Source organism: Bradyrhizobium sp. LA2.1, assembly GCF_040547725.1.
Lineage (GTDB): Bacteria > Pseudomonadota > Alphaproteobacteria > Rhizobiales > Xanthobacteraceae > Bradyrhizobium > Bradyrhizobium barranii.
On record NZ_JBEPQI010000003.1, the window covers coordinates 1 to 114,886 of the forward strand.

Annotated in this window: 102 protein-coding genes (1 of these 102 cut by a window edge); 70 read left to right on the plus strand and 32 right to left on the minus strand. The window is 64.4% G+C overall.

The features are described from left to right. Positions 1-212 precede the first annotated feature (212 nt). Positions 213-1,283, minus strand: coding sequence for a glycosyltransferase family 4 protein (locus ABIB95_RS05575; protein WP_354238165.1), 1,071 nt, complete (start codon positions 1,281-1,283; stop codon positions 213-215). Between the two features lie 272 nt (positions 1,284-1,555). On the opposite strand from ABIB95_RS05575, the gene ABIB95_RS05580 reads away from it, so the two are divergent. Genes ABIB95_RS05580 through ABIB95_RS05595 form a run of 4 tightly spaced genes read left to right on the plus strand, consistent with a single transcriptional unit; the run spans position 1,556 to position 7,476 of the window. Continuing rightward, the gene (locus ABIB95_RS05580; protein WP_028150105.1) at positions 1,556-3,319 is read left to right on the plus strand and encodes an ABC transporter ATP-binding protein; all 1,764 of its coding nucleotides are present in this window, start codon (positions 1,556-1,558) and stop codon (positions 3,317-3,319) included. 59 nt (positions 3,320-3,378) lie between these two features. Continuing rightward, positions 3,379-5,583, plus strand: a complete 2,205-nt coding sequence (locus tag ABIB95_RS05585; RefSeq protein WP_354238166.1) for an amylo-alpha-1,6-glucosidase — start codon at positions 3,379-3,381, stop codon at positions 5,581-5,583. A gap of 22 nt (positions 5,584-5,605) precedes the next feature. Beyond that, positions 5,606-6,139, plus strand: a complete 534-nt coding sequence (locus ABIB95_RS05590) for a PRC-barrel domain-containing protein (RefSeq protein WP_354238167.1) — start codon at positions 5,606-5,608, stop codon at positions 6,137-6,139. 23 nt (positions 6,140-6,162) lie between these two features. Then, the gene (locus ABIB95_RS05595; protein WP_166089383.1) at positions 6,163-7,476 is read left to right on the plus strand and encodes an MFS transporter; all 1,314 of its coding nucleotides are present in this window, start codon (positions 6,163-6,165) and stop codon (positions 7,474-7,476) included. A gap of 42 nt (positions 7,477-7,518) precedes the next feature. Here the strand turns inward: ABIB95_RS05595 and ABIB95_RS05600 are convergent, their stop codons facing one another. The 4 genes from ABIB95_RS05600 to fixL form a co-directional block, all read right to left on the minus strand. Beyond that, complete coding sequence (locus ABIB95_RS05600; protein WP_247307756.1) at positions 7,519-8,217, minus strand: helix-turn-helix domain-containing protein; 699 nt, start codon at positions 8,215-8,217, stop codon at positions 7,519-7,521. Between the two features lie 103 nt (positions 8,218-8,320). Further along, on the minus strand, positions 8,321-8,743 hold the full coding sequence (locus ABIB95_RS05605) for a response regulator (RefSeq protein WP_354238168.1): 423 nt from the start codon (positions 8,741-8,743) through the stop codon (positions 8,321-8,323). 43 nt (positions 8,744-8,786) lie between these two features. Next, complete coding sequence (gene fixJ / locus ABIB95_RS05610) at positions 8,787-9,404, minus strand: response regulator FixJ (RefSeq protein ID WP_354238169.1); 618 nt, start codon at positions 9,402-9,404, stop codon at positions 8,787-8,789. 3 nt (positions 9,405-9,407) lie between these two features. Continuing rightward, positions 9,408-10,925, minus strand: a complete 1,518-nt coding sequence (gene fixL / locus ABIB95_RS05615; RefSeq protein WP_354238170.1) for a sensor protein FixL — start codon at positions 10,923-10,925, stop codon at positions 9,408-9,410. A gap of 207 nt (positions 10,926-11,132) precedes the next feature. Between fixL and ABIB95_RS05620 the strand changes: the two genes are divergently transcribed. The 12 genes from ABIB95_RS05620 (at position 11,133) to ABIB95_RS05675 (ending at position 22,941) form a co-directional block, all read left to right on the plus strand. Further along, entirely contained in the window at positions 11,133-11,966 is an 834-nt protein-coding gene (locus tag ABIB95_RS05620) for a universal stress protein (RefSeq protein ID WP_354238171.1), read from the plus strand. Between the two features lie 39 nt (positions 11,967-12,005). Continuing rightward, positions 12,006-12,431 (plus strand): CBS domain-containing protein, encoded by a 426-nt coding sequence (locus ABIB95_RS05625; RefSeq protein WP_354238172.1) that lies wholly within the window; start codon positions 12,006-12,008, stop codon positions 12,429-12,431. A gap of 309 nt (positions 12,432-12,740) precedes the next feature. Next, entirely contained in the window at positions 12,741-14,390 is a 1,650-nt protein-coding gene (gene ccoN, locus ABIB95_RS05630) for a cytochrome-c oxidase, cbb3-type subunit I (protein WP_354238173.1), read from the plus strand. Positions 14,391-14,400: 10 nt separating this feature from the next. Continuing rightward, positions 14,401-15,135: a cytochrome-c oxidase, cbb3-type subunit II gene (ccoO, locus tag ABIB95_RS05635; protein WP_208085456.1), complete on the plus strand. Its 735-nt coding sequence runs from the start codon at positions 14,401-14,403 to the stop codon at positions 15,133-15,135. 13 nt (positions 15,136-15,148) lie between these two features. Continuing rightward, the gene (locus tag ABIB95_RS05640; protein ID WP_014497064.1) at positions 15,149-15,313 is read left to right on the plus strand and encodes a CcoQ/FixQ family Cbb3-type cytochrome c oxidase assembly chaperone; all 165 of its coding nucleotides are present in this window, start codon (positions 15,149-15,151) and stop codon (positions 15,311-15,313) included. Between the two features lie 6 nt (positions 15,314-15,319). Continuing rightward, entirely contained in the window at positions 15,320-16,195 is an 876-nt protein-coding gene (gene ccoP, locus ABIB95_RS05645) for a cytochrome-c oxidase, cbb3-type subunit III (protein WP_354238174.1), read from the plus strand. A 112-nt stretch (positions 16,196-16,307) separates the two neighbouring features. Continuing rightward, positions 16,308-17,774 carry a cytochrome c oxidase accessory protein CcoG gene (gene ccoG, locus ABIB95_RS05650; RefSeq protein WP_354238175.1) on the plus strand — a complete coding sequence of 489 codons (1,467 nt, stop codon included), beginning with the start codon at positions 16,308-16,310 and terminating at the stop codon, positions 17,772-17,774. Positions 17,775-17,789: 15 nt separating this feature from the next. After that, positions 17,790-18,275 (plus strand): FixH family protein, encoded by a 486-nt coding sequence (locus ABIB95_RS05655; RefSeq protein ID WP_354238176.1) that lies wholly within the window; start codon positions 17,790-17,792, stop codon positions 18,273-18,275. An 11-nt stretch (positions 18,276-18,286) separates the two neighbouring features. Further along, complete coding sequence (locus tag ABIB95_RS05660) at positions 18,287-20,476, plus strand: cation-translocating P-type ATPase (RefSeq protein WP_354238177.1); 2,190 nt, start codon at positions 18,287-18,289, stop codon at positions 20,474-20,476. After that, positions 20,476-20,643, plus strand: a complete 168-nt coding sequence (ccoS, locus tag ABIB95_RS05665) for a cbb3-type cytochrome oxidase assembly protein CcoS (protein ID WP_063984819.1) — start codon at positions 20,476-20,478, stop codon at positions 20,641-20,643. Before ABIB95_RS05660 ends, ccoS begins: the two co-directional genes overlap by 1 nt. Positions 20,644-20,770: 127 nt before the next feature. Continuing rightward, a complete protein-coding gene (locus ABIB95_RS05670; protein WP_354238178.1) occupies positions 20,771-21,913 on the plus strand; it encodes a patatin-like phospholipase family protein in 1,143 nt (380 codons plus the stop codon). A 77-nt stretch (positions 21,914-21,990) separates the two neighbouring features. Continuing rightward, positions 21,991-22,941 carry an oxygenase MpaB family protein gene (locus tag ABIB95_RS05675; RefSeq protein ID WP_071915960.1) on the plus strand — a complete coding sequence of 317 codons (951 nt, stop codon included), beginning with the start codon at positions 21,991-21,993 and terminating at the stop codon, positions 22,939-22,941. A 166-nt stretch (positions 22,942-23,107) separates the two neighbouring features. On the opposite strand, the gene glgA is transcribed toward ABIB95_RS05675, so the two are convergent. After that, complete coding sequence (gene glgA, locus ABIB95_RS05680; protein WP_354238179.1) at positions 23,108-24,523, minus strand: glycogen synthase GlgA; 1,416 nt, start codon at positions 24,521-24,523, stop codon at positions 23,108-23,110. A 194-nt stretch (positions 24,524-24,717) separates the two neighbouring features. On the opposite strand from glgA, the gene ABIB95_RS05685 reads away from it, so the two are divergent. From ABIB95_RS05685 to ABIB95_RS05735, 11 genes are all read left to right on the plus strand, one after another. Beyond that, complete coding sequence (locus tag ABIB95_RS05685) at positions 24,718-25,914, plus strand: CaiB/BaiF CoA transferase family protein (RefSeq protein WP_354238180.1); 1,197 nt, start codon at positions 24,718-24,720, stop codon at positions 25,912-25,914. A 131-nt stretch (positions 25,915-26,045) separates the two neighbouring features. Further along, a complete protein-coding gene (locus ABIB95_RS05690) occupies positions 26,046-27,590 on the plus strand; it encodes an ABC transporter substrate-binding protein (protein ID WP_354238181.1) in 1,545 nt (514 codons plus the stop codon). Positions 27,591-27,597: 7 nt separating this feature from the next. Then, the gene (locus ABIB95_RS05695) at positions 27,598-28,548 is read left to right on the plus strand and encodes an ABC transporter permease (RefSeq protein ID WP_028152064.1); all 951 of its coding nucleotides are present in this window, start codon (positions 27,598-27,600) and stop codon (positions 28,546-28,548) included. Further along, entirely contained in the window at positions 28,535-29,407 is an 873-nt protein-coding gene (locus ABIB95_RS05700; RefSeq protein ID WP_028157019.1) for an ABC transporter permease, read from the plus strand. Before ABIB95_RS05695 ends, ABIB95_RS05700 begins: the two co-directional genes overlap by 14 nt. Continuing rightward, positions 29,404-30,396 carry an ABC transporter ATP-binding protein gene (locus ABIB95_RS05705; RefSeq protein ID WP_354238182.1) on the plus strand — a complete coding sequence of 331 codons (993 nt, stop codon included), beginning with the start codon at positions 29,404-29,406 and terminating at the stop codon, positions 30,394-30,396. The genes ABIB95_RS05700 and ABIB95_RS05705 overlap by 4 nt, the downstream gene beginning before the upstream one ends. After that, positions 30,393-31,364, plus strand: coding sequence for an ABC transporter ATP-binding protein (locus tag ABIB95_RS05710; protein WP_354238183.1), 972 nt, complete (start codon positions 30,393-30,395; stop codon positions 31,362-31,364). The genes ABIB95_RS05705 and ABIB95_RS05710 overlap by 4 nt, the downstream gene beginning before the upstream one ends. Positions 31,365-31,445: 81 nt before the next feature. Further along, positions 31,446-32,513, plus strand: coding sequence for an alcohol dehydrogenase (locus ABIB95_RS05715; protein ID WP_014497044.1), 1,068 nt, complete (start codon positions 31,446-31,448; stop codon positions 32,511-32,513). Positions 32,514-32,639: 126 nt separating this feature from the next. Beyond that, on the plus strand, positions 32,640-33,719 hold the full coding sequence (locus ABIB95_RS05720) for an isocitrate/isopropylmalate dehydrogenase family protein (protein ID WP_354238184.1): 1,080 nt from the start codon (positions 32,640-32,642) through the stop codon (positions 33,717-33,719). Between the two features lie 38 nt (positions 33,720-33,757). Beyond that, positions 33,758-34,174, plus strand: a complete 417-nt coding sequence (locus ABIB95_RS05725) for an ASCH domain-containing protein (protein ID WP_354238185.1) — start codon at positions 33,758-33,760, stop codon at positions 34,172-34,174. A 41-nt stretch (positions 34,175-34,215) separates the two neighbouring features. Next, positions 34,216-34,872 carry an HAD family hydrolase gene (locus ABIB95_RS05730; RefSeq protein ID WP_354238186.1) on the plus strand — a complete coding sequence of 219 codons (657 nt, stop codon included), beginning with the start codon at positions 34,216-34,218 and terminating at the stop codon, positions 34,870-34,872. Positions 34,873-35,010: 138 nt separating this feature from the next. Next, complete coding sequence (locus ABIB95_RS05735) at positions 35,011-35,328, plus strand: hypothetical protein (protein WP_354238187.1); 318 nt, start codon at positions 35,011-35,013, stop codon at positions 35,326-35,328. Positions 35,329-35,379: 51 nt separating this feature from the next. On the opposite strand, the gene ABIB95_RS05740 is transcribed toward ABIB95_RS05735, so the two are convergent. The 4 genes from ABIB95_RS05740 to ABIB95_RS05755 all read right to left on the minus strand — a co-directional run bounded on the left by ABIB95_RS05740 (position 35,380) and on the right by ABIB95_RS05755 (position 39,585). Further along, positions 35,380-36,201, minus strand: coding sequence for an enoyl-CoA hydratase (locus ABIB95_RS05740; protein WP_354238188.1), 822 nt, complete (start codon positions 36,199-36,201; stop codon positions 35,380-35,382). Positions 36,202-36,378: 177 nt separating this feature from the next. Then, positions 36,379-37,728 carry a L,D-transpeptidase family protein gene (locus tag ABIB95_RS05745; protein WP_354238189.1) on the minus strand — a complete coding sequence of 450 codons (1,350 nt, stop codon included), beginning with the start codon at positions 37,726-37,728 and terminating at the stop codon, positions 36,379-36,381. A 410-nt stretch (positions 37,729-38,138) separates the two neighbouring features. Then, complete coding sequence (locus ABIB95_RS05750; RefSeq protein ID WP_014497036.1) at positions 38,139-38,510, minus strand: helix-turn-helix domain-containing protein; 372 nt, start codon at positions 38,508-38,510, stop codon at positions 38,139-38,141. A 25-nt stretch (positions 38,511-38,535) separates the two neighbouring features. Further along, positions 38,536-39,585 carry a LysR family transcriptional regulator gene (locus tag ABIB95_RS05755; protein ID WP_038943246.1) on the minus strand — a complete coding sequence of 350 codons (1,050 nt, stop codon included), beginning with the start codon at positions 39,583-39,585 and terminating at the stop codon, positions 38,536-38,538. Positions 39,586-40,067: 482 nt separating this feature from the next. Here ABIB95_RS05755 and ABIB95_RS05760 point away from each other — a divergent pair, with 482 nt between their 5' ends. Continuing rightward, positions 40,068-40,334 (plus strand): hypothetical protein, encoded by a 267-nt coding sequence (locus tag ABIB95_RS05760; protein WP_028152051.1) that lies wholly within the window; start codon positions 40,068-40,070, stop codon positions 40,332-40,334. 207 nt (positions 40,335-40,541) lie between these two features. Then, positions 40,542-41,273, plus strand: a complete 732-nt coding sequence (locus ABIB95_RS05765; protein WP_354174465.1) for a cytochrome c biogenesis CcdA family protein — start codon at positions 40,542-40,544, stop codon at positions 41,271-41,273. Between the two features lies 1 nt (position 41,274). Here the strand turns inward: ABIB95_RS05765 and ABIB95_RS05770 are convergent, their stop codons facing one another. Next, positions 41,275-42,588 (minus strand): ATP-binding protein, encoded by a 1,314-nt coding sequence (locus ABIB95_RS05770; RefSeq protein ID WP_354238190.1) that lies wholly within the window; start codon positions 42,586-42,588, stop codon positions 41,275-41,277. Continuing rightward, entirely contained in the window at positions 42,585-43,247 is a 663-nt protein-coding gene (locus tag ABIB95_RS05775) for a response regulator transcription factor (RefSeq protein ID WP_063984805.1), read from the minus strand. Before ABIB95_RS05775 ends, ABIB95_RS05770 begins: the two co-directional genes overlap by 4 nt. Positions 43,248-43,504: 257 nt before the next feature. Here ABIB95_RS05775 and ABIB95_RS05780 point away from each other — a divergent pair, with 257 nt between their 5' ends. Both ABIB95_RS05780 and ABIB95_RS05785 read left to right on the plus strand, forming a co-directional pair. Next, positions 43,505-45,814, plus strand: coding sequence for a TonB-dependent receptor (locus tag ABIB95_RS05780; protein ID WP_354238191.1), 2,310 nt, complete (start codon positions 43,505-43,507; stop codon positions 45,812-45,814). Positions 45,815-45,824: 10 nt separating this feature from the next. Next, positions 45,825-46,190 (plus strand): hypothetical protein, encoded by a 366-nt coding sequence (locus ABIB95_RS05785; protein ID WP_085404439.1) that lies wholly within the window; start codon positions 45,825-45,827, stop codon positions 46,188-46,190. An 18-nt stretch (positions 46,191-46,208) separates the two neighbouring features. Here ABIB95_RS05785 and ABIB95_RS05790 read toward each other — a convergent pair whose 3' ends face one another. From ABIB95_RS05790 to ABIB95_RS05800, 3 genes are all read right to left on the minus strand, one after another. Beyond that, complete coding sequence (locus ABIB95_RS05790) at positions 46,209-47,342, minus strand: mandelate racemase/muconate lactonizing enzyme family protein (RefSeq protein ID WP_085404438.1); 1,134 nt, start codon at positions 47,340-47,342, stop codon at positions 46,209-46,211. Positions 47,343-47,364: 22 nt separating this feature from the next. Next, positions 47,365-48,822, minus strand: a complete 1,458-nt coding sequence (locus ABIB95_RS05795; protein WP_354238455.1) for a sensor histidine kinase — start codon at positions 48,820-48,822, stop codon at positions 47,365-47,367. A gap of 400 nt (positions 48,823-49,222) precedes the next feature. Then, positions 49,223-50,497: a serine hydrolase domain-containing protein gene (locus ABIB95_RS05800; RefSeq protein ID WP_166089776.1), complete on the minus strand. Its 1,275-nt coding sequence runs from the start codon at positions 50,495-50,497 to the stop codon at positions 49,223-49,225. 162 nt (positions 50,498-50,659) lie between these two features. Here ABIB95_RS05800 and ABIB95_RS05805 point away from each other — a divergent pair, with 162 nt between their 5' ends. After that, positions 50,660-51,577 carry an intradiol ring-cleavage dioxygenase gene (locus tag ABIB95_RS05805; protein WP_354238192.1) on the plus strand — a complete coding sequence of 306 codons (918 nt, stop codon included), beginning with the start codon at positions 50,660-50,662 and terminating at the stop codon, positions 51,575-51,577. 227 nt (positions 51,578-51,804) lie between these two features. Here the strand turns inward: ABIB95_RS05805 and ABIB95_RS05810 are convergent, their stop codons facing one another. From ABIB95_RS05810 to ABIB95_RS05820, 3 genes are all read right to left on the minus strand, one after another. After that, positions 51,805-52,101: a hypothetical protein gene (locus tag ABIB95_RS05810; RefSeq protein ID WP_231144400.1), complete on the minus strand. Its 297-nt coding sequence runs from the start codon at positions 52,099-52,101 to the stop codon at positions 51,805-51,807. 224 nt (positions 52,102-52,325) lie between these two features. Continuing rightward, a complete protein-coding gene (locus ABIB95_RS05815; RefSeq protein ID WP_354238193.1) occupies positions 52,326-54,062 on the minus strand; it encodes a bifunctional protein-serine/threonine kinase/phosphatase in 1,737 nt (578 codons plus the stop codon). A gap of 55 nt (positions 54,063-54,117) precedes the next feature. After that, the gene (locus ABIB95_RS05820; protein ID WP_028146778.1) at positions 54,118-54,957 is read right to left on the minus strand and encodes a formate/nitrite transporter family protein; all 840 of its coding nucleotides are present in this window, start codon (positions 54,955-54,957) and stop codon (positions 54,118-54,120) included. 674 nt (positions 54,958-55,631) lie between these two features. Between ABIB95_RS05820 and ABIB95_RS05825 the strand changes: the two genes are divergently transcribed. From ABIB95_RS05825 to ABIB95_RS05875, 11 genes are all read left to right on the plus strand, one after another. Then, a complete protein-coding gene (locus ABIB95_RS05825; protein ID WP_354238194.1) occupies positions 55,632-56,945 on the plus strand; it encodes a CmpA/NrtA family ABC transporter substrate-binding protein in 1,314 nt (437 codons plus the stop codon). 62 nt (positions 56,946-57,007) lie between these two features. Then, positions 57,008-57,904, plus strand: coding sequence for a nitrate ABC transporter permease (ntrB, locus tag ABIB95_RS05830; RefSeq protein WP_354238195.1), 897 nt, complete (start codon positions 57,008-57,010; stop codon positions 57,902-57,904). Positions 57,905-57,917: 13 nt separating this feature from the next. Then, positions 57,918-58,712, plus strand: coding sequence for an ABC transporter ATP-binding protein (locus tag ABIB95_RS05835; RefSeq protein ID WP_085404431.1), 795 nt, complete (start codon positions 57,918-57,920; stop codon positions 58,710-58,712). Positions 58,713-59,048: 336 nt separating this feature from the next. Beyond that, positions 59,049-60,440, plus strand: a complete 1,392-nt coding sequence (locus ABIB95_RS05840) for an MFS transporter (RefSeq protein ID WP_166350775.1) — start codon at positions 59,049-59,051, stop codon at positions 60,438-60,440. Between the two features lie 121 nt (positions 60,441-60,561). Then, a complete protein-coding gene (locus ABIB95_RS05845; RefSeq protein WP_063986572.1) occupies positions 60,562-60,990 on the plus strand; it encodes a globin family protein in 429 nt (142 codons plus the stop codon). Between the two features lie 10 nt (positions 60,991-61,000). Next, positions 61,001-62,218 carry an NAD(P)/FAD-dependent oxidoreductase gene (locus tag ABIB95_RS05850; RefSeq protein ID WP_354238196.1) on the plus strand — a complete coding sequence of 406 codons (1,218 nt, stop codon included), beginning with the start codon at positions 61,001-61,003 and terminating at the stop codon, positions 62,216-62,218. 14 nt (positions 62,219-62,232) lie between these two features. Next, the gene (locus ABIB95_RS05855; RefSeq protein ID WP_354238197.1) at positions 62,233-64,938 is read left to right on the plus strand and encodes a molybdopterin-dependent oxidoreductase; all 2,706 of its coding nucleotides are present in this window, start codon (positions 62,233-62,235) and stop codon (positions 64,936-64,938) included. 247 nt (positions 64,939-65,185) lie between these two features. Continuing rightward, a complete protein-coding gene (locus ABIB95_RS05860; protein ID WP_354238457.1) occupies positions 65,186-66,091 on the plus strand; it encodes an SMP-30/gluconolactonase/LRE family protein in 906 nt (301 codons plus the stop codon). A gap of 10 nt (positions 66,092-66,101) precedes the next feature. Beyond that, entirely contained in the window at positions 66,102-66,941 is an 840-nt protein-coding gene (locus ABIB95_RS05865; RefSeq protein WP_354238198.1) for an aldo/keto reductase, read from the plus strand. Between the two features lie 188 nt (positions 66,942-67,129). After that, entirely contained in the window at positions 67,130-68,071 is a 942-nt protein-coding gene (locus tag ABIB95_RS05870) for a DMT family transporter (RefSeq protein WP_354238459.1), read from the plus strand. Between the two features lie 60 nt (positions 68,072-68,131). Next, entirely contained in the window at positions 68,132-69,211 is a 1,080-nt protein-coding gene (locus ABIB95_RS05875) for a zinc-binding dehydrogenase (RefSeq protein WP_354238199.1), read from the plus strand. Here ABIB95_RS05875 and ABIB95_RS05880 read toward each other — a convergent pair. The 3 genes from ABIB95_RS05880 to ABIB95_RS05890 form a co-directional block, all read right to left on the minus strand. After that, positions 69,189-70,616 carry a TAXI family TRAP transporter solute-binding subunit gene (locus tag ABIB95_RS05880; RefSeq protein WP_354238200.1) on the minus strand — a complete coding sequence of 476 codons (1,428 nt, stop codon included), beginning with the start codon at positions 70,614-70,616 and terminating at the stop codon, positions 69,189-69,191. The two genes, ABIB95_RS05875 and ABIB95_RS05880, sit on opposite strands and share 23 nt — an antisense overlap. Before the next feature lie 51 nt (positions 70,617-70,667). Continuing rightward, a complete protein-coding gene (ppk2, locus tag ABIB95_RS05885) occupies positions 70,668-71,588 on the minus strand; it encodes a polyphosphate kinase 2 (RefSeq protein WP_354238201.1) in 921 nt (306 codons plus the stop codon). 96 nt (positions 71,589-71,684) lie between these two features. Continuing rightward, positions 71,685-72,146, minus strand: a complete 462-nt coding sequence (locus tag ABIB95_RS05890; protein ID WP_014497003.1) for an Lrp/AsnC family transcriptional regulator — start codon at positions 72,144-72,146, stop codon at positions 71,685-71,687. A 134-nt stretch (positions 72,147-72,280) separates the two neighbouring features. On the opposite strand from ABIB95_RS05890, the gene ABIB95_RS05895 reads away from it, so the two are divergent. Continuing rightward, a complete protein-coding gene (locus ABIB95_RS05895) occupies positions 72,281-74,644 on the plus strand; it encodes a thiamine pyrophosphate-binding protein (RefSeq protein ID WP_354238202.1) in 2,364 nt (787 codons plus the stop codon). 268 nt (positions 74,645-74,912) lie between these two features. Beyond that, complete coding sequence (locus ABIB95_RS05900; protein ID WP_354238203.1) at positions 74,913-76,343, plus strand: aldehyde dehydrogenase family protein; 1,431 nt, start codon at positions 74,913-74,915, stop codon at positions 76,341-76,343. A 195-nt stretch (positions 76,344-76,538) separates the two neighbouring features. Here ABIB95_RS05900 and ABIB95_RS05905 read toward each other — a convergent pair whose 3' ends face one another. Next, positions 76,539-77,507, minus strand: coding sequence for an SMP-30/gluconolactonase/LRE family protein (locus tag ABIB95_RS05905; RefSeq protein ID WP_354238204.1), 969 nt, complete (start codon positions 77,505-77,507; stop codon positions 76,539-76,541). Positions 77,508-77,598: 91 nt separating this feature from the next. Here ABIB95_RS05905 and ABIB95_RS05910 point away from each other — a divergent pair, with 91 nt between their 5' ends. Beyond that, entirely contained in the window at positions 77,599-78,423 is an 825-nt protein-coding gene (locus tag ABIB95_RS05910; RefSeq protein ID WP_354238205.1) for an NAD-dependent epimerase/dehydratase family protein, read from the plus strand. A gap of 70 nt (positions 78,424-78,493) precedes the next feature. Here ABIB95_RS05910 and ABIB95_RS05915 read toward each other — a convergent pair whose 3' ends face one another. Next, on the minus strand, positions 78,494-79,324 hold the full coding sequence (locus ABIB95_RS05915) for a potassium channel family protein (protein WP_354119772.1): 831 nt from the start codon (positions 79,322-79,324) through the stop codon (positions 78,494-78,496). Positions 79,325-79,355: 31 nt separating this feature from the next. Beyond that, positions 79,356-80,261: a transglutaminase family protein gene (locus ABIB95_RS05920; RefSeq protein WP_063984782.1), complete on the minus strand. Its 906-nt coding sequence runs from the start codon at positions 80,259-80,261 to the stop codon at positions 79,356-79,358. A 192-nt stretch (positions 80,262-80,453) separates the two neighbouring features. On the opposite strand from ABIB95_RS05920, the gene ABIB95_RS05925 reads away from it, so the two are divergent. The 3 genes from ABIB95_RS05925 to ABIB95_RS05935 all read left to right on the plus strand — a co-directional run bounded on the left by ABIB95_RS05925 (position 80,454) and on the right by ABIB95_RS05935 (position 81,775). Then, positions 80,454-80,717, plus strand: a complete 264-nt coding sequence (locus ABIB95_RS05925; RefSeq protein ID WP_063986569.1) for a GlsB/YeaQ/YmgE family stress response membrane protein — start codon at positions 80,454-80,456, stop codon at positions 80,715-80,717. Continuing rightward, complete coding sequence (locus ABIB95_RS05930; protein ID WP_354238206.1) at positions 80,714-81,127, plus strand: hypothetical protein; 414 nt, start codon at positions 80,714-80,716, stop codon at positions 81,125-81,127. The genes ABIB95_RS05925 and ABIB95_RS05930 overlap by 4 nt, the downstream gene beginning before the upstream one ends. Positions 81,128-81,316: 189 nt before the next feature. Then, positions 81,317-81,775, plus strand: coding sequence for a MaoC/PaaZ C-terminal domain-containing protein (locus tag ABIB95_RS05935; RefSeq protein ID WP_354238207.1), 459 nt, complete (start codon positions 81,317-81,319; stop codon positions 81,773-81,775). A 17-nt stretch (positions 81,776-81,792) separates the two neighbouring features. Here ABIB95_RS05935 and ABIB95_RS05940 read toward each other — a convergent pair whose 3' ends face one another. Continuing rightward, a complete protein-coding gene (locus ABIB95_RS05940) occupies positions 81,793-82,479 on the minus strand; it encodes a GntR family transcriptional regulator (RefSeq protein WP_354238208.1) in 687 nt (228 codons plus the stop codon). 174 nt (positions 82,480-82,653) lie between these two features. On the opposite strand from ABIB95_RS05940, the gene ABIB95_RS05945 reads away from it, so the two are divergent. From ABIB95_RS05945 to ABIB95_RS05960, 4 genes are all read left to right on the plus strand, one after another. Next, complete coding sequence (locus ABIB95_RS05945; RefSeq protein WP_049810226.1) at positions 82,654-84,372, plus strand: IlvD/Edd family dehydratase; 1,719 nt, start codon at positions 82,654-82,656, stop codon at positions 84,370-84,372. Positions 84,373-84,433: 61 nt separating this feature from the next. After that, positions 84,434-85,429, plus strand: a complete 996-nt coding sequence (locus tag ABIB95_RS05950; RefSeq protein ID WP_354238209.1) for a TRAP transporter substrate-binding protein — start codon at positions 84,434-84,436, stop codon at positions 85,427-85,429. A 153-nt stretch (positions 85,430-85,582) separates the two neighbouring features. Continuing rightward, positions 85,583-86,161, plus strand: a complete 579-nt coding sequence (locus tag ABIB95_RS05955) for a TRAP transporter small permease (RefSeq protein WP_354238210.1) — start codon at positions 85,583-85,585, stop codon at positions 86,159-86,161. Beyond that, positions 86,158-87,498: a TRAP transporter large permease gene (locus tag ABIB95_RS05960; RefSeq protein ID WP_166099373.1), complete on the plus strand. Its 1,341-nt coding sequence runs from the start codon at positions 86,158-86,160 to the stop codon at positions 87,496-87,498. The genes ABIB95_RS05955 and ABIB95_RS05960 overlap by 4 nt, the downstream gene beginning before the upstream one ends. On the opposite strand, the gene ABIB95_RS05965 is transcribed toward ABIB95_RS05960, so the two are convergent. Further along, positions 87,491-88,072: a histidine phosphatase family protein gene (locus tag ABIB95_RS05965; protein WP_354238211.1), complete on the minus strand. Its 582-nt coding sequence runs from the start codon at positions 88,070-88,072 to the stop codon at positions 87,491-87,493. The two genes, ABIB95_RS05960 and ABIB95_RS05965, sit on opposite strands and share 8 nt — an antisense overlap. Further along, positions 88,069-88,863: an enoyl-CoA hydratase/isomerase family protein gene (locus tag ABIB95_RS05970; protein ID WP_166099363.1), complete on the minus strand. Its 795-nt coding sequence runs from the start codon at positions 88,861-88,863 to the stop codon at positions 88,069-88,071. The genes ABIB95_RS05965 and ABIB95_RS05970 overlap by 4 nt, the downstream gene beginning before the upstream one ends. Positions 88,864-89,091: 228 nt before the next feature. On the opposite strand from ABIB95_RS05970, the gene ABIB95_RS05975 reads away from it, so the two are divergent. Then, on the plus strand, positions 89,092-90,312 hold the full coding sequence (locus ABIB95_RS05975; protein ID WP_354238212.1) for an NAD(P)/FAD-dependent oxidoreductase: 1,221 nt from the start codon (positions 89,092-89,094) through the stop codon (positions 90,310-90,312). A gap of 48 nt (positions 90,313-90,360) precedes the next feature. On the opposite strand, the gene ABIB95_RS05980 is transcribed toward ABIB95_RS05975, so the two are convergent. Both ABIB95_RS05980 and ABIB95_RS05985 read right to left on the minus strand, forming a co-directional pair. Next, complete coding sequence (locus ABIB95_RS05980) at positions 90,361-91,266, minus strand: ribokinase (protein WP_354238213.1); 906 nt, start codon at positions 91,264-91,266, stop codon at positions 90,361-90,363. A 19-nt stretch (positions 91,267-91,285) separates the two neighbouring features. Continuing rightward, complete coding sequence (locus ABIB95_RS05985; RefSeq protein WP_014496984.1) at positions 91,286-92,179, minus strand: sugar kinase; 894 nt, start codon at positions 92,177-92,179, stop codon at positions 91,286-91,288. Positions 92,180-92,385: 206 nt separating this feature from the next. Between ABIB95_RS05985 and ABIB95_RS05990 the strand changes: the two genes are divergently transcribed. The 10 genes from ABIB95_RS05990 (at position 92,386) to ABIB95_RS06035 (ending at position 102,972) form a co-directional block, all read left to right on the plus strand. Continuing rightward, a complete protein-coding gene (locus ABIB95_RS05990) occupies positions 92,386-93,234 on the plus strand; it encodes a VOC family protein (protein WP_354238461.1) in 849 nt (282 codons plus the stop codon). Between the two features lie 223 nt (positions 93,235-93,457). Continuing rightward, positions 93,458-94,165 (plus strand): TetR/AcrR family transcriptional regulator, encoded by a 708-nt coding sequence (locus ABIB95_RS05995; RefSeq protein ID WP_354238214.1) that lies wholly within the window; start codon positions 93,458-93,460, stop codon positions 94,163-94,165. A gap of 321 nt (positions 94,166-94,486) precedes the next feature. Further along, positions 94,487-95,296, plus strand: coding sequence for an ABC transporter permease (locus ABIB95_RS06000; RefSeq protein ID WP_354238215.1), 810 nt, complete (start codon positions 94,487-94,489; stop codon positions 95,294-95,296). A gap of 60 nt (positions 95,297-95,356) precedes the next feature. Further along, on the plus strand, positions 95,357-96,349 hold the full coding sequence (locus tag ABIB95_RS06005; protein WP_071915911.1) for an ABC transporter substrate-binding protein: 993 nt from the start codon (positions 95,357-95,359) through the stop codon (positions 96,347-96,349). Next, positions 96,346-97,194, plus strand: coding sequence for an ABC transporter ATP-binding protein (locus tag ABIB95_RS06010; RefSeq protein ID WP_354238216.1), 849 nt, complete (start codon positions 96,346-96,348; stop codon positions 97,192-97,194). Before ABIB95_RS06005 ends, ABIB95_RS06010 begins: the two co-directional genes overlap by 4 nt. Positions 97,195-97,198: 4 nt before the next feature. Further along, entirely contained in the window at positions 97,199-98,587 is a 1,389-nt protein-coding gene (locus ABIB95_RS06015) for an enolase-like domain-containing protein (protein WP_354238217.1), read from the plus strand. 5 nt (positions 98,588-98,592) lie between these two features. Continuing rightward, positions 98,593-99,744, plus strand: coding sequence for a Gfo/Idh/MocA family protein (locus tag ABIB95_RS06020; RefSeq protein WP_354238218.1), 1,152 nt, complete (start codon positions 98,593-98,595; stop codon positions 99,742-99,744). A 136-nt stretch (positions 99,745-99,880) separates the two neighbouring features. After that, complete coding sequence (locus tag ABIB95_RS06025) at positions 99,881-101,071, plus strand: dihydrodipicolinate synthase family protein (RefSeq protein ID WP_354238219.1); 1,191 nt, start codon at positions 99,881-99,883, stop codon at positions 101,069-101,071. Further along, positions 101,071-101,934: a sugar phosphate isomerase/epimerase family protein gene (locus ABIB95_RS06030; RefSeq protein ID WP_354238220.1), complete on the plus strand. Its 864-nt coding sequence runs from the start codon at positions 101,071-101,073 to the stop codon at positions 101,932-101,934. The genes ABIB95_RS06025 and ABIB95_RS06030 overlap by 1 nt, the downstream gene beginning before the upstream one ends. 792 nt (positions 101,935-102,726) lie before the next feature. Continuing rightward, the gene (locus ABIB95_RS06035; RefSeq protein ID WP_310473371.1) at positions 102,727-102,972 is read left to right on the plus strand and encodes a hypothetical protein; all 246 of its coding nucleotides are present in this window, start codon (positions 102,727-102,729) and stop codon (positions 102,970-102,972) included. A gap of 163 nt (positions 102,973-103,135) precedes the next feature. On the opposite strand, the gene ABIB95_RS06040 is transcribed toward ABIB95_RS06035, so the two are convergent. The 3 genes from ABIB95_RS06040 to ABIB95_RS06050 all read right to left on the minus strand — a co-directional run bounded on the left by ABIB95_RS06040 (position 103,136) and on the right by ABIB95_RS06050 (position 107,728). Further along, positions 103,136-104,725 carry a Spy/CpxP family protein refolding chaperone gene (locus ABIB95_RS06040; RefSeq protein ID WP_354238221.1) on the minus strand — a complete coding sequence of 530 codons (1,590 nt, stop codon included), beginning with the start codon at positions 104,723-104,725 and terminating at the stop codon, positions 103,136-103,138. 477 nt (positions 104,726-105,202) lie between these two features. After that, a complete protein-coding gene (gene rocD / locus ABIB95_RS06045; RefSeq protein WP_354238222.1) occupies positions 105,203-106,420 on the minus strand; it encodes an ornithine--oxo-acid transaminase in 1,218 nt (405 codons plus the stop codon). A 75-nt stretch (positions 106,421-106,495) separates the two neighbouring features. Next, the gene (locus ABIB95_RS06050) at positions 106,496-107,728 is read right to left on the minus strand and encodes a cytochrome P450 (RefSeq protein ID WP_354238223.1); all 1,233 of its coding nucleotides are present in this window, start codon (positions 107,726-107,728) and stop codon (positions 106,496-106,498) included. Between the two features lie 108 nt (positions 107,729-107,836). Between ABIB95_RS06050 and ABIB95_RS06055 the strand changes: the two genes are divergently transcribed. From ABIB95_RS06055 to ABIB95_RS06080, 6 genes are all read left to right on the plus strand, one after another. Beyond that, a complete protein-coding gene (locus ABIB95_RS06055; RefSeq protein ID WP_014496966.1) occupies positions 107,837-108,379 on the plus strand; it encodes a hypothetical protein in 543 nt (180 codons plus the stop codon). Beyond that, positions 108,376-108,966, plus strand: coding sequence for a thiamine pyrophosphate-dependent enzyme (locus ABIB95_RS06060; protein WP_354238224.1), 591 nt, complete (start codon positions 108,376-108,378; stop codon positions 108,964-108,966). Before ABIB95_RS06055 ends, ABIB95_RS06060 begins: the two co-directional genes overlap by 4 nt. A gap of 141 nt (positions 108,967-109,107) precedes the next feature. Next, complete coding sequence (locus ABIB95_RS06065) at positions 109,108-109,809, plus strand: TetR/AcrR family transcriptional regulator (RefSeq protein ID WP_071915901.1); 702 nt, start codon at positions 109,108-109,110, stop codon at positions 109,807-109,809. Position 109,810: 1 nt separating this feature from the next. Continuing rightward, on the plus strand, positions 109,811-111,004 hold the full coding sequence (locus ABIB95_RS06070; protein ID WP_354238225.1) for an efflux RND transporter periplasmic adaptor subunit: 1,194 nt from the start codon (positions 109,811-109,813) through the stop codon (positions 111,002-111,004). Positions 111,005-111,074: 70 nt separating this feature from the next. Next, positions 111,075-114,170 carry a MexW/MexI family multidrug efflux RND transporter permease subunit gene (locus ABIB95_RS06075; RefSeq protein WP_071915899.1) on the plus strand — a complete coding sequence of 1,032 codons (3,096 nt, stop codon included), beginning with the start codon at positions 111,075-111,077 and terminating at the stop codon, positions 114,168-114,170. 150 nt (positions 114,171-114,320) lie between these two features. Beyond that, positions 114,321-114,886, plus strand: the beginning of a protein-coding gene (locus ABIB95_RS06080; RefSeq protein ID WP_354238226.1) for a sensor histidine kinase. The gene runs 2,032 nt beyond the window's last position; the window shows 566 of its 2,598 coding nt (coding positions 1-566); its start codon is at positions 114,321-114,323; the stop codon falls past the right edge of the window.

Genomic DNA, 114,886 nt, shown 5'->3' on the forward strand with positions numbered 1-114,886 from the left:
TTGCCGCCCACCAAGTCGCTATCATCGACTTGGCGAGCGGAAAAAGTGTCGGCTATGTCCCCGAACACCCGTCGGTCATGTCCCCGGGCTGAACATCAAGCCGGGCGATCGAGTATTCCTGAGACCGCAGTGCTTGAGCCGAGAAGTCGCGGAGTACTGGATGCCCCGGTCAAGCCGGGGCATGACAGTGTGTCGTGAGGTGAAAGCGGCCCTTACTCCGCGCTGCTCACCAGCTTGATCCGCGGCGCCTGCGCTTCCGTCAGGCTGCGATAGGCCGCGAGATAATCCAGCGCCATCCGCCGCGCCGTGAAGCGCTTCTCGAACTGCTTGCGGATGGCCGCGCGATCGAGTTGCGGCAGGCGCTTGACGACGCCGGCGGCGCTGATGATGTCCTCGACCACGAAGCCGGTGAGGCCCTCGTCGATGATCTCGGGCACCGAGCCGCGGTTGAAGGCGACGACCGGTGTGCCGCAGGCCATGGCTTCGATCATCACGAGGCCAAACGGCTCCGGCCAGTCGATCGGCAGCAGGAGGCCGAGCGCGCCGCTTAGGAAGTCGGATTTCTCGTGGTCACCGATCTCGCCGATGAAGTCGACCAGCGGATTGTTCTGGATCATCGGCCTGATCAGCTCGTCGTAATAGTCCTGGTCGGCGCGATCGACCTTGGCCGCGATCTTCAGCGGGATGCCGCAATGCATCGCGATCTTGATGGCGCGGTCGACGCCCTTCTCGGGCGCGATGCGGCCGAGCACGGCGAGATATTCCTGCTTCGCCGGCTTCGGCGTCAGCAAGGTCTCCGGCAGGCCGTGGTGGATCGTCGTCACCCAGTTCGCCTGCGGCACGGGCCTGCGCTGCGCGTTCGAGATCGAGATGACAGGCATTTTCGAGAAGGTGTTGAACACGGGCTGATGCTCCGGCAGGTCGAGCCGGCCGTGCAGCGTGGTCACGAACGGGGTCGGCTGCCGGTGGAACAGGGACCAGGGATAGTAATCGAGATGGAAGTGGAGGAAGTCGAACTCCTCGTCGTCACATTTCTGCCGCACGCGCTCCAGGAGCACCATATGCAGCGCGTTGGGATCACGCACGGAACCGTCGAGGCGAAGCGCCCGCGGCCAAAGTGCGTCCAGCTTCGCCGACGTCTGCGAGTCACCGCTGGCGAACAGCGTGACATCGTGTCCAAGGGCAACCAACTCCTCCGTCAACCAGTGCACCACCCGCTCGGTGCCGCCATACAGCTTGGGTGGAACAGCCTCAGTCAACGGAGCTACCTGCGCGATGCGCATCTCGCCATCTCCTCTGTGATCATGGAAGTAAAACCCCCGCCGTGTCTCGGCACCGGCATGCCAGACGAGGGAACGTTCTCGCAATTGCGAAGTTCCTTCAACGAACGTTACTTCTTCGACACACTTCAGTCGGCCGCGATGCTGCCATCTCCTCTTCTCACATCGTCCGCATCCGCATGTCGTGATGACCCGGCCCGGGAACCGAGGCGAAGCGGTCGATGTTCAATCGGCTAATAGAAAAATCGAAATCAATACGACGGGGTCGCAGTCACATGGATCATCTTTCTGGTTACGCGCGCAGGCCATTTGCCTTTGTCTTGCGCTATCTGCGACGACGGCCGGCATCGCATCTCGTGATCCTGACCGCTGTCGTTGCAGCCGTTGCCTGTTCCGTGGGCACGCAATACGGCGTCAAATCCCTGGTCGACAGCCTGTCCGCGGGAACTTCGCACGGTGGCAGCGTATGGCTGGCATTCATTTTACTCATGTCGCTGATCGCGGCGGATAATTTCCTGTGGCGGATCGCGAGCTGGACCGCGAGCTTCACCTTCGTTCGTGTCACGGGCGATTTACGCCGTGACATATTTCGTCATCTGACGGGACACGCGCCGAGCTATTTCTCGGATCGCATGCCGGGCATGCTGACGAGCCGTATCACCGCGACCTCAAACGCGGTGTTCACGGTCGAGAACATGTTCGTCTGGAATGTGTTGCCGCCGTGCATTGCCACAATTGCGGCCATCGGTCTGATTGGAACCGTCAGTCCCTATATGGCACTCGGCCTGATCGTGGTCGCGGGCGGTATGGTGATAGCGATGTTCCATTTGGCCGCAGCCGGCAAGCCGTTGCATGACGACTTTGCCGACAAGGCCGCCGTCGTCGACGGCGAGATGATCGACGTCATCAGCAACATGCCGCTGGTCCGCGCCTTCTGCGGCATCGGCCATGAGCACGAGCGGTTCGACGCGACGGTGAACCGGGAACTGACCGCGCGCGGCCGTAGCCTGCGTTATCTGGAAAAGCTGCGGCTCACGCATGCCGGCGTGACGGTCGTCCTGACGGTTGCGCTGATGGCCTGGGCGATCACGCTCTGGCAGCAGGGCGAGGCGACCACCGGCGATGTCGTGCTGGTCTGTACGCTCGGCCTCTCCATTCTCAACGCGACGCGCGACCTCGCGGTGGCGCTGGTCGATGTCACCCAGCACGTCGCGCGCCTGACCGAGGCGATCGCGACCTTGCTCGTGCCGCATGAATTGCGCGATCATCCCGAGGCCGAGCCGCTGATGAAGAGCGGCGCCGCGATCGCGTACAACAACGTCACCTTCGGCTATCCCGGCGGCGAAAAAATCTTTGAACGGTTCAGCCTGCGGCTTCAGCCCGGCCAGCGCGTCGGCCTGGTCGGCCAGTCGGGCGGAGGGAAATCGACCCTGTTCACGTTGCTGCAGCGGTTCTACGATGTCGATGAAGGCAGCGTGACCGTCGATGGCCAGGATATTTCCAAGGTGACCCAGCTGAGCCTGCGTGAGGCCATCTCGGTCGTGCCGCAGGATATCTCGCTGTTCCACCGCTCCATCCGTGAGAACATCCGCTACGGCCGTCCGAACGCGACCGACGACGAGGTGCTGCGCGCGGCGATCGCGGCGCGCTGCGATTTCATCGACAGCCTGCCGGAAGGTCTCGACACCATGGTCGGCGACCGCGGTGTCAAGATGTCCGGCGGCCAGCGCCAGCGCATCGCGATCGCGCGGGCCTTCCTGAAGGACGCGCCGATCCTGCTGCTGGACGAAGCGACCGCCGCGCTCGACAGCGAATCCGAGGAGGCGATCCGCGAGGCGCTGTCGCGCCTGATGCGCGGCCGCACCGTGATCGCGATCGCGCACCGGCTGGCGACGCTGCGCAATTTCGATCGCGTCCTGGTGCTGAAGAATGGCAAGATCATCGAGGACGGCGCGCCCGACCGCTTGATGCAGGGCCACGGCCCCTACCGTGAGCTGGTGACGCAGGAGATGAGCCGGCTGGCGAAGTTCGCCGCGTAAGTCCAACAGTTGCGTTTGCGTTGGTCGCGTTCGAAAAACAGGCCGCAGGGGAGCAGCTCATGGCAGCCGAAGCCGTAACCCAGATCATCTCGGTAACGCAGACGGAGGAGGCCGTCGCGGAGCAGGCGTTCTACATTCCGATGACGGGGCCCGCCGCGCGGCCCCGTCGGTCGCTCAAGCACGACGACACCTTCATCGTGCTGGACAGCCATGGTGACATCGGCGCCTCCGCGGGCGGGCCGGACGGCCTGTTCAACTGCGACACGCGCTATCTGGCGCGGTTGGAGCTCGTGCTCGACGATCTCCAGCCGCTGCTGCTCGGCTCGAATCTGCGCGATGACAATTCGGCCCTGACCGTCGATCTCACCAATCCCGATATCTATCGGCAGGGCCGCATCGTGCTGCAGAAGGACCTGCTGCACATCGTGCGCACGATCTTCCTGTGGCGCGGCACGGCCTATCAGCGCATCGGCGTGCAGAACCATGGCGACCGTCGCGCCAGCCCGGAGCTGACGCTGCTGTTCGACAGCGACTTTGCCGATCTGTTCGAGGTGCGGGGCGAGCGGCGCCCGCACCGCGGGACCGGCACCAGCAAGTTGCTCGGGCCGACCGACGTGCTGTTCCACTATCGCGGGCTTGACGATGCCGTGCGTACCACCGGTCTGCATTTCGACCCGCGTCCGACGCGGCTGTCGGTGAATGCCGCGACCTGGCAGCTCGACCTGGACCCGCACCAGTCGAAATCCCTGTTCGTGGCGGTGTCCTGCAACCGGCCGATCGCGGAGAAGCCCGCGCGCTTTTTCAGGGGCCTGCTCGCCCATCGCCGCGAGATGCGCCACTCGACGATGGGCATGGCCAACATCGAGACGTCGAACAACATCTTCAACGAGGTGCTGTGCCAGGCCATGGCCGACCTCAACATGCTGATGACGGAGACGCCGCAGGGGCGTTATCCCTATGCCGGCATTCCCTGGTACTCGACGACGTTCGGCCGCGACGGCCTGATCACCGCGCTCCAGATGCTGTGGATCGATCCGCGGGTCGCGAAGGGCGTGCTGCGGCGGCTCGCGCATTTTCAGGCAGAGACGGTCGATCCGCTGAACGATGCCGCGCCCGGAAAGATTTTGCACGAGATGCGTGGCGGCGAGATGGCTGCGCTTCGCGAGGTGCCGTTCGCGCAATATTACGGCAGCGTGGATTCGACCGCCTTGTTCGTGCTGCTCGCCGGAAGCTATTTCGAGCGCACCGGCGACGAGAAGACACTGACCGAGCTGTGGCCGGCGATCGAGGCGGGGCTGGCCTGGATCGACGGCCCCGGCGACCCCGACGGGGACGGTTTCGTCGAATACCAGCGCGCCACCGAAAAGGGCCTCGCCAACCAGGGCTGGAAGGACTCGTATGACGCGATCTTCCATGCAGATGGCCAGCTTGCGGAAGGCAATCTCGCCCTTGCCGAGGTGCAGGGTTACGTCTTTGCCGCCAAACAACTCGCCGCACGTTGCGCGTTGCGGCTCGGCAAGCCGGACCTCGCCAAAAAGCTCGAGGCCGAGGCCAAGGCGCTGGCCGAGCGGTTCGAGAAGGCATTCTGGTGCGAGGAGCTCGGTACCTATGCGCTCGCGCTCGACGGCAGGAAACGGCCCTGCAAGGTGCGGACATCCAATGCGGGGCAGGTGCTGTTCAGCGGCATGATCCGCGAGGACCGCGCACGTCTCGTCGCCGCCGATCTGATGGCGCCGCACTTTTTCTCGGGCTGGGGCATCCGCACGGTCGCGCAAGGCGAGGTGCGCTACAACCCGATGTCCTATCATGACGGCTCGATCTGGCCGCACGACAATGCGCTGATCGCGCTCGGGCTCGCGCGCTACGGGCTCAAGCATTCGGTGGCGCATGTCTTCAAGGGCTTGTTCGAAGCGGCGACCTACATGGACCTGCGGCGGCTGCCCGAATTGTTCTGCGGCTTCCGGCGCGAGAAGCGGCGCGGCCCGACGCTCTATCCGGTCGCCTGCGCGCCGCAGGCCTGGGCCAGCGCGACGCCATTCACGCTGCTGGAGGCCGCGCTCGGCATCGAGTTCGACGTCGTGCGCGGCGAGATTCGCCTGCGCAATCCGCATCTGCCGGCGTTCCTGAACGAGGTGATCCTGCGCGATCTGCGATTGGGCAATTCCAGCGTGGATCTGCGCGTCAGCCGTCACGGCGACGACGTCGCGCTGGAGGTCTTGCGCACGCGCGGCCAGATCCAGGTCTCGATCGTGCTGGCGCGCTAGCGGCGCCTGCGAGGAGGGTTTTATGCGTACCGCCGGATGGTTGGTTCTGAGCGCAGCGATCGCCGCGGGATTGACGGTCGCCGCATCGCGTGCCGCGGAGGAACCGCCCGCGGGCCCAACGACGCCCCCCAGCGAAGCGAACGCGCCGGCCGCGGTGCAGCCGTCGACCTCCACCGTGCCGGTCACGCCGAAGGACGCCGCGCCGCCGCCGTCCGTGACCATCATCGGTGCGAGCGACGCCCATGGCGTGCTCGGCCGTGACGTGCGCAGCGCAGCCGACGAGGACATGGGCCGCATCGTCGACATCATCGTCGACCGCGCCGGCCGCGTGCGCGCCGCCGTGATTGATTTCGGCGGTTTCCTCGGCGTCGGTAGCCGCAAGATCGTGGTGGACTGGAACGCGATGCGGTTCGGCAAGATTGCCAACAAGAAGGACAGCATCACACTGGAATTAACCAAGGCGCAGGTCGCAGCCGCGCCGGAATACAAGGAAGACACGCCGATGGTGGTGCTCGGCGCGTCCGGCAGCCTGCAGCCGCTGCAAGCGATTCAGTGAGGCGCGGGGAGGGATGGCCGCCGGTGCTGTTGTCGAGGAAGCGGAACCACGCAGATCGCGATAGCCGCGTTGAACGGTACAAGGTTGCCGCGCCGCCGCCTGCGGGCCTTCCGGCGCCGTCGCGCCAGAGCCTGCGCGGCCTCGACTGGTTCATCTTCTTCCTCGCCGACGTGCAGACAGGGTTCGGCCCCTTCATCGCGGTCTACCTCACGACGCAGAAGTGGACGCAGGTCGAGATCGGCCTCGTGCTGTCGATCGGTGGCATCGTCGCGCTGATCGGGCAGATGCCGGGTGGCGCGATCATCGATGCCGCGAAGTCCGAGCGGCTGGTCGCAGCGCTTGCGATAGCGACCATCGGCTTCTGCGCGCTCGCCTATGCGGCGATGCCGATCTTCCCCGTGGTGGTTGCTGCGGCCACGCTGCATGCGGCGGCGAGCTGCGTGCTGGGGCCGGCGATCGCGGCGATCAGCCTCGGCCTGGTCGGTCCGCTTGCGATCGGCGAGCGGCTCGGCCGCAATGCGCGCTTTGCGTCCCTCGGCAACGGCGTCGCCGCCGCCGTGATGGGCACGGCCGGCTATCTCCTGTCGAGCCGCTCGGTGTTCCTGGTCACCTTCCTGCTCGCGATTCCGACCCTGATCGCGCTGTCGCGCATCCGCGAGGAGGAAGTGGACATCGCGCGCTGTCACGGCGAGATGCCGCGCGAGGCGCCGGTTCCAGGCGACACCAATCTCTGGCACCTGATCCGGCAACGCCCGCTCATCGTCTTCGCGCTGAGCGTGCTGCTGCTGCAATTGGCGAACGCCGCGATGATGCCGCTGATGGCGAGCGCGGTGACGGCGCGGTCGAGCCAGTGGGCAACCGTGCTCGTCGCCTTCTGCATCGTCGTGCCGCAGGCGATTGTCGCGCTGCTGTCGCCGACGGTCGGGCGCAAGGCGCAGCTCTGGGGCCGGCGACCGCTGCTGCTGATCGGATTCGCTGCGCTGACGATCCGGGGCCTTCTGTTTGCGACCGTGCGCGATCCCTATCTGCTGGTCGCGGTGCAGGTGTTCGACGGCATCACGGCGGCGGTGTTTGCGGTGATGATCCCGCTGATTGTGGCCGACGTCGCCTTCGGCAGCGGCCATTTCAATCTGGCGCAAGGCATTGTCGGGACCGCGACCGGCATCGGGGCGTCCTTGAGCACGGCGCTTGGCGGCTATGTCAGCGACAAGTTCGGCAATGCCACCGCCTTCATCGGGCTGTCCGGCGTCGCCGCGACCGGGCTTTTGCTGATCCTCTTTGTGATGCCGGAAACCCGGCGCACAGGCATGATCGCGCCGAAAAAAATGGCCGGCTGAACGAATTCAGCCGGCCAAAGCGGGTGGGGAGGAAGACAGAAATCAGGCGTCGAGATTGTGCAGGCGCTGGCGGTTGCGCAGCACGATCTGGCGGGCGCCGGAAAATCCCAAAATGCCCTGGGCGTGAAGCTGCGACAGCGCGCGCGACACGGTCTCCAGCGTCAGGCCGAGATAGTCGCCGATGTCGCGGCGGCACATCGGCAGCGCCATCATGCCGGCTACCGCAAGGCGGCGGTCCATCTCGAGCAGGAAGGTCGCGACGCGCTCCATCGCGGTCTTGCGTCCCAGCAGCAGCATGTGGTCCTCGGCGTGACGTAGTTCGCCGGCGGTCATGGCCCAGAGCTTGCGGGCGACCTGCACGTCGGTGCCGGCGGCCTTCTCCAGGCTCGCGCGCTTCACCAGGCGCACGGTCGTGTCGATGATGGCTTCAGCGGCGAGGCGGTGGCTGGGACCGGATTCAAGGCCGAACACGTCACCGGGGAGATGGAAGGAGCCGATCTGGCGGCGGCCGTCGGAGAGCAGCTTGTAGCTGCGCACCGCGCCGGTGATGACCTGGTAGACATATTCGGCCGGCTCGTCCTCGCCGTAGATCTCCTCGTCCTTGCGGTAGGAGAACTCCGTGGCGACGAGGCCGACATGGCCGGCGATCGCGCCGAACTGGTCGGAGACGGGATGGGCAGGAGCGATCTTGGCACGAACTTGGGTGTTGATCGCCTGGGTGTTGAGCGTCTCGGTCAGCATCTGCGCCATCTCCGTTGTGATGACGCTTTGGTACGCGGGTTCGGGCGCTTCGAAAATTTCGCGAGATATCTTAAGGGGGTTTACCTACGTAGAACCCCGTAGGTCAGTTGCCGCGGCCGCCCTGGATGGCGTGGCGGATGCACTTGACCAGGGTTTCGTCGAGAAGCGGCTTCAAAATGACGTCCTTGACGCCTGCGGCTGCCGCCCGGGCCGAGATATTCCCATCGGGATAGCCGGTGATCAGGATCACGGGCGTGCCCTCGTCGGACTGGCGCAACCGGCCGGCCAGCTCGATGCCGTTGATGTCGGGCATCTTGTAATCGATCACGTAGCAGTCCGCGCCGGGCGCGCCGCTGGCATTCAGCAGGGCCGTGGCATTCCTGAAGGTCCGCACGGCAAAGCCGTCGGTTTCCAGCAGGAATTGCAGGGATCCCAGCACGGCGGCATCGTCGTCGACCACGTAGACGGTGGGCTTTGCGGATGACGTCACTGGAAGCCGCTGTTGGTGCGAGCCGATCTCGATCATCCCCTTTGGCTAGCACGGCCCGGGAGAATGATTTTGACTTGCCTCAATCCTTCAGCATCCCGGCGCGCATCGCCAGCCGGACCAGCTCCGAGAGGCTGTTGGCCTGCATCTTGGTCATGACGTTGGCCCGGTAGACCTCGATGGTGCGGGGGCTGATGTCGTATTCACGGGCGATCAGCTTGTTGGAGAGGCCCGCGATCAGCCCTTCCATGACCTGGCGCTCGCGCGGGCTGAGGGAGGCGACGCGGGCGGCGATGTCCTGCGAGATCGCCTCGTTCTTCGCCGCCGGCTCGGCCTGGCGGATCGCCGTCTCGATCATGGTGGTGAGGCGATCGTCCTCGAACGGCTTCTCGAGAAAGTCGACCGCTCCTAACTTCATCGCCTCGACCGCGAGCGGCACGTCGCCATGGCCGGTCATGATCAGAATCGGGAACGGGCTTTGCTGCGCCTTCATCCGCTTCAACAGCTCGATCCCGTCGATTCCAGGCATGCGCACGTCGGAGACGACGCAGCCGAAGGCGAGGCTGGGCAGGACATCGAGGAAGGCTTGCGCATCGTCAAACAAGGTAACGCCGAAGCCGGAGGAATCCAGCAGGAAGTTCAGCGAGTCCCGCATCGCCTCGTCGTCATCGATGACGTAGACATGTCCCTTGGTCGTCATGGATCAATTCTCATCGGCTGCCGGGAGAGAGAAGCGGAATGTCGCGCCGCCTGATGGGTTGCTCTCGGCCCACATGCGTCCGCCGTGAGCCTCGATGATCGAGCGACTGATGGACAGTCCCACGCCCATGCCGGTTTCCTTGGTGGTGAAGAAGGTCTGGAACAGGTTGGGAATGACGTCGCCCTGGAAGCCCGAGCCGGTGTCGGACACCTCGACCTCGATCATGTCGTCATCGACGCGGGTGTTGGCGACGACGAGCTCGCGCTGCGGCGACTGCGCCATCGCTTCCAGCGCGTTGCGGAATAGGTTGACCAGCACCTGCTGGATCTGCACGCGGTCGGCGAGCACGAGATCGGCGTCCGGATCGAGGCTGAAGCGGAGCTGCACGTTCTGCTCGCGCGCGCCGGCAAGCCCGAGCGCGCCGGCTTCCTCGATCAGCTTAGACAGGCTCTCGACCCGCTTCTCGGACTCGCCGCGGGAGACGAAGTCGCGCAGGCGGCGGATGATCTGGCCGGCGCGCAAGGCCTGCTCCGCGGCGCGATCCATCGCACTTTCGATCTTCGGCGTGTTGGGATCGGTGCTGCCGGCCAGCAGCCGCCGCGATCCCTTCATGTAATTGCTGATTGCCGCCAGCGGCTGGTTGATCTCGTGGGCAAGCGCCGAGGCCATCTCGCCCATCGCGGTCAGCCGCGACACGTGGACGAGCTCGGACTGCAATTCCTGGAGCCGCGCCTGGGTCTGCTGGTGCTCGGTGAGGTCGCGGACGAAGCCGGTGAAATAGGGCTCGCCGCCGGACTGCATCTCGCCGATCGACAGGTGCATCGGAAAGGTCGTGCCGTCGCGGCGCTTGCCGGTCACGATGCGGCCGATGCCGATGATGTGCGGATCGTTCGTGCTGCGATAGCGCGCGATGTAGCTGTCGTGGCGGGTGCGGTCGGGCTCCGGCATCAGGATGCTGACGTTCTGGCCGATCGCCTCCTGCTCGGACCAGCCGAACAGGCGCTCGGCGGCGGTGCTGAACAGTTGCATGATGCCGCGACCGTCGATGACGATCATGGCGTCGGGAATGGTGTGAAGGATCGAGCGGAGGTGGGTCTCACGCGTGCGCAGGGCTTCCTCGACCTGCTTCTCCTCGTCGATATCGAGGAAGATGCCACTGAGATGGCGAGCGACGCCGGAATCGTCTCGGATCAAGCCGGCGCGGGCCCTGATCCATTTGCCGCGGCCGGAATTGGCGGAAATCCTGAAGGAGACGTCGAAACCGCCGCCATGCTCGGAGACCTGCTTGATCGCGTTCTCGACGCGCGCGCGGTCCCCGGGCTCGAGGCGCGACAGGAAGAGGTCGTAGCTTGCCGGCTGGCCCCGCTCGATACCGAGCAGCATCCTCGCGGTTTCCGACCACTCCAGCTCGCGCGTCGTCAGGTCGAGATCCCAGGTGCCGACGCCGAATCCCTCGATCCGGACCCGGAAATGCTCGCCACGACTGTCGTCTGGCGGATGCGTTACGCGGGTCGGCGACAATCGATAACTCCCATCTTCGCGCGGCGGGCGTGGTGCCGCGAACATGACCGCAATTTCGCCCAAGGACCGGCCCGAGGCAAGTTCGGATGTCTGATTCCATTGGCGGATTTCCCGCAAGGCCGCGTCCGGCGATTTGATCTACCTCATCCTGCCCCGTCACGGCGAGGCTAGATTTCGCGCCAGTTCATAGCTGTGCGGAGAATCCCAATGACTTACGCGACCGTGATGGTCAGCCTGGCGCTCGACCAGTCCAACGAGGCGCGCCTTCAGGTCGCGGGCGAGCTCGCCGAGCGATTCGAGGCGGCCATGATCGGGGTTGCCGCAGGGCAGTTCGCGCCGCCGCTCTATTTCACCGACGGCGCCGAGGCCCAGAGCCTTATCGATCAGGAGGAAGCCTCGATCAGGAAGCGCCTCGCCGATCTGGAGGCGCAATTCCGCGCCGCCACCAAGGCGCGCGACGGCCGCGTGGAGTGGCGCGGCGCCATGGATTTTCCGGCGCGATTCGTGCTGGCGCAGGCACGATGTGCCGACATCATCGTCAGCGGCGGCCACAGCCCGGCCTTCTCCGACGCGTTCGCGCTTGCAAGTCCCAAGGACCTGGTGATGCAGGCCGGCCGCCCGCTTCTCGTCGTTCCCGATAAGGTCAACTGGCTCGACCTGCGCAGCGTGCTGGTGGCGTGGAAGGACACGCCGGAGGCGCGGCGCGCGGTAGCGGATGCGCTGCCGATGCTGCGCAAGGCGAGGGACGTCACCATCGTCGAAATCCCGGAGCGCGACGACGACCGTTCGGCGGTGATGGCCGGCGTCACCGACGTTGCCGCCTGGCTCGCCCGTCACGGCGTCACCGCGAGCGCACGCGTCTCGGAGGCCGTGCGGAACGCAACCGCTGCCGCGCAGTTGGAGCAGGTCGCCGGCGACCTCGGGGCCGGCCTGATCGTGGCGGGCGCCTATGGTCATTCGCGCTTTCGCGAGCTGATCCTCGGCGGCGTCACCGAATATCTGGTCACCCAATCCGCCCGCAGCGTGCTGCTGTCGCACTGACGGCCGGTCGGCCCAAAAGCTAATCGAGGAGGACGCGCCGTGTACAAGTTTCTTGAGCAGACCGTGGACGGCTATATGACGCGCAACGTCAGGACAGCGCGGCGCGACCAGGACCTGCTCGCGCTCAGCGAGATGTTCGAGCGTGATGATTTCAACTCCTATCCGGTCGAGGACGACGGGCAGGTCGTCGGCATCGTCACCAAGTTCGACATCCTGAAGTGTTTCGCGTTCTCGCCGAGCCAGATGCTGCCGCACTATCGCGACCTGATGAGCCGCAGGATCGGCGACGTCATGACGCCCGAGTTCATCTATGTCAGCCCCGACACGCGGCTGACGCGCGTGCTCCAGATCATGGTCGAGCACCGCATCAGGAGCATCATCGTGCTCGACGGCGCCGAGAAGCTGGTCGGAATCATCGCCCGCGAGGACGTCATCAAGGCGCTCAAGGCGACGGCGCGGGAGTGACGAGGCACCTCTTCCCTTCTCCCCTCATGTCCGCCGAAGCCTTGGCGAAGGCGGATGTGGGAGAAGGTGGCGCGAAGCGCCGGATGAGGGGGTCTCTCCACCGAAAGACTCTCCGTGCGGAGCCAACCCCTCACCCAAGTGAGTGCGCGGCACCGTCCTCGCTGCCCTCTCCCACAAGCGGAGAGGGCACTTCAACTGACGGGCGCCGCATCACTCACCCGAATAGAAATCCACCTGTCTTGATTTCAATCAATTCGCCGCGAGGTCGAATGTGGTTTCTGGCGGCGTGTTCTTTCAGAGAGAATCCGCATGAGCCAGCCCTCCATCTCCAAATCCATGACCATCGGTGAAAGCGGCCTGGCTATCGTGTTCGCAGTCACCGCCTTCCTTTGCGTGATCGCCTCGGCCAAGGCGCTCGATTCGGCCTTTGCCTTCCATGCCGCGCTCAGCGCAGCGGCGAGCTTGGCTGTGGTCTTTGGTATCATCAATCGCTACTTCGACCGTCCGGCGGCGCTGCCGCCGGCGGAGATCAACGGCCGCCCCAACTACAATATGGGTCCGATCAAGTTCACCGCCGTCATGGCGATGTTCTGGGGCATTGCCGGCTTCCTCGTCGGCCTCATCATCGCCTCGCAACTGGCGTGGCCCGCGCTGAACTTCGATCTGCCCTGGACCAGCTTCGGCCGGCTGCGTCCGCTGCACACCTCCGCGGTGATCTTCGCCTTCGGCGGCAACGTGCTGATCGGCACGTCGCTCTATGTCGTGCAGAAGTCCTGCCGCGTGCGCCTTGCGGGCGACCTCGCGCCCTGGTTCGTCGTGATCGGCTACAATTTCTTCATCCTGGTCGCCGGCACCGGCTACCTGCTCGGTGTCACCCAGTCGAAGGAATATGCCGAGCCGGAATGGTACGCCGACCTCTGGCTCACCATCGTCTGGGTCGTCTATCTGCTGGTCTTCCTTGCCACGATCATCAAGCGCAAGGAGCCGCACATCTTCGTTGCGAACTGGTTCTATCTCGCCTTCATCGTGACGATCGCGGTCCTGCATCTCGGTAACAATCCCGCGCTCCCCGTCTCGGTGTTCGGCTCGAAATCCTACGTCGCCTGGGGCGGCATCCAGGACGCGATGTTCCAGTGGTGGTACGGCCACAACGCGGTCGGCTTCTTCCTGACCGCCGGCTTCCTCGCCATCATGTACTACTTCATCCCGAAGCGCGCGGAGCGGCCGATCTATTCCTACCGGCTGTCGATCATCCACTTCTGGGCGCTGATCTTCCTCTACATCTGGGCCGGCCCGCACCATCTGCACTACACGGCGCTGCCCGACTGGACGCAGACGCTCGGCATGACCTTCTCGATCATGCTGTGGATGCCCTCCTGGGGCGGCATGATCAACGGCCTGATGACGCTGTCGGGTGCCTGGGACAAGCTGCGCACCGATCCCGTGCTGCGCATGCTCGTGGTCTCCGTCGCCTTCTACGGCATGTCGACTTTCGAAGGCCCGATGATGTCGATCAAGGTGGTGAACTCGCTCAGCCACTACACCGACTGGACCATCGGCCACGTGCATTCCGGTGCGCTCGGCTGGGTCGGCTTCGTCTCGTTCGGCGCGCTCTACTGCCTGGTGCCGTGGGTGTGGAATCGCAAGGGCCTCTACAGCCTGAAGCTCGTCAACTGGCACTTCTGGATCGCGACCCTCGGCATCGTTCTCTACATCTCGGCGATGTGGGTGTCCGGCATCCTGCAGGGCCTGATGTGGCGCGCCTACACCTCGCTCGGCTTCCTCGAATATTCCTTCATCGAGAGCGTCGAGGCGATGCATCCCTTCTACATCATCCGCGCCGCCGGCGGTGGGCTGTTCCTGATCGGCGCGCTGATCATGGCCTACAATCTCTGGATGACCGTTCGCGTCGGCGAAGTGGAAGTCCAGATGCCCGTCGCGCTTCAGCCGGCGGAATGAGGAGCTTTCCATGTCGTTCTGGACACGCCATCAAATCTTCGAAAAGAACTCGATCGTCCTGATCGTCGGCATCTTGTTGGTGATCGCGATCGGCGGTCTCGTCGAGATCACGCCGCTGTTCTACCTCAAGAGCACGATCGAGGCGGTCGACGGCGTCAGGCCCTACACGCCGCTGGAGCTTGCGGGGCGCAACGTCTATGTTCGCGAAGGCTGCTATCTCTGCCATTCGCAGATGATCCGGCCGCTGCGCGACGAGGTCGAGCGCTACGGCCACTTCTCGCTCGCCGCCGAGAGCATGTACGACCACCCGTTCCAGTGGGGCTCGAAGCGGACCGGTCCCGATCTCGCCCGCGTCGGCGCCAAATATTCCGACGACTGGCACGTGACCCATCTGACCAACCCGCGCGCAATCGTGCCGCAGTCGGTGATGCCGGGCTATCCGTTCCTGAGCCAGACCGAAGTCGATCCCGATACGATTGCCGACCACATGAAGACGCTCAAGGCCATCGGCACGCCCTACACCGACGACCAGATCGCGAACGCAGGCGCCGATCTGAAGGCCCAGGCCGATCCCGACAATGCGGGCTCCGACGCCTTCAGCAAGCGCTACGCCAAGGCCGTCGTGCGCAATTTCGACGGCAAGGCCGGTACGCCCACCGAGATGGACGCGCTGATCGCGTACCTGCAGATGCTCGGCACGCTGGTCGACTTCAAGCTCTACAACGAGAAAGCCAATCTTCGCTGAGAAGGCATCACCGATGAAAGCCATCCTGACACTCGACAATCTTGCGTCTGGCCTCGTGACCACGATCTGGACGCCGGTGTTCGTCGCGATCTTTCTCGCGATCATCGCCTACGCATTATGGCCCCGCAACAAGGCCGCTTTCGACGAAGCGGCGCGCCTGCCGTTGCGGGAGGAGTAAGAGATCATGACCGAACATCATGGCGACATCGATTCCGTCACCGGCAAGTCCACAACCGGACATGAGTGGGACGGCATCAAGGAGCTCAACACGCCGCTGCCGCGCTGGTGGGTGATCTCATTCTACCTCACCATCGTTTGGGCGATCGGCTACTGGATCGTCTATCCGGCCTGGCCGCTGATCTCCAGCAATACCACGGGCCTGTTCGGCTATTCCTCGCGCGCCGACGTCGCGGTGGAGCTCGCCAACCTCGAGAAGATCCGGGGTGACAGGATGGCGGCGCTAGGCGCGGCTTCGCTCGCCGACATCGAGAAGGACCCGGCCTTGCTGGCGCTTGCGCGAGCCAAGGGCAAGACCGTGTTCGGCGACAATTGCGCGCCATGCCACGGCTCCGGCGGCGCCGGCGCAAAGGGCTTTCCGAATCTCAACGACGACGACTGGCTGTGGGGCGGCACGCTCGACCAGATCATGCAGACCATCCAGTTCGGCGCGCGTTCCGGTCACGCCAAGGCGCATGAGGGCCAGATGCTCGCGTTCGGCAAGGACGGCGTGCTGAAGGGCGACGAGATCGTCACGGTCGCCAATTACGTGCGGTCGCTGTCGGGCCTCTCGACCCGCAAGGGCTTTGATGCCGCCAAGGGCGAGAAGATTTTTGCCGAGAATTGCGTCGCCTGCCACGGTGACGGCGGCAAGGGCAACCCGGAGATGGGCGCCCCGAACCTGACCGACAAGATCTGGCTCTACGGCTCGGACGAAGCGAGCCTGATCGAGACCATCAGCCAGGGCCGCGCCGGTGTGATGCCGGCCTGGGAAGGGCGGCTCGATCCTGCCACCATCAAGGCGATGGCGGTCTACGTCCACTCGCTGGGCGGCGGAAAATAGCCTGCTCGCGACAAGCGGGGGCGAACAAAAGTGTCCCCGCTTGAGCTGGATCAACTGACGCGCTCGCGCCGGGTCTAGGTTTAATCGCACCTTTTCGAGAAGCTTCTTGGCGATGAACAAGACCGTGAACCCGAACGACCTCACATCGAACGATGACGACGGGCCGCTCTACGTAGCCCAGAAGAAGGTGTATCCACAGAGCGTCTCCGGTACGTTCCGCCGGATCAAATGGGGCCTGATGGCGTTCTGCCTCGGCGTCTACTACTTCCTCCCGTTCGTGCGCTGGAATCGCGGCATCGGTGCTCCGAGCCAAGCGGTGCTGATCGATCTTCCCAACAGCCGCTTCTACTTCTTCTTCATCGAGCTGTGGCCGCAGGAAATCTACTACTTCACCGGCCTGTTGATCGTCGCCGCGGTGGCGCTGTTCCTGATGAACTCGGTCGGCGGCCGCATCTGGTGCGGCTACCTCTGTCCGCAGACGGTGTGGACCGATCTGTTCTACGCGGTCGAGCGGCTGGTCGAGGGCGACCGGCGCGAGCGGATGAAGAAGGACAAGTCGTCCGATCCGATGAAGCTGGAGCGCATCTCCGAGATCGTGCTCAAGCATTCGATCTGGCTCCTGATCGCCTGGTGGACCGGCGGTGCCTGGGTGCTCTATTTCAACGACGCGCCGACGCTGGTGAAGGAGCTCGTCACCTTCCAGGCGCCGATGATCGCCTATATCTGGATCGGCATCCTGACGGCGACGACCTATGTGCTCGCCGGCTTCATGCGCGAGCAGGTCTGCACCTATATGTGCCCGTGGCCGCGCATCCAGGCCGCGCTCACCGACGAATGGGCGCTCAACGTCACCTATCGCTACGACCGCGGCGAGAAGCGCACTTCGGTGAAGAAGGCAATCGAGCTGCGCGCGCTCGGCGAACACGTCGGCGACTGCGTCGACTGCTATCAATGCGTCGCGGTCTGCCCGACCGGCATCGACATCCGCAACGGGCCGCAGCTCGAATGCATCCAGTGCGGACTCTGCATCGACGCCTGCGACAACGTGATGACCAAGATCGGCCGGCCGAAGCGGCTGATCGGCTACGACAACGACATCAACATCCAGCGCCGCCAGGAAGGCAAGGCGCCGGTCTACCGCATCGTCCGGGCCCGCACCGTTGCCTACAGCGCGATCATCGCGGCGGTCGGCGGCATCATGATCTACACGCTCGCGACCCGCAGCCTGCTCGACGTCAACGTGCTGCACGACCGCAATCCGGTCGCGGTCAGGCTCAGCGACGGCTCGATCCGCAATGCCTACACGGTGCGGCTGCTGAACAAGAGCGGCTACGACCGCGTCATCGCGATCGACGCGAACGGTCCGGCCAACCTGACCACGCATGTCGTCGGCATCGATTCCGTGACGCCGGATCGGCCGATGATCGTGATCCCGCGCGACTCCACCAGCGAACTGCGCCTGCTGGTCACCGCGCCGGCGGAAAGCAATCCGGAAAAGTCGGTTCCCGTTCGCTTCCACGTCACCGACATCGGGCTCGGCGAGGTCGCCACCGCCACCGACAATTTCGTCTCGCCCTAGGATCAGGAGACTGCCATGGCCACCAAGCCGCTGACCGGAACAAAAGTGTTCCTGATGCTGGTCGCCTTCTTCGGGCTCGTGATCGGCGTCAACGTGACCATGATGAAGCTCGCGATCGCGACGCTGCCCGGCACCGACGTCGACAGCCCCTATGCCGCGGGCCTCACCTATGATCGCGAAATCTCGGCGGCGCTGGACCAGGCCGCGCGAAATTGGCAGGTCAATGCCCATATCGAGCGCCGCGCCGATGGCGCTGCCTCGCTTCAGGTCGAGGCGCGCGATGCGAGCGGCCAGCCGATGAGCGGGTTGAAATTCGGCGGACGTCTGGAGCGGCCGACCGACAAGCGCGCCGATCTCGCGGTCGAGCTGTCGGAAGCCGGCATCGGCATCTATCGCGGCAATGCCGCGTCGGTTGCACCGGGCCAGTGGGATCTCGTGATCGAAGGCGAGGCGCGGGGAACACGCGTGTTCATGTCGCGCAACCGCGTGATCCTGAACTGAAGGACATCGTCATGCAGGTCACGCGGGATTTTTCGCATTACGTCCGAGCCGCGGGCGAGGGTATCAAGCACATCGATCTCGCGGTCGAGGGGGTTCACTGCGCCGGCTGCATGGCCAAGATCGAGCGCGGACTGTCGGCCATCCCTGACGTCACGCTGGCGCGCGTCAACCTCACCGACCGCCGCGTCGCGCTGGAATGGAAGCAAGGTACGCTCGATCCGGCCCGCTTCATCGACCGGCTCGAAGAGCTCGGCTACAAAGCCTATCCTTACGAGACCGAAAGCGCGGAAGCGACCGAGGTCGCGGAATCCCGCTTCCTGCTGCGCTGCCTCGGCGTTGCCGCGTTCGCCACCATGAACGTGATGATGCTGTCGATCCCGGTCTGGTCCGGCAACGTCTCGGACATGCTGCCGGAGCAGCGCGACTTTTTCCACTGGCTGTCGGCGCTGATCGCGCTGCCGGCGGCGGCCTATGCCGGCCAGCCGTTCTTCCGCTCGGCCTGGCGCGCACTGTCGGCCAAGACCACCAACATGGACGTGCCGATCTCGATCGGGGTGTGCCTTGCACTCGGCATGTCCGTGGTCGAGACCATCCATCACGCCGAGCACGCCTATTTCGACGCGGCGATCATGCTGCTCACGTTTCTTTTGGTCGGCCGCTTCCTCGACCAGAACATGCGGCGGCGGACCCGCGCGGTCGCCGGCAATCTCGCCGCGCTGAAGGCGGAGACGGCGGCCAAGTTCGTCGGGCCCGACGAGATTTCGCAGGTGCCGGTCGCGGCGATCCATCCCGGCGACATCGTACTGCTCCGGCCCGGCGAGCGTTGCGCCGTCGACGGCACGGTGATCGAGGGGCGTTCCGAGATCGACCAGAGCCTGATCACCGGCGAGACGCTGTATGTCACGGCGGAGCAGGGCACGGCGGTCTATGCGGGCTCCATGAACATCTCCGGCACGCTGCGGGTGCGGGTCTCGGCGGCGTCGGAGGCGACGCTGCTCGCCGAGATCACGCGGCTGCTCGACAACGCGCTGCAGGCACGCTCGCGCTACATGCGGCTCGCAGATCGCGCCTCGCGGCTCTACGCGCCAGTCGTGCATGCGACCGCGCTGATCACCATTTTGGGCTGGGTCATCGCGGGCGCCGGCTGGCACGATGCGATCGTGACCGGCGTGGCTGTGCTGATCATCACCTGTCCCTGCGCGCTCGGGCTCGCGATCCCGACCGTGCAGACGGTGGCCTCGGGCGCGATGTTCAAAGCGGGCGTGCTGCTCAATTCCGGCGACGCCATCGAGCGGCTGGCCGAAGCCGATCACGTCATCTTCGACAAGACCGGCACGCTGACGCTGCCCGATCTCGAGGTGATGAACGCGGCCGACATTCCCGCCGACATTTTTGAACTTGCCGGGCGGCTCGCGCTGTCGAGCCATCATCCGGTCGCCGCTGCCGTTGCGCAGGCCGCCGGCGCAAGGTCGCCGATCGTTGGTGCGGTCGAGGAGGCCGGGCAGGGCGTGCGCGCAACGGTGGATGGTGTCGAGCTTCGCCTTGGCCGTCCGTCCTTCTGCCGCGCCGAGGCGCTGGTCGGCAGCGCCACGCTCGACCCCGAGGCCTCCATCGTGGCTTTCAGCAAGGGCAACGAAAAGTTCATTCTGTCGGTGCGCCAGGGTCTGCGGCCGGACGCGCAGGCCGTGATCGCGGCGCTGAAGGCGCGCAATATCGGCATCGAGATTCTCTCCGGCGACCGCGAGCCCGCGGTGATCGCGGCGGCCCATGCGCTGGGCATCGCCGAATGGCGCGCCGGCGTCACGCCGGCCGACAAGATCGCACGGATCGAGGAACTGAAGCGGCGCGGCGCCAAAGTGCTGATGGTCGGCGACGGCATGAACGACGCGCCCTCGCTGGCGGCGGCCCATGTCTCGATGTCGCCGATCTCGGCCGCGCATCTCAGCCAGGCGACCGCCGATCTCGTCTTCCTCGGCCGGCCGCTGGTGCCTGTCGTCGCCGCGATCGACGCCTCCCGCAAGGCGCTGCATCTGATGCGGCAGAACCTCTGGCTGGCGATCGGCTATAACGTCCTCGCCGTGCCGGTGGCAATCAGCGGCGTAGTGACGCCCCTGATTGCGGCGGCAGCCATGAGCGGATCCTCGATCCTGGTGATGCTGAATTCGTTGCGCGCGCGCGGAGCTGCGCGTGAGATCGTGTGATGGAAATCCTGGTCATCCTGGTGCCGCTGGCGCTGATGCTCGGAGGCGCCGGCCTCGTCGCCTTCCTCTGGTCGCTGCGGAGCGGCCAATATGACGATCTCGACGGCGCGGCCTGGCGCGCCATCGCCGACGACGAGCCGCCGCAGGACGCCCCAGCCAAGCGTTAAACGTTGGTTCCGCGCTGCCCTTTTCGGACATGGTCGCTGGACGGCCGGCGGGCGCCGGGCGTAACAATGCCGGAGGATTTTGCGTAGAAGCGACGGGGCAGGCTTCCGGAGCAGGAGCGTGACGAGCATGCAGAAAAATGTCGGAGTGTGCGGCCCCAACGATCTGCCGGGACAGGTCGTGCTGGTGCTGCAAGGCGGCGGTGCGCTCGGCTCCTATCAGGCGGGCGTCTATCAGGCCCTGCACGAGGCCGGGATCGAGCCGGACTGGGTCATCGGCACCTCGATCGGCGCCATCAACGGGAGCCTGATCGCCGGTAATGCGCCGGAAAACAGGCTCGCGCGCCTGAAGGAGTTCTGGAAGCGGATGGAGCAGAATCCGGTTTGGGCTCTGGGTGGCGCCTTTCCCGACTTCAGCGAGAAGCTCGCCTATTTGTCGACTGTCACCAACGGCATTCCCGGCTTCTTCCGGCCCAACCCGCTGGCGCATGCGGGAGATTCCTTTCCACTCGGCGCCGATCACGCCGGCTTCTATTCGACCGCGCCGCTGGAGAAGACGCTGAGCGAGCTGGTCGATTTCGATCTGGCCAATCGCTGCGCGCCGCGACTGACGGTCGGTGCCGCTCATGTCGGCACCAGCGAAATGCGCTATTTCGACAGCCGCGACGGCGAACTGACGGTGAAGCATGTCATGGCTTCGGGCGCGCTGCCGCCGGCCTTCCCGGCGGTGCGCATCGATGGCGAGCTGTATTGGGACGGCGGCATCCTGTCGAACACGCCGACGGAGGCCGTATTCGACGACAATCCACGCAGGGATTCGCTGATTTTCTCCGTGCATCTGTGGAATTCCGTCGGCGCCGAGCCGACCACGATGGCGGAGGTCTTGAACCGCCATAAGGACGTGCAGTACTCCAGCCGCATCGCGAGTCAGATCGTGCGGCAGCAGCAGGCCCATCGCCTGCGCCACGTCATCAACCAGCTTGCCGCGCGGTTGCCCGAGAGCGAGCGCAACGATCCCGCGGTGAGGGAATTGATCAGCTACGGCTGTCCGACCCGCATGCACGTGGTGCGACTGCTGGCGCCGCAGCTCGATCGCGAAACCCATACCAAGGATATCGACTTCAGTCCGTCAGGCATTACGCGGCGCTGGCATGCTGGCTATGCTCACACTAAATCAGTGCTGGCGCGAAAGCCGTGGATCGGTGAATTCGATCCGCTCGCCGGCGTGGTGCTGCACGAGCATATGGACGAGATGCCGATGGCGGCGGAGTAGGGCCGCGTCCGCTTTCATCGAATTGCCACGGGCCCTGCGGATTGTCGGTCGTCGTCCGCTTTTGAGAGGCCTTGCAGTTGGTATCCGGGAACGATCTGGAATTGGCCCTCGATCAGGTCCGCGCCGACGCCGCGGGACCGGTCGCCGGCGTGTTCGGTCCTGACACGGTGACCTGGCAGATCGACCGGGAGGCCGTCATCTTTCTCGGCGCCGGCCGCGCGCTGTTGTTGCAGCTGGCGCATCCCTGGGTCGCTGCCGCCATCGCGGAGCATTCACGGACCCTTGCCGATCCAATCGGCCGCTTCCATCGCACCTTCGACATCGTCTTTGCCATGGTGTTCGGCTCGCTCGACCGGGCGCAGTTGTCGTCCCGGCAATTGCATCGGCGCCACAGCATGATCGTCGGCGCGATGCCCGAGGCCGTCGGTCCGTTCGCGGCAGGCTCGCGCTACTGCGCCAACGACATTCCGTCGCTGCGCTGGGTTCATGCGACGCTGGTCGAGACCGCGGTGATGGCGCATGACCTGGTCCTGCCCCCGCTCTCGGCGGAGGAGCGCGAGCGCTACTGGAGCGAGAGCCGAATGTTCGGCGCCTTGTTCGGATTGACGGCCGACGATTTGCCCGCGGACTGGTCCGGCTTTGCGGCCTACACCGCGGCGATGGTGCAGTCGGACACGCTGACCGTCAGCCCGGCGGCGCGCGAGATCGCCGCACAGATCCTTGGCGGCGCGCGTCCGTGGTTGCGACCACCGCGATGGTATCGCGCGCTCACCGCGAGTTTGTTGCCGGAGCGGCTGCGAGCGGGCTTCGGGTTTGAATTCGAGGAGCGCGACAAGAGGGCAGCCGACAACGCGCTGAAATGGATGAGGCGCGTGTATCCGAAACTGCCGGACCGGCTGCGCTATGTCGGTCCATACCAGGAAGCGCAGGCGCGGCTGCGGGGCGAGCCGCAGCCCGACTGGATGACACGGTGTCTCAATCGCGCCTGGATCGGGCGGCCGCAAATGGATGTGCGCGGGAAGGGGTGAGGTTCTCCACTCTTAGGGTGACGGGCGATAGAGTGGCGCGCACTCTCTCCACATCGTCATTGCGAGCGCAGCGAAGCAATCCAGACTGTCGCCGCGGAGACAGTCTGGATTGCTTCGTCGCTGCGCTCCTCGCAATGACGGAGAATGGAGAAGCACCGCCTCAGCCTCACACCGATGCCAGCCTCCGATACAGCGCGCTGTAGCTGCCGGCGGAGATGCTCCAGGAGAACGATCGTCCCATCGCGCGGCGACGCATGGAGTCGAGCTGGTCATGCGCCACGAAAGCTGAGAAGGCGCGGCGGACGCCGCCGAGGAAGGACGCGCGCGAGGGCTGCGAGAACAGAAAGCCGGTCTCGCCGTCGGTGATGGTTTCGGCCAAGCCGCCGGTCTGGTGACCGATCGGCAGCGAGCCGAAACGCTGGGCGTACATCTGGCTGAGGCCGCACGGCTCGAAGCGCGACGGCATCAATGTGAAATCGCTGCCCGCGAAGATGCGCCGCGCCTGGGCGTCGTTGAAGCCAATGGTGACGCCGATGGCGTCGGGGCGGCGGCGATGCGCGTCGATCAGCGCCTGCTCGAGCGCCGGCTCGCCGGAGCCGGTGACTACGATCTGCCCGCCGGCATCGATGATCTCGTCGGCGGCCGACAGCACGAGGTCGATGCCCTTCTGGTGCACGAGGCGTGCGACGATCGCGAACATCGGCCCGCGCGAGACCGCCAGGCCAAACTGCTTGCGGATATAATCCGCATTGGCCTTCTTGCCGACCCAGTCGCCGGCGCCGAACTGCTGGGCCAGCTGGGAGCAGGAGCGAGGGTCCCAGCTCTCGTCGATGCCGTTGAGGATGCCGGTGAGCTCGGCAGCATCCGAGCGGACACGAAGCAGGCCTTCGAGACCGCAGCCGAATTCCTCCGTCGTGATCTCGCGTGCATAGGTGCCGCTGACGGTGGTGAGGTGCGAGGCATAGACCAGCCCGGCCTTGAGGAAGGAGAGCTGATCGTAGAATTCGACGCCGTCGATATGGAAGGAGCTCTCGGGGACGCCGATCCGCCGCAGCGAGTCCTTCGGGAAGAGTCCCTGGTAGGCGAGGTTGTGGATGGTCAGGATCGACGGCAGCCTGGCCCCGCGCCAGGCGAGGTAGGCCGGCACGAGCGAGGCCTGCCAGTCGTTGGCATGGACCAGGTCTGCTGCCCAATTCTTGTCCAGCTTGCCCATGGCCAGCTCAGCGGCTGCCGAAGCAAAGCGCGCAAAGCGGATGTCGTTGTCCGGCCAGTCGTGTCCGGACTCGTCGCCATAGGGATTGCCGGGCCGGTCGTAGAGTTGTGAGCACAACAGCACATAGACCGGCAGCCCGTCCTTGGTCGCAGCCCGGCCGAGCGAGCAGGCCGGCATCTCCGCAAACGCCGGGCAGCGGCCAACGATCTGAATATGCGTGAGTTGTTCGATGATGTCGCGATAGCCGGGCAACATGACCCGGATATCGGCGAGAGGGCGAAGCGCCCTGGGAAGTGCAGCGGAAACGGCGCCGAGTCCGCCAACGCGGACGAAATCGTCCATCTCGGTTGTGACGAACAAGACCCTCAAGAACAGCTGCCCTCTTCCGATCCCGTTTATTGCCATGCAAGAACGGGTCCAGTTGTCCTGGAATTCCCAAGCCCGCCCGTGAGACGCGTCCGTTCGGTAAAGACTTTCCTACTCACCCGCCGCCCTCTAGGGTCGGCGCATCAACAAGAGAGAACTTCGATAGTTCCTAAGAGGCCGAGGGGGCGTAAGCAGGCATGCCGTTAGCAGATAAGCATGAGGGGACGACGACAAAGGCCTTCGCGGGCCTCAGGGTCCTGGATTTTTCGACCACCATCGCCGGTCCCCATTGTGCGCGGATGCTTGCCGACATGGGCGCCGAGGTCATCAAGATCGAGACCGACGGCGGCGAGACGATGCGCACCCGACCGCCGCTGCGCAAGGGGTGCAGCACCGTATTCGGCCAGCTCAACGTCGGCAAGAAAAGCGTCGTGCTCAATCTCAAGTCCGAGGAGGGCAAGGAGGCGGTGCGCCGGCTGGCCGCGACCGCCGATATCCTGGTCGAGAATTTTCGCCCGGGCGTGATGCACCGGCTGCGGCTCGACTACGACCGCCTGCGCCCGGTCAATCCAAAGCTGATCTATTGCTCGATCTCGGGCTACGGCCAGACCGGTCCCTCGGCCGAGCTGCCGGCCTACGCGCCGGTAATCCATGCGGCCTCCGGCTACGACATGGCGCATCTCGCCTATCAGCCCGGCCGCAGCCGTCCCGACTATTGCGGCATCTACCATGCCGACGTCGTCACCGGCACTTACGGTTTTGGCGCGATTGCTTCGGCGCTCTATCAGCGCACGGTGACCGGGCAGGGCCAGCACATCGACGTCTCGATGCTGGAATCGATGCTGACCTTGACGGTGATCGAGCTGCAGAGCTCGCAATTCGCGGTGAAGCCACCGCCGCGCCCGATGTTCGGGCCGACCGAGACGGCCAATGGCTATGTCATGATCACGGTCGCGAGCGAGAAGACGTTCCAGTGCCTGATGGGTGTGATCGGCCGCCCCGAATGGATTTCCGATCCGCGCTTCTCCACCTACGCCGCGCGGCGCGAGAACTGGGCTGACATGATGGACGGGGTCGAAGCCTGGTCGCGGCCGCTCACGACCGACGCATGTCTTGTCGCGCTTGGCGCGGCCGGTGTGCCGGCCTCGGCCTATCGCACCGTGTCCGAGGCGCTGGCCGATCCGCAACTCGCGCACCGGCAGGCGCTCTCGTCCGTGGAGGACGAGGGTGGCTCGTTCCAGGTGCTCAATCTGCCGTTCCGGATGTCGGGCGCCGACACCACGCCCGCCAAGACGATGGCCGTGCTCGGCGAGCACACGGACGCATTGCGCGAGGAGATCGGCCTCGCCGGTGATGCGCCAATTCCGTCAGGCAAAACGGCTGCGACAAACTGAGCGCATCGCAGCACCACTACAGCGTTTGATCACTCGCGTGTTCCTCTTGCCGTGGCGAACATTTATCGCCAAGCTCGCCTCCGAGTCATTCAACGATCCGAAACATCGGACGAGGGATCCCGGGAGGAACCATGACGAACCTTGCTGCCGCGGCGCGCAAGCACGCGCCGATTTTCCTTGTTGCGGCATTTTCTCTCCTTCCGCCGGCCGAGCCGGCACAGGCGCAGAAGGCGGGCGGCAGCATCACCGTCGGTCAGGAGCTGGAGATTACGGGCTTCGATCCGCTCAAGGTCGGGGTCTACGACACCTCGACCTTCACCGCTGCGGCCGCGATCTTCGACACGCTCACCACGCTCGACGACAAGGGCGAAGCCGCGCCAAAGCTGGCAGTATCCTGGACCCATTCGGACGATTACAAGAGCTGGACCTTCAAGCTGCGCGAGGGCGTGAAATTCCACGACGGCACGCCGTTCAATGCGCAAGCCTTCAAGGAGAACTTCGATCGGCAGAAGGACCCCGCCAACAAGTGCCGCTGCGCCTTCTACATCACCAACGTCAAGGAGGTGCTGGCGCCCGACGAATATACTGTCGTCTACAATCTCACCGATCCTTCCGTGAATTTGCCGGCGACGAACACCATCCAGAGCCAGAACAACGTCGTGCATTCGCCGACGGCGTGGAAGACCAAGGGCGACGACTACAATCGCAATCCCGTCGGCACCGGTCCCTACATCCTGAAATCATGGACGGCCGGCGATCGCATGGTTCTGGAGAAGAACCCGGGCTACTGGGACAAGGGCCGTCCCTATCTCGACCGCATCGTCCTGAAGCCGCTGCCCGACGCGCAGTCGCGTTTCGCCTCGCTGCAATCGGGCGAGGCCGACATCATCTGGGACGACGAGAACGACGCTGACAACATCATGAAGGCGCAGAAGGACTCCAAGCTCACCGTGCACACCTACAAGGGCTCGGGCGCGCAGGTCTATGCCTTCAACACCAAGGTGGCGCCGTTCGACGACGTCCGCGTGCGGCAGGCGCTGGTGATGGCGATCGACCGTCCAAAGATGTCGCAGGCGATCAGCAACGGCCTGAGCCGGCCCGCGACCAATCCCTACGGCGACGGCTCCTGGGTCAAGTGCAAGGACGACGGCGCGCTGCCGTTCGACGTCGAGAAGGCCAAGGCACTGATCAAGGAGTATGGCAAGCCGGTCGAGTTCAAGACGATGGTGACCGCGACGCCCCGCGGCCGCATGATCGGCCAGGTGCTCCAGCAATTCTGGAAGCGCGCCGGCGCCAACATGGAGATCGAGCAGGTCGACCAGGCCACCATTCCGCCGCGCGCCTTCATGCGTCAGTTCCAGCTCATACCCTGGCGCATCGTCGACCTCGCCGATCCCGATCCGCAGATGTATGCGAACTTCCGCAGCGGCAGCCCGCTGGCGCTGGCCAACTTCGGCGATCCGGAGCTCGACCGGCTGCTCGACCACTCCCGCGTCACCGCCGATCCCGCCGCGCGTATCGAGGACTATTGCGCGATCAGCCGCCTGATCAACAAGGAGGCGATCTGGTTCTGGACCTTCCAGAACACCTATTACGCGCTGTCGAGCGCCAGGCTGAAGGGCTTTCCAAAGATCTACAACGGCGTGATCGACGTCTCCTCCACCTGGCTGGAATGACCGCGCGATGCTGAACTTCGTCGTGCGGCGGCTCCTTGCCATCCTGCCGGTGCTGCTCGCCGTCTCGCTGCTCACCTTCCTGATCGCCGCGTTGCTGCCGGGCGATCTTGCCTATGTCATCCTCGGCGATCAGGCGACGCCGGAGAATGTCGCGGCGTTGCGCCGTGACATGGGGCTCGACCAGCCGCTGTGGTGGCGTTATCTGAGCTGGCTCGGTCATGTCCTGCAGGGCGATCTCGGCCGCTCCTTCCGCACCGGGCAGACGGTGTTGCAGGCGGTAGCCGAGCGCATTCCGGTCTCGCTCGAGCTGATGCTGATGGCCGAATTCATCGGGCTCCTGATCGGCGTGCCGCTCGCGATCGCCTGCGCTGCGCGCGCCGGTGGCGCCTTCGACCGCTTCATGACCGGCAGCGCCTTCGCCATGCTGTCGATGCCGTCCTTCCTGATGGCGATTTTGTTGATCTATCTGTTCGCGGTCGAGTTGCGCTGGCTGCCGGCGACCGGCTATGTGCCGTTCACCGAGGAGCCGCTGTCGAACCTGCGCTTCTTCGTGCTGCCGGCGCTGACGCTGGCGCTGGCGGAATGGCCTGGAATCATGCGGGTGCTGCGCTCCGACATGATCGCGACCCTGCAGGAGGACTACATTGCTCTCGCGAAAGCGAAAGGCCTCAAGCCCGCGCGCATCCTGTTCGTGCATGCGCTGAAGCCATCGTCGCTGACCCTGGTGACGGTCACAGGCATCAACATCGGTCGCCTGCTGGGCGGCACGCTGATCGTGGAATCGATCTTCGCGCTGCCGGGCATCGGCCGCTTGCTGGTTGGCGCGATCTACACCCGCGACCTCGTCATCCTCCAGGGCGTGGTGCTGCTGGTCGCCTGCGGCTTCGTCATCGTCAATTTCATCGTCGACATGCTTTACGCCGTGCTCGATCCGAGGATCCGCCATGGCCACGCTTGAGCTGTCGATGCAGGACGAGGTGGTCTCCGAGCCGGTTCGGCGCCGGCGCAAGCTCGGCCTGTTGTTCTGGTTCGCGAGCGCCTGGCTCGCGATTGTCCTGACGCTCGCGATCCTCGCGCCGGTGCTGCCGCTGCAGAATCCTGTAGACATGGACATGCTGGAGCGCCGTGCGGCGTTCTCCGGGGAACACTGGCTCGGCACCGACGGGCTCGGCCGCGACGAATTTGCCCGCCTGATCTTTGGCGCGCGGGTGTCGCTGACGGTCGGGCTGATCGCGCCGATGATCGGCCTTGCGCTCGGCGGCGCGCTTGGTCTCCTCGCCGGCTATTTCCGCGGCCGGTTCGAGACGCTGGTGGTCGGCAGTATGGACGTGCTGCTGGCCTTTCCGCCGCTGATCTTCGCGCTCGCGGTGACCGCCTATCTCGGCCAGTCGATTCCCAATCTCACCCTGATCCTCGGCGTGCTCGGCATTCCCGCCTTCATGCGCGTGGCGCGCGCGGCCACGCTGACGCTGGCGCGGCGCGAGTTCGTGATCGCGGCCGAGGCGCTTGGCGCCAGCCATGCGCGCATCCTGTTGCGCGAGCTGCTGCCGAACGTGATCCTGCCGCTGCTGGCCTTCTTCCTGCTCGGCGTCGCCGTCACCATCGTGGTCGAGGGCGCACTGTCCTTCCTCGGGCTCGGCGTGCCGCCGCCGATGGCGAGCTGGGGCAGCATGATCGGCGAAGGGCGCGACAGCCTCGACGTCGCGCCGCGGCTGGCCTTCCTGCCGGCAACAGCGCTGTTCTTGACCGTGCTGGCCTTCAACCTCGTCGGCGACACCTTGCGGGCCCTGACCGACCCGCGTCAGGGGGCGCTGTGAGCGCGCCGCTGTTGACCATCGAGGACGTCGCGGTCGAGCTGCCGACCCCGCGCGGCAATTTGCGCGCCGTGGATCATGTCGACCTGACGCTGGAGGCGGGCCGCACGCTCGGCATCGTCGGCGAATCCGGCTGCGGCAAGACCATGCTGTCGCGCGCGGTGCTTCAGCTCTTGCCGAAGAAGGCGAAGCTGACAGGGCGCGTGATGTTCGACGGCCAGGACCTGGTGCGGCTCGACTCCGAGCGTCTGCGGCGCCTGCGTGGGCGCGACCTCGCGGTCGTGTTCCAGGACCCGATGACCTCGCTCAACCCGGTGCTGACCATCGGCACCCAGCTGATGGAGACGATCCAGGAGCATCTCGAGCTCGATGCGCCGGCGGCGCGGAAGCGCAGCATCGAGCTGCTCGCCGCCGTCGGAATTCCGGCGCCGGAGCAGCGGCTCGCGCAATATCCACATCAATGTTCCGGCGGCATGCGCCAGCGCATCGCGATTGCGATCGCGCTGTCCTGCGAGCCGAAGCTCCTGATTGCGGACGAGCCGACCACGGCGCTCGACGTCACGATCCAGGCGCAGATCCTCGATCTGCTCGCGCGCGAGCAGCGCCGCCGCCACATGGCGATGATCATCATCACCCACGATCTCGGCGTCGTCGCCGGCCGCGCCGACGAGGTCGCGGTGATGTATGCGGGCAGGGTGGTCGAGCGCGCGCCGACGCAGGCGTTGTTCAAGCGCATGCACATGCCCTACACCGAGGCGCTGCTGGCGGCGATCCCGAAGCTGGAGACCGCGCCGCATACGCCGCTGCCCGCCATCTCCGGCCGTCCGCCCGATCCCACGCGGCCACTGAAAGGATGCTCCTTCGCACCGCGCTGCCGCTATGCCGCAGGGCGCTGTCACGAGGCCAAGCCCGAATTGAAGGGCGCGGAGATGCCGGGGCATCTCTATGCCTGCTTCCATCCCATCCAGATGACGGAGGGGATTTGCGCATGATGCAGTTTGCCATGCCCGCTGAGCCGCTCCTGAACGTCAACAATCTCGTCGTCGAATATGGTCTCGGCAACAAGACGGTGCATGCGGTCTCCGGCGTCAGCCTCCAGGTCGCGCGCGGTGAGACGCTGGGGCTGGTCGGCGAATCCGGCTGCGGCAAGTCGACGCTGGGGCGCGCGGTGCTGCAATTGCGCCGCGCCAAGTCCGGCCGCGTGCTGTTCGACGGCGAGGACCTCACCGCGATGGAAGGCGAGGCGCTGCGAAAAATGCGCCGCCGCGTGCAGCTGATCTTCCAGGATCCGATCGCCTCGCTCAATCCGCGCCGGCGCATCGGCGACATCGTCGCCGAGCCGCTGATCATCGCCGGCGTCAAGGATGCCACGGAGCGCAAGCGACGCGTTCACGAGGTGCTGTCCGCGGTCGGGCTCGACCCTGACATCGTGGCGGGCCGTCTGCCGCACGAATTCTCCGGCGGCCAGTGCCAGCGTATCTGCATCGCACGATCGCTGGTGCTCAACCCCGAATTCATCGTCTGCGACGAGCCGGTCTCGGCGCTCGACGTCTCCATCCGCGCGCAGATCCTCAATCTGCTCGAGGAGATGAAGGCGCGCTTCGGCCTGACGCTGCTGTTCATCGCGCATGACCTCGCGGTGGTGAAAGCGGTCAGCGACCGCGTCGCGGTGATGTATCTCGGCCGGCTCTGCGAGGTCGGGCCGTCGGAACAATTGTTCGCGAGGCCCGCGCATCCCTACACGGACCTGCTGTTGCAGGCGATCCCGGTGCCCGATCCGGACGTGCGTCCCGTCGAGAGTGTGGCGACCGGCGAGCCACCATCGCCGATTGCGCCGCCGTCCGGCTGCCGCTTCCGCACCCGCTGCCCGCGGGCCGACCAGCGATGCAGCGCGGAGATACCGGAGTTGCGCGAGGTCGCACCCGGCCAGTTCGCGGCTTGCCACCATCCGCTGGCCTAAACTAAAGACGGTAGCGGATTTGTTTCGCCCCGCCGGTCATGGCATGGTGGCGACGACAAGAAGTATGCCGGGAGGACGCCGATGAAGAGTTTCAAGGTCGCCGATTTCAAGGCGCCGCTGCAGGAGTTCGACGAGGCCACGCCGCAGCCGTCGGGCACGCAGGTGCTGATCAAGGTGAAGGCCGCCGGCGTCTGCCACAGCGACCTCCACATCTGGGAAGGCGGCTACGATCTCGGCCACGGCCGCAAGCCGCTGTCGCTGAAGGACCGCGGCATCAATCTGCCGCTGACCATGGGCCATGAGACGGTCGGCGAAATCGCAGCCTTCGGCCCCGACGTGAAGCCGACCGACCAGGGCGATCTCAGGCTCGGCGATGTCGGCCTGGTCTATCCCTGGATCGGCTGCGGCAAGTGCGCCACGTGCCTGGCCGGTGACGAGAACATGTGCCTGACGCCGCGCTCGCTCGGCGTCTATTGCGACGGCGGCTATTCCGACCACATGCTGGTGCCGCATCCGCGTTACCTGCTTAACTTGAAGGGCCTCGATCCCGCGACGACCGCGCCCTACGCCTGCTCGGGCGTCACCACCTACAGCGCGCTGAAGAAGGTCGAGCAGCATTTTGACACGCCGATCGTGATGTTCGGCGCCGGCGGTCTCGGCCTGATGGCGCTGTCGCTGCTGAAGGCAATGGGCGGCAAGGGCGCGATCATGGTCGACATCGACGCCAGGAAGCGCGAGGCCGCGGAAAAGGCCGGCGCGCTCGCGACCGTCGATCCCAAGGCGCCGGACGCGCTGGAGCAGCTTGCCAAAAAGGCGGGCGGGCCGATCCGCGCCGTGATTGATCTGGTCGGTAACGCCGCGACCACGCAACTCGGCTTCGATTGCCTGACCAAGGGCGGCAAGCTCGTCATCGTCGGCCTGTTCGGCGGCGGCGCGACCTGGGCGCTGCCGCTGATCCCGATCAAGGCGGTGACGATCCAGGGCAGCTATGTCGGCAATTTGCGCGAGACGCAGGAGCTGCTTGACCTCGTGCGCGCGAAGAACGTGCCGCCGATCCCGGTGACGCGCCAGCCGCTCAACAAGGCCAATGACGCGCTGGTGCAATTGCAGCAGGGCGCGGTGGTCGGTCGCACGGTGCTGACGCCGTAGCGAACACTGTTAGTTTTTCGTCGTGGTCGAGCTTGACCCGGCCATCCACGTCTTGCCACGGAGTTGGTATCGAGGCGTGGATGCCCGGGACAAGCCCGGGCATGACGGTGGAGAGAGTAGGAACGAATGTCCGCAAACAACGCCTTCCACATTGCCGTGCTCGCCGGTGACGGCATCGGTCCCGAAGTCATGGCACCGGCCATCGAAGTCTTGCGCAAGATCGAGGCGAAGTCCGGCCTGAGCTTCCGCTTCACCGAGGCGCCCGCCGGCGCCAACAATTATCTCGCGACCGGCAAGTCGATGCCCGATTCCACGATCAAGCTCTGCGAGGAGGCCGATGCGATCCTGCTCGGCGCCTGCGGCCTGCCGTCGGTGCGCTACCCCGATAATACCGAGATCGCGCCGCAGATCGAGCTTCGGTTCATCTTCGATCTCTATGCCGGCGTGCGCCCGGCGCGGCTCATTCCGGGCGTGCCGAGCCCGATCGTCGGCGCCGACCAGCGCGGCATCGATCTCGTCGTGATCCGCGAATCCACCGAAGGCCTGTTCGCCTCGATGGGCAAGGGCGTCGTCACCCATGAGGACGCGCGCGAGACCATGGTGATCACGCGCAAGACCTCCGAGCGCCTGTTCGAGTTCTCGTTTCGGCTCGCCGAGCGGCGCAAGGCGCGCGGCAAGCCGGGGATGCTGACCTGCGTCGACAAGGCGAACGTGTTCAAGGCCTTTGCGTTCTTCCGCGGCATCTTCGACGAGATCGAGAAGAAGCATCCGGAGGTGAAGACCGACCGGCTCTATGTCGATGCCTGCTCGGCGATGCTGGTGAAGCGTCCCTGGGATTTCGATGTGATGGTGATGGAGAACATGTTCGGCGACATCGTCTCCGACATCACCGCGAGCCTGATCGGCGGCCTCGGCATGGCGCCGTCCGCCGACATCGGCGACAAATATGCCGTGTTCCAGCCCTGCCACGGCACCGCACCAGACATCATGGGGCAGGGCAAGGCCAATCCCACCGGCATGATCCTGTCGGCGGCGATGATGCTGGACTGGCTCGCCGACAAGCACGGCGTCGAGAGCGCGGCGGAAGCCGGCGAGCGGATCGAGCGTGCAGTGGATCATATCTACGCCGGCGGCATCAAGCCGATGGAGTTCGGCGGCAGCAATGGCACGGCTGACATTACGAAAGCGGTGCTCGCTGCGCTGTAGTTACCGCAGGCGGCCGATATCGGAGGAGCCGGAAGTCAATGAGCAACCCGGTTCCCGAGCACTATCAGCACCTCCGAACCTTCGCCTTTGGCGACAATCCCGCGCTCGCGGATGAATTGGTCGAACTCGTCGTCAAGGGCGTCAAGACCGCGACTTGCAGCACGGAGGACGAACCGAACACGTCCACGCCCGGTGAGCTCTGGGTCGTGCTTGACGGACGGGGAGCACCCCGCTGCGTCATCGAATCCGTCGAAATCACCTATCGGCGCTTCAATGACGTCGATGCCGTTTTTGCGCACGATGAGGGCGAAGGCGATCGAAGCCTCGCCTATTGGCGCAGCGCCCATCGGACCTATTTCGGCCGGCTCGGACGATTCAGCGAGGACATGACGCTCATGTGCGAACGCTTTCGCCTGATCGAGGTGTTCGACGATCTACGGCCTGTCGGACCATAGCTAATGTCCAGATGGCCCCGCAAAGCGAGAGCATCGCAAGGATGACCAGTGCAAGTCCCGAGCTCATTATCTTCGATTCGGACGGCGTCCTGGTCGATAGTGAGATTATTGCCCTGACCGTCCTGGTCCGAACAGCATCTGAGGAAGGCGTAACGATCAGCGTGGAGGACGCTATACGTTCTTTCCGAGGGGTAAAGATGGCGGATTGCGTGCGCGAAATTGAGCGTCGGCTAGGCCGCGGCGTCCGAGACACTTTCGTTGCTGACGTTCGACAAGCAACCGCGCTGGCTTTTGATGCCGAACTGAAGCCTGTCGAAGGAATCCATGCAGCGTTAGCCGAGATTACCGTTCCCGTTTGCGTAGCGTCTAACGGACCCACGTCGAAGCTCACGCATGCACTCGGGTTGACGAAACTGCTGGGGCACTTTGAAGGACGTATCTTTAGTGCGTATGAGGTTGGTTCGTGGAAGCCAGACCCCGGCCTGTTTCTGCATGCCGCACAAACGTTGGGTGTTCACCCTTCACGTTGCGTCGTTATTGAGGACTCCTTGTCCGGGATTCGCGCGGCAAAGGCCGCGGGAATGAGAGTCTTGGGGTTTACCGGCGGTGATCCGGGAGTTGAGCCAGAGTTAGCAGCCTTCTGCGATGAGTTCTTTCATCGGATGAGCGACCTTCCGGCTTTGTTGCGTATCGAATGATTGCAGCGCTCGCAAAGGCGCGACCTCTGTTATGAGGCCCAACAACGGACACCGCCAACGAGTTCATGACGTGGATTTCGACCCCAGATTGGCCCAAGGTAAAATGGGAGCGAAGAAAGCTAGAAGGAAGTTGATTGCATGCGTTTGCTCTTCGTCTTTGTACTCGCAACAATACTGCCGGCCGCCGCTTATGCGGAAGTAAGAACATGTTTCGACGCAAGAGACGAACAAAACATGCGAAATGCGATGGGGACAGGACCGGATGCGATCGAAAGGGCTGTGAAATTCTTTTCCGAGCTCTATGGGGAGCTACCCCAGTCAGAGAAACGAATTCCCGACGGGATCCTTCTACGTTGGATAGTTCCGAAGCAGTCGGGGCTGGCAACAACCTTCGCGCGCTACATCACGATCAACATGGCGCGCGAGCCGTCGGCATCTTGTACGACTACTTTCTAGTCACGGCGGGGTTGTTTTCGTGATTTTTGCTGGCGCGGCCGGACGCCGAGGCTACTTGCCCGTAAACTGCGGCTTGCGCTTTTCCATGAAGGCCTGCCGGCCCTCGCGAAAATCCGCGCTGTCCATGCAGGCGTGACCGATCGCCTTGATCGCCTCCAGGTCGCGCTGGCTCTCGTCCTTCAACACCTGCGCGATGGTGATCTTGGCGGCCTTGATCGCGAGCGGGGCGTTCTCGGAGATGGTCTGCGCGATCGTCATCGTCTCACCCCACAACTCGTCGATCGGGAACAAGCGCTCGACGAGGCCAATGCGCAGCGCCTCGGCGGAATCGATCCGCATGCCCGTGTACATCAGAAGCCGTGCCCAGGACGGACCGACCAGCGACACCAGATGCTTCAAGCCGTCATAGCCATAGGCGATGCCGAGTTTTGCCGCGGGAATGCCGAACTGGCTGCCATCTGCGGCGAGGCGGATGTCGGCGAGCATCGCGACCTGCATGCCGCCGCCTAGACAGAATCCCTCGATGCAGGCGATGGTCGGCTTGGGATAGTCGGCGAGCAGCGCGCGCTGGGCGGCGCTGCGCCTGGCATATTCCTCGGACGCCGCCGCGTTGTGGCGGGTCTTCTCGAACTGGCTGATGTCGGCGCCGGAGACGAATGCCTTGCCGCCGGCGCCGCGCAGGATCACGACGCGAACCGTCGCGTCATCGCGCAGGCTCGTCAGCGCCTCGCCAAATCCCTCCCACATCTCCAGCGACATCGCGTTGCGCTTGTCAGGATTGTTGAAGGTGATCACGCCGACGCCGTCGATGACCTGCTTGAGGATCTTGCCGTCGGCAAGGGGTGTTTCGGTCGTGCTGGAATTGTCAGGCATTGCGCGCTCGCTTGTCGTAGGCCGAGCGCAATGTGCGGCCGGGGCGCGGCCCGGGTCAACCGCGACGAGGGACGCGGCTTTGCATCCGCCTGTGCCGCGATTGCATGGCGCGAGAAGCGGTTATTCCTTGAGCATGATCTTTTCGGAAAACCGCTGCACACTTTTCCGGATCATGCTCTACTGCGTTGCGTGCATGTGAGCGGTCAGGGGATGGCTGCCGGCATTGCTGAAGAACGCCGCCTCTTCGGCGGTGGCCTCCAGCAACTGCTCGTCCTGATTATAGACGTCGTTGCGGAACTGGACGGTCTGGTCCCTGGTCATCCATGCCGTGAGGTAGATCCAGGCCACCGGCACCTTCTTCGCCATGGCGACATCGAGGTGCTGGCCGCTCGCAATCTCCGTATCGATCGCGGCGCGGCTCCATTTCGGCTGGTCCTTCAGCAGCCAGGCGGCGAGATCGCGCACATTGTCGACGCGCGAGCAGCCATGGGAATCGAAGCGGTAGTCGTCGCTGAACAGATTGCGCTGGTTGGTGTCGTGCATATAGACCGAATAGGCGTTCGGCATGTCGATCTTCACCGCGCCGAGCGCGTTGAAGGTGCCGTTGTGCTGGCGCACGGTGAAGTTCGGCGTGTGCGTGCCCGACCAGTCGACCGAATGCGGGTCGATCGGATTGTCGTGGGCGTCGAGCACCTCCATGTGCATGCGCGACAAATAGGTCGGATCCTTGCGCATATGCGCCGAGATCTCGGTCTTGGCGATCGAGGACGGCACCGTCCAGGTCGGATTGAGCACGACGCTGGTGATCTGGGCCGTCAGGGTCGGCGAGGGCTTTTCGGTCCTGCCGACGATCACGCGATAGCGCCGCACCACCACATCGTTCTCGACCGCTTCGGCAAACGCGGCGGGGATGTTGACCACGACATAGCGCTGGCCGAAGCCGAAATTCATGTTCTCGAGCCGCTGGAGCGAAGCCTCCAGCTGCCGGATGCGCTTCTGCACGGAGACGTTCATCGCCGCGAGCGTGCGCGGCGTCACCGTGCCGGTCGGCGCCAGTCCATGGCGGGCCTGGAAGCGCTTCACGGCGTCGGCGAGATCCTGATCGAAGGCGCCGCTGGCCTTGTCGGCGGCGAGATCGCCGGAGAGGATTAGTCGCTTGCGCAGCAGCTCGTCGCTGGCGCCTTGGACGCCGAGGGCGAACTTGGCATCGGCAGGGATGGTCGGCCAGCCGCCGCGCACGGCGAGATCGGAGTAGCTGAGTGCGGCATCCTTGATGCGCTGGGCCGAGCCCTCGTCATAGGTTGGCTCGTGCGTCAGCGCGAGCGCCGCGGCGGAGCGGCTCTCCGCCGTCGAAGCGGGTGCGGCAGCCTTCGGCGCGGCAGCATGGGCCGGGTTCGCCGCTGCCGGCACTGTACCGGCCGCCGTTGCCGGCCTGGGGTTTGCCTGTCCCGTGGTTTCGGTTTGCGCCAGCGCGGAAGCGCTCGCGAGCACGCCGACGGCAACGATCATCGCATGGCGTTTCGACATGTGTCCCATTTTCCCCACGAGGACGAGGCCCGGACGGCGCTCGCATTGGCAATTCCCGCTCGCCGCGCTGCGTGCGCCGATTCGCAAAAATCGGCGGGAAGCTAGAGCCCCGGAGTTGAGGTCCCATTAAGCGCGGCAGTCGAAAGCCCGCGCGTTCGAGGCGGGGGCGTCTCGATTGGGTCGCAGCAGGGGCGGGATCGGTTCGCGAAATTCGCGGCGATGGCGGGCAAATTGCCAGGAAACCCGCAGCAAGAAACCCGCAGCAAGAAATCCGCAAGAAAAAAGGGCGGCTTGGCCGCCCCGAAAGGAGAGCCGCGCGCAAGCGCGCGGACTGGGTCTCGTTCAATCCGGCCGCGCCCCCGTGACGCGGCGGATTGAACATCGGCCGTCCAGGTCAGAGCCCGATCGGCTCAGGCCTCGTTCGCTGCGATCGATTCCATCAGCGAGACGAGCTGACGCTGCACCGTCTGGTCCTTGATCTTGCTGTAGGCGCGCAGCAGGCGGAGGCTGAAGGCGGAATCGAGGAACAGCAGGCTCTCGACTTCGCGCGCCTTGTTGTCGCCGTCATAGAAGAAGGTCACGGGCACATCGAGGGCGGTGGCGATCTGCTGAAGCCGAGCCGCGCCGACGCGATTGACGCCCTTCTCGTATTTCTGGACCTGCTGGAAGCTCACGCCGAGCTTCTCACCGAGCTCGGCCTGCGAGATCTTCATCTCGACGCGCCGCAGACGGATCCGCTTGCCAAGCTCAATGTCCGGCTTGCCGGCGCTGCGCTGCTTCATTCTTTTCGCCGCTGCTTTCATACTCTCACCTTTGTTCTTCGGTTGAAAATCCCCCGAAGAGCTGGGTCAGGGGTTCGCCCATATACTCGTCCTTGAATTCATGCGGATGCACGAACTCTTCCTTAAACCACGGGAATCGCGCCGGATTGAAAGCCTCGATCAGCCAGTCAATCATGTGCCGAACGCGTGGAATCCGGCCGCTACCAGGGTGGTAGGACAACCAGATATCCAGCGGCCTGTTCAGCTCGACCTCCAGTGGAATCAACTTCCCGCCAAGCGCAATGGCGTAGCTCGGGAATACGCCGATGCCGGCGCCATTCGCGACCGCCCAATAATTGGCGCTTGAGACGTTGGTCTTCATGACCAGCAGGTCACGTTCCGGAACGCCTGGGAAGAAGCTCTCGAAGGTTTCCTTGGCGGCAAGCTGGTCGGCGAATTGCAGCACCAGGCGGTGCTTGATCAATTCGAGCGCCGAGCGCGGCGTGCCGTGTTTTTCAAGGTATTTTTCCGAAGCCCAGAACATCAGGTGCATGCGGCCGAGCCGCACCAGCTTGACGTCGAGCGCGGAGGGACGCGACAGATGGATGGCGACGTCGGCCTCGTGACGAGAGACATCGGCCGAGCGCATCGCGCAATGGAGGTCGACCAGGATCTTCGGATAGGCCTGCTGGAATTCGACCAGCCGCGGGGCGAGCCAGAACGTCCCGAGACCCTCGGTGACGGCCACGCGAACTTCGCCGGACAGGGCGTTGGCCGTCGAATCGCTGGTGCGCAGCACGTCGAAGGCGGCCGCCTCCATGCGCTCGACGGCGGAGACCACCAGCGCACCTTCATCGGTCAGATGCGTGCCGTGGACGTCGCGGGTGAACAGGGTGGTGCCGGTCTGGCGCTCGAAATCATCAATCCGGCGGCGGACGGCGTTGATCGACAGCGACAGGCGTTCAGACGCCGAGCGAAAACTGCCGCATCGAACGACTTCCAGGAATATGCGGGCCGCATCCCAATCGGAGAGGCCGCTGATGTTGATCTTTGGGCGTTCCTCCTGTGGAACGCCCCTTTCCGCCAAGGAGTGCATACAAGTCCCTTCGGGTTGCTAAACTGGCAGAATTGGGCGCAAACCACAACCACTGCGGGTTGGGGAACGGCGACTTTTGAACGCCATCGTTACTGCCTAGTGGGCGGTATCCGAGTGTTACTAAGGCTGAGAATCGAATCGGCCGACCAACGTTGGAATGAGGGGTGTGGCGTGAGTTCCGTTGCGAGCCCTGAAATGGCTGCAGGATTGTCGGCGTTTTCCGTCACGGAAGTCCTTGCGCGCGAGCTGTCGCCGCGCGGAATGGGTCGATCATCCAGTGCCGCGCGTTCGACTCCCGGCCACGACGATAATGGCGTCCCGCGCAGCGGGTCGATGTTCGCGGGAGCCACGGTTTCCCGGCAAAATCATACTGAAATCATGTTCGGAGGCGTCGGCGCCTCGTGTTATTCTCGGTATCCCATGGGGGCCGAGGGGATTTCCACAAACACGTCTCGCAGGCCGAACTAACGGAAAGAACGCCGGTGTCGCATTCAGACGAACAGTTGCAGTCGGTGCTGGAAACGCTTGAGGAGTGCCGCAAGGTTCTCAACGAGAGCAATAACCGCGAGTCGGCCGAGCTGCTGTCTATCGTCATCCTCGACGTGCGGATGAAGCTCAAAGGAATTGACAGTGCCGATCTCAAGGCGCTGTGCGACGAAATGTTGCGGAGCGCTGGAAGCGAACCGCAGCCCCCCTCCAAGCAGACGCAGGACCAGCCCCGGCGTCCGCTGCTCCGCGTGGTGAAGTAGCCGCGCCGCCGAGTCTCGCTTTTTGGCGAGGTTTGTGCGCGTCCCGATGCCGCATCTGTGATCGCAGACGGCATCGGGAGGAGCCTGGTTTCGTGCGCCTCTGTTGTGCGCATTCCCCGGCATCGGCTACACCAGAGCCGGTTCGGCTCCCGCCTGCGCGCATTCCCGGCGCGCGGCCAAAGAGCCTGAGATGGCTCCGACTGCATCATGCAAAATGTCTCGATCCCGGCGGCCCTGATTGCCGGCCTCGTCAGCTTCCTCTCTCCCTGCGTTCTGCCCCTGGTTCCGCCCTATCTGATCTATCTCACGGGCGCCACGATCGAGCATGTCGAGAACAAGGAGCCGGCCTCGGCGTCCAAGCGCGCCGTCATGATGTCGGCGCTCCTGTTCGTGCTCGGTTTCTCCACGGTGTTCGTGGCGCTCGGCGCCAGCGCTTCGCTGATCGGCGGGCTGATCCGTGCCTGGTCGGCCGAGCTGTCGATCCTTGCCGGCATCGTCATCATCATCATGGGCCTGCACTTCCTGGGACTGACGCGGATCGGCCTGTTGATGCGCGAGGGGCGCCTGACCGCGCCCAAGCCTGTCGGCCTGTGGGGCGCCTATGTGATGGGCCTCGCCTTCGCCTTCGGCTGGACGCCCTGCATCGGCCCGATCCTCGCCGCGATCCTCTCGATCGCCGCGGCGGAGGCGACGGTGACGAAGGGGGCGGGCCTGCTCGCAGTCTATTCGGCCGGCCTCGGCATTCCCTTCCTGATCGCCGCCCTGATGATCGAGCAGTTCTCGAAGCTGTTCGCGCGCATGAAGGGCCAGCTCGTCAATGTCGAGCGCGCCATGGGCGTCCTGATGGTGATCACCGGCATCGGCTTCCTCACCGGCACGGTCTCGAATGTCAGCATCTGGCTGCTGGAGACGTTTCCGGCGCTGCAGACGATCGGTTAGCTCACGCGGTCGGCACGGCAGTCAGGTCAAACCGGACATGCGCGACGATGCCGGTCGCGCCGCTCCGGTTCTGATGCATCAGCCTGAAGCCGTGCCGGTCGGCGGTGGATTTGGCGATCGCAAGACCAAGCCCGGTCCCCTCGACGCCCTGGGGCGCAGCCCTGAAGAAGCGGTCGTAGATGAACGGCATTGCGTCCTCGGGAATGCCTGGGCCGTCGTCGACGATCTCCAGCGCGCTAATCTTGCCGTCATTGACGACCCTGAGTTCCACGGAGCCGCCTGAACCTGAATAGCGAATAGCGTTATCCAGCAGGATGGCGATGAGCTTGGCGATCGCGTCGCGATCGCCGAGGAACCTGCACGGTGTCTCCGCCGTCATCGCGAGCTGGACGTTGCGCGCCTCAGCCAGCGGATAGAAGTCGGCCAGCAACGACGTCGCGAGCGCGGCAAGATCGATGTCGTCGCGCTTCTGGATCGAGGCGCCTTCCGTTCTGGCCATTTCGAGCAACTGGCTCGCCAGATGCGATGCGCGCCGCACGCCGTCCCGAAGTTCGTCGGCAAGCTCGCGAGTCTGTCCGGACAGATCCGCGGCGATCAGGTTTTCCGCTTGAATCTGGAGCGCGGCCAGAGGTGTCCTCAGTTCGTGCGCCGCGTCCGCCACGAAGCGGCGCTGCGCTTCGAGTGCCGACCGGTGACGATCGACGAGCTTGTCGATGGCAACGATCAGGGGAGCCACTTCCGCCGGTACGCCCACCGGACGCAGGGGCTCCTGCGCATCGACGCTGCGCTGGCCGATTTCGGCCGACAGCCGTTGCAGAGCGCCCATCGTGCGGCTGATCGACCAACCCAGAACGGCCCAGACCAGCGGGATGGCGAGCAGCAGCGGAAGCGCGGCGCCTGTCGCCGCGTGCAGCGCGATCTCGTGTCTGGCGCTCCACGCTTGCGCGATCTGGATATCGTGCTGCGCGTGGCTCCAGCGATAGACGCGCCAATCCTGCCCGTCGGCGGTCACGTCGGACAATCCCGGCACTGATTGCCAGGGAATATCGATCGGAGGACCCGCTCGATGCACCAGCGCGCCGGAGCGATCCCAGATGCGGACGACCAACTGATCCTCGTCTTCGCTTTCAAGCAGTGGATCCGCACCGTTGCGGTCGCCTGGACCGACATTGACGGCGATCTCCTGCAACTGCGCGTCGAGGAACTTGTTCATCTCATAGGCGACCAGGCCGAACGATGTTGCCGTCGCCAGGAGGCCGATGGCGGCCAGCAACAGCGTCGCACGCGTGATGATCGTCTTGCGAAGAGAGCTCATGATCCGGACTTCGTGACCATCCAACCGGCACCGCGGATGTTCCGGATGACGTCCTTGCCATACCGCTTGCGCAAGCCGTGGATGACGACGTCGACGGCGTTGCTCTGCACCTCGTCACTCCAGCCGTAGATCCGGCTCTCGATCTGGCCTCGCGACAGGATGGTTCCGGGACGCTCCATCAGGGCGTACATCACCGAGAACTCCCGCGCGGAAAGCGTCGATTGGATGCCGCGGAAGGTCGCCACATGGGTCGATGGATCGAGCGTGATCTCCTTGCTGCTCATCAGCGAATTGGAGCGGTCGTTGACCCTGCGCATGACCGCGCGGATGCGCGCGAGCAGGGCGCGCAACTCGAACGGCTTGACGATGAAGTCGTCGGCGCCGAGATCGAGTCCCGCGACCATGTCTTCGACCCGGTCGCGGGCCGTGATCACCAGGATGGGCGAAGCCTTCCTGCTGCGCGCGGCCTTGAGAATCTCGAAGCCAGTCATGCCGGGCAGTCCGATATCGAGCAGCGTGATCGCGTGCTCGGCGCGTTGTAGCGCGGCGTAGCCGTCCTGTCCGTCGCGGGTCCAGTCCACGGTCATTCCGTTTCGCTTCAATCCGCGGACGAGCGCCTTGCCGAACATCGGATCGTCTTCGATCAGCAGGAGGCGCATTGATTCAGGGAAATTCGCTGTGTTGGAGGGGCGGCGCGTCGCAGCACCAAGCGCCACATTCGACACCGTGGCCAAATGGTCAACCGCCTGCGCCTCAATTTAGAACTCTTACAAATTTTGGCGTGAGTGTAGAGAGGCTCGACCTATTCTAAATCCGATCTAATCCTCATCTAATTCTTCGCATTGCAGATGCGCCCCAGTTTGGGACCGCGAAGCCGTCTTTCAGAGCGGCACGCGAAGCTTTTGGGGCGTTGCAGATGGAATTGGGTTGTTGGGGTGGCCGTAAGGCGTTGCGTGGTTTTCTGCTGTCGACAACGGCAGCGCTGTCATTCAGTGGCGGGCTGACGATGCAGGCGGGCCCGGCCTCCGCACAGCAGGGGCAGGCGGCGGGAGCCTTGCCGTCAGTCGTCGTTTCCGCTCCGCAGCAGCGCGCCCGCCGGGCGCAGACCGCGGCCACCTCGCGCGCAGCGCGATCGAATCGCCGGACGGCCACCGTTGCACCGGTCGAGAAGAAGCCGCCGAGCGTCAACAACCAGGACGCGCGTACCGGCCAGAAGGGCTATGTCACGCGGAGCGTGACCAGCGCGACGAAGACCAATACGGCTCTCCTCAACGTGCCGCAGTCGGTGACGGTGCTGACGAAGGATTTCATCAGGGACCAGGCCTTCACCTCGATCGGCGAGGCGACCCGCTATGTGCCCGGCGTGATCTATCACCAGGGCGAATCGCATCGCGACGACCTCGTCATCCGCGGCCAGCGCAGCAACGCCGACTTCTACACCAACGGCATCCGCGACGACGTCCAGTATTTTCGCGACTTCTACAACATTCAGCGGCTCGAGGTCCTGAAGGGGCCGAACGCGATGATCTTCGGCCGCGGCGGTGGCGGTGGCGTCGTCAACCGCGTGCTCAAGGACGCCGACGGTACGACCATTCGCGAGGTGACGGTCGGCGGCAATTCCTATCCCGGCGCCCGCGTGACCACCGACGTCGGCCAGGCGATCAACGAGAACTGGGCCTTCCGCCTCAACGCGATGTACGAAAACACGCAGAGCTATCGCGATTTCGTCAACCTCGAACGCTGGGCGATCAATCCTACCGCGACCTTTGCGTCGAACGACACCACGACGGTCAAGCTGAGCTACGAGCATCTGCACGACCGGCGTACCGTCGATCGCGGCATCCCTTCGCAGATCCGCCCCGGAAACGCCTTCCCGCGCTATCCCTACGATACGTCGCCGTCTGCGTTCTTCGGCAACCCCAACCTCAACTATGCGCTCGCCGATGTGGATATCGGAACCGCTGTCGTCGAGCACGATTTCGAGAACGGGTGGACGATCAAGAATTCGTCGCAGATCGCCAACTACGACAAGTTCTACCAGAACATCTATCCGGGCGGAGGAGCCAATTCCGGTGCCGTCAATGCCGCCGGAACCTCGAGCAATCTGCAAGCATACAACAACGAGACCGACCGGACGAATTACTTCAACCAGACCGATCTCACCTACAAATTCGGGACGGGCCCAATTCGTCACACCGTCGTCTTCGGCGCCGAGTTGGGCCGTCAGAACGGCCTGAACTACCGGCAGAGCGGGCTCTTCAATGGCGTATCGTCGACCATCACGATCGATCCGAGGAATCCGACGTCGTACGTTCCGGTCACTTTCGCCAATAACGGGGGGACCGATGCCAACAACACCTACAAGCTCAATCTCGGCGCCGTCTACGTCCAGGACCAGGTCGAGATCACGCGCTATCTGGAGCTGATCGGCGGCCTGCGGTTCGATCACTTCGACCTGACGTCGCGAGACCGCCGCACATTCGTCGAGCTCAACCGGGTCGATGATCTGGTGTCGCCACGCGTCGGTGTCCTGTTCAAGCCGCTCGAAAACCTGTCGATCTACGGCAGCTACAGCATCTCGTATCTGCCGAGCGCCGGCGACCAGTTCAGCGCTCTGACACCGGGCCTGGCCATCGCAGCGCCCGAGAAGTTCGTGAACAAGGAAGTCGGGCTCAAATACGACATCTTCCCGAGCCTGCAGTTCGCTACGGCGATCTACGAACTGGACCGGACCAATCAGCGCTTTGCCGATCCCAACAATGCGGGATTCTTCATCCTGAGCGGAGCCACCAAGACCCGCGGCCTCGAAGCGTCTCTGACAGGCTACGTGACGGACGCCTGGCAAATCACGGGCGGCTACGCTTACACGGATGCGCGGATCACCAGCAACAACTCCGCGACCATTGTCGCCGGCAACCGCGTGGGACTTGTGCCGTACAATACCTTTTCCCTCTGGAACAGGTATCAGTTCACGGAGCAGTGGGCCGCGGGCCTCGGTGTGATCCACTACTCGAACTTCTTCGCATCGTCCGACGACACCGTGCTGATTCCGGAGTTCACGCGGGTGGACGCCGCCGTGTTCTTCAGGCTCAACGAGACCTGGCGCGCCCAGCTCAACATCGAAAATCTCCTCGACCGGAAGTACTATTCGACCGCGGACGGGAATAACAACATCACGCCGGGGTCTCCACGTGTGTTCAGATTGTCAGCCACGGCGAACTTCTGATGGTGTTGAGATGACACGCGCGAGTGGCCGGGCTGAAGGCAGATCGACGGCACGCAAGAGCAATCGCGCCGCACAGGCGGCGCGACAGCGCTGCTTCGTGCTGGAGATCAACCAGAGACCGGTTCTGGCGTTCTCGGCCAGCTCACTGCGATCCGCCCGGGCGCGCGTGCAGGAAGCCTGGTTCGTCGAGGAATTGGAGAGCATGTGTTCAGGTGGGCGTCCTCTCCTGTGCCCGGATCATGTCCGACACGTCAGGCTCGCGCTTCCGGCGGAGATTGCCGCGGTGGAACTCGGACGCGGCCTCGATGAGGCGCGCGGCGAGGACGCCAAATATGGCTTCGCGTTTCTCGTTCCGATCGACGTGCCGCCGAATTAACGGCGTCGACCGCTTTTTCTATTGAACCGCGAAGCGCGCGAGCGCCTCGCGGTCGATATCGATACCTAGCCCCGGTCTGTCAGGCACCCGCACGAAACCCTTCTCGTGCTCGATCGGCTCCTTCAAAATCGCCTGCCGGATCGGATGCTCGGTGCGGTCGAACTCGAGCATCGGTTCGATCGGCGCAAGCGAGGTCGGCGTGTGTGACGGCAGCACGGCGAGGAGCTGGAGCGAGGCCGCGATCGCGATCCCGGTGCCCCAGACATGCGGATTGTAGCGGATGCCGAACGCCTCGCTCATGTCGGCGATCTTCTTGCATTCGGAGAGGCCACCCGCGGCGCAGGTGTCGGGCTGGGCGATGTCCAGCGCATGCGATGCGAACAGGTCGCGAAAACCGAAACGGGTGAATTCGCATTCGCCGCCGGCGATGGGAATCGTCAGCGCGGATCGTACCGCGCGATATCCCGCGACATCCTCCGGCGGCACCGGCTCCTCGAACCAGCCGATGTCGTAGCGCTCAATCATGCGGCCGAGCCGGATCGCCGCCACTGCGTCATAGGCGTGGTTCGCATCGACCATCAGCGCGACATCCAGGCCGATCGCCTCGCGCACCGCGCGCGTGACCGCGGCGTCCTCGGCGATGCCGAAGCCGACCTTCAGCTTCACGGCGCGGAAACCCTCCGCGGCGTAGCCGGCCGCTTCCTCCGGCAGGTATTTGAGCGGATCGCCAGATTTGCGCCGGTAGAGCCCGGTCGCATAGGCCGCTATCTCCTTGCGCGCGGCGCCGCCGAGAAGCTGATGCGCTGGCACGCCGAAATGCTTGCCCTTGATGTCCCACAACGCGATATCGATGCCGCTCAGGCCCTGGATCACGACGCCCTTCTGGCCGTGATCGCGCAAGCGTGCGTAGACCATCTGCCACAGCACGTCGGTGCGCAGCGGATCCTCGCCGATCAGCAAGGGCGCGATGCTCTGCACCACCGCCGCCGTCATCCGCGCCGGCCCGTAGCATTCGCCCCAGCCGGTCAGGCCGTCATCCGTCTCGATCTCGACCAGCATCGCGGTGCGCGTGTCGTACCAGGCGCGCGAATAGGCGAAGGGCTGCGAGAGCTTTGCTTCGAGGATGTGCGTGCGCACCTTGGTGATCTTCATCGCCGATGTTCCTTCAATCCGTTCACCGCGCCTCGTCCAGCACGCACGTCACCGTGCAGACGACGCCGCGCGGCAGGAAGTCGACGGTCGCCTCGCCGCCGAGCTGGTCGCGCGCGCTGCGCTCGATCAGGCGCGATCCGAAACCGCGCTGCACCGGCTCCGTCACCGGCGGTCCGCCGATCTCGCTCCAGATCAGCCGCAGCCGGGGCTTCGGCGTGTCGGCGATGACCTCCCATTCCAGCGTGACCCGGCCGGTCTCGTTCGACAGCGCGCCGTATTTCGCGGCGTTGGTGGCGATCTCGTGCACGATCATCGACAGCACCACGGCGAGCCGCGGCGACAGCGGCACGGTGGGGCCGGCCATGCGGATGCGATCGGGATTGCTCAGCAGGAACGGCTGGAGCACGCGCGCGATCACGTCCCTCAGCTCCGAGCCCGCCCATTTCTCCTGGCTCAGGAGATTATGCGCCTCGGCGAGCGCACCGAGCCGTCCCTCGAACTTCGTCCGCTCGTCCCGGCTTGAACTTCGGAAGGTCTGCACTGCGATCGCCTGCATCAAGGCCAGCGTGTTCTTGACGCGATGGTTGAGCTCCTCGATCAGCAGATTGTGCAGCATCTCGCCGCGCGCGATCGTGGTCGCCATCCGCACCGCGAAGGTCAGGCCGGTCAGCAGCAGGATGCCGCCGATCAGGCTGGTGATCGCGATGTCGCGCCAGAGCGGGGCGATCAGCGATCTCTCGGCGACACCGGCCACGACCGTCCAGCCGGTCAGCCGCGATCTCGTATAGGCGGAGGACAGCGCGACGCCGTCGAGCGAAACGGTGGAGAGGGTCGCCTCCGGCGTCCGGGCCATCGCATCGTTCAGTGCGCCGGAGGCCTGCTTGCCGAACGTCTCGGCCGGATTGGGCGCGCGCGCGAACACGCGACCCTTGGTGTCCAGCAGCGACACCGTCCACTGATCGTTCGGCCGCTGCTGCTCGACCAGTTTCTGGAATGTCGCGATCGGCGGGCTGAAGGAGAGCGCGTAGACGACCTCATCGTTGCGCAGCACGGGAACCTCGACGGTCACGATCGGCCGGTTCTTGGTCGAGCCGGTGAACAGGTCGGAATATTGCGGTGACTTGCTCGCAAATACCCGCTCGACGATCTCGCGATTGTTGCGGGGTGGCAGGTTTGTCGTTTCACTCGTGAGGGTCGAGAACAGCTGGTGCCCGCTCCCGTCCGCCACCAGCAGGACGCTGTCCTCGCCATATTGGCTGATGAACCCGGTTGCCAGCCGGCGGAAGTCGTCGAAGTCGCCGCTTTGCAGGGCGTTGCTGAGCGCCAGCACCTGCAAGCCGCCGGTCATCCGCTGCACTTCGGAATCGAGCACGAGGCGCATGCTTCGCACCGTCTCCAGCACGCGTCGTGTCGCGTCGCTGCGGTCCTGGCGGTAGTTGGAATAGGCAATACCGACCGCAAAGACGATTAGCGGCAACATCGTTCCCGTGACCAGAAGAGCGAGCCGGACCGGCAGAGTGAGCTTTGACAAGCGCGGGCGTCCCGGTTCCAGCGCAGCGGCGCCGGATTATGATTTTGGGGAGACCATACGGGTGAGACTTCCACCGCGCCACGATTTTCGCGTCCGGCGAGCGCGTCAGGGAGGGATTTTGCAGCGCGGTCGTGGGCGCCAAGTCGCGCACCGAGGCTGAAAGCGGCATGAAGACCGTCAAGGTCTGCACGTCCAACTGAGGAGAATGACGCAATGCCAGTTCTGATTTTGTGGGCCGTGCCCGCCGTTCTGGTGCTCGGCGGCGGAATTTGTCTGGTCGGCCATATGCACTAGGCAACGACGGGCCCTCGCGATCGATCGCGAGGGCCCGTTCTCGTTGAGACGCAGCTCAGAGATTGCTCTCGGTGATCGCCGCATAGACCATGCTGCGCAGTTCGCGCCGGAGCGGATAGGCGCTCGACGGCAGCACCTGCGTCATGAAGATGGTGATCAGCTCCTCGGCCGGGTCGATCCAGAACGAGGTCGTGGCCGCGCCGCCCCAATTATATTCGCCTGGGCTGCCAGCGATCAGCGTCTCCGCCGGGCGCATGGTCACGGCGAAGCCGAGGCCGAAGCCGATGCCGTTATAGGTGGCTTCGGAGAACAGCGAGCGCGACACCTCCGGCAGCGCGCGTCCGCCCGGAATGTGGTTGCTCGTCATCAGCGCCAGCGTTTTCGGCCCGAGCAGGCGGACGCCGCCCAGCTCGCCGCCATTGAGCAGCGCACGGCAGAAGGTGAGATAGTCGGCGACCGTCGAGCATAGCCCGCCGCCGCCCGAGATGAACGAGGGCGGCGAGAGGAACGAGCTCTTGGTCGGGTCGTCCTGGAGCGTCAGGCCCTCGCGGCGCTGGCCGGCATGGAAGGTCATGCCTCCACCGGGATCAGCTGAATAGCAGGCCGCGAAACGGTGCGCCTTGGCGGCCGGCACGTGAAAATCAGTGTCGGTCATGCCGAGCGGATCGAGGATGCGCGTTTTAAGGAACTGCTCGAAGGGAATCCCGGAGATCTTTCCGACGAGATAGCCGAGCACGTCGGTCGCCACCGAGTAGTTCCAGGATTCGCCCGGCGAGAACTCCAGCGGAATCTTTGCCAGCGCCTCGATCATGCTCTGCAGTGTGCCGGCCTTCTCGACCTCGCCGATCTTCTCGGTGCGATACGCGGCATCGACGTTGGAGCGCTGCTGGAAGCCGTAGGTGAGACCGGCGGTGTGCCGCAGCAGATCGACGATCAGCATCGGCCGGGACGGCGGCCGGGTCAGGAAGGCCGGCGCGGTGCCGGCGACGAACACGCCGAGATCCTTCCATTCCGGAATGTATTTGGCGACGGGCTCGTCGATCGCGACGAGGCCTTGCTCGACCAGCATCATGAAGGCGACGCTGGTGAGCGGCTTGGTCATGGAATAGATGCGGTAGATGGTGTCGTCCTTGACCGGCGCCTTGCGCTCGACGTCGGCAAAGCCCTGCACCGAGCTGTGGGCGACCTTGCCGCGGCGGTAGACCAGCAGGTGCGTGCCCGGAAAGCGGCCGGCATCGATGTAGCGGCTCTTCAGATGCGCATCGACGCGGTCGAGCGCAGCCTTGGACATGCCGACGGATTCGGGCGAGGCGGGGGTAGGGGCGAGCATCAGTTCCTCCGGGGCGTTTTGTCGGAAAGTTGATAGCGAAATGCCGGCCCCATTCCAAGCCGGTTGCGCTTAACGCGACCGGGCCTGCTGGTGTAGGCTGCACTCTGGAACGCCTCCAAGGAGCCCGTCCGGGCCAACGAGAAAACGCAGGGCAAACGCACCATGACCCAGTTCAACGAGACCGAACTCACCGAAGCCGTCGTCAAGAGCTTCGACAATACGCGTGATACGCGGGCAAAATTCCTGCTCCAGGAATTGGTGAAGTCGCTGCACGATTACGTGAGCAAGACCGGTCTCACCTTCGAGGAATGGGAATACGCCATCGATTTCCTGACCCGCACCGGCCACAAATGCACCGACACAAGGCAGGAGTTCATCCTGCTCTCCGACGTGCTCGGGGTCTCCATGCTGGTCGACGCCGTCAACCATAGGGATCGCGAGGGCGCCACCCAGACCACGGTGCTCGGCCCGTTCTATGTCGGCGAGCACAAGGTCACGGCCCACGGCACCGACATTTCGCCGAACAATCAGACCGGCGAGCGGATGTTCGTGCAGAGCCGCGTCACCGACCTCAAGGGCAAGCCGCTCGCGGGCGTTCCCGTCGACGTCTGGCATGCCGACGATGACGGCTTCTACGATTCACAGAAACCGAACTACGACGAGGTCGGCGCTTCGGCGCGGGCGCGCTTCATCACCGATAGCGACGGCCGCTTCTTCTTCCGCACCATTTTGCCTTGCAGCTATCCGATCCCGACCGATGGCCCGGTCGGCGAGATGATCATGCAGACCAAGCGCCATCCGATGCGCCCCGCGCATGTGCACTTCCTGGTCAATGCCAAGGGCTACGAGCCGCTGATCACGCACGTCTTCATGGACGGCGACAAATATCTCGATTCCGACGTGGTGTTCGGGGTCAAGGACGACCTCGTTGCCAAGGTCGAGCCGCGCAACGATCCCGCGATGCCCGACGGCTCCAAGGCAAACGGGCAGTGGCACCTGATGACTTACGAATTTCACCTCAAGCCCGGCGGCGGCATGGCGCCGAAGCCGCTGGGGGTGAAGACGGAGGAGCCGGCGTGAGGGCGCGCAGCTGGAGCGCACATTCGGCCGCTCGGTAGTCAGGGCGCGTGCGACGTCCGCTGTGCTTCTGGTAGCTGCGCAACAGCGGACCTCACTGGATGTCCGAGTTGGGCCAACAACAAACATACTGCGAACATAAAGAAGACGCGAGGCGAGCCGGCCTTAACGCCCCCCGGAGCGTCCCGATCAAGCAGGACGGATACCGCCTGTTCGTGCAGCGCGTGGGTTCACATGCCACTCCCTCCGCCACCGCCGCCGCCACCACCAGCTTGTCTGGACGCTTCGAGATTTCTGTCTAAACGACTGGGTTCATTAGGCGCGTAACCGAAAGCTCCCGGATAGCCCTTCTTCGATCCCATTGTTTGCAGCTCATGCAGCGGAGCGTAGCCGGGGACGCCCGGGTGATGTCTCTTAGAGATCTTATGCTGCAGACCAACTGCTTTGCCTGGTACACCCTGCGCAAGCGCGGCTGGTGCGGCGGCGATGAGAGCGGCGGCACAAAGTGCGATGATCGTTGTCTTCACTTTTCGGTCCTCCCTCCTTGAAACAAAAGAGCCCGCGTAGCGGATTCAACGCCGTCGCGACGGCATAGTCGAGCGCAAAAACGTCTAGCCGCAATCAACCTTTAAACCCGGCTAATCGCGCGATGTTCGGGCTATTTGGCCGATGTCGCATATGGGTCACCAGCGGCAATGCTCTGACGAACGATAATGGTTCCACTTGGCCGCTAGAAGTGGACGTCTGCGCCCTATCGCCCGTGCAGCAGCGCCAGCAGCACGACGACTGCGCAAGCAAGCGCTGCCGTGGTCAGCTTCCAGAACATCAGCGGGCTGCGCTCTAAGAGCGGCGTGATCCGTGTGTCGAGATAGGCCGGATTAGGCGTGCGAAGCTCGAAGACGAATTCGGACAGATCCTCGTGCCGCTTGTAGGGATCGGGATGGAGTGCGCGCCTGAGCGCGCCGTCGACCCAGGCCGGCACGTTGCGGTCGTCGTCGGCCGGACGATACTGAAGTCTCCGCGCGTCCGCCTTGCGCCGGATCCTGGCGATTTGGGTGCCATAGGGAAGCTTTCCCGTCAGCATCTGGTAGCAGATCACGGCCAGCGAAAACATGTCGGAGCGCGGCGAGCCGCCTTGCCCAAGAAAATACTCCGGCGCCGTGTACTGGACCGTTCCCAGGATGTCGTCGGCCTCGTCTCGCGGCGCCGCCTCCGCGACGCCCGCGACCCTGACCGACCCGAAGTCGATGATCTTCGCGGTGCCCGTCTTGTCGATCAGGATGTTGTCGGGCCTGAGGTCCTGATGCAGCATTTCCATGCGGTGGAAGGCGCGCAGCCCCGCGGCGATCTGCTCGACCAGCCCACGGACGGTTTCGAGATCGGGGCGCGGATTGTCGGTCATCCACTGCTTCAGCGTCTGCCCTTCGACGAATTCGGTCGCGACGTAGAGATAACTGCGCCGTCTCGACTGTGACAGCGGCTTCAGCACGTGCGGGCTGTCGATCCGGCGCGCGATCCACTCCTCCATCAGGAAGCGCTTGAGATAGGCGGCGTTGTCGCGCAGATCGATCGACGGCAGCTTGAGCGCGACCGGCGCCTCGGTCTCCACATCGACGGCGAGATAGATATGACTGCGGCTGCTGCCGTGGATTTCCCGGATAATCCTGTAGCCGTCGAAGACCGCTCGCGGCTCCGGCAGCGGCGGAAGCGGCAGCTGTGACGTCTGATTGAAGATGCCGGCCGGCTCGCGCTGCGGCACCGCGTCGATGCGCAGGATCTGGACGGTGATGTTGTCGTCGCTGCCGCGCCGATAGGCTTCCTCGACGATCGCCTTTGCCGCCCCGTCGAGCTCGGCTGCGTGCTCGCCGAGTGCGCTGGTGATAAAACGCTGGTCGACGAATTCATAGGCACCGTCGGTCGCCAGGATAAAGGTATCGCCGGCCTCGATCTCGAAAGCCTGGTAGTCGATCTCGAGCTGCGGATTGATGCCGAGCGCGCGGCCGAGATAGGTCTGCTCTGACGACATGATGATGCGGTGATCGTCGGTCAGCTGCTCGAGCGCCTTGCCGGCGACACGGTAGACGCGACAGTCGCCGACATGGAAGATGTGCGCCGTGGTCGCCTTGATGACCATAGCGGTCAGGGTGCAGACATAGCCCTTGTCGCGGTCATAGGCATATTGGCTCTTGCGCGTCTGCGCGTGCAGCCAGGAATTGGTCGCGTCCAGCACGCGGCGGGCGGAGGTCTTCACCGTCCAGGATTCCGACGTGCAGTAATAGTCCATCAGGAAGCTCTTGACCGCCGACTCGCTGGCGATCTGGCTCACCGTGCTGCTCGAGATGCCGTCGGCGAGAACGGCCGCGATGCCCTTCAGGCTGAGCAGCGGTTCTTCCGGAATCAGGACGCCGTGAAAATCCTGATTGACGGGCTTGCGCCCCTTGTCGGAGTGCTGGCCGACCGAGATCAGGAGTCCGCGGGTCATCGTCATCACCAGGCGAAGGGAGCCTCACCCTGATCGGGCGAGGCTCCTCTGTCGAGACGTATCAGGCCGCAACGCGGGTCGGCGCAGCCTTGCCGGCCTGACGCTTCGGCTTGGTCATGACGTGGGTGGCGTAGAGGGTCATGCCGGTGAAGGCGAGGCCGCCGACGAGGTTGCCGAGCACGGTCGGGATCTCGTTCCAGATCAGATAGTCCATGATCGAGAATTTGGCATGGAGCATCAGGCCCGACGGGAACAGGAACATGTTCACGACGGAATGTTCGAACACCATGTAGAAGAACAGCATGATGGGCATCCACATCGCGATGACCTTGCCGGGGACCGAGGTCGAGATCATGGCGCCGACGACACCGGTCGAAACCATCCAGTTGCACAGCATGCCGCGCATGAACAGCGTCGCCATGCCGGCCGCGCCGTGCGCGGCATAGCCGAGCGTTCGGCCTTCGCCGATGTTTCCAATGGCCGCTCCGACCTTGTCGGGGTCTTGTGTGAAGCCGAACGTCGTCACGAAGGCCATCATGAAGGCGACGGTGAAGGCGCCGGCGAAGTTGCCGACGAAGACGAGGCCCCAGTTACGCAGCACGCCGCCAAGCGTGACGCCGGGACGCTTGTCGATCAGGGCGAGCGGCGAGAGCACGAACACGCCGGTGAGCAGATCGAAGCCGAGCAGGTACAGCATGATGAAGCCGACCGGAAACAGTATCGCGCCAATCAGCGGCTGGCCCGTGTTCACGTTGATGGTGATGGCGAACCATGCGCCGAGTGCGAGGATGGCGCCGGCCATGAAGGCGCGGATGGCAGTATCCCGGGTGGACATGAAGATCTTGGACTCGCCCGCATCCACCATCTTGGTGACGAATTCCGAAGGCGCGAGATACGACATCAATGGTTCCTTTTGCTTCGTAAGTGAGATCGACACGCCCGAGAGAGCGCAGCTGAACATCATTGGCCGTGCGGACAGCTCTGCCGCGCACGAGGGCTATGGAAGGTTTGGAAGCCTTGGGAATCGCGTCACGAGGACTGAGCCGGGGAGGGCCGCGAAGCAGTTGAGCTTCCGGGATGCAGCCGCCAGAGGCTGCAACAATGCGGCGAGCCGCAGTCTTCGTTGACGTCGGTGAAGAAGCAAGTTGCGTGCCGTATGGGCGTGTTAGAAAAGGCTAGTGATATCAGACGGATGCTGCGTGCGTTCAGCTGACTTTTGCGGACGCACGGCCTTTTGCTTGGGCGGCTGCATAAGATTTGTGCGGCGCACAAGGAATGAGCAATCCGCAAAATCCGCGTGCGCAGCAGGCCTGCGACAGTCTGGCGCGGCATCAATAACCCATTCATTTTTCGACGTTTTTCGGAGTGGCGGGCTTGGCATGAAGCTTGAATCATTCAAGCCGACGCCATTGAAGCCGTCCCGCGAGACTTCTCATCCGATTTGCCGACGCCACCAGACGGGGGTCTCCCCCGCCATGCGTTCGCATGCGCCTCTTTCTGGCGTCACGGACGGACGGGCCGCTCGCGCGCACTGACGCCATCAATTCTGCAACGATGCAAAGGACGACACTGCCTATGACCAAGCGCACCCGCCAGCCCTCGGGCCTGAGCCGCCGTCAATTGTTGAAGGCCGCCGGCAGCACCGCCGCTCTTCTCGCCGCCGCCAAGCTGAATTTCCCCGCCGGCGCCTTCGCGCAGGACGCAGGCCCCGAGGTCAAGGGCGCCAAGCTCGGCTTCATCGCGTTGAGCGATGCCGGACCGCTCTTCGTCGCCAAAGACAAGGGCCTGTTCGCCAAATACGGCGTGCCCGACACCGACGTGCAGAAGCAGGCCTCATGGGGCACCACGCGCGACAATCTCGTGCTCGGCTCGGAGGGGAACGGCATCGACGGCGCGCACATCCTGACCCCGATGCCGTACCTGATTTCCGCCGGCAAGGTGACGCAGAACAACCAGCCGACCCCGATGTACATCCTGGCGCGGCTCAATCTCGATGCGCAGTGCATCTCGGTCGCCAAGGAATATGCCGACCTCAAGGTCGGTGCCGACGCGTCGGTGCTGAAGGCGGCGTTCGAGAAGAAGAAGGCCGATGGCAAGTCGGCCAAGGTCGCGATGACCTTCCCGGGCGGCACACATGACCTCTGGGTCCGCTATTGGCTCGCCGCCGGCGGCATCGATCCCGACAAGGACGTCGAGACCATCACCGTGCCGCCGCCGCAGATGGTGGCGAACATGAAGGTCGGCACCATGGACGCGTTCTGCGTCGGCGAGCCCTGGCCCGGGCAGCTCGTGCATCAGGGCATCGGCTACACCGCCGTCAACACCGGCGAGATCTGGAGCAAGCATCCCGAAAAGTCGCTCGGCATGCGCGCGGCCTGGGTCGACAAGAACCCGAAGGCTGCCAAGGCGATCCTGATGGCCGTGATGGAGGCGCAGCAATGGGCCGACAAGATGGAGAACAAGGAAGAGCTCGCGACCATCATGGCGAAACGGCAGTGGATCAACTGCCCGGTCGAGGACATCGCCGATCGCGCCAAGGGCAAGTTCGACTACGGCAACGCCGGCAAGGTGATCGAGAACTCACCGCACATCATGAAGTACTGGCGTGACTTCGCCTCCTATCCGTTCCAGAGCCATGATCTCTGGTTCATGACCGAGGACATCCGCTGGGGCAAATATGAGGCTTCCTTCGACAGCAAGGCGCTGATCGGCAAGGTCAACCGCGAGGACATGTGGCGCGATGCGGCCAAGACGCTCGGCGTCGCGGCTTCCGAGATCCCGGCCTCCACCTCGCGCGGCAAGGAGACCTTCTTCGACGGCAAGGTGTTCGATCCCGAAAATCCGGCGGCCTATCTGAAATCGCTCGCGATCAAGCGCGTCGAAGTCTGATGGAGCCAGCGGCCGCCCTTGGGCGGCCGCGTCGTCCTTTGAAGCCGGAGAGGGATTTTTCAATGAACATGCCTGCCACGAAGATTGAGGTTGAGACCGCAACGCCTGCGGGTGCTTCCGCGCCGGTCGTCGCGATGACGCTCAAGCGTCCGCCGCGCAGCGAGGCCTACGCGCGTATGGCGAGGGAGACCGCCGTGCGCGTGATTCCGCCGTTGGTCGTGATCGCGCTGCTGACGCTGGTGTGGGAGCTGATCTGCCGCCGCGCCGGCTCGACGCTGCCGCCGCCGTCGCGGGTGTTCAAGGACACCAAGGAACTGATCTTCGATCCGTTCTTCGATCATGGTGGCATCGACAAGGGCCTGTTCTGGCATCTCTCTGCAAGCCTTCAGCGCGTCGCGCTCGGCTATTCGTTGTCGGCGATCGCCGGCATCGCGCTCGGTGTGCTGGTCGGGCAGTCGGTCTGGGCGATGCGCGGGCTCGATCCGCTGTTCCAGGTGCTGCGCACGATCCCGCCGCTCGCCTGGCTGCCGCTGTCGCTCGCGGCGTTCCGCGACGGCCAGCCTTCGGCGATCTTCGTCATCTTCATCACCTCGATCTGGCCGATCATCATCAACACTGCGGTCGGCATCCGCAACATCCCGCAGGACTACCGCAATGTTGCGGCCGTCGTGCAGCTCAATCCGCTCGAGTTCTTCGCCAAGATCATGATCCCGGCGGCGGCGCCCTACATCTTTACCGGTTTGCGCATCGGCATCGGTCTGTCCTGGCTCGCCATCATCGCGGCTGAAATGCTGATCGGCGGCGTCGGCATCGGCTTCTTCATTTGGGACGCATGGAACTCATCGCATATCAGCGAGATCATCCTGGCGCTGTTCTATGTCGGCATCGTCGGCTTCGTGCTCGACCGCCTGATCGCGGGCATCGGCAAGATCGTCACCCGCGGCACGGCGCAGAACTGAGGGAGAAGGGCACATGACCGCCTATCTGAAGCTCGACCATATCGACAAGGTCTTTACCCGCGGCGCCGCCAGCACGGAGGTGCTGAAGGACATCAACCTGACGATCGAGAAGGGCGAATACGTCTCGATCATCGGCCATTCCGGCTGCGGCAAGTCGACCCTGCTCAACATCATCGCAGGCCTGACCGGCGCCACCACCGGCGGCGTGCTGCTCGAGAACCGCGAGGTCAACTCGCCGGGGCCCGATCGCGCGGTAGTGTTCCAGAACCACAGCCTGCTGCCGTGGCTGACCGTCTACGAGAACGTCAAGCTCGGCGTCGACAAGGTCTTTGCCAGGACCAAGTCCCGCGCCGAACGCGACGCCTGGGTCATGCACAATCTCAACCTGGTGCAGATGGCCCACGCCAGGGACAAGCGTCCCTCGGAAGTCTCCGGCGGCATGAAGCAGCGCGTCGGCATCGCCCGTGCGCTGGCGATGGAACCGAAGGTGCTGCTGCTCGACGAGCCGTTCGGCGCGCTCGACGCGCTGACCCGCGCGCATCTGCAGGACTCGGTGATGGCGCTGCATCAGAAGCTAGGCAACACCATTCTGATGATCACCCACGACGTCGACGAGGCCGTGCTGCTATCCGATCGCATCGTCATGATGACGAACGGGCCGAGTGCGCGCATCGGCGAGGTGCTGGAGGTGCCGCTCGCACGTCCCCGCAAGCGGCTCGATCTCGCGACCAACTCCACCTATTTGAAGTGCCGCCACCGCGTGCTCGAGTTCCTCTACGAGCGTCATCGATTCGTCGAGGCCGCGTAAACGAAGGTTTAACGAGGTAGATAAGCGCGCCTAAATAATCGACACCTCGCTCAATCCTTGTGCGTCGCACAAGGATTGAGCGAATCGCAAAATTTGCGAGCGAAATACACCTGGAAGAATTTCGGGCAATGCGAACAAGCCCCTGAATTCCCTGTATTTCCTGAACGCGCGCAATTGGCACGGAAATTGAAATACCTTTTCCGACGCCAACGACGACGTCCCTCAACATCATCAATCAGCATCGTGAACTCGCCACCGGGGCATGGCCTCGGCGCGCGCCTCCGCGTGGAGGCTGAGCCTGCAACGACGCAGCGGTGAGCCAAGAAGGGATTATCAATGACGACGAATCCGACTCGAAATCCGACGTGGATTTCTGATTGGCGCCCCGAAGACGAGGCGTTCTGGAATGCGGGCGGCAAAGTGATCGCCCGGCGTAACCTGATCTGGTCGATCGTGGCCGAGCATATCGGCTTCTCCGTCTGGCTGATCTGGAGCATCGTCACCACCAAGCTGCCGCAGGCGGGCTTCCACTACACCACCGACCAGCTGTTCCAGCTCGTCGCGGTGCCCGGGCTGATCGGCGCATTGATGCGCTTCCCCTATACGTTCGCGGTCACGACCTTCGGCGGCCGCAACTGGACCATTTTCAGCGCGGCTGTCCTGTTCATCCCGACGCTGTCGCTCGCCCACTTCGTCGGCCAGCCCGACACCCCGTTCTGGCTGATGCTGCTGATCGCATCGACCGCGGGTCTCGGTGGCGGCAATTTCGCCTCCAGCATGACCAACATCTCCTTCTTCTTCCCTGACCGGATGAAGGGATGGGCGCTGGGGCTGAACGCGGCGGGCGGCAATATCGGCGTCTCCAGCGTGCAGCTGCTGACCCCGATCCTGATGACGCTCGCGGTCATCAACCTGTTCCAGGCGAGCCCCGTCGACGGCATCTTCCTCCAGAACGCAGGCCTGATGTGGGTGCTGCCGATCGCGATCGCGGTGTTTGGCGCGGTGTTCTTCATGAACAACCTGACCACGGCCAAGTCGTCGATCAAGAACCAGCTTGCGGTGGTCAAGCGCAAGCACACCTGGATCATGGCGTATCTCTATATCGGAACATTCGGATCCTTCATCGGCTACTCGGCGGCGTTCCCGCTGCTGATCAAGACCCAGTTTCCGGCGATCTCGATCTCGATCGCGTTCCTCGGGCCGCTGGTCGGTTCGCTGTCGCGACCGCTCGGCGGCTTGCTCGCCGACAAGATCGGCGGCTCCATCCTCACCTTCTGGAATTTCATCGCGATGGCGGGCGCCACCGTCGGCGTGCTCTACTTCGTCGGGCACAAGGACTTCACCGGCTTCCTTGCGATGTTCCTGATCCTGTTCGTGACGACGGGCATCGGCAACGGCTCGACCTACCGCATGATCCCCTCGATCTTCCGCGAGCAGAACCTGTTCAGGGTGCGCGGCAAGGGCGATGCGGCGCGCGCGGCGGCCTTGAAGACCGCGAGCATCGAGAGCGGTGCGGCGGTCGGCTTCATCGGCGCGATCGGCGCGGTCGGCGGCTATCTGATCCCGACCGGTTTCGGCAAGTCGATCGCCATGACCGGCGGCCCGTCGCTCGCGCTCGCGATCTATCTCGCTTTCTACGCCTCCTGCCTCGGACTGACCTGGTGGTTCTACCTGCGTCGCAGCCCGCAGGGTGAGGGCGCGTCAAGCCTCGCGGAAGCGCGAGTCTGAGTTTGGCACGAATGTCGCTTCTCCCCGTACGCGGGGAGAAGACTCTCTGATGACGTTTGACCCATGAACCTTGTTCGCAATGGCGCGGACAAAGGCAGACCGAAACAGACAGGAGAACATCATGACTTCAGAACAGATCACCCTCGTCCAGCAGAGCTTTTCCAAGGTCGCGCCGATTTCAGAGGCGGCCGCGGTGCTGTTCTACGATCGCCTGTTCGAGGTGGCGCCGTCCGTGCGCGCGATGTTTCCCGAGGACATGACCGAGCAGCGGAAGAAGCTGATGGGCATGCTCGCTGCCGTCGTCGGCGGCCTGTCGAAGCTCGAGACGATTCTTCCCGCGGCCTCGGCGCTCGCCAAGCGTCACGTCGCCTATGGCGCCAAGGCCGAACACTATCCGGTGGTCGGCGCGACCTTGCTCTGGACCCTCGAGAAGGGCCTCGGCGAGGCCTGGACGCCCGAACTCGCCACGGCCTGGACCGACGCTTACGGCGTCCTGTCCGGCTACATGATTTCCGAGGCCTATGGCGCACAGGCGCAGGCCGCCGAATAGGAGATGTCTTGTGAGTGAACCGCTGGTCATCGTCGGTAACGGTATGGCGGCCGCGCGTCTGGTCGACGAGCTCGCCAAGACCTCGCTCGGCCGCTACGCGGTCGCGGTGATCGGCGAAGAGCCGCGGCTCGCTTACAATCGCGTGCTGCTCTCCTCCGTGCTGGCCGGCGAGACCGGCTCGCACGAGATCGAGCTGAGGCCGGCGGACTGGTGGCGCCATCGCGGCGTCACCGTGCGCTACGGCTATCGCGTCACCGAGATCGACACCGGCCGCCGCGAACTCAAGATCGAAGGTGAAGAGAGCGTCGAATATTCCAAGCTCGTGCTCGCCACCGGCTCGACGCCGCTGCGGCTGAACGTCCCTGGCGCCGATCTCGCCGGAGTTCACACTTTTCGTGATACGCGCGACGTCGATCTGCTGCTGACGCTCGCTGCGGCGAAGAAGCGCGTCGTCGTGGTCGGCGGCGGCCTGCTCGGGCTCGAAGCGGCCTATGGCCTTGCGAAAGCCGGCGCGCCGGTGACGCTGCTGCACCTGATGGACCGGCTGATGGAGCGCCAGCTCGATCTGCCGGCGGCCGACCTGCTGAAGACGCTGGTCGAACGCAAGGGCATCCGCATCCTGCTCAATGCCTCCACCGCCCGCATCCACGGCGAAGGCCATGTCGAAGCCGTAGAGCTCGCCGACGGCACGCGCATCGAGGCGGATGCCGTGATCTTCGCCGCCGGCATCAGGCCGAATGTGGCGCTTGCCAAAGAGGCGGGGATCGCGGTCAACCGCGGTATCGTCGTCAATGACGAGATGCAGACGGCCTCGCCCGACATCTACGCGCTCGGCGAATGCGCCGAGCATCGCGGCACCTGCTACGGCCTGGTCGAGCCGGCCTACGAGCAGGCGCGCGTGCTGGCGCGGCATCTCGCCGGACGTCCCGCCGCCTATCAGGGCAGCGTGGTCTCGACCAATCTGAAGGTCTCCGGCGTCAGCGTCTTCTCCGCCGGCGACTTCATGGGCGGGGATGGCAGCGAGAGCCTGGTGCTGTCAGACCGCAAGCGCGGCACCTACAAGAAGCTCGTCATCGCCGACGGCCGGCTCACCGGCGCGGTGCTGATCGGCGATACCGTCGATGCGCTCTGGTATCTCGAGCTGATCCGCAATCGCGACAAGGTGGCGGCGATCCGCACCGACATGATGTTCGGCCGCGCGCTGGCGCGTCCTTCCAAGGCGGCTTGATAAGGCAGCTCGATATGACGGCGATCGATCCCACGCTCCGCGCCACCAAGACGACCTGTCCCTATTGCGGCGTCGGCTGCGGCGTGCTGGCGACGCCCGACGGCAAGGGCGGGGCGGCGATCGCGGGCGACCCGGATCATCCCGCCAATTTCGGCCGGCTGTGCTCGAAGGGCTCGGCGCTCGGCGAGACCGTCGGGCTGGAGAGCCGGCTGCTCTATCCGATGATCCGCTGCAAGGGTGTGCTGGAACGCGTCGCCTGGAGCGATGCACTCGACCACGTCGCCCATCGCATGCAACACATCGTGGCGCGCGACGGCGCCGATGCGGTCGCGTTCTATCTCTCGGGCCAGCTCCTGACCGAGGACTATTACGTCGCCAACAAGCTGATGAAGGGCTTTGTCGGCACGGCCAATGTCGACACCAATTCGCGGCTCTGCATGTCGTCCTCGGTCGCGGGCCATCGCCGCGCCTTCGGTGCCGACACCGTGCCCGGCTGCTACGAGGATCTCGACCAGGCTGATCTGCTGGTGTTCGTCGGCTCGAATGCGGCCTGGTGCCATCCCGTGCTGTTCCAGCGCATGCTGAAGAACCGGCAGGAACGCGGCGCGCGCATGATCGTGATCGATCCGCGCCGGACCGACACCGCCAGCGACGTCGACCTGTTCCTCGGCCTCAAGCCCGGCACCGACTCCGCGCTGTTCTCCGGCCTGTTCGTCCATCTCGCCGACAATGGCGCGCTCGACCAGGATTACATTGCGCAGAACACATCGGGCTTCGATGACGCGCTGACGCGCGCGCGCAACATCGCCGGCAGTGTCACCGCGACTGCGCTGGCGACGGGCCTGTCCGAACAGGACGTCGCCGCCTTCTTCAAGATGTTCCGCGACACCGAGCGCGTCGTCACGCTCTATTCGCAGGGCGTCAACCAGTCGGCGCAGGGCACCGACAAGGTCAACGCGATCCTGAACTGCCATCTCGCCACGGGGCGCATCGGCAAGCCGGGCGCCTCGCCGTTCTCGCTCACCGGCCAGCCCAATGCGATGGGCGGCCGCGAGGTCGGCGGCCTTGCCAACCAGCTCGCCGCGCATATGAACTTCACCCCGCCCGACATCGACCGTGTCAGGCGGTTCTGGAAGGCGCCGCGCATCGCCACCCATGAAGGGTTGAAGGCGGTGCAGCTGTTCGAGGCGATCAACCGCGGCGAGGTCAAGGCGCTGTGGGTGATGGGCACCAACCCGGCGGTGTCATTGCCGGACGCGGACGTCGTGCGTGAGGCGCTGAAGAAGCTCGAGCTGTTCGTGGTCTCCGAGAACGTGCTCTCCAATGACACGGTCAAGGCGGGGCCGCATGTGCTGCTGCCGGCGCTCGCCTGGGGCGAGAAGTCGGGCACGGTGACCAACTCCGAACGCCGCATCTCGCGCCAGCGCTCGTTTCTGCCGGCGCCGGGCGAGGCGCGGCCGGACTGGTGGATTCTGAGCGAGACCGCAAAGCGGCTCGGCTTCGGCGACAGCTTCAACTACAAATCCGCCGCCGATATTTTCCGCGAGCATGCCGCGCTCTCTGCTTTCGAGAACGACGGCAGCCGCGATTTCGACATCAGCGGGCTCACCTCGTTGTCCGATGAAGCGTTCGATGCGTTGAAGCCGGTTCAGTGGCCGGTGCGCGAGGGTCAGGCGTCGAGCGAGCGCTTCTTCGCGAACGGCGGCTTCTTCACCAATGACGGCAAGGGCCGCTTCGTCGCGCCGGACGTGCCGTCACTGCGCGGCGAGACCGGACCGTCGCGCCCGCTGCGGCTCAACACCGGACGTATCCGCGACCAGTGGCACACCATGACGCGCACGGGTCTCAGCCAGCGTCTCGGCGCGCATCTGCCGGAGCCGTTCGTCGAGATCCACCCGGATGATGCCAGCAAACACGGCATCGCGCATGACGGCTACGCCCGCATCACCACCGATTACGGCCAGTGCATCCTGAAGGTCGTCGTCAGCGACCGTCAGCAGCGCGGCACGCTGTTCGCGCCGATCCACTGGAGCGCGATGAACGCCTCGCACGGCCGCGTCGGGGCGCTCGTGCAGTCCTTCACCGATCCGTTCTCGGGCCAGCCGGAGTCGAAAGCCACGCCGGCGGCGATCTCGCCTTATGAATACGTCTTCCGCGGCTTTGCGCTGTCGCGCAAGCAGCTCGATCTGCCGCCGAACCTGATGTGGACCCGTGTCACGGTTACGGGCGGCTTCGGCTATCTCTTCGCCGACAATGCGGATCTGTCGCGCTGGCCGGCCTGGCTCGACGGTGTCGCCGGCGAGGATGTCGCCGACTATCGCGACTTCGGCGGCGGCGTTTATCGCGCGGCCTCGTTCGCGGGCGACCGCATCGAGACCTGCCTGTTCGTCGGCCCCGCGCATGATGCCGGCGACTGGGAGGTGGTGAAGAGCCTGTTCGTGGCCGATCACGTCACCGACGAGCAGCGCCGCATGCTGCTGTCAGGCAAATCGACGGAGGGCGCGGCCTCGACCGGCCCCATCGTCTGCGCCTGCTTCGGCGTCGGCCGCGGCACCATCTGCGACACCATCGCGAGCGGCGCGCGCACGGCGGCCGAGATCGGCGCCAAGCTCAAGGCCGGCACCAATTGCGGCTCCTGCATCCCCGAGCTGAAGCGGCTGATCGCGACGACGGAAGTGGCGCCGGCGAAGCAGGTCAAGCTCGCGGGTGTGGCGGGGTAGGTCAGGCTCTATCCTTCGTCATTGCGAGCGCAGCGAAGCAATCCAGAATCCGTCCGCGGAGACAGTCTGGATTGCTTCGCTGCGCTCGCAATGACGGTGTTGAGGCAGTTGTGCGCGACATCTCTCCTCAGGCGCCCCGAAGGAGGCCCGGCCCAATGCAGCCATGCCCTCCGCACCAATCGACGCGCCCTCGATTGTGCCCTATGTTGCCGCGCGCTCCCCCTCAACAGCCACAAAAACAACAATGATGTACCTGGAAACGCCGCCGCGCCTGATCGAAACCAAGATCTTCTCCGCCATGCCGGACCAATTCCGCCGCAAGGGCGTGCGGACCGATTGGGCCGATGCCAACCGGCCGGGTGTGCCGACCGATAGTTTCATCGAAGGGCCGTCGTTCGACAAAGACGGCAACCTCTACATCGTCGACATTCCCTTCGGCCGCATCTTCCGCATCGCGCCTGATGGCGCGTGGTCGCTCGTGATCGAATATGAGGGCTGGCCGAACGGATTGAAGATCGCCGCCGACGGCCGCATCCTCGTGGCCGACTACATGCACGGCATCATGGAGCTCGACGCCGGGGCAGGGCGCATCAGGCCCATCCTGACCGCGCGCAATTCAGAATCGTTCCGTGGCTGCAACGATCTGCATCTCGCCTCCAACGGCGACATCTTGTTCACCGATCAGGGCCAGACCGGCCTGCACGACGCAAGCGGCCGTGTCTATCGCCTGACGCCGAGCGGCCGGCTCGATTGCCTGCTCGACACCGGCATCAGCCCGAACGGCCTGGTGCTCGACCCCAGCGAAACGGTGCTGTTCGTCGCCATGACGCGCGACAATGCGGTGTGGCGGTTGCCGTTCATGAAGGACGGCAGCGTGTCGAAGGTCGGCCGCTTCTGCTCGCTGTTCGGCACCAGCGGTCCTGATGGGATGACCATGGACGCCGCCGGTCGCCTGTTCGTCGGCCACGCCTCGCTCGGCCACGTCTTCGTGTTCGCGCCGAACGGAGAGCTGATCGCGCGGATCAAGTCGTGCGCGGGTCCGAGCTGCACCAATGTCGCCATCGGTGGCGTCAAGAAAGATCGGCTCTATATCACGGAGTCCGGGACCGGCAGCGTGCTGGTCGCGGATATCAGTGGCCTATCGAGCATCTGAAGGAACGAACATGAACACAAAACCCTTCGGCAAGACCGGCGCTAACGTCTCCGTCATCGGGCAGGGCACCTGGTATCTCGACCATGGCGACCGCAAGCGCGCGATCGCGGCGCTTCAGCGCGGGCTCGATCTCGGCATGACCCACATCGACACCGCAGAGATGTATGGCGATGCCGAGCTCGTCATCGCGGATGCAATCGCAGGGCGCCGCGACGAGGTGTTCCTGGTTTCAAAGGTGCTGCCGAGCAACGCCTCGCGCGGCGGTACCATCACGGCGTGCGAACGCTCGCTGAGGCGGCTGAAGACCGATCGTCTCGACTGCTATCTGCTGCACTGGCGCGGTTCCTATCCGCTCGAGGACGCGGTCGCCGCGTTCGAGGAGTTGGTGAAGGCCGGCAAGATCAAATCCTGGGGCGTCTCCAATTTTGACGCCGACGATCTCGACGAAATTCTCGACGTCTCCGGCGAAGGCCGCATCGCGTGCAATCAAGTGCTTTATCATCTGAAGGAGCGCGCGATCGAGCATGCGGTGATCCCGTGGTGCGAGAAGCGTGGCGTTGCTGTCGTTGCATACTCTCCGTTCGGCCACGACGATTTTCCCGCAAGCAACAGCAAGGGAGGCGCGGTGCTGGCACGCATCGCGGAGGCGCGTCGTGTGACACCGCGGCAGGTCGCGCTGAGCTTCCTCACCCGTGCAACTACGGTGTTCGCGATCCCGAAGGCGTCGTCCGCGGAACATGCCGGCGAGAATGCGGCGGCCGGCGATCTCGTGCTGACGAAAGAGGAGATTTCGGCGCTCGATGCGGCGTTTCCGCGCGGTCCGAAGCCGCGCAGTCTGCCCATGTTGTAGTGCACAAACGCCTATTATTAATGGAGTATTGACGCGCGGGGTCGTCAGCGCATATCGGCATCCTGTTTTCAGAAGTTGTGAAAGCGGCGCATTTGTCGTTTTTTACGATCGTTCCCGAATCGTAGTTTTCCCAGGTTCCAGCCGTGACACCGCCGCCCGCCGTAGCCGCAAGGCTCGACAGTATTCCCATGCCCGTGCCGGAGAAGAAGCAGGAGGCTCGCCGCGCGCCTGCGCGCGTCGATCATCCCTTCAAGGGCATCGCGCTGGTGCTGCTGTCGACGGTATTCCTCGGCTGCTCCGACGTCACCGCAAAGTATCTGTCGACGAGCCTGCCGTCGATCGAGATCACCTGGATCCGCTTCGTCACGTTCGCGCTGATGTTCACGCCGGTGATGCTGCCGGGCTCGCCGCTGCATGCGATGCGCACCGATCGCCTCGGCCTGCAATTGATGCGCGGCGTCGCGCTGCTCGGCTCCTCGCTGTTCTTCATCACCGGTCTCCGTTTCCTCCCCATCGCGGAAGCCTCGGCCACCGGATTCGTCTCGCCGCTGTTCGTCACCGCGCTGTCGATCATCTTCCTGAGCGAGACGGTCGGCATGCGCCGCTGGATCGCGACCGCGATCGGTCTCATCGGCGTGATGATCATCCTGCGTCCGGGCTCCAATGCGTTCCACGCCGCCGCGTTCTTCCCGATCATCTCGGCATTCTGCTGGGCTGCTGCGCTGATCCTGACGCGTATGATGAGCGGGCGCGAAGCCGTCCTCACCACCATGGCCTATTCGGCGCTCACGGGCGTTGCGATCCTCAGCCTGATGGTGCCGTTCGTCTGGGTGACGCCGAGCTGGACCGCGATCGGGCTCGGCATCGTGATCGGCGTCGCGTCCACCGTGGGCCAGTGGATCATCGTGCTGGCCTATCGCTACGGCGATGCCTCGGTGCTGGCGCCGTTCTCGTACACGCAGTTGCTGTGGGTCAGCATTCTGGGCTTCTTCCTGTTCGGCGAAGTGCCTGATATCTGGACCGTCACCGGTGCTGCCTTCATCGTCGCCAGCGGTCTCTACATCGCCCATCGCGAGCGCATCCGCCGCGCCCAGCTGCTGGTGCTGGAAGAGCGTTCCCCGAACCCCTGACGCAAGTTCGCGCGTCCTGCTTCGTGCTATCAACGGCTCCAACAACACGGGAGGAGCCGGATGCGCGCTGCGATTTTCAGGAACGGTGAGATTGTCGTCGACCGGATGGTCGAGCCGAAGCCGGGCCCCGGCCAGGTGCTGGTCAGGACGCTCGCCTGCGGCATCTGCGGCTCCGACCTTCACGCGCGCCTGCATGCTCCCCGCATGGTGGAGATGGCGAAGAAGACCGGCCGCAAGCCGATGGATCTCGCCCGCGACGTCGTGTTCGGCCATGAGTTCTGCTGTGAGATCGTCGATTATGGTCCCGGAACCGCACGCAAGCTCAAGTCCGGCACCCGTGTCTGCTCACTGCCGGCGCTCGTGACGCCGCAGGGCATCGAGGGCATCGGCTATTCCAACGACAATATCGGCGGCTACGCCGAGGCGATGCTGCTCAGCGAGCCCCTGCTGCTTGAGGTGCCCAACGGTCTCGCGCCCGAACATGCGGCGCTAACCGAGCCGCTCGCCGTCGGCGTCCACGCCGTGGCGAAAGCCAACATCCGGGGCGGCGAGGTACCGCTCGTGATCGGCTGCGGCCCGGTCGGTCTCGCGGTGATCGCCGCGCTGAGGATCAAGGGTCTGCATCCGATCGTCGCCGCCGACTATTCGCCGGCGCGGCGTGCGCTCGCGGCAAGGCTCGGCGCCGATATCGTCGTCGATCCCAAGGTGTCGCAGCCCTATGCGACCTGGGCCGAGCACGCGCAGATGTCGGAGGCCGAGAAGGCGGCGCGGCCGCCGTTGCAGGCCATGCTGCCGGCGCTGAAGCCTGCGATCATCTTCGAATGCGTCGGCGTGCCCGGCCTGTTGCAGCAGGTGTTCGAGGGCGCCCCGCGCGACGCGCGCATCGTGGTGGTCGGCGTCTGCATGGAGACCGACAGGAGCGAACCCATGCTCGGCATCATGAAGGAGCTCAACGTCCAATATGTGCTCGGCTACACGCCGGATGAGTTCGCAGCGTCCCTGCGCCTGATCGCGGAGGGGCAGGTGGATGCGGCCGCGATGGTCACCGCCGAGGTCGGCCTCGACGGCGTCGCAAAGGCGTTCGCTGATCTCGCCAATCCTGAGGCGCACACCAAGATCATCGTGCAGCCGTGGAAATAGGGAACGGCTGAAGCACGCCGCCATCGGGTTTCGCGGCGACGTCGGCATCGCTCATCTGGGCGATCACGGCCCGGCGGTCGACGATCGCCTGATGGAATTGCGCCAGCACGAGGCCGAAGGCGGTGAGGTCGCCGTCTTCGATGGCGCCGTCCTCGTGACAGGCCAGCGTCTCGCGCAGGATGTCGTCGGCTGCGCTCTGCATCGCCGCGAGATCGTCGAGCGACGTCGCCTCCCGCACGCTCGAGATCGCCGTCAGCAACCGGTCGCGATGCAGCGCGTTCTCGCTACGCTCCTCGCGCCGCAGATAGTGCCGCAGCCACGCGGCCACCGAGCCGAGGCCCGAGAGCAGCAGCACTACGCCCCAGATGTAGTCGCTGTACTTGTCCATGAAGCTGCGCTCGTTGCCGTCGATAAAGGCGGCAGCTCCCGGATGGGCCGGCAGCGCGGCGTCTTTGTCGGTGTCAGGCTTCTGGATGTGACTGGCGCCGGGCAAGTCCTTCACGAGCGACTGACGGACCGTAAACAGCTCGCGGGTGAAGGCAGCGACCGTGTCCTCGGACAATGAAGCCGGCGCGACGATCAGATGATTGACGGCGATGGTGTCGACCTTGTCGTCCGGCCGCTGCGGCGTTGTGGAAAATGCACTCGCGGGAATTTCCTCGGATTCGTAGAGCGGATGCCGCTCGGCGATAGCGTCGGAGACGTCGACGGACAGGAACTTGGGCTCGCCGCGCAGGCGCGCGGTGGTGGCGATCGTGCTTGCGATCGCCTTGTCGTCGAGTGCGCCCACCATCATGAAGGCGTCGAGCGTTGAGTCCTGGGCCATCTCGGAAATGCGGTCGATACCGAACTGTGCGATCGTGACCTTCTGCGGATTGACGCCTGACTCGGCGAGGATGACGCGGAGCAGATTGAGATTGGCATCGCCAAGGCCGACGACCCCGATGCGGCGCCCCGTGAGGGAGGCGATCTCCATGATCTTCGGCCTGGCGGCGCCCTTGCGCGCCGCTGGCGCCCACAACACCACGAAATTCCGCCGCAGGATCGCCACCGAATTGGTGTCGGCCGGCATGGCGAAGTCGCCGCGAGCCACCGCAAGCTCGGCCTTGCCGGCGCCGAGCAGATTGAGGCTTTGCAGTGTGCCGTCGGTCTCGATCGGCACGAGCCGCACCGCGCCACCCCTGGCGTCGAACGCCTTCGCCACGGCCGCAATCAGCGCCTGGTCGTCACTGCCGGCTGGCCCGACCGCGATGCGTAGCGTCGCCGGCTGCCAGACCCAATAGGCGAGGGCAAGAGCGACCGTGAGCACCGAGAGCACGCTTGCGAGCGCGAGCCACGGGCCAAAGCGATTGCGGCGGCGAGACGACGCGTCTCTCCTCACGCTCAGATCGCTCGGCACGGGCATCTCGCTTTCCTCATCGGCAAGCTCGCCCGACGGCAGGCGCGGCGGGTGCCGTCAGTATTTCGAAGGCACGTACATCTCCGGCGGAATCGGGTCGCGGTGGTAGTCGGGGTTGCGCACGCGCGGCGGCAGCACCACGGGCACGCGGGCGACCTCCTGGTACGGCATCTGACTCAGAAGATGTGCGATACAGTTGAGGCGGGCGCGCTTCTTGTCGACGGCGTCGACGATCCACCACGGCGAGTCCGGCAGATGCGTGTGCTCCAGCATCGTCTCCTTGGCCTTGGTGTACGCCTCCCAGCGGCTGCGCGCCTCGACGTCCATCGGGCTCAGCTTCCACTGCTTCAGCGGATCCCTGATGCGCATGCTGAAGCGGAACTGCTGTTCGTCGTCGGTGATCGAGAACCAGTATTTGACGAGCGTGATGCCGGAGCGGATCAGCATCCGCTCGAACTCCGGCACCGTCTTGAAGAATTCCTGGTACTCGTGCTCGGAGCAGAAGCCCATCACGCGCTCGACGCCGGCGCGGTTGTACCAGCTGCGGTCGAACAGCACGATCTCGCCGCCGGCCGGCAAATGCGACACGTAGCGCTGGAAGTACCATTGCGTGCGTTCGCGCTCGCTCGGGGCGGGGAGCGCCGCGACACGGCAGATGCGGGGATTGAGCCGCTGGGTGATGCGCTTGATGACGCCGCCCTTGCCGGCGGAATCGCGGCCCTCGAACAGCACTACGACCTTCTTCTTCTCGCTCTGTACCCAGTCCTGGAGCTTGACCAGTTCGCCCTGGAGGCGGAGCAATTCCCTGAAATAGAGCCTGCGATCCACCGTCGGGCGGAGCGCGTCCGTCTCGTCCAGCAGCTCGTCGAGCCTGCTGTCATCGAGCTCCATCTCCAGCTCTTCGTCGAGATCGTCGGTCATTTCCCGGATGATGCGCTCGCGTTTGGCCATTTCAGGGGTGCGGTCGGATGCGGTCATGGGTCCTTCTTTCGGCAGGGTGCCTGTCGCTCGTGACCATCGGCGGGGTTTATTGCGCCCATGTGACACCGGTTCCGAAATAGCCCGGCGGGACCGTCAGACCGGCAGGGCGATCGAATATTTGACCTGGCTCAGCGCGAAGCTCGACTCGATCGAGGCAATGCCGTCGAGCCGGGTCAGCTTGGTCTTCAGGAAGGTCTCGTAGGAGGCGAGGTCGGCCGCCACCACGCGCAGGAGATAGTCGCGGTTGCCGGTCATCAGATAGCACTCCAGCACCTCGTCCCATTTCGAGATCGCGCGGGCGAAACGATTCAGATCCTCTTCCTTCTGCCGCGCCAGCTTGATCGAGATGAAGACGCTGACATGAAGCCCCAGCGCCTTCTGGTCGACGGTCGCGATGTAGCGGCTGATGACCCCGCGCTCCTCCAGCAGCTTGACCCGGCGATGGCAGGGCGACACCGAGAGCCCGACCTTGTCGGCCAGTTCCTGCATGGTCAGCCGGCTGTCGTTCTGGAGCAAAGCGAGGATTTTCCGGTCGATGGCGTCGAGGTCTGGCATTGGGATGAAACCTGTCTGAAGCGCTGATCCATTGGTAAAGTATCCCAATATTTGGAGGTATGGCGCGAAAAATTGAGAAGTTTGGCGCCGCCCGCAGGCGTATCATCGTCAGACCTGTTTCCGGGAGCATTGCCATGCCCGTTGATACCGCCCGTCTGGACACGTTGACCGCGCTGGCCCGCAAGGCGCTGTGGCTGTCGTCATGGACCATCCATCACGCCAACCACATCCGCGCCAACGCGGACGGGCTCAAGGTCGGGGGACACCAGGCCTCGTCCGCCTCGCTCGCGACCATCATGTCGGCGCTGTATTTTGGCGTCCTGCGGCCTGAGGATCGCGTCGCGGTGAAGCCGCATGCGAGCCCGGTGTTCCACGCCATCCAGTATCTGTTCGGCCGGCAGACGCGCGAGAAGCTGGAGAACTTTCGCGGGTTCAAGGGCGCGCAGTCCTATCCCTCGCGCACCAAGGATGTCGACGACGTCGATTTCTCGACCGGGTCGGTCGGCCTCGGCGTCGCGCAGACGCTGTTCGCATCGCTGGTGCAGGACTACGTCAAGGCGCATGGCTGGATGAAGGATCGCCGCGAAGGGCGGATGATTGCGCTGGTCGGCGATGCCGAGATGGACGAGGGCAACATTTTCGAGGCGCTCGCCGAAGGCTGGAAGCACGGCCTGCGCAACACCTGGTGGGTGGTCGACTATAACAGGCAGTCGCTCGACGCCGTCGTGCGCGAGGGGCTCTGGGAAAAGTTCGAGACCATGTTCCGCAATTTCGGCTGGGACGTGGTGATCGTGAAATATGGCCGCCTGATGCGCGAGGCCTTCGCCGAGCCCGGCGGCGAGGCGTTGAAGCGCTGGATCGACAATTGCCCGAACGCGCTCTACGCGGCGCTGTGCTTCCAGGGCGGTGCCGCCTTCCGCAAGCATCTGCACGATGAGATCGGCGACCAGGGCCCGATCACCAAGTTGATCGACAGGCGCAGCGACGAGGAGCTGCTGGCGCTGATGTCGAACCTCGGCGGCCACGACATGGCGAGCATGCTGGAGGCGTTCGAGTCGATCGATCACGACCGCCCGGTCTGCTTCATCGCCTACACCATCAAGGGCGTCGGCCTGCCGTTCCAGGGCCATAAGGACAACCACGCCGGCCTGATGACGGTCACGCAGATGGAGAAATATCGCGAGAGCCAGAACATTCGTGCGGGCCACGAATGGGACAAGTACGAGGGCCTCGCGCTAGCCCCCGCCGAGCTCGACGCCTTCCTTGCGCGCGTGCCGTTCAACCAGGACGGCCGTCGGCTGACCGCGCCTGTTATCGAGGTGCCCCAGCAGCTGGCGTTCAAGCCGTCGCCTCAGATGTCGACCCAGCAAGGCTTTGGCCTCGTGCTGAACGAGATCGCGCGCGGCGACAGCGAACTGGCCAGGCGCATCGTCACGACCTCGCCCGACGTCACAGTCTCGACCAATCTCGGTCCGTGGGTGAACCGGCGCGGCCTGTTCGCGCGCGGCGAGAAGGCGGACTTATTCCGCAGCGAGAAAATTCCCTCCACGTTCAATTGGGACTTCTCACCCAAGGGGCAGCATCTCGAGCTCGGCATCGCCGAGATGAACCTGTTCATCATGCTCTCGGCGCTGGGCCTCTCGCACCAGATCAATGGCGAACGGCTCTTGCCGGTCGGCACGCTCTACGATCCCTTCATCGAGCGCGGCCTCGATGCGCTGAACTACGCCTGCTACCAGGATGCGCGCTTCATGGTGGCAGCGACGCCCTCGGGCATCACGCTGGCGCCGGAAGGCGGTGCGCACCAGTCGATCGCGACGCCGTTGATCGGCATGGCGCAGGACGGGCTCGCCTCGTTCGAGCCGGCTTTCGTCGACGAGCTCGCCGTGATCATGGCTTGGGGCTTCAATCACATGCAGCGCGATCCGGGCGAGGGCGGCTCGGTCTATTTGCGGCTCTCGACGCGCAGCATCGAGCAGGCGCAGCGGATCATGACGCCGGAGCTTGCGCAGGGCATCACCGACGGAGCCTACTGGCTGCGCAAGCCGGGACCCAATGCCGAGCTCGTGATCGCCTATACCGGCGCGGTCGCGCCCGAAGCGATCGAGGCGACCGGCTTCATCGGCGAGAGCCGCCGTGACATCGGTCTGCTCGCGATCACCTCGGCGGATCGCCTGCATGCGGGTTGGACCGCTGCGCGGAAATTGCGGCGCGATCGGCGGGGTGTGCAGCATCTCAGCCACATCGAAAAGCTGCTCGCGCCGCTGCCGCGCGACTGCGGCATCGTGACCGTGATCGACGGCCATCCCTCCGCGCTCGGCTGGCTCGGCAGCGTCCGCGGTCATCGCGTCGAGGCGCTTGGCGTCGAGCAGTTCGGCCAGACCGGCACGATCGCGGACCTCTACCGCCATTACGGCATCGATGCGAACGCCATCATCGATGCGGCCGAAAGCCTCACCACCGGCGCGCCGGTGCTGCATCGGAAGATGGCGGTGTAGTTGAGGTAACTGCCCTGTCATTCCGGGGCGACGCGTAGCGTCGAGCCCGGAAGCCATACTCCCGATCGTGGTTATGGATTCCGGGCCCGCGCCAAGTGGCGCGTCCCGGAATGACACCTGAGGGAGCCTTGCCTCGTTCCCGTCATCGGCTCATATATCCCCCGTCCGCCGCAACGCTGGCCCCGCATATGGCGGGTTCAATTGCCGGCGCTTTCGTGCAAGGATGCCTGCCGAAACGCCCCCTCCAAGCCCCAAGAAGAGGTTAACGATGGTCAATCGCATGCAATTCTACATCGACGGCGCCTGGGTCGATCCCGCCGTCAAGAAGTCCACCGCCGTGGTCAATCCCGCGACGGAAGAGGCGATGTACGAGGTTGCGCTGGGCTCCAAGGCTGACGTCGACAAGGCTGTCACTGCTGCCAAGCGCGCCTTTGCAACCTTCTCCCAGACCAGCCGCGAGGAGCGCGTCGCGCTGCTCACGAAAGTCATCGAGATCTACAAGGGCCGCCTCAAGGAGATCGGTGCCGCCGTCTCCGACGAGATGGGCGCGCCGCTGCCGATGGCGGAGAAGCTCCAGGCCGGCGCCGGCCTTGGCCACCTCATGACCACGCTCGACGTGCTCAAGAACTACCATTTCGAGGAACCGGTCGGCACCGCCATGGTGCTGCGCGAGCCGATCGGCGTGGTCGGCATGATCACGCCCTGGAACTGGCCGCTGAACCAGATCGCCTGCAAGGTTGCGCCTGCGCTTGCCGCCGGCTGCACCATGATCCTGAAGCCGTCGGAGTTCACCCCGACCTCGGCTTTGATCTTCGCGGAAATCCTCCACGAAGCCGGCGTGCCGAAGGGCGTGTTCAACCTCGTCAACGGCCTCGGCCCCGAGGTCGGCGCCGCCATGAGCGAGCATCCTGATATCGACATGATCTCGTTCACCGGCTCGACCCGTGCCGGCATCGACGTGGCCAAGCGCGCGGCGCCGACCGTGAAGCGCGTCAGCCAGGAGCTCGGCGGCAAGTCGCCGAACGTCATCCTCGAAGGTGCCGACCTGCAGAAGGCGGTGACCGGCGGCGTGATGCACATGTTCAACAACTCCGGCCAGTCCTGCAACGCGCCATCGCGCATGATCGTGCCGCTGTCGAAGATGAAGGACGTCGCCGCGATCGCGAAGGCCGTCGCCGACAAGACCAAGGCCGGTGATCCCCGCGCTGAAGGCACTACCATTGGTCCGGTCGTCAACCGCGGCCAGTGGGACAAGATCCAGGGCCTCATCAAGAAGGGCATCGACGAGGGCGCAACGCTCGTCGCCGGTGGTCCGGGCCTGCCCGAAGGCGTCAACAAGGGCTTCTACGTCCGTCCGACCATCTTCGCCGACGTCACCCCTGACATGACGATCGCCCGTGAAGAAATCTTCGGACCGGTGCTCACCATCATCGGCGCCAAGGACGAAGCCGAAGCCGTGCACATCGCCAACGACACGCCCTATGGTCTCGCGGGTTACGTCTCGGGCGCTTCGGTTGAGGACGCCAAGCGCGTGGGTCGCCAGATCCGCGCCGGCAACGTCAACCTCCAGGGCGTGCCCAACGACCGCACCGCGCCGTTCGGCGGCTACAAGCAGTCGGGCAACGGCCGCGAGTGGGGCAAGTACGGCCTCGAGGACTTCCTCGAAGTGAAGGCCGTTGCGGGCTTCAACGCGGCGTAAGCTTACGTCGAGAACCAACATGACGCCGGAGCGGGAAACCGCTCCGGCGTTTTTGTTTTGTCGACGTGTCTGCAACGCGGGAATTCGTAGGGTGGGCAAAGGAGCGTAGCGACGTGCCCACCATTCCGCGACGAACAAGAAGCGGTGGGCACGCTTTCGCTTTGCCCACCCTACGAGACCGTCTCTGCGGAACGCCTATCCCCCGACCGCGCCCTGCGTGTTTACATACAGCGCGTAGATCGATTGGCTTGCCGCCATGAACAGGCGGTTGCGCTTGACGCCGCCGAAGCAGAGATTGGCGCAGCGCTCGGGCAGCGAGATGCGGCCGATCATGACGCCGTCGGGCGCGAACACGACGACGCCGTCGAGCTCGGGATCGCCCATGCCCCAGCCGCACCAGAGATTGCCGTCGATGTCGCAGCGCATGCCGTCGGGCGTGCCCGGGCCCGCGTCGATGTGCACGCGCTTGTTGGAGATCGTGGTGCCGTCGGGCGAGACGTCATAGGCGAGGATCTTTCGGTTCGGCACGCCGCGCGATTCCACGACATACAGAATCGTCTCGTCGGGCGAGAAGCACAGCCCGTTGGGACCGAGCACGCCCTCGGCGACGATGGTCGCCTTGCCGGTCGCGGGATCGAGCCGATAGACGTTGGGCTCGATCTCGGGCTCCGCCTTGTAGCCCTCGTAATTGCCAAGCAGGCCGAAGGTCGGATCGGTGAACCAGATCGAGCCGTCGGACTTCACCACGACGTCGTTCGGCGAGTTCAGCGGCTTGCCGCCGAACGAATCCATCAGCACGGTGATGCTGCCGTCATATTCGGTGCGCACCACGCGGCGGCCGCCATGCTCGCAGGTGACGAGCCGGCCCTGACGATCCCTGGTGTTGCCGTTGGCGAAATTCGAGGGCTTTCGGAAGACCGAGACGGTTCCGGTCTCCTCCTCCCACTTAATGATGCGCTGGTTCGGGATGTCGCTGCACAAGAGATAGCGGCCGTCGCCGAACCACACGGGACCCTCGGCCCAGCGCAGGCCGGTCGCCAGCCGCTCCACTGCCGACAGCTTCAGCCAGTATTTTTCGAAGCGGGGGTCCAGTGCTTTTATCGCCGGATCGGGGTAATAGGTCGCCGGCCGCCAGCCTTGAGCGTGGGACGATGCATCGTTCATGTGCAGGTCTCTTTGTTGCGTTCCCTCTGTCCAAGTCTGCTAGCATCAGTTATCTACGGCCGCAAATCGGTCACCACAGGCGAGGGAAGACATGCCGCGTATTTTGATGACGGGAGCTTCGGGCGGAATCGGCACGAGCCTGCGAAAGCTGCTGCCGCCGACCTATCCGGATCTCCTGCTCTCCGACATCAATCCGCCCGCCGATCTCGGCGCGAACGAACAATTCAAGGCGGCGGATCTCGCCGATCTCGCGCAGTGCGAGGCGATCTGCGAGGGCGTCGACGGCATCATCCATTTCGGCGGCTATTCGGTCGAAGGCACCTGGGACCAAATCCTCCAGGCCAACATCATCGGCGGCTACAATTTGTTCGAGGCCGCTTACCGCAAGGGCGTCAAGCGCGTGGTGTTCGCCTCGTCCAACCACGCCGTCGGCTTCTATCCCCGCCACCACAAGATCGGGACCGACGTCACCCCGCGCCCCGACGGTCGTTATGGCGTCAGCAAGGTGTTCGGCGAGGCCGTCGGCGCGCTCTACGCCGACAAGCATGGCCTGAAGGTGACCTGCCTGCGCATCGGCAATTTCGGCGACATGCCGCTCGACCAGCGCCGGCTCTCGATCTGGCTGAAGCCCGACGACCTCGTGCAGCTCTGCCGCATCGGGCTCGAACATCCCGACATCCATTTCGAGGTCTTCTACGGCGCCTCCCTCAACGAGCGCGCCTGGTGGGACAACCACCGCGCCTACGAATTCGGCTATCGCCCCACCGGCCGCGCCGAGGATTTCCGCGAGCACGCGATGGCCGAGCAGGCCAAGCTGAAGCCGGATCCGGTCGGCGACCACTACCAGGGCGGCGCGTTCTGCAGCAACGAGTTCGACGGCGATGCGAGCCGGATCATTGATTGGAATAAGCGCTGATATGCCATGCCCCCTCTCCCCAGTTATGAGGTGAGGGGGCCTCTCCGCGGCACTCGCGCCGGCTTGCAGCCTAGTCCATGCCTTCATCGGGAATGTTCAATACGGTGCCACACGCTTTGCAATGCACCGCGTCGACATCGTGGCGCTGCAGGGCGCAAACCGGACAGGGGAAGCGTACCTTGGAGGGCGCGAGCAGTGCCTTGGCGAGATTCAGGAAAAGGGTCACGCCAAAGATCATGATGACGACGGTGATCAGGCGGCCGACGGTCCCGGGCAAGGTGATGTCGCCGAAGCCGGTCGTGGTCAGTGCGGTGACCGTGAAGTAGAGCGCGTCGGCATAGTTGGCGATCTGATGATTGTGAGACTTCTGCGTCTCGTAGACGATCCCGGTCATTACGAAAATGAACACGCCGAGGTTCACGACGGCAAAAACGACTTCCTCGTTTCGGCGGAAGAAGGGGCTGTCGACCCGGAGGCGCGCCACCATCTGGTAGTCGCGCAGCAGCCGCAATGTTCGAAATGCGCGCAAGAAGCCGCCGGCCTCTCCGGCGAGCGGCGCAAGGAACGAGATGATGACGACGATGTCGGTCCAGGTCGAAAGCCGCGCCAGGTCGTGCAGCGGCTGACGGCTGATGATCATCCGTGCGGCGAAGTCCGCAAGGATCAGGACGCCGAACACGACATCGAGCGACTCGACGGCCCTGTTGCGAGGCAGGAACGAGGTCGCGATGATGAACAGAACCGTGACGATGTCGAGCGCAAGCAGGGCGTATCGGAATTTTATGCAGCCGAACGTGTCGCCTTCGTAAAGTTGCCGGATCCTGCCCTTCAGGGCCTCGAATGGGACGGCGACGGCGTCGAGCGGCCCATGTCCCTTCGTACTGTTGCGATAAAATGCCATGGTCAGCGACCGCCGCGCCTATCTCGGTAGCCTACGCTTCCGAAGGATCGAGCATTTCGCCAATCTTGTTGACGGCGACATTGATCGACATGCCCAAATAGTCGCCGGGATCGCCGAACCATGACCCAGTCAGCGGCACGGCCTGGCCCGGATGCCGCGCAATGGCCACCGGAATGAGGTCGAAGCCGGCGCTCAGACTGTTGGTTGGATCGTAATCCAGCCAGCCGGCACCGGGCAGGAATACCTGCACCCATGCGTGGGTCGCGCCGGAGCCGGTCATGCCCACGGCACCGCCATCGAGCGCCGCATCATAGAGATAACCGCTGACGAAGCGAGCGGCGAAGCCGAGCCGGCGCAACGTCTCGATCATCAGCCAGGCGAAGTCCCGGCAGGTGCCCGATTTCGTGCGCAGCGTTTCGCCGGGTGACTGTGTGCCTTCGGCATCTCTGCCGCGATAGTTGAAGTCGCTGCGAAACTTGCCGAGCATTCGGCGCAGCACGTCGGCGGTCCGATCCTGATCGCCGGCAACGAAGCTCTTGGTCCACGCCGCATGACTGCCGTCTGCATCGTCGGCATGCGGGCGCAGGTAACCGGCAAGGTCGGTCCATTCGTCCGGGGTGTACTGCACGGGGACCTCCTCGGCCCGGGGCTCCAGCGGAAATGTCTCCAGGCCCTTGATGCCGAAATAGACGCCACGAACCCTGAACGTGAATGTCAGCTCGCTGCCGGGTTCGCTGAAGTCCATCACCGTGACGGCATTGGAGCGGGAGTCGGTGACCCAATGCACCTTTGACGGCAGGCTGGTAGCAGCGGACCAGCGAAGCAGCCGGGTCGCGGCGCCGCGCCGCGGCAGGAACATCGCCCGGTGCGTGCCGAACGTCACCGGCTTTGCATAGCGGTAGGTCGTGGTGTGCGTGATCTCGCCAATGATCGCCATGCATTGATCCGCTTCGCGTTGCGGAGCGCATTGAGCGCCTTCCCGCGCAAGAGAGAGCAGGCGCCAGCTTTCGGCCCGGCCGCTTCCACCCATTGATCTAGATCAACGTCGTTCCCGGGATCGTCTGGCCATCAAGTGATCACGCATTCCTTCAGACGTTGATGTGCAAACCGACCGAATGGAGCGATGGACATGGGTATCCTTTGGACGATCATCATTGGATTTATCGTCGGCGTGGTCGCGAAATTCATCATGCCCGGCGACAAGTCCGAGCCCACGGGGTTCATCCTGACGACGGTCTTGGGAATCGTCGGCGCGTTCGTCGCGACCTGGCTCGGTCAAGCCGTGGGCTGGTATCATTTCGGAGAGGCCGCCGGCTTCATCGGCAGCGTGGTCGGAGCCATCATCCTCCTCTTCCTGTACGGCCTTGTCATGGGTCGTCAGGGGCGCGCTTGAAAATCACGCTATCAGCCGTCGCGATGCTCGCGATGATCGTGACAGGACCATTGCAAGCCGCAACGCTCAGCGACGCCGAGGCGACGTTTCTCGACCAGCTCGTCACCGCATCGGTGGTGCTTGAGCAGCGATGCGACGGTTACGAAGTCGACGGCGCCGGCGGCGTTCAGCTCGGCGCCCGGCTTCTCGGTAGCCCTGAGGCGGCGATGGCCATGATCGACACCTTTTCCGCGGCGATAAAGGCCCACGATGGCGAGAGCTACGATCCCGGCAGGTTTCGTCCCGAGGTGTTCGAGGCGGCCAGCAAGACGATCAAGCGCGTCCTGGCGGAATTGATCAAGGATCCTAAAGGGGCTTGCGCCGACTATGGTGATGCCAGCGTGGATCGCGGCCTGCTGAAGCGATACTGAACATTCGAGGGCTACTCGGCAGTTGAACCCGAAAGAGAAAGACTGAGGCGATGGGTTTCGCAAGAGTTCTGCCCATCCTACGGGTTCATCTCACGTCCGACCAAGCAGAGCGGCAGCGTCGATCCGCTGACTTTGAGCGGCAGGGCGGCTAAGGTTTCATCACATCCAGCCGGCACTTGGGAGACGTTGATGGTCATCCTGTATTTCGACGAGGCTGAGGTCGGCAAATTGCGGACAGCGGGCCCGTATCAGGTATCGAGGGACGAAATCATCGAGTTTGCCAGGAAGTTCGACCCGCAGCCCTTTCATGTCGATGAGGAAGCTGCCGCGCGCTCGGTCTTTGCGGGGCTGACGGCATCAAGTGCTCACACCTTCGCGATCCTCATTTCGTTGTTGAGCAAGACACACCCCTTTTCGCTTCGTGTCCTGGCCGGGCTCGGTTTTGATGAACTCAGGTTGCCCGCGCCGGTGCGCCCGGGAGACGAGCTTGGTCTTGAGGTGACGATCCTAGAGAAGCGCGAAACCAAGTCGCATTCCGACAGGGGTGTCGTCCGCAACCAGATTCATCTCCGCAATCAAAAGCGTGAAATCGTGCTGCAATGCATCGGCACAGTCCTCGTCGCGCGCCGGCCGGTCGCGAGTTCCTGAGACGTCGAAGTGAAGCCCTACCGCCGTGCCTCTTCCCCCGCAATCCTTGCCAGATAATCCGACTTGCTGAACTGCATGTGGTCGACGCACAGCTGCGCCAGCGCCCAGCTGTCGCGGCCCTTCAACAGCTCGATCATCAGCTCGTGCTGGCGCCGCGATTGCGCAAGGCCATCGCGGTCGGCGAGGTTCTTGGCGCGCATCGGCAGCGTCAGGTTCATGTAGTCCTGGAGCGAGCGGACCAGATAGGGATTGCCGCAGGCCGAAAACAGCGCGAGGTGGAAGGCATCGTTGGCCTCGTGGATGCCGCGCAGATCCTGCACATCGGCCTTCGCGCAATATTGCCGCTGCAGTGCGGTCAGTTCGTCGATCAGGCCTTGCGGCGCGGGCAGGGGGATCATCAGCGCGGCCTGCCGGGTCAGCATCTCGCGCACCTCGTAGATCTGCCGGACTTCCTCGGCCGAGTAGAACCGCACGGTGGCGCCGACGTTCTTCTCGCGGCGGACGATGCCGCGGCGCTCGGCATCCACCAAGGCCTGCCGCACGAAGTGCCGGGAGGTGCCGTAGCGCGACATCAGCGCGTCTTCGGTCAGGCGCGCGCCCGGCGGCAGGCGGCCGAAGATGATGTCCTCTTCCAGCCGCGCGACGACGTCGTCCGGATCGTCGCGCCGGACCGGCATGGCGTCTTCGGTGCGGATGTCGGACATGCCCTCAGCCTCCGGCTTATGCCGGTCCGCCTTGTGGAGCAGGGAGAATCCGGATTGTCAATAATTTGTGTCGGAAGGCGGTGTCTGGGCCAGAAAGCGCGACGATCTGGCCCAATCTTATTGACAATCAGGGGGCAGGCTGTAGCACAATGGCAAGCGAGAAGGAGCGGTATGATGACGAGTGGTTTGCGCAAGGGTCTGACGAGCTATGGCGATGCCGGCTTCTCGCTGTTCCTGCGCAAGGCGTTCATCAAGGCCATGGGCTATTCCGACGACGCGCTGGAGCGCCCGATCGTCGGCATTACCAACACCTATAGCGACTACAATCCCTGCCACGGCAACGTCCCCCAGATCATCGAGGCCGCCAAGCGCGGCGTGATGCTGTCGGGCGCGATGCCGTTCGTGTTTCCGACCATCTCGATCGCCGAGAGCTTTGCGCATCCGACCTCGATGTATCTGCGCAACCTGATGGCGATGGACACCGAGGAGATGATCCGCGCGCAGCCGATGGATTCGGTGATCGTGATCGGCGGCTGTGACAAGACCCTTCCCGCGCAGGTCATGGCGGCGATCAGCGCCGATTTGCCGACCGTGGTCATTCCCGTCGGTCCCATGGTGGTCGGCCATCACAAGGGCGAGGTGCTCGGTGCCTGCACCGACTGCCGCCGTCTCTGGGGCAAATATCGCGCCGGCGAAATGGACGATGCGGAGATCGAAGCGGTCAATGGCCGCCTCGCGCCGTCGGTCGGCACCTGCATGGTGATGGGCACGGCCTCGACCATGGCCTGCATGATCGAAGCCATGGGTCTCTCGCTGCCGATGAGCGCGACGATTCCCGCGCCGCATGCCGAACGCTTTCGCCTGGCCGAAGCGAGCGGCAGGGTTGCCGCCGAGATGGCCAAGACCAAGGGGCCGAAGCCGAGCGAATTGCTGACGCCGGCGTCGTTTCGGAATGCGCAGGTCGTGCTCCAGGCGATCGGCGGCTCGACCAACGGCCTGATCCATCTGACGGCGATGGCGCACCGCTCGCCCCACCGCCTCGATCTCGAAGTGTTCGACCAGATTGGCCGCGAAGTGCCGGTGCTGGTCGACCTCAAGCCGTCGGGCGAACACTACATGGAGCATTTCCACCACGCCGGTGGTGTGCCGAAATTGCTGGCGCAACTCGGCGATCTCGTCGATCTCGACGCGAAAACCATCAGCGGCCAGACGCTGCGCGATGTCGTCGCGAATGCGGAGGACGTGCCTGGCCAGGATGCGATCCGTCCGCGCGACAATCCGATCAAGAAGGAAGGCGGCCTTGCCGTCCTGCACGGCAATCTCGCCCCGCGCGGTGCCGTCATCAAGCAGTCGGCCGCGAGCCCCAAGCTGTTGCAGCACACCGGGCGCGCTGTGGTGTTCGAATCCGTCGAGGACATGACCTTGCGGGTCGACCATCCCGATCTCGACGTGAACTCCGACGACGTGCTGGTGCTGCGCAACGCGGGCCCCAAGGGCGCGCCCGGCATGCCGGAGGCGGGTTATCTGCCGATCCCGAAGAAGCTCGCGCGCGGCGGCACCAAGGATATGGTGCGCATTTCGGACGCGCGCATGAGCGGCACCGCGTTCGGCACCATCGTGCTTCACATCACGCCGGAATCCGCCGTCGGCGGACCGCTCGCGCTGGTGAAGAACGGCGACATGATCCGACTGGATGTTGCCAAGCGCAGCATCGAGCTGCTGGTCGATGCCGCCGAGCTGGAGCGTCGGCGCGCCGCATTGAAGCCGGCCGCAGCACCCGACGAGGCGCGGCGCGGCTATGCCTGGCTGTTCAACGAGACCATCATGCAGGCCGACGAGGGCTGCGACTTCGATTTCATGCAGAGGACTGGGAAGCAGACTGAGAAGGGGTGACGAACCACCCGAACGAGCGCTCAGACCGCACAAGCGGCGGGCGATAAAACAGGGGGAAACGATGATTGCACGATCCATGCGTGGGTTGGTGGCCATGGCCGCCGTACTTTTCGTCACCGGGGCCGGGGCACAGGAGGTGAAGCATTATCGCTTTGCCTACGATCAGCCGCGCAACACCGGCTATTCCATCGCGGGCGACCTCTTTGCCGAAAAGCTCAAGGAATTGAGCAAGGGCACCATGATCATCGACCAGTATCCGGGCGCGCAGCTCGGGCAGGAGCCGCAGGTGCTCCAGCTCGTGAAGGCCGGCGACATCGAATTCGCCATCATCTCCTCGGCCAACACCGCGACGATCTCGCCGCAGGCCGGCGTGATGTCGCTGCACTTCCTGTTCCGCGACGAGAACCACGTGGTCAAGGGGCTGGCCGATCCCCGCGTGTTCGAAGCGCTCAAGACCATGATCGATGAGACCACGCAGGGCCTGCACGTGATTGCGACCGGTTCGCAGGGTGTGCGCCATATGTACTCCAAGAAGGAGATCCACAATGTCGGCGACGTCAAGGGGCTGAAGATCCGCGTCCAGGCGACCGCGACCGAGGACATGATGTTCCCGGCCTACGGCGCCCAGACCGTGCACATGCCGTTCGGCAGCGTCTACACGAGCTTGCAAACCGGCGTCGTCGACGTCGCCGAGAACAGCATCAATGTCTACCTCGTCAACAAGCACTACGAGGTCGCCCCGGTCCTCAACATCACCGAGCACGAGGCCAACAACGCGCTGGTGTTCGTCTCCGACAAGCTCTGGCAGAGCCTGTCGGCGGAGCAGAAGGGGTGGGTGCAGGCGGCGGCCAACGAGGTCAGCACGAAAGAGCCGCAGAAGGCGTTCGACCTCGAGCGCACGGCGGCCGACAAGCTGAAGAAGATGGGCGTGAAGATCGTCGACAACGTCGACAAGAAGAGCTTCACGGCGATCGCCGATCCCTATCTCGACAAGCTCGCCAAGGAGCTCGGCCCGCATGCCGAGAAGATCAAGAATTTGATCCGGTCGGTGAACTAGTTCCAGCAAAGTCGTCATGCCCGGGCAGAAGCGCGAAGCGCGCCTTCGCGCCAGATGTCCCGGGCATCTACGTTCTTCCTTCGAGCCCGCACCAAGTGCGTGGATGGCCGGGACAAGCCCGACCATGACGGAAAGCTGCAGCCGGGAGCAACAATGCCCATCGCCGACAAACTGCTCGTTCAACGCCAGCGTCACCTCAAGTGGCGCTGGCTCGACTGGCTCGAGCTTGCGCTGATGGTTCTGTGCGGCGTGCTCTGCTTCGGCTTCTCCCTGTCGGTCACCGCCGACATCGTCACACGCACCATCGGCCATCCCTGGCTGTGGCTTCAGGAAGTCACCTCGACGCTGTTCATCTATGCGATCTTCGTCGGGACCGCGGTCGCGACCCGGCGCAACGATCACCTCTATCTCACCGCGATCTCCGAAGCGATGCACGGCACGGCGCGGCTGATCGTCGAAGTGATCATTCGTCTCGTCGTGCTCGGCGTCGCCTTCTGCCTGGTCTGGTACGGCTATCAGAACTATCTCCGCGGCTTCGGCAGTTTTCGCCTGCCGTCGGGCACTCCGATCGCCTCGCTCTATGCGATCATCCCGCTGTCCGGCGTGCTGATCGGACTGTTCACCATCGAGCAGCTCGTCAACGGCTTGCGCAACGGCTTCGACCATCGCGAGCCGCCCGAAGAGGACGGAGCGCCCGTCATCACGGACGTGCAGATGAGGGCGCAACCGTGAGCGCACCCGTTGTCCTGGCGTTGATGTCGATCTGCTTCCTGTCGTTCGGCTATCTCGGCGTGCCCGTGCCGTTCTCGCTGATGGCCGGCGTCTTCATTGGTGCGCTCCTCTCCGATGTCTCGCTGGCCGCGATCATCCAGAAGATCTTCGACGGCGTCGATTCCGAAGCGCTTCTCGCGATCCCGTTCTTCCTGCTGGTCGGCGAGCTCATGAGCTCGGCGAACGTGGTAGTGCGGATCGCGAACCTGTCAGTGTCGCTGGTCGGGCACATCAGGGGCGGGCTGTCGCAAGTCGTCGTTGTCTTCAGCATGTTCTTCTCGGAAATGTCGGGCTCGACCACTGCCGACGTCGCCGTGATGAGCCGTGCGCTGGGCGGCCCGATGAAACGCGAGGGCTACGAGCCCGCCTTCATTGCGGCGATCATCGCGTCTGCCTCGACCATCGCGGCGCTGGTGCCGCCGAGCATCACGGCGGTGGTCTATGGCGCGGTCGGCAACGTCTCGATCGCCGGCCTGTTCATGGCGGGGGTGGTGCCCGGGCTGATGATCGGCTTCGGGTTGATGATCTATTGCTACTTCTTCGGCCCCTCCGGCTTGCGCAAGCCCCGCGCGCCGCTGCGGCAGGTGGTGTTCGCCGCGGGTGACGCCGCCCTGCCGCTGATGATCCCTGTCATTTTGCTCGGCGGCATCCTCACCGGCTGGTTCACGCCGACGGAAGCCGGCGTCGTTGCGGTGGTCTGGATTGTCGTCGTCGTGATCCCCGCGCTGAACCGCGGTCATATCAAAAAGATCCCATATGATTTCTGCCTTGCAGGCCTGATCTTCTCGCTGCCGCTGATCACGATCGGCGCTGCCAATGCCTTCGGCTGGATGCTCGCTTACTTACGCGGTGCGAGTTACATCGCCGACATGATCACCTCGATTGCCGGCAACGATCCGCATCTGATCATGCTGCTGATGGTGCTGCTCTTCACTGTGGTCGGTGACTTCATCGAGCCAGTGCCGACCATCATCATCTTCATGCCGCTGGTCAACGCGCTGACCGAGGCCGGCGACATCAACGCCGTGCATATGGGCGTGGTGCTGATCGCCACGCTCGCCTTTGGCCTGATCACGCCGCCATACGGCCTGGTGCTGCTGATGGCCTCGAAATTCGTCGGCATCAGTTTTGCCAAGGCCTTACGCGCCGCCTTGCCGATCTATGTGGTGTTCCTGGCCACGATCGCGTTCGCGATCTATTTCCCGAGCGTGGTGCTGTGGCTGCCGCAGAAAGTGCTGCCGGAATCGGTCGGCTGCTTCAAGTCGCCGGCGGGGACAGGCTACATCTGTCCTAAGTGACGAGCTGCTCGACGCGCCATTGCTCGCCTTCACGGAGGTAGCGAAACGGCGTGCCGTGGCTGTTCTTGAAATAGCTGCCGGCGAGCGATTTCGCCATTCCCTGCATCACCGCGTCGTGGCAGACGAACAGGAAGTCGTCGTCAGGATGACGGTCGAGCCATGCGGAGACGCAAGCCAGCGACCGTTCGGTCATGGCGTCCCAGTTTTCGCCGTCGGCGGGCAGGATCGAGACGAGGCCCGTCGCCGAATTGACGCCGTGCTTGATCATGAGGTCGCGGACAGGGAGGCCCTCAAAGCTTCCGAAATCGAACTCGATGACGCCGTCATCGATCGAGAGCGGCACCGAGATGGCGTCTGCGATGATCTCGGCCGTTCGGGCCGCGCGCACCAGCGGGCTCGCGACAATTCGGCTGATGCCGGTACCGCGCAACATGTCCGCGGCCTCGTGCGCCTGCGCAAGGCCGTCCGCGTTCAGCGGGTTGTCGGTTCGTCCCTGAAATAGCCCCTGCCTATTCCAGTCGGTCGCGCCGTGGCGCAGGCCGCAGAACGAGCGCGCCGGTGCCGGCACGCTCACTTGCCCTTGCTCGTGAATTTCTTCACGGCGGCGCGGAAATCTTCCGTATTCATCGCCATGATGATCTTGTGCTCCTCGGCATCGAGCTGCTGCTTCACCGGCGTGGTCGCGGCCTGGTAGACCAGCGACTTGGTGCCGGCGATCGCCGCCGGCGGATTCTGCGCCAGGCGCTCGGCGAGTTTTCGCGTGGCCGCCTTCAACTCCGCGGCGGGGACGACCTTCGCAACCAGGCCCCATTCATAGGCCTGTTGCGCGGTAAAATTGTCCTCCGACAGGAAGATCTGGAGCGCACGGCGCGATCCGACCGTACCGACGATCCCGACCGTCGAGCCGCCGTCCGGCGACACCCCGATCTTGGCATAGGCCGGCGTGAACTTGGCATCCTCCGCGGCGATGCAGAGATCGGTGACGAAGGCGAGGCCCATGCCGGCGCCGGCCGCCGAGCCGTGCACGCTGGACAGCGAAATCTTCGGCATGCGCCGGATCATCTCAATGAAGGCGTGATAGTGCTTCAGCAGCTCGCCAACGACCGGCGTGACCGTGCCGGTTTCGGCCGCAGCGCCGATCGTCTGCAGATCGCCGCCGGCCGAGAAGGCGCGGCCTTCTCCTTCGAGCACGACGACCCTGATGTCGTCGGCGCCTTCGAGATAGGCCGCGAGCTGTTCGAGCTTCTGCGCGATTGCAAGGTTGACCGAGTTGAACGCGGCGGGGCGGTTGAGCGTGATGGTTGCGATCGGGCCGTCGATCCGCAGCAGGGCGGGATCATCGGGTTTGGAGACGGGAGCTGGCATCTGGAATATCCCCGGCATGAGGTCGTTGCTGCAACTAAATCGCAGAAGGTCGGGGGTGACAATCCCCGCATGCCGCTCTTGCGCAGGACGGAATGATGGGCTCAAATGGGGCCGCCTTCGTTTAGGAACGGACACGAGCGCCGGCTCCTCCTGGGCAAGCCAAGCCAATATCAGCGAGAGAGGAGACGACATGGGTGACGCTCGTGTCTCCGGAAATGGGCTGTTCCAATGACGGGTGGTCCGGTGATCATTGTCGGTGCCGGCCATGGCGGCTATCAGGTCGCGGCATCCCTGCGTCAGGCGGGCTTTTCCGACCGCGTCTGCCTGATCAACGACGAGGCGCATCTGCCCTATCAGCGGCCGCCGCTGTCCAAGGCCTATATCAAGGGCTCGGCCGGGCCGGAGAGCCTGATGTTCCGGCCGGAGAAATTCTACCAGGATCAGAAGATCGAGCTGATCGCAGGCCGCGCAGTGTCGATCGATCGCGCCGGCCACAAGGTGCATCTCGCATCCGGCGAGACGCTGCCTTACGGCCACCTCGTGCTGGCCACGGGCGCGCGCAACCGGCTGCTTGATTTGCCGAATGCGAATTTGCCCGACGTGAAATACTTACGCATCCTCGACGACAGCGAGGCGCTGCGGAAGATCATGCCGTCGAAGAAGCGCGCGGTGATCATCGGCGCCGGCTTCATCGGCCTGGAATTCGCGGCCACCGCGCGGATCAAGGGGCTCGAGGTCGACGTGCTCGAACTCGCCCCGCGCGTGATGGCGCGCGCGGTGACGGCGGAGGTCTCGGAGTATTTTCAGGCGCGGCATCGCGAGGCCGGCATCCGCATTCACCTCGGTGTGCAGGCAACCTCGATCGAGGCTGAGGGCGGCAAGGTCACCGGCGTTTCCTTGAGCGACGGAAGGCATCTGCCGGCCGACCTCGTCGTGGTCGGTGTCGGCGTGCTGCCGAACATCGAGCTTGCGGCGGAGGCGGGGCTTGCCGTCGCCGCCGGCATCATCGTCGACGAATATCTCTCGACGTCCGATCCTGACATCTCCGCGATCGGCGACTGCGCGCTGTTCGCCAGTCCGCGCTTCGGCGGATCGCAGCGGCTGGAGTCGGTGCAGAACGCCACCGATCACGCCCGCTGCCTCGCGGCGCGGCTGACCGGCGACCGCAAGGCCTACGACAGTCACCCCTGGTTCTGGAGCGATCAGGGCGACGACAAGCTCCAGATGGCGGGGCTGACCACCGGCTATGACCGCGTCGTGCTGCGCGGCGATCCCGCGAAGAAAGCGTTCTCGGCGTTCTGCTACAAGGGCGACAGACTGCTCGGCATCGAGTCGGTCAACCGTGCCGGCGACCACATGTTCGGTCGCCGCCTGTTCGGACTGGAGCGCTCGATCACGCCAGAGCAGGCCGCGGACGAAGGCTTCGACCTGAAGAGCGCGCTGGCCTGATCTTCCCCTCGGCCTGCTCTCGGGGCGAGGTGAAGAAAGCGCCGCGATCTACAAGACCGCGGCGACTTCCGCGGCCGTCGGCATCGACGGCCCAGCGCCCATCCGCTGCACGCTGATCGAGGCGGCCGCGTTGGCGAAGGCGAGCGCGGCACGCAAAGACACACCCTCCGCCAGCTGCGCCGCAAGCGCGCCGACGAAGCAATCGCCGGCGCCGGTGGTGTCGACCGCTTTCACCACGCGGCCGGGCACCGCGAATTCCTCGCGGCCGGCGAGCGCGAGCACGCCCCGCTTGCCGAGCGTCACGCAGATGGTCTGGTCCTCGCGCGCCTGAAGTTGCCGCGCGACGTCGATGACTTTTGCGGCCTCGTCGCCGTCGGAAAGCTCCACGCCCGCGAGGAAGCCGAGCTCGGTCTCGTTCAGCACGAGGATGTCGACGAGCGCCAGCAGCTCGGCGGACATCTTTTGCGCCGGTGCCGGGTTGAGCAGCGTCGTGGCGCCGGCGCTACGGGCGCGCTGGAAGAAGGCGGCAATCGTCGGCAGCGGAATCTCGAACTGGCTGACGGCCACATCGCCCTTCGCCAGCGGAACGTCCGCGACATCGTCAGCGCCGACCAGCGCATTGCTGCCGGGGATGACGACGATGGTGTTGTCGGAGGCCGCGACCGTGATGATCGCGGTGCCGCTATGCGTGTCGGCGTCCCGAACAGAGCCGAGCTCGATGCCCTGTGCACCGAGGAACGTCCGCAACTCAGCGCCAAATGAATCCTTGCCAAGCCGGCCGATCAGCGTGGTCTTCGTACCGAGTCGCGACGCCGCGACGGCCTGGTTCGCGCCCTTGCCGCCGGGAAAATACAGCACCTGCCGGCCGGCGACGGTCTCGCCGACTTTTGGGTGGCGATCGGCGGTCGCCACCACATCCATGTTGATGCTGCCGGCGATAAAGACGCGCCCCATGATATGCCCTTACAAAACCCTAGACCCTGACTTCGAACTCGTGCCTGACTTTGGCGATGTCCACAAGGGTCGGCAGCCCGGCCTCGTTGCCGAGGCGCTGGATCTTGAAGGTCGAGGCGGCGCGGGCAAAATCAAAATGCTCGCGCCAGCTTTTGCCGGGGTGTGCGAGGTACGAATAGACATAGGCACCGTGGAAGACGTCGCCGGCGCCGTTGGTGTCGATCACGCGCTCGCGCGGGATCGGCATCGCCGGCATGACCTCGACCGCACCCGTTTCATTGTACCAGAGCAGACCCTTCTCACCCATGGTGACGCCGCCGATCTTGCAGCCGCGGCTCTTGAGGTAGTCGAGCATCTTCTCGGGCGTCAGGTCCATCTGCTCACACAGGCGTTCGGCGACGATGGCGACGTCGATGAATGCGAGCAGCTCATGCGTGTTGGTGCGCAGGCCGCCGCCGTCGAGCGAGGTCAGGATTCCGGCCTCGCGGCAGACCTTTGCATAGTGGATCGCGGCATCGGGCTGATGGCCGTCGATGTGCAGGGCGCGGCAGCCGCCGAGATTGAGCATCGGGAACGGATGGATGTGCTCGTCGTCGCGGCAGCGGACGATGGCGCGCTTGCCGTCCTTGGGCATGATGAAGGACAGCGAGGACTGGTTCACCTTCCGCCCGTGCAGCGAGATCGCGTATTTCGCGCACATGTCCTGGAACATCCGCCCCAGCCAGTCATTGGCCGCCGTGGCGATGAGGTCGGGCACGATGCCGAGCTTGGCGCAGCAGAACGCCGCCGTGACCGCGTTGCCGCCGAAGGAGACCGCGTAGTCCGTTGCCACGTGCTTTTCGTCGCCGGTCGGCATGTGGTCGGTGATGAAGACGACGTCGATATAGGTCTGACCGATAAAGAGAGCCTGCATTGGTTGTCCGTGATGCGCTGGGTGGTCCCGGCCGGCGAGCTTACTCTAACACCGGTTCCGCTCTGGGGACGCTGAAATTATTCGCAAATCTGCCGCCCGAGCGCTTGAGGTCGGCATGGGGCCGGAATACGACCATCACCGGTCCATGCCAAGCCCGGACAAACGCCGTCCTTCGGAATGGTTCCAGGTCGATCAAGGGGGGAATGATGATCACCGGCCTCGATCACGTCGTCGCCCTGGTGAGGGATATCGGTGCGGCCAAGGCGGCGTATCAGACGCTGCTCGGGCGCGCGCCGGCCTGGCAGAATTCCGGCGAGGGCGCCGACCGCGTGCTGTTCACGCTTGCGAACATGACGATCGAGCTGATGGCGCCGAGCGGCTTTAACGTTGCGGCGGACCGGATCCGCGCGCTGCTCGACGATCGCGAGGGCGTGCTCGCCAGCCTGTGCTTTCGTGTCGCAGACATGGGCAAGATGCATAGGCGGCTGGAGCGGGTGGCCCTGAGGCCGGACCCGATCGCCGAGGTCGAAAGCAGCGACGTCGCGAGCGGCGCAGTCCTGCACTGGAAACGCACGCGTGCCGCCACCGAATTGACGCGCGGCGTGCGCATGTTCTTCCTCGAGCTCGCGGAGGAGCGGCCGTTGTCGGCTGCGACCGACATCGCGCCGATCGATGGGCTCGACCACGTCGTGGTCACCACCGAGGATTCCGACCGCGCCGCTGCGCTCTATGGCGCGCGGCTCGGCCTTGATCTCGCACTGGACCGCTCGCACCAGGATTGGGGCCAGCTGATGTTCTTCCGCTGCGGCGACCTCATCGTCGAAGTGGTGCGCCGCCCCGTGGCGGGCGGGGATTCCCTGCATGATCGTCTCTGGGGCCTGAGCTGGCGGGTCGCCGACATCGACGCCACGCGCGCCCGCCTGGTCGCCGCTGGCCTCGACGTCACCGAGGTGCGCAACGGCCGCAAGCCGGGCACGCGGATCATGACGGTGCGGAACGGCACCTGCGGGATCCAGACCGTGCTGCTGGAGCGCTCGCCGAAGCCGGCGGAGTAAGGGGCCGTACTCTTCCCGCGTCGTTGTGCGGATGCGACGAAGACTCCCGTAGGGTGGGCAAAGCGGAGCGTGCCCACGTCTTTGCCCAATTGATGAGAAGACGTGGGCACGGCGCAAATGCGCCTTTGCCCACCCTACGAAGCTGCGTCCGGGGCACGAGATCGTTCTCAAACGCCCGCCCGCGTGTTACACGCGTCATGACAGCACCCAGCGAGCAACCGGTTTGGCGAAGGCAAAGCGAACTCTGAAATGGCAGCGCGATCCGGAGGGGATGCGGCTGCGCATTCTCGAAGCCGCCAAGCAGGAGTTTTCGGCGCACGGGCTCGCGGGCGCGCGTGTCGACCGCATCGCGGCGAAGGCCGGCGCCAACAAGCGCATGCTCTATTACCACGTCGGCAACAAGGACGAGCTCTATCTCGCGGTGCTCGAAGGCGCCTATGACAAGATCCGCAGCGAGGAGCGGGGGCTGGATCTCGAGCATCTCGATCCGCCCGAAGCGATCCGGCGCCTGATCGAATTCACCTGGAACTACTTCCTGCGCAACCCGGAATTCCTGTCGCTGCTCCAGACCGAGAACCTCGCGCGCGCAAAGCACCTGAAGCGCTCGACCAAGGTCAAGTCCATGCACTCGCCCTTCGTCGAGATGATCCGCACCGTGGTGCGGCGCGGCGTCGACAGCGGCGATTTCCAGGTCGCGGTCGATCCCGTGCAGCTCTATATCTCGATCGCGGGGCTTTGCTTCTTCTATCTCTCCAATTCGGCCACGTTGAGCGTGATCTTCGGCCGCGATCTGCTGGCCAAGGACGCGAAGGACGAGCGGCTTTCGCACATGGTCGGCCTCGTGCTGGCCGCGCTGACGGGCCGATCGACCGCGCTGTTCGAGATCGCCAAGTCGCCGAAGTCGCGCACAGCCGTGGCGCAGACGGTTTAGCGGCCTAGTCCGCGCGTTGGTGGACTAATCGCCCGTCGTTTCCTCAATCTCCGCCGTCATTGCCCGCGAAGGCGGGCAATCCAGTATTCCAGAGACGGTTGAGATTGAACCGAGAAGCCGCGGCGTACTGGACTCCCCGTCTTCGCGGGGAATGACACCGAGGGTGAGGCGGTCTCGTGCCCCGGACGTAGCGCAGCAGCGCGTCCGGGACACGAGAGGAGGCCAGGAACCGGCACAAAACGTCACAGGGAAAGCTCTGGACAGTATTTATCCAACGAGTTAATTTCTCCCCCGAACGAAGAAGAATGCCGGGAGTGAGACGTGGGTGAGTTGAAGCCGCAAGGTGCGGTGTCCAAGATGCTGAACGCGGCCTGGGTCCGGCCGTTCTTGTTCCTGGTCTTCATCATCGTCGCCTGGGATCTTGCGATCCGGCTGTTCAAAATTCCCGCCTATCAGATCCCGGCGCCGTGCGATGTTCTCGCCGTGCTGCGCACCGAATGGCCGGAACTGCTGCGCCAGTCCTGGCCGACCACCTATGCGACCGTCTGCGGCTTCCTGCTGTCGGCGCTGTTCGGCATCCCCGTTGCGATGCTGATCGCGGGGTCGAAGACAGTGGAGAGCTATGTCTATCCACTGCTGGTGTTCTCGCAATCCGTGCCGAAGATCGCGATCGCGCCGCTGTTCGTGGTGTGGTTTGGCTTCGGCATCATTCCAAAAGTGATTTCGGCGTTCCTGCTCGGCTTCTTCCCCGTGGTCGTTTCCGCCGTGCAGGGCTTCAAGTCGGTCGACCCTGACATGGTCGATCTCGCGCGCGCCATGCAGGGCAGCCGGTTCCGGGTTTTCCTCGCCGTGAACCTGCCGCATGCGCTGCCCGCGATCTTCTCCGGCCTCAAAGTGTCGGTGACGCTTGCCGTGGTCGGCGCCGTCGTCGGCGAGTTCGTCGGCTCCAATTCCGGCATCGGCTACGTGATGCAGCGCTCGATCGGCACGTTCGACCTGCCGACGATGTTCGCAGCGCTCGTGATCCTGGCGCTGCTCGGCGTGATCCTGTTCTGGATCGTGGACCGGATCGAGAAGCTGGTCATTCCCTGGCATGTCAGCCAGCGCGAAGACGTGATTTTCGCCTCGTAACAAAACTAAGGCAACGAACGGCCATCAACGGCCGACGCAACAAGGGCAAGGGAGAGAAACATGAAGCGGTGGATAGGAGCTGTCTCGGCGGCGCTGATGGTGTTCGCGGCGATGCCGGCACAGGCAGCCGACAAGGTCGTTCTGATGCTGAACTGGTACGTCTATGGCGAGCACGCGCCGTTCTATTACGGCAAGGCCAAGGGCATTTACGCGGCCGAGGGCATCGACCTCGAGATCCAAGAAGGCCGCGGTTCGGCGGCGACCACGCAGGCTGTCGCCGCCAAGACCGCCGACTTCGGCTATGTCGACGTTCCCACCATGATGCGCGCTGCGATCAAGGGCGCACCTGTCGTCGCAACCGGCGTGCTGCTCCAGACCAGCCCGATGTCCGCCATGGGCTTTGCCGACAAGAACATCAGGAAGCCTGAGGACATCAAGGGCAAGACGGTGGCGATCACACCGGCCGACTCCATGACCCAGATCTGGCCGCTATTCCTGAAGAAGACCGGCCTGAAGGAGAGCGATTTCCAGACGGTCGCCGGCGACGGCCAGACCAAGCTCAACGCCGTCATCAACGGCCAGGCCGACCTGCTGCTCGGCTACGTCATGGACCAGTCGATGAAGATCAAGGATGCCACCGGCAAGGACGTCTATCCGATCAAGTTCGCCGACTACGGCATTAACATGGTCTCCTCGGGCATCATCGCCAACTCCGATTATGTGAAGGCCAATGCCGATCTCGTTCGCCGCTTCATGTCAGCGACGACCAAGGCGGTCGAAGCTGCCGAGAAGGAGCCGAAGGCCGCGGCGCAATCGATTCTCGATGCCAACCCCAAGGGCGGCAAGATCGACACCCTGACGCAGGGTTTTGAGCTGACCATTCCGCTCTACCGGACCGCTGAGACCAAGAGCAAGCGGCCGTTCCAGGTCACCGACCAGAACATGACGGACTCCGTCAATCTCATGGTCGAATATGGCGGACTGGATGCCAAGGCCAAGGAGAACCCGAAGGCCTTCTACACCAACGATTATCTGCCGAAGAGCGGATCGTGAAGCAAGCCGCAGTAGCGAGTGAAACCGTGCAGCAGGCCGCGCATCTGAGACTGGTGAGCGACCGGGCTGCCGGCGATGCGTCGGGCATCAAACTGTCCGGCGTGTCGAAGACCTACCGGACGCGCGACGGCGACGTGCCGTCGCTGCGTCCGCTCGATTTCCACATCAACGACGGCGAGTTCTTCGTCGTGGTCGGCCCAAGCGGCTGCGGCAAGTCCACGCTGCTCAAGCTGATCTCGGGGTTGCTGCCGCCGACATCAGGCGAGGTCCTGGTCGAGGGTGAGAAGGTCACGAAGCCGCACGGCAATGTCGGCATCGTGTTCCAGAACGCGCTGCTGCTGCCCTGGCGCAACATCCTCGCGAACGTGATGCTGCCGATCGACATGAAGCGGCTGCCACGACAACAATATCTCGATCGCGCCAAGGCGCTCTTGAGGTTGGTCGGCCTCGAAGGTTTCGAGAAGAAGCTGCCCTGGCAGCTCTCGGGCGGTATGCAGCAGCGCGCTTCGATCTGCCGTGCGCTGGTGCACGATCCCAAGATCATGCTGATGGACGAGCCGTTCGGCGCGCTCGACGCGTTGACGCGCGAGCGCATGAATGTTGAGCTGATGCGGATCCAGCGCGAGACGAAGAAGACGGTGCTCCTGATCACGCATTCGATTCCCGAGGCCGTGTTCCTCGCCGACCGCGTGCTGGTCATGACCGAGCGTCCCGGTGCGATCGCTGCGATCTACGACGTGCCGCTGCCGCGCCCGCGGTCGCTCGATGTGATGGCCGATCCTGTCTTCACCGAGCTCGTGCAACGCATCCGCAAGCATTTTTTCTCGCAAGGTTCGCTGGATTGAAGTCATGGCGCCGCGCCTGAAGCTGCGAGACATCGCGTTCTTTGAACGTCCCGTGCATTTTGCGCGGCCGTTCCGCTTTGGCGCGATCACCATCAACGCGACGCCGCAGCTGTTCGTGCGGGTCGAGATCGAGGTCGAGGGCAGGGGGACGGCGGTCGGCGCCAGCGCCGAGTTGCTGGTGCCCAAATGGTTCGACAAGCGACCGGAGCTATCGCCGGCGCAGACGGTCGACGGCCTGCGCCGCTCGCTCGAGATCGCGCGCGGCCTTTATCTGGCGCGGACTGGATTTCTGACGGCGTTCGATCTGCATGCCTCGTGCATCGGCGCGCAGGTCGCGACTTGCGCGAAAAAGAATATTCCGGCGCTTGCGGCGGCTTATGGCCCCGCGGAAATCGACAAGGCGATCCTCGACGCACTGCTGCGTGCCATGGACACCAACTTCTTCGACGGGATGGCCGGCAACGTCGCGGGCATCGATGCGCGACTTTCTCCTGACCTGAAGGAAACGGATATCGCGCAGTTTCTCGCGGGCCGAGAGCCGCTGCCGCGCGTTGCCATCAGGCACACCGTGGGCCTCGACGATACCGTCGAAGGTGAGGGCGGTGTTGCCGATGCGCGCGAGAACGCCGGTGCTAATTACTTCAAGCTGAAGCTATCAGGGGATTTCGCGGCTGATGCAGCGCGGTTGACGCGTATTGGCAAGGAGCTCGATACGCTGCGGCGTGACTACAAGGTGACGCTTGACGCCAACGAGCAGTATGCCGATCTCTCGGCACTGCATGCGCTGACCGACCGGCTCGACCATGATGCCGCGTTGCGGTCGATCGCGTCACGGCTGCTCTATGTCGAACAGCCAATGCCGCGCGATATCACGCGGCAGTCGCCGCTCGGCTCGCTCGCCGCGCACGGCTTCATCATCGACGAGGCCGACGATTCCTACGATGCCTTCCCGGCGGCGCGTGCGCTCGGCTATTGCGGCATTTCCTCGAAATCCTGCAAGGGCCTCTACAAGTCCATCGTCAACGCGACGCGCGCGGCGAAATGGAGCGCGGACGGCGCGCGGTTCTTCGTGACCGGCGAGGACCTGACCTGCCAGGCCGGTCTTGCCGTGCAGCAGGATCTCGCACTCGGGGCCTTCATCGGCGTCACCCATGCCGAGCGCAACGGTCACCACTATGTCGATGGCTTCGGCGAGACGCCCGCCGCTGAAGCTGCGGCCTTCGCGGCCGCACATCCAGATCTCTATGCCGATGCCGGGCAGGGCATCCGGCTCTCCATTCACAACGGCGATCTCCTGACGGGATCGCTCGCCACAACGGGCTTTGCGACGACGGTCCATCCGGACTGGTCGGCGCTCGCCCCGCTCGAACAGCCAAAATCACCTTGGGAGTAATTGGCATGACCACCCAACGCCTCGGCCTCATCATGAACGGCGTCACCGGCCGCATGGGGCTCAACCAGCATCTGATCCGCTCGATCGTCGCGATCCGCGAGCAGGGCGGCGTTCGGCTGAAGAACGGCGATCGCGTGATGCCCGATCCGATCCTGGTCGGCCGCAGCGCCGACAAGGTCGAAGCCCTCGCCAAGCGCTACAACATCACGCGCTGGACCACCGACCTCGATGCGGCGCTCGCCGACAAGAACGACACCATGTTCTTCGACGCCGCGACCACGCAGGCGCGGCCCGGCCTTCTGACCCAGGCCATCAATGCCGGCAAGCACGTCTATTGCGAGAAGCCGATCGCGACGAATTTCGAGGAGGCGCTCGAGGTCGTCAAGCTCGCCAACGCAAAGGGCGTCAAGCATGGCACGGTGCAAGACAAGCTGTTCCTGCCCGGCCTGAAGAAGATCGCCTTCCTGCGCGACTCCGGCTTCTTCGGCCGCATCCTCTCGGTGCGCGGCGAATTCGGCTATTGGGTGTTCGAAGGCGGTTGGCAGGAGGCGCAGCGGCCGTCCTGGAACTACCGCGACGAGGACGGTGGCGGCATCATCCTCGACATGGTCTGCCACTGGCGCTACGTGCTCGACAACCTGTTCGGCAATGTCCAGAGCGTGGTCTGCATCGGCAACACCGACATCCCCGAGCGTTTTGACGAGCAGGGCAAGAAGTACAAGGCGACCGCGGATGATTCCGCCTACGCGACCTTCCAGCTCGAGGGCGGCGTCATCGCCCATATCAACATGTCCTGGGTGACGCGCGTCTATCGCGACGACCTCGTCACCTTCCAGGTCGACGGCACACACGGCTCGGCGGTCGCGGGCCTGTCGGATTGCATGATCCAGGCGCGGCAGGCGACGCCCCGGCCGGTGTGGAATCCCGACGAGAAGCGGCTGCACGACTTCTACGGCGACTGGCAGAAGCTGCCTGACAACGTCACCTACGACAACGGCTTCAAGGAGCAGTGGGAGATGTTCATCCGCCACGTCTACGAGGACGCGCCCTACAAGTTCACGCTGCTCGAAGGCGTCAAGGGCGTGCAGCTCGCCGAATGCGCGCTGAAGAGCTGGAAGGAGCGGCGCTGGATCGACGTCGCCCCGATCAAGGCCTGAGGTCAGTTGGATAAGCCGCGATGTTTACCAAGCCGTCATTGCGAGCGAAGCGAAGCAATCCAGAGTCCCTCCGCGGCGACGGTCTGGATTGCTTCGTCGCTTCGCTCCTCGCAATGACGGGCAGAGGTCTGAAATCATGAACAAACCCGTCCAACCAATGTCGTCATTGTCGCTCAAGCTCCCGAAGGCGGATCGTTCGATCGAGACCTACCGGCTCGCGGCGTCGCGAACGTTTCCCGCGAAACTCGAAGGCACGCTGAACCGCATCGCGTTCTCGGCCGTGCACACGGTTGTCGATCCCTTTGCGGACAACGATCCCTGGCTCTCGGCTGCCATCGACTGGGACAAGACCATCGCCTTCCGCGAGCACGTCTGGGACCTCGGCCTCGGCGTCGCCGAAGCCATGGACACCGCGCAGCGCGGCATGGGGCTGGACTGGCCGACCTCGCTGGAGCTGATCATGCGTTCGGTCGCCGCCGCCAAGCGGCGCAATGCGCTGGTGTTCTCTGGCGCCGGCACCGATCACCTCGCGGTCGAGGACGCCAAGAGCCTCGACGACGTCATTCGCGCCTATGAGGAGCAGCTCTCGGCCGTCGAGAAGGTCGGCGGCCGCATCATCCTGATGGCGTCGCGTGCTCTCGCAAAACTCGGCCGCAGCGCCGACGATTACGCCAAGGTCTATAACCGCGTGCTGTCGCAGGTCCGCGAGCCCGTGATCATCCACTGGCTCGGCGATATGTTCGATCCCGCTCTGACCGGATATTGGGGCACCAAGGACCTCGACAAGGCGATGGACGTCGCGGTGGCCATCATCAACAACAACGCCGCCAAAGTCGACGGCGTAAAAGTCTCGCTGCTCGACAAGCAGCGCGAGATCGACATGCGCCGTCGTCTCGACAAGCGCATCAAGATGTATACCGGCGACGATTTTAATTACGCGGAGCTGATCGCCGGCGATAGCCAAGGCTTTTCGCACGCGCTGCTCGGCATCTTTGACGCGATCGCACCGGCGGCGTCCTACGCGCTGTCGCGGCTCGCGACCGGCGACGAGGCGGGCTTCCACGACGTGCTCGGGCCGACGGTGCCGCTGTCGCGTCACATTTTCAAGGCACCGACGCGCTTCTACAAGACCGGCGTCGTCTTCATGGCGTATCTCAACGGCCACCAGGACCACTTTACCATGGTCGGCGGTCAGGAAAGCACGCGCTCCACGCTGCATCTGGCCGAGCTATTCCGTCTGGCCGACAAGGCCGGCCTGCTCGCCAATCCGGAACTGGCGACGCGGCGGATGAAGACCGTGCTGGCCTCGCACGGACTGGAAGACTGATGCGCGATTTCTCGTCCGACCATCGCTGGCTGTCGCTGAACACGGCGACGGTCCGCAAGCAGGGTGACCTCGTCGAGATCATCGACGCCTGTGCGAAGCACGGCATCCGCGCCATCGACCCCTGGCGCGATCAGGTCGCTGCCGTCGGTCTCGACCGCGCCGCACGCGCGGTGCGCGATGCCGGCCTCGAGCTGTCGGGCTACTGCCGTGGCGGCATGTTCACCTCGGACGCATCGCGTCGCGGCGAGGTTCGCGACGACAATCGCCGCTGCGTGGATGAGGCCAAGGCGCTGGGCGCGCCCTGCATCGTTCTCGTCGTTGGCGGTCTGCCGCAATATTCGCGGCCGGGCAGTGAGGCGTCCAAGGACATCGTCGCAGCGCGCGGTCAGGTCGAGGAGGCTCTCGCCGAGATGCTCGACTATGCCAGACAGGCAAAGCTGCCGCTGGCGATCGAGCCCTTGCATCCGGCCTATGCCGCCGACCGCGCTTGCGTGAACACGACGAAACAGGCGCTCGACATCTGCGATCGGCTCGACCCCGGCCGCAGCGGCATGCTCGGCGTCGCGCTTGACGTCTATCACATCTGGTGGGATCCGGAGCTGATGGCCCAGATCGCGCGCGCCGGCCGAGACCGCCTGCTCGCGTTCCATGTCTGCGACTGGCTGGTGCCGACCAGGGACATCCTCAACGACCGCGGCATGATGGGCGACGGCGTGATCGACATCAAATCGGCGCGCGCCGCTGTCGAAGCGCAAGGCTATGCCGGTTATTCGGAGATCGAGATCTTCTCCAACGACTGGTGGGGCAAACCGATGGACGAGGTGCTGCGCGCCTGCATCGAGCGGCACAGGACGGTGGTGTAGTTCCCACCAGCGCCGTCCTTACGGGCGTGCGACCTGTTGCAGCGTGTTGAAGCGCGTCTTCCGCTTGACGGCACCGAAGCGGCGGGCTCGAGCGCTTCAGCGAGCCGGTTGGAGTACCACCAACGAGAGGTGGACAGCCGTCAGCTTTCAGGCAGAATGATATCATCCCGATGCCGCAGCCTCGCCACGGTCTGCGCCAGATCGGATGCGGTAATCAGTGGCATCAACGATCGGCAGGCACGGCGGATGTACCCACGCCTGATGATCTTGGATGGCCCCGACGTGCAATCGTCGGGGCCATTGTTGTGATCGGCGGGGCAACGCTAGCGACTTTTGCCTGAGGCCCCGGCGTGTTCCAGTCCCAGGCCAGTTCTATTATGGCGATAAGGAAAGACCGCCCGAAGGCGGTCTTGCAGTCCAATGTGCCGGGCCAAAATAGTTTCGGGATCAAACCTTGTCCGGCCCGGTCTGATCGCCAGCTAACCACTATCGCGGGAAGGCCGCTGACAATTAAGATTTCAGTCCTGAAATGGAATGCACCCGCGACGTGGGAACCCGTCGTCCGACGCGAGTCTTGTTGCGTGCCTGCGTACACCGCTGGCCGAAGGGGCTGCAGCGCTGAGAGCTCGACTAGCTCTCAGGGCTGGAGCTGCTCACGTCGGTGAAAAGTCAGACGATTGCGCTATCATCGATTGACCGTCAAACACCGGACTATCACTCGTCAATTCAATCTGCGAAATTGTGACAACATAAATGCGCTTGTAAACAAGCTGGCGCGAAGGGAGGTTCGCAGTGGAGGCAGTGGAGAGAGTGCAGCGCTTGCGTGCGATGGGTTCGCTGTGCCGCCAACAGGCCGCGTACAACAGCATGAACAAATGGAAGCTGCTCGCAGAAGCAGAATACTGGGACCACCTGGCCGATCTTGAGTTGTCTGCTCACTCCCAGCAATGCAACGCCATCAGCTCGGATGAGAAAGAGCGGCCTCAAGCGATCCCAACCGCGAATGACGCTGGGCCGAAGACGATTTCCGTCGCGTGAGGTCAAGACGAGGCGGTTATTTGCATTCCGTGCCACCGCACTTCTCGCAGAGAGAAGCGGCCCGGACACGCATGTTCTGGTCGAACTGTGGAGCAGGGCGATGACGGCTCCCCGCGTCGCTCGGCCGCTGCTCGAATTGCAACGAGAGAATGCGACGCTGCCGTCACGGGCCCGCGAGTTGTTGCAGCGTGTTGAAGCGCGCCTTCTGCTCGCTGCTCAGCGTGGCATAGAACTCGTCAAGGGCGGGCTCGACCAGCTTGGCGGCCTGAAGCATGGCCTCGAGCCGGTGCTGCATCGCCTCCAGTCGTCCGACCGGCGTCAGCGGCACATCATTCGGACAGGCCGCCTGTAGGCCCTCAACGCCCTTCGCTGTCGCTTCGCTGAGGCGGTCGAGCGCTTCCTTCTGCTTGCCCGCGGGGTGGAGCACAGCCTCGATCCTCTGGATCGGCAACTGGGTCAGGCTGGACTTCGGATCGCCGCAGCCTTCGGCATTGGCTTCCTGGGCACTGGCTTGCTGCTGCCGAGGCGAGCGGTCGCCGATGTTGGGGCCGAGCGCGTTGAAGCGGGCCTGCTGCTCGTCACTGAGCGAGTTGTAGAAAGTCTCCAGTGCCGGTCGCACGATCTTGACAGCATCCAGTGTCGCGCTGACGCGGTTCATCACCGCCCGCAAGCGGCCAGGCGGCGTCAGTGCATAAGTCTCTGCGCAGGAGTCCTTGAACACACCGGCGGCGTTGGCCGCCGCGGTCTTCAACGCGTCGAGCAGCGCGCGTTGCTCCGCCGTCGGCCGCACCGCCCGCGTGATATCGTCAAGCGGCCAGGCGGTGACGCCCTTGTCCGGTGTGCCGCATAATTGCTGCAGCGTTTGCGGGCTCACGCTGGCGCGCTGGCGCGCGCGGGTGCCGCCGCCGGCTTGCGGATAGTCATTCGGGTTGGTGCTGGCATAGGCGGAATAGGGGCTGTCATCGCCCCAGAACACGGTGTCGACGAAGTCGTCATACGCGTACGCCCAATAGCCGGGCTCGTAGGCATAGGACCAGAACGTGTAGTCAAAAATGTCGGAATAGGCGTAAGGCCAGAACACGGGCCCAAGCCATGCCACGAACACCGCGGGATGGCGGTGTCGCCAGGCCTGCCGGGGAGCCCAGCCGCTGTGGCGGGCGACGAGGGCCGCCTGGGTTTGCGCAGTCGCCCGCTCGCGGAAGCGCGCGGCAAACCGCCCGCGCGCGGCGGCAGCCGCTGCGGCTGTTGCAGCGTGGGCCTGCAGCCCCAGCCTCTGCTGGCGCGCCAGATCGCTTTGCTGCGCCCGTTGCTCATGCTGCAGCAGACGGTTCTGCACCGTCAGTGCGCGTTCTTGTGCGCGTTGCGCGCGTGCGCCGTCCGGCTTTTGCGACTGCAACGACTGCACACGCTGCTGGAGGCGATCGATGCGGGTCTGGCGCTCCGCGGTCTGGCGCGACAGCATCTCGCGCTGTCGCTGCTCGACGTGCTGCTCACGCTGTTTTACGCGCTGCTCGCGCTCCAGCAGCCTATTCTGCGACTGCAGCAATCGCTGCTGCTCGCGTTGCGCTCCCGCGCCGTCCGGCTTTTGCGACTGCAATGTCTGCACACGCTGCTGCAAGCGGTCGATGCGGCCTTGGCGTTCCGAGGCCTGGCGCGACAGCGTCTCGCGCGGCTGTTCCCGCCGCTCGCTCACGGTCGGCGGCGCGCTGGGGTGTGAGGGGGCGGCAATATGCGGCGTCGGCGGCGGTGCCATCGCCGGACGTTGCGGTGCTGCCGGAGCGCGGTGGAATTCAGGTCGCGGTGCCGCCACGTGCGGGGCAGCTCGCTGCGGCGGTGCCGCGAAGTGCGGGGCCGGGCGCGGCGGCGGGGAGGCCATGCGAGGCGCCGGATTCGGCGCCATGGCCGGTCGCTGCGGCATGGCCGGAGGATGAAATGCCGGCGCGGCAGGACGCGCCATCGCAGGTGGCGCCGCCGGTCGGGCCATCGCGGGCGGCGCTGCCGGTCGGGCAGCCGCTCCCGGTGGTCCACCCCGATGGTCCTGGGCGGACGCTCCGACGCTCGCCGCCAGCATCGAGACACCGACCAAAAACGCCGAAAGGCACACGGCACGCGGAAGCATGATCGCAACTCCACGCTCGTCCCAGTCGCCCGGAACCGTTCAACGCGCAGGTGGCGAAATCGTTCGTTGTTGGCTGCCAGCGGCCTTGCGGTCTTCCGACGCAGGCAGACCTCACGCGAAATCCAGCGTCAGGGTGGCAGCGATTCTCTCCAAGGCCCAGTCAACCTGATCACTGGTAATCACCAGCGGCGGGGCGAAGCGGATCGTATGCTCGTGGGTATCCTTGGCGAGGATGCCTTCGGACTGCAGAGCCTCACAGTAGCGTCGCGCACGGCCGGCTTCAGGATTGAGCTCGACCGCCAGCATCAGCCCTCGTCCGCGCACGTCGCGCACGGTGTTGGCGCGGATGCTTCTGAGGCCTTTCAGGAAGCGCTCACCTTGCACCGCAGCGTTCTCGATCATCCCTTCCTCGACGAGAACGCGGAGCGCCGCGCGCGCCACCGCGCAGGCGAGCGGATTGCCACCAAATGTTGAGCCATGCTGACCTGGTTTCAGCGTGCCGAGGACCTCGTTGTTGGAAAGCACGGCCGAGACGGGATAGAAACCGCCGGACAAAGCTTTGCCGAGCAGCGTCACATCCGCCTCGATGCCCTCGTGCTGTTCCGCAAGCAGCTTGCCGGTGCGGCCGAGTCCAGTCTGGATCTCGTCGAGGATCAGCATCACGTCGTGCGCCGTGCAGAGCTCGCGCACCCCCGTGAAATAGCCTGCCGGTGGAATGATGACGCCGGCTTCGCCCTGGATGGGTTCGACCAGGAAGGCGACGGTGTTCGGCGTGATGGCCTCTTCCAGTGCGGCGAGATCGCCGAAGGGAATGATTTTGAAGCCCGGCGCGAAGGGGCCGAAATGTTCGCGCGTGGCCGTGTCGGTCGAGAAACCGACGATACCGAGGGTGCGTCCATGGAAATTGTTGGCGCAGACGATGATCTCGGCTTGCCCGTCGGGCACCCCCTTCACCTCATAGCCCCATTTGCGCACGGACTTGATCGCGCTCTCAACGGCTTCGGCTCCGCTGTTCATCGGCAGCACCTTGTGAGAGCCGGTGAGTTCCGCGATCTCCTCGTAGAAGGGAGCGAGCTGGTCGTTGTGGAATGCGCGCGAGGTCAGGGTCAATCGGCCGGCCTGCTCGACCATGGCGGCCAGGATTTTCGGGTGGCAATGGCCCTGGTTGACCGCCGAATAGGCGGAGAGGCAATCCAGATATCGGTTGCCCTGGGTGTCCCAAACGAAGACGCCTTCGCCGCGCGACAGGACAACGCCAAGCGGCTCGTAATTGCGGGCGCCGAAGCGCGCCTCCCTCGAGATGAAATCAGCGACTGGCGGACTACTCATTCGTCATTCCAGCTCACGTGCCTTGCGCATTCTAACAGATAATGCGTGGCTCGTTCGAAATGATGCCCGCTGGCCTCAACCTATGGAGCAGGGCACGCTCAGGAAGCCGCGGAACCGCACCCGCCCGCCCCGCACCGGATGGCGGCTCACGGCATAGTTCGGGAAGCGCGCCAGGAAGCGCGAGATCGCAATCGCGCCTTCGAGCCGCGCCAATGCCATGCCGGCGCATTGATGTGCGCCGGTGGCGAAGGCGAGATGCCGGTTCGGCGTGCGCGCGATGTCGAAGCGTTCGGGCTCCGGAAACTGGGCGGGATCGCGGTTGGCCGCCCCGATGCACAGCGTCACCGACGTGCCGGCGTCGAGCATGACGCCGCCGAGCTCGATCTTCTCTGTCGTCATGCGGTTGCCGAGCTGGTTCGAGCTCTCGTAGCGCAGCATCTCCTCGACGGCAGTCTTGATCATGTCGGAGTTTTCGATCAACCGCTGCTTCTGGTCCGGATTCCGGTGCAGCGCGACGAGGCCGTTGCCGATCAGATTGGTGGTGGTCTCGTGCCCGGCATTGAGCAGGAAGATGCAGTTGTGCAGCAGCTCCTTCTCGGTCAGCCGCTCGCCGTTCTCCTCGCCGTTGCCTTCTCCCTGGATCAGGCGCGTCAGCACGTCACGCTCGGGATTGCCCGGCTTTTGGCGCCTGCGCGCGACCAGGGTTTCGAGATAGGCGAGGAAGTCCTTCACCGCCTTGTTGCCGCGCGCAGCCACTTCGGGCGACACCACCGGTTCGAGTGCACCGAGGATCGCAAGCGACCAGTCGCGCAGCGGCTCGCGTTCGTCGTGCGGAACGTCGAGCAGATTGCCGATCACTTCGATGGGGATCGACGCGGCGAAGTCGTCGATCAGCTCGCAAGCCCCCTTGGCGGCGATGGCATCGAGCAGGCCGTCGACCAGCTTGATGATATCGGGCTCCATGCCCGCGATCGCGCGCGGCGACAGCGCGCCCATGATCAGGCGGCGTACGCGGGTGTGGGCGGGCGGGTCGTTGAAGACGAGGCTCGTGGTGTGGTGCTCGTAAAGCGGGGTGTCGCCGTATTTCGGCGCGAACTCGCGCTTCTTGTCCGAACTGAACGACTTTGTGTTCTTGTAGGTGGTGACGAGATCGTCATAACGGGTCAGGAACACAGTGCCGTTCGGGAGGCGCTTGACCGGCTCGTTTTCCCGCAGTGCACGATAAGTCGGGTAGGGATCGTCGTAGAATTCGGGTGTCAGCTTCTCCAGATCGAAATTGGCCGCCAGTTCTTTCGCACTTGCGTTCATCGCCGCCATACTCGCCGGTTGAGACCGATATGCTGTTTTCGCTCTTTCGAGCGGCTCGGCTCACCGTCTACAGTCGTGTCGTGATTTGCAAGCCGACCGGACAGGAAAATGCACGCCCGCGCTGACGCTGCCGACACGGCCCCGAATTGGCCCGACGATATTTTCGCGACATTGCAACGCTTCGACGTCCGGCAGGTGCCTTACGTGCCCGACGCCGGCCATTCGAAGCTGATCCAGCGCGTGCTGGCCTCATCCACGATGCGCGGCATTCCGCTGACGACGGAGGAGGAGGGCGTCGCGCTCCTCGCCGGGGCCTGGACGGGCGGACAACGTGGCGTGCTGCTGATGCAGTCGAGCGGGGTCGGCAATTGCATCAACATGCTGTCACTGATCCCGATCCTGCGCTTCCCGTTCCTCACGCTGGTGACCATGCGCGGCGAGTGGGGCGAGTTCAATCCGTGGCAGGTGCCGATGGGATCGACCACGCAGGGCGTGTTCGAGCTCTCGGGCGTCCAGGTGCTGCGCGCGTCCAATGCGGCCGAGGTGCCGGCGGTGCTGGAGGCGGCCGCAGCGCAGGCCTACAACGCGCTCACGCCTACCGCCGTCCTGCTGTCGCAGCGCCTGATCGGCGCCAAGGTTTTCACCAAATGAGCAAGGCCAATCTCCTCGATCGCCGCCAAGTGGTGTCCACCCTGCTTGCGAACCGCAAGGACGTCGTCGCGATCGGCGGCCTCGGAGCCTCCACCAACGACATGTGTGCCGCCGGCGACCACGCCCGCAACTTCTACCTCTGGGGCGGCATGGGCGGCGCGGCGATGATCGGGCTTGGCCTGGCGCTGGCGCAACCAAAACTGCCGGTGCTGGTCATCACCGGCGACGGCGAGATGCTGATGGGGATGGGGAGCCTTGCCACCATCGGCCTGCAGAAGCCGTCCAACCTCTCGATCGTGGTGCTCGACAACGAGGCCTATGGCGAGACCGGTGGCCAGACCAGCCACACCTCCGCAGCTGCCGACCTCGTCGGCGTCGCCAGGGCCTGCGGCATCGGGGACGCCCGCGCGATCTCGACCATGGCCGAGGTCGAGGCCTTCGCCAAAGCCGTCCACAACGTCTCGGCGGGGCCGCGATTTGCCAATGTGAAGATCGACAGCGCCAGCCTGGACCGGATTCTCCCAGTCCGGGACGGGACTTACATCGTCAACCGGATCCGTGGCGATCTCGGCTTCCAGCCGATCTAGCCCTGCTTGGCTCCGTCCTGAGCAACGTTCCGGGCCCTCCGGGCGGGGAAGTGTGGCCATTTTCCAACAAGTTTGCACCCACGTAGGTTGCGTCGCAGCATTCTGCTTGACTTTTGCGTGGGTGAGTGCTTACTCACTAACATGAGTTCACTGCGAATGACGAGCGACCTGAGGCGTCAATTGATCCTCGGTGCCGCAAAACGCTGCTTTGCCCGACACGGCTATACCGGCACCACGACCAAGAGCGTGGCGGCCGCCGCAGCCATTTCCGAGGCGCTGCTGTTTAAGCATTTCCCGTCCAAGGCGGCGCTCTACGCCGAGATCCTCAGCGACGAATGCGAAGCCGATCCGGCACTGATGGACCTGCTCGAGCGGGAGCCCTCGACGGCCACGCTGGTCGAGTTGATCCGCGGCATGGTCCAGCATTTCCTCCACATCGCCGACGGGCCTGATCAGGAAGAGGCGCAGCGCCTGCGACTGATGGCCACCAGCCATCTGGATGACGGCGAATTCGCCCGTCTGCTATATGCCAAGATCGAGAAGCTGATCGGGGCGGTCTTCCTCGCCTCGCTCGAGCGTGCGGTTGCCAGCGGTGACGCGCGGCCGTTCAGCGGCGATCCGCTCAACCTGTTCTGGTTCGCGCATCATTCGGTGATGATGGCTGCGCTGACCAGGCTGCCGGCCACGCCCTGCCTCGTCTACGGCAAGGCGAACGATCTGGAGCGGCAGCTCTGTGAGTTTCTCCTGAGGGGTATCGGACTTAACGACGCCGCAATTGCTTCGCATTTGGGCCGCGATCAGGCCGCGGATGCGGGCAAGACGGCGATTGCAGAAAGCGCATGACATGAACATCGTAACCGAACACAAGATTTCGGGCGAACCGATCGACACCAAGGCTCCCAAGCGTCCGGTTAGGCCGGTGCTGTGGTTCATCATCGTCGGCACGCTCCTGGGCGTGCTCGTTGGCGGCCTCGTCTGGTTCAATTACTTCCGCGGCCAGATGATCAAGCAGTTCTTCGCCAACAACAAGCCGCCGCCGACCGCGGTCAGCGCGGCCGAGGCGAAGTCCGAGGTGGTCCCGAACCTGCTCACCGCAGTCGGCGGCCTTGCCGCCGTGCACCAGGTCGACGTCAGCGCCGACGTCAACGGCCGCGTCACCGAGATCAAGTTCGAGCCAGGTACGCATGTCGATTCCGGCACGCCGCTGGTGCAGTTCTTCGACATGCCGGAGCAGGGCGACCTCGCCAACTACAAGGCGCAGGCAACCGTCGCACAGCTCTCGCTCGACCGCGCCAAGCAGCTGGCATCGCGCCAGTTCGGCCCGCAGGCGACCGTCGATAACGCGCAGGCCGCCTACGATCAGGCGCTGGCCGGCATCGCCAAGACCGAGGCGGTGATCTCGCAGAAGCTGGTGCGTGCGCCGTTCTCCGGCGATCTCGGCGTCCGCAAGGTCGAAGTCGGCCAGTACCTGACGGCCGGCACGGCGATCGTCTCGCTGACCGATCTGTCGGAGCTGTGGGCCAACTTCACGGTGACCGAAAAGGACTCGGGCAACCTCAAGGTCGGCCAGCCGGTCCGGCTCAAGGTCGACGCCTACCCCGGCCGCACCTTCGATGCCAAGATCACCACGATCGAGCCGCAGGTCGCGGCCGACACCCGCAACATCCGCGTGCAGGCGACGGTCGCCAATCCGGAGAAGATCCTGAAGCCGGGCATGTTCGTGACCACGACGGTGGTGCTGCCGGCGAAGCCGGCCGTGATCACCGTGCCGGAAACGGCGGTCGATTACACGCTGTACGGCGACTCCGTGTTCGTGATCACCGAGAAGAAGGAAGAGGACGGCAAGACCAGCCTCTCCGCGGTGCGCACGTTCGTGCAGACCGGCAGCCGGGTCGACGGTCGCGTCGAAATCATCAAGGGCGTGAAGGTGGGCGACAAGGTCGTCGCTGTCGGCCAGCTCAAGCTGCAATCGGGCGCCCTAGTTGCGATCTCGACCGATCCGGCGCCGCAGATCCCGGCGCAGCCGCCGCGCTACTGATCCAATACATCCAGGTGATCCGGCCTCGCCGGGTCACTTTTCTTGAGACAAAGAAATCGAGATCGCCGCGATGCGCTTTACCGATATTTTCATCAAGCGACCGGTCCTGTCGGTCGTCGTCAGTCTGCTGATCCTGCTGATCGGCCTGCGCGCGGCGATGGTGCTGCCGATCCGGCAATATCCGAAGCTGTCGAACACGGTCATCAACATCACGACCGTCTATCCCGGCGCGTCCGCAGACCTGATCCAGGGCTTCATCACGACGCCGATCGAGCAGGCGGTCGCCTCGGCCGAAGGCGTCGACTACATGACCTCGTCCTCGGTGCTCGGCACCTCGACGATCCAGGTCTACATCAAGCTGAACTTCGATCCGAACCAGGCGCTCACCGAGGTGCTCGCCAAGACCAACTCGGTCAAGTACCTGATTCCAAAGGAATCCAACGACCCGATCGTCACCAAGACCACCGGCCAGACCACGGCCGTGATGTATCTCGGCTTCTCCTCCGAGGAGCTGTCGGGCTCGGCGATATCAGACTATCTGACGCGTGTGGTGCAGCCGGTGCTGTCGACGGTCGACGGCGTGGCCTCGGCCGACATTCTGGGCGGCCAGACCTTTGCGATGCGGCTGTGGCTCGATCCCATGAAGATGGCCGGCCGCAACGTGTCGCCGGCCGATGTCGCCGCCGCGATCGCCGCCAACAACTTCCAGTCCGCAGCGGGGCAGACCAAGGGCTATCTGATCGTTTCCAACATCTCGACGAACACCAGCCTGACTGACGTCAACCAGTTCAGGAAGATGATCGTCAAGGCCAAGGACGGCGGCTTTGTGCGGATGGAGGACATCGCCACAGTCGAGCTCGCCGCCCAAAGCACGGATGCCAGCGTCGCCTTCAATGGCGAGCATGCGATCTTCATTGGCGTGAACGCGACGCCGCAGGGCAACCCGCTGACGCTGGTCAAGGGCGTGCGCGCGCTGTTCCCCGAACTCGAGCGCAATCTTCCGCCGTCGATGAAGATGAAGGTTGCCTACGACTCGACCAAGTTCATCCAGTCTTCGATCGACGAGGTGGAGAAGACGCTGGGTGAAGCCGTGATCATCGTGATCGTGGTCATCTTCCTGTTCCTGGCCTCGCTCCGTTCGGTCATCATTCCCGTCGTCACCATTCCGCTGTCGATGATCGGCGTCTGCACCTTGATGCTGGCGTTGGGTTTCAGCTTCAACCTTCTGACCCTGCTCGCGATGGTGCTCGCGATCGGCCTCGTGGTCGACGACGCCATTGTCGTGGTGGAGAACATCCATCGCCATCTGGAGGAGGGGAAGACGCCGGTTCAGTCGGCGCTGGAAGGCGCGCGCGAAATCGTTGGGCCGGTCATCTCCATGACCATCACGCTCGCGGCGGTGTACGCGCCGATCGGCTTCCTCGGCGGCCTGACCGGTTCGCTGTTCCGCGAATTCGCCTTCACGCTCGCGGGCTCGGTGATCGTGTCAGGTGTGATCGCGCTGACGCTGTCGCCGATGATGTGCTCTATTCTGCTCAAGAATACCGAAGAGGGCCGCTTCGCCAAGCTGGTCAACAAGGTGTTCGGCGCTTTGACGCGCTGGTATGGGCGCAGGCTCGACCGCTCGCTCGATTACAAGGCGATCACCGGTCTGTTCGCGGTGACGATCCTCGGGCTGGTCGGCTTCCTCTACATGCACACCTCGAAGGAGCTGGCGCCTGAGGAGGACCAGGGCATCGTGTTCGCGGTGACCAAGGCGCCGAAATACGCCAACATCGACTATGTCGATTTCTACGGCGAGAAGCTCGACGAGAAATTCCAGAAGTTCCCCGAAACCGATCTGCGCTTCGTGCTGAACGGCATCAACGGCCCGCAGGGCGGCATCGCCGGCATGCTGCTGAAGTCGTGGGACGAGCGCAAGCGCTCGTCGATCCAGTTGAAGCCGCTGGTGCAGGCCGAGCTTTCCAAGATCGAGGGCGTGCAGGCTTTCGCGTTCAACCTGCCGCCGTTGCCGGGTGGCCCCGGCGGTCTGCCGGTTCAGATGGTGATCAATTCCACCGCGGGCTTCCAGACGGTCTATGAGCAGATGGAGAAGCTGAAGGACGCCGCGCGCAAGAGCGGCATGTTCATCGTCTCCGACAGCGACCTCGCCTACAACCAGCCGAACGTGGAGGTCACGATCGACCGCACCAAGGCGCAGGATCTCGGCGTTAATATGCAGAACCTCGGCTCTACGCTCGCGGTGCTGCTCGGTGGCAACTACATCAACCGCTTCAATCTGGAGGGCCGGTCCTACCAGGTGATCCCACAGGTGCCGCGCAGCAGCCGGCTCTCGCCGGAATCGCTCGGCGGCTATTATGTGACGACCAACACGGGCCAGCAGCTCCCGCTGTCGACCGTGGTCTCGGTCAGGACCAAGACTGATCCGAATTCGCTGACGCATTACAATCAGCTCAATTCGGCGACGTTCTCGGCTGTGCCGATGCCCGGCGTGACGGTCGGATCGGCGGTCGACTTCCTCGAAGGCGAGGCGAAGAAGCTGCCGGCCGGCTTCAGCCACGATTATCTCGCGGACTCCAGGCAATACGTGCAGGAGGGCAACCAGCTTGCGATCACCTTCGGTTTTGCGTTGATCATCATCTTCCTGGTGCTGGCGGCGCAGTTCGAGAGCCTGCGTGACCCGTTCGTGATCATGATCTCGGTGCCGATGGCGATCGTGGGTGCGCTGATCCCGCTGTTCTTTGGCATGGCGACCATGAACATCTACACCCAGGTCGGTCTGCTGACCCTGGTCGGCCTGATCACCAAGCACGGCATCCTGATGGTGGAGTTCGCCAACGAGCTCCAGGTCAACGAGCGGCTCGACCGCCGCTCGGCCATCGAGATGTCGGCCCGCATTCGTCTGCGGCCGATCCTGATGACCACGGCCGCGATGGTGACCGGCCTGATCCCGCTCCTGACTGCGTCCGGCGCGGGCGCGGCCAGCCGCTTCTCGATCGGTCTCGTGGTGGTCGCCGGCATGTCGATCGGCACGCTGTTCACGCTGTTCGTGCTGCCCGCGGTCTACGTCGTGCTGGCAACCGACCACCGCGCGGCGGCCGATTCCGAGCGGAACAAGGAGGTCAACGATCTCGACCTCAATTCCAAGGCGCTGCGACCGACCTGAGCCGCAGGTCAGCGAACCAGAGGGCGGCAGCGGCATCCGTTGCCGCCCTTTTCATTTGTCCCGCAGCCTGCGGACGCCGTCAGGCTTACGGGGGAGTCCTTTCCGCGTTGGCGAGAGACAAGTTCCGGCCTTCTTGCTAGATTCGCCGGGATGAGCATCTCCCTCCACCCCGATACCCCGCAAGCCAGGACAGCGCCGAGCGCTGCCGCGGCTGGCGTCGTGCCCGGCGAGGCGGCGGGGCGCGGGATCAGGACCCGGCTTTTCACCAAATATGTCGCGCTGTTCGTGGCCGTCGTCGCCATTGCGCTGCTGGCCAACGGGCTGTTCGAAGTCTTCTTCTATTATCGCGAGCACAAGGCCGCGCTGATCCGGGTCCAGCATGAGCAGGCCGAGGCAGCGGCGGCCAAGATCGGCCAGTTCGTCAAGGAGATCGAGAGCCAGCTCGGCTGGACCACGCAGCTGCCCTGGTCGGCGGGCTCGATCGAGCAGCGCCGGTTCGACGCACAACGGCTGCTGCGCCAGGTGCCCGCGGTCACAGAGCTCGCCCAGGTGGATGCGACCGGCAAGGAGCGCTTGCGGGTCTCGCGGCTGGCCATGGACGCGATCGACAGCGGGATCGACCTGTCGGCCGACCCGAAGTTCACCGAGGCGGTCGCGCACAAGGTCTATTACGGCCCGGTCTATTTCCGCAGGGAGTCCGAGCCCTACATGACGCT

Coding starts and splice junctions, on each gene's coding strand:
- ccoG (WP_354238175.1), top strand. CDS start 16,308: ATGAACAAGACCGTGAACCCGAACGACCTCACATCGAACGATGACGAC.
- ABIB95_RS05660 (WP_354238177.1), top strand. CDS start 18,287: ATGCAGGTCACGCGGGATTTTTCGCATTACGTCCGAGCCGCGGGCGAG.
- ABIB95_RS05605 (WP_354238168.1), bottom strand. CDS start 8,743: ATGATCGAGATCGGCTCGCACCAACAGCGGCTTCCAGTGACGTCATCC.
- ABIB95_RS05970 (WP_166099363.1), bottom strand. CDS start 88,863: ATGCCAGCTCCCGTCTCCAAACCCGATGATCCCGCCCTGCTGCGGATC.
- ABIB95_RS05985 (WP_014496984.1), bottom strand. CDS start 92,179: ATGCAGGCTCTCTTTATCGGTCAGACCTATATCGACGTCGTCTTCATC.
- ABIB95_RS05865 (WP_354238198.1), top strand. CDS start 66,102: ATGAACACAAAACCCTTCGGCAAGACCGGCGCTAACGTCTCCGTCATC.
- ccoN (WP_354238173.1), top strand. CDS start 12,741: ATGAGCCAGCCCTCCATCTCCAAATCCATGACCATCGGTGAAAGCGGC.
- ABIB95_RS05795 (WP_354238455.1), bottom strand. CDS start 48,822: ATGTTGCCGCTAATCGTCTTTGCGGTCGGTATTGCCTATTCCAACTAC.
- ABIB95_RS05880 (WP_354238200.1), bottom strand. CDS start 70,616: ATGCCCGTGCCGAGCGATCTGAGCGTGAGGAGAGACGCGTCGTCTCGC.
- ABIB95_RS05860 (WP_354238457.1), top strand. CDS start 65,186: ATGTACCTGGAAACGCCGCCGCGCCTGATCGAAACCAAGATCTTCTCC.
- ABIB95_RS06070 (WP_354238225.1), top strand. CDS start 109,811: ATGAACATCGTAACCGAACACAAGATTTCGGGCGAACCGATCGACACC.
- ABIB95_RS05945 (WP_049810226.1), top strand. CDS start 82,654: ATGACGAGTGGTTTGCGCAAGGGTCTGACGAGCTATGGCGATGCCGGC.
- ABIB95_RS05670 (WP_354238178.1), top strand. CDS start 20,771: ATGCAGAAAAATGTCGGAGTGTGCGGCCCCAACGATCTGCCGGGACAG.
- ntrB (WP_354238195.1), top strand. CDS start 57,008: ATGAACATGCCTGCCACGAAGATTGAGGTTGAGACCGCAACGCCTGCG.
- ABIB95_RS06065 (WP_071915901.1), top strand. CDS start 109,108: ATGAGTTCACTGCGAATGACGAGCGACCTGAGGCGTCAATTGATCCTC.
- ABIB95_RS05905 (WP_354238204.1), bottom strand. CDS start 77,507: ATGAACGATGCATCGTCCCACGCTCAAGGCTGGCGGCCGGCGACCTAT.
- ABIB95_RS05775 (WP_063984805.1), bottom strand. CDS start 43,247: ATGCGCCTCCTGCTGATCGAAGACGATCCGATGTTCGGCAAGGCGCTC.
- ABIB95_RS05725 (WP_354238185.1), top strand. CDS start 33,758: ATGAGCAACCCGGTTCCCGAGCACTATCAGCACCTCCGAACCTTCGCC.
- ABIB95_RS05820 (WP_028146778.1), bottom strand. CDS start 54,957: ATGTCGTATCTCGCGCCTTCGGAATTCGTCACCAAGATGGTGGATGCG.
- ABIB95_RS06040 (WP_354238221.1), bottom strand. CDS start 104,725: ATGGCACCGCCGCCGACGCCGCATATTGCCGCCCCCTCACACCCCAGC.
- ABIB95_RS05920 (WP_063984782.1), bottom strand. CDS start 80,261: ATGGCGATCATTGGCGAGATCACGCACACCACGACCTACCGCTATGCA.
- ABIB95_RS06060 (WP_354238224.1), top strand. CDS start 108,376: ATGAGCAAGGCCAATCTCCTCGATCGCCGCCAAGTGGTGTCCACCCTG.
- ABIB95_RS05975 (WP_354238212.1), top strand. CDS start 89,092: ATGACGGGTGGTCCGGTGATCATTGTCGGTGCCGGCCATGGCGGCTAT.
- ABIB95_RS05835 (WP_085404431.1), top strand. CDS start 57,918: ATGACCGCCTATCTGAAGCTCGACCATATCGACAAGGTCTTTACCCGC.
- ABIB95_RS05910 (WP_354238205.1), top strand. CDS start 77,599: ATGCCGCGTATTTTGATGACGGGAGCTTCGGGCGGAATCGGCACGAGC.
- ABIB95_RS05805 (WP_354238192.1), top strand. CDS start 50,660: ATGACCCAGTTCAACGAGACCGAACTCACCGAAGCCGTCGTCAAGAGC.
- ABIB95_RS05825 (WP_354238194.1), top strand. CDS start 55,632: ATGACCAAGCGCACCCGCCAGCCCTCGGGCCTGAGCCGCCGTCAATTG.
- ABIB95_RS05915 (WP_354119772.1), bottom strand. CDS start 79,324: ATGGCATTTTATCGCAACAGTACGAAGGGACATGGGCCGCTCGACGCC.
- ccoS (WP_063984819.1), top strand. CDS start 20,476: ATGGAAATCCTGGTCATCCTGGTGCCGCTGGCGCTGATGCTCGGAGGC.
- ABIB95_RS05770 (WP_354238190.1), bottom strand. CDS start 42,588: ATGAGCTCTCTTCGCAAGACGATCATCACGCGTGCGACGCTGTTGCTG.
- ABIB95_RS05780 (WP_354238191.1), top strand. CDS start 43,505: ATGGAATTGGGTTGTTGGGGTGGCCGTAAGGCGTTGCGTGGTTTTCTG.
- ABIB95_RS05940 (WP_354238208.1), bottom strand. CDS start 82,479: ATGTCCGACATCCGCACCGAAGACGCCATGCCGGTCCGGCGCGACGAT.
- ABIB95_RS05800 (WP_166089776.1), bottom strand. CDS start 50,497: ATGCTCGCCCCTACCCCCGCCTCGCCCGAATCCGTCGGCATGTCCAAG.
- ABIB95_RS05710 (WP_354238183.1), top strand. CDS start 30,393: ATGATGCAGTTTGCCATGCCCGCTGAGCCGCTCCTGAACGTCAACAAT.
- ABIB95_RS05745 (WP_354238189.1), bottom strand. CDS start 37,728: ATGTCGAAACGCCATGCGATGATCGTTGCCGTCGGCGTGCTCGCGAGC.
- ABIB95_RS06020 (WP_354238218.1), top strand. CDS start 98,593: ATGACCACCCAACGCCTCGGCCTCATCATGAACGGCGTCACCGGCCGC.
- ABIB95_RS06050 (WP_354238223.1), bottom strand. CDS start 107,728: ATGAACGCAAGTGCGAAAGAACTGGCGGCCAATTTCGATCTGGAGAAG.
- ABIB95_RS05750 (WP_014497036.1), bottom strand. CDS start 38,510: ATGAAGCAGCGCAGCGCCGGCAAGCCGGACATTGAGCTTGGCAAGCGG.
- ABIB95_RS05640 (WP_014497064.1), top strand. CDS start 15,149: ATGAAAGCCATCCTGACACTCGACAATCTTGCGTCTGGCCTCGTGACC.
- ABIB95_RS05720 (WP_354238184.1), top strand. CDS start 32,640: ATGTCCGCAAACAACGCCTTCCACATTGCCGTGCTCGCCGGTGACGGC.
- ABIB95_RS05875 (WP_354238199.1), top strand. CDS start 68,132: ATGCGCGCTGCGATTTTCAGGAACGGTGAGATTGTCGTCGACCGGATG.
- fixJ (WP_354238169.1), bottom strand. CDS start 9,404: ATGACGACCAAGGGACATGTCTACGTCATCGATGACGACGAGGCGATG.
- ccoO (WP_208085456.1), top strand. CDS start 14,401: ATGTCGTTCTGGACACGCCATCAAATCTTCGAAAAGAACTCGATCGTC.
- ABIB95_RS05855 (WP_354238197.1), top strand. CDS start 62,233: ATGACGGCGATCGATCCCACGCTCCGCGCCACCAAGACGACCTGTCCC.
- ABIB95_RS05580 (WP_028150105.1), top strand. CDS start 1,556: ATGGATCATCTTTCTGGTTACGCGCGCAGGCCATTTGCCTTTGTCTTG.
- ABIB95_RS05600 (WP_247307756.1), bottom strand. CDS start 8,217: ATGCTGACCGAGACGCTCAACACCCAGGCGATCAACACCCAAGTTCGT.
- ABIB95_RS05695 (WP_028152064.1), top strand. CDS start 27,598: ATGCTGAACTTCGTCGTGCGGCGGCTCCTTGCCATCCTGCCGGTGCTG.
- ABIB95_RS05690 (WP_354238181.1), top strand. CDS start 26,046: ATGACGAACCTTGCTGCCGCGGCGCGCAAGCACGCGCCGATTTTCCTT.
- ABIB95_RS05590 (WP_354238167.1), top strand. CDS start 5,606: ATGCGTACCGCCGGATGGTTGGTTCTGAGCGCAGCGATCGCCGCGGGA.
- rocD (WP_354238222.1), bottom strand. CDS start 106,420: ATGAGTAGTCCGCCAGTCGCTGATTTCATCTCGAGGGAGGCGCGCTTC.
- ABIB95_RS05900 (WP_354238203.1), top strand. CDS start 74,913: ATGGTCAATCGCATGCAATTCTACATCGACGGCGCCTGGGTCGATCCC.
- ABIB95_RS05575 (WP_354238165.1), bottom strand. CDS start 1,283: ATGCGCATCGCGCAGGTAGCTCCGTTGACTGAGGCTGTTCCACCCAAG.
- ABIB95_RS05585 (WP_354238166.1), top strand. CDS start 3,379: ATGGCAGCCGAAGCCGTAACCCAGATCATCTCGGTAACGCAGACGGAG.
- ABIB95_RS05700 (WP_028157019.1), top strand. CDS start 28,535: ATGGCCACGCTTGAGCTGTCGATGCAGGACGAGGTGGTCTCCGAGCCG.
- ABIB95_RS05980 (WP_354238213.1), bottom strand. CDS start 91,266: ATGGGGCGCGTCTTTATCGCCGGCAGCATCAACATGGATGTGGTGGCG.
- ABIB95_RS05735 (WP_354238187.1), top strand. CDS start 35,011: ATGCGTTTGCTCTTCGTCTTTGTACTCGCAACAATACTGCCGGCCGCC.
- ABIB95_RS06025 (WP_354238219.1), top strand. CDS start 99,881: ATGAACAAACCCGTCCAACCAATGTCGTCATTGTCGCTCAAGCTCCCG.
- ABIB95_RS05685 (WP_354238180.1), top strand. CDS start 24,718: ATGCCGTTAGCAGATAAGCATGAGGGGACGACGACAAAGGCCTTCGCG.
- ppk2 (WP_354238201.1), bottom strand. CDS start 71,588: ATGACCGCATCCGACCGCACCCCTGAAATGGCCAAACGCGAGCGCATC.
- ABIB95_RS06015 (WP_354238217.1), top strand. CDS start 97,199: ATGGCGCCGCGCCTGAAGCTGCGAGACATCGCGTTCTTTGAACGTCCC.
- ABIB95_RS05925 (WP_063986569.1), top strand. CDS start 80,454: ATGGGTATCCTTTGGACGATCATCATTGGATTTATCGTCGGCGTGGTC.
- ABIB95_RS05740 (WP_354238188.1), bottom strand. CDS start 36,201: ATGCCTGACAATTCCAGCACGACCGAAACACCCCTTGCCGACGGCAAG.
- ABIB95_RS05765 (WP_354174465.1), top strand. CDS start 40,542: ATGCAAAATGTCTCGATCCCGGCGGCCCTGATTGCCGGCCTCGTCAGC.
- ABIB95_RS06005 (WP_071915911.1), top strand. CDS start 95,357: ATGAAGCGGTGGATAGGAGCTGTCTCGGCGGCGCTGATGGTGTTCGCG.
- ABIB95_RS05620 (WP_354238171.1), top strand. CDS start 11,133: ATGACTTACGCGACCGTGATGGTCAGCCTGGCGCTCGACCAGTCCAAC.
- ABIB95_RS05950 (WP_354238209.1), top strand. CDS start 84,434: ATGATTGCACGATCCATGCGTGGGTTGGTGGCCATGGCCGCCGTACTT.
- ABIB95_RS06030 (WP_354238220.1), top strand. CDS start 101,071: ATGCGCGATTTCTCGTCCGACCATCGCTGGCTGTCGCTGAACACGGCG.
- ABIB95_RS05955 (WP_354238210.1), top strand. CDS start 85,583: ATGCCCATCGCCGACAAACTGCTCGTTCAACGCCAGCGTCACCTCAAG.
- ABIB95_RS06055 (WP_014496966.1), top strand. CDS start 107,837: ATGCACGCCCGCGCTGACGCTGCCGACACGGCCCCGAATTGGCCCGAC.
- ABIB95_RS05785 (WP_085404439.1), top strand. CDS start 45,825: ATGACACGCGCGAGTGGCCGGGCTGAAGGCAGATCGACGGCACGCAAG.
- ABIB95_RS05895 (WP_354238202.1), top strand. CDS start 72,281: ATGCCCGTTGATACCGCCCGTCTGGACACGTTGACCGCGCTGGCCCGC.
- ABIB95_RS05870 (WP_354238459.1), top strand. CDS start 67,130: ATGCCCGTGCCGGAGAAGAAGCAGGAGGCTCGCCGCGCGCCTGCGCGC.
- ABIB95_RS05845 (WP_063986572.1), top strand. CDS start 60,562: ATGACTTCAGAACAGATCACCCTCGTCCAGCAGAGCTTTTCCAAGGTC.
- ABIB95_RS05715 (WP_014497044.1), top strand. CDS start 31,446: ATGAAGAGTTTCAAGGTCGCCGATTTCAAGGCGCCGCTGCAGGAGTTC.
- ccoP (WP_354238174.1), top strand. CDS start 15,320: ATGACCGAACATCATGGCGACATCGATTCCGTCACCGGCAAGTCCACA.
- ABIB95_RS05730 (WP_354238186.1), top strand. CDS start 34,216: ATGACCAGTGCAAGTCCCGAGCTCATTATCTTCGATTCGGACGGCGTC.
- ABIB95_RS05890 (WP_014497003.1), bottom strand. CDS start 72,146: ATGCCAGACCTCGACGCCATCGACCGGAAAATCCTCGCTTTGCTCCAG.
- ABIB95_RS05815 (WP_354238193.1), bottom strand. CDS start 54,062: ATGACGATGACCCGCGGACTCCTGATCTCGGTCGGCCAGCACTCCGAC.
- ABIB95_RS06075 (WP_071915899.1), top strand. CDS start 111,075: ATGCGCTTTACCGATATTTTCATCAAGCGACCGGTCCTGTCGGTCGTC.
- ABIB95_RS05990 (WP_354238461.1), top strand. CDS start 92,386: ATGATCACCGGCCTCGATCACGTCGTCGCCCTGGTGAGGGATATCGGT.
- ABIB95_RS05935 (WP_354238207.1), top strand. CDS start 81,317: ATGGTCATCCTGTATTTCGACGAGGCTGAGGTCGGCAAATTGCGGACA.
- ABIB95_RS05655 (WP_354238176.1), top strand. CDS start 17,790: ATGGCCACCAAGCCGCTGACCGGAACAAAAGTGTTCCTGATGCTGGTC.
- ABIB95_RS05755 (WP_038943246.1), bottom strand. CDS start 39,585: ATGCACTCCTTGGCGGAAAGGGGCGTTCCACAGGAGGAACGCCCAAAG.
- ABIB95_RS05840 (WP_166350775.1), top strand. CDS start 59,049: ATGACGACGAATCCGACTCGAAATCCGACGTGGATTTCTGATTGGCGC.
- ABIB95_RS05790 (WP_085404438.1), bottom strand. CDS start 47,342: ATGAAGATCACCAAGGTGCGCACGCACATCCTCGAAGCAAAGCTCTCG.